102 protein-coding genes and 3 tRNA genes (1 of these 105 only partly in view) are annotated in these 113,061 nt (G+C 67.8%); 82 read left to right on the plus strand and 23 right to left on the minus strand.

The genetic code is table 11. The annotated features are described in order from the left end of the window. The 5 genes from KHC24_RS11120 to KHC24_RS11140 all read left to right on the plus strand — a co-directional run. On the plus strand, positions 1–421 hold a 421-nt coding region (locus tag KHC24_RS11120; RefSeq protein ID WP_213363351.1), incomplete at its 5' end, for an isochorismatase family protein. Positions 422–1,299: 878 nt separating this feature from the next. Beyond that, a complete protein-coding gene (locus tag KHC24_RS11130; RefSeq protein WP_213363352.1) occupies positions 1,300–1,536 on the plus strand; it encodes an integrase core domain-containing protein in 237 nt (78 codons plus the stop codon). Positions 1,537–1,660: 124 nt separating this feature from the next. Further along, positions 1,661–1,789, plus strand: coding sequence for a hypothetical protein (locus KHC24_RS25415; protein WP_276515471.1), 129 nt, complete (start codon positions 1,661–1,663; stop codon positions 1,787–1,789). A gap of 12 nt (positions 1,790–1,801) precedes the next feature. Beyond that, positions 1,802–2,242, plus strand: coding sequence for a hypothetical protein (locus KHC24_RS11135; protein WP_213363353.1), 441 nt, complete (start codon positions 1,802–1,804; stop codon positions 2,240–2,242). After that, the gene (locus KHC24_RS11140) at positions 2,239–2,742 is read left to right on the plus strand and encodes a hypothetical protein (protein WP_213363354.1); all 504 of its coding nucleotides are present in this window, start codon (positions 2,239–2,241) and stop codon (positions 2,740–2,742) included. The genes KHC24_RS11135 and KHC24_RS11140 overlap by 4 nt, the downstream gene beginning before the upstream one ends. Before the next feature lie 223 nt (positions 2,743–2,965). Here the strand turns inward: KHC24_RS11140 and KHC24_RS11145 are convergent. From KHC24_RS11145 to KHC24_RS11155, 3 genes are all read right to left on the minus strand, one after another. After that, a tRNA-Asn gene (locus KHC24_RS11145) sits at positions 2,966–3,041 on the minus strand. 89 nt (positions 3,042–3,130) lie between these two features. After that, positions 3,131–4,936, minus strand: a complete 1,806-nt coding sequence (locus KHC24_RS11150) for an ABC transporter ATP-binding protein (RefSeq protein ID WP_213363355.1) — start codon at positions 4,934–4,936, stop codon at positions 3,131–3,133. 215 nt (positions 4,937–5,151) lie between these two features. Then, positions 5,152–5,225 (minus strand) — tRNA-Cys (locus KHC24_RS11155). 358 nt (positions 5,226–5,583) lie between these two features. Here KHC24_RS11155 and KHC24_RS11160 point away from each other — a divergent pair. The 5 genes from KHC24_RS11160 (at position 5,584) to KHC24_RS11180 (ending at position 13,825) form a co-directional block, all read left to right on the plus strand. Then, positions 5,584–6,246 (plus strand): protein-L-isoaspartate O-methyltransferase family protein, encoded by a 663-nt coding sequence (locus tag KHC24_RS11160; RefSeq protein ID WP_213363356.1) that lies wholly within the window; start codon positions 5,584–5,586, stop codon positions 6,244–6,246. A 178-nt stretch (positions 6,247–6,424) separates the two neighbouring features. After that, complete coding sequence (locus tag KHC24_RS11165; RefSeq protein ID WP_213363357.1) at positions 6,425–7,840, plus strand: TolC family outer membrane protein; 1,416 nt, start codon at positions 6,425–6,427, stop codon at positions 7,838–7,840. Positions 7,841–8,510: 670 nt separating this feature from the next. Further along, the gene (locus tag KHC24_RS11170; RefSeq protein WP_213363358.1) at positions 8,511–9,482 is read left to right on the plus strand and encodes a PopZ family protein; all 972 of its coding nucleotides are present in this window, start codon (positions 8,511–8,513) and stop codon (positions 9,480–9,482) included. A 201-nt stretch (positions 9,483–9,683) separates the two neighbouring features. Next, positions 9,684–12,515, plus strand: a complete 2,832-nt coding sequence (locus tag KHC24_RS11175) for a valine--tRNA ligase (protein WP_213363359.1) — start codon at positions 9,684–9,686, stop codon at positions 12,513–12,515. Between the two features lie 596 nt (positions 12,516–13,111). Beyond that, positions 13,112–13,825 carry an MgtC/SapB family protein gene (locus KHC24_RS11180; protein ID WP_213363360.1) on the plus strand — a complete coding sequence of 238 codons (714 nt, stop codon included), beginning with the start codon at positions 13,112–13,114 and terminating at the stop codon, positions 13,823–13,825. Positions 13,826–13,833: 8 nt separating this feature from the next. Here the strand turns inward: KHC24_RS11180 and KHC24_RS11185 are convergent, their stop codons facing one another. Next, complete coding sequence (locus KHC24_RS11185; RefSeq protein WP_213363361.1) at positions 13,834–14,028, minus strand: hypothetical protein; 195 nt, start codon at positions 14,026–14,028, stop codon at positions 13,834–13,836. Positions 14,029–14,432: 404 nt separating this feature from the next. Here KHC24_RS11185 and ilvD point away from each other — a divergent pair, with 404 nt between their 5' ends. Further along, on the plus strand, positions 14,433–16,160 hold the full coding sequence (ilvD, locus tag KHC24_RS11190) for a dihydroxy-acid dehydratase (protein WP_213363362.1): 1,728 nt from the start codon (positions 14,433–14,435) through the stop codon (positions 16,158–16,160). Beyond that, positions 16,147–16,980 (plus strand): tetratricopeptide repeat protein, encoded by an 834-nt coding sequence (locus KHC24_RS11195; protein WP_213363363.1) that lies wholly within the window; start codon positions 16,147–16,149, stop codon positions 16,978–16,980. Before ilvD ends, KHC24_RS11195 begins: the two co-directional genes overlap by 14 nt. Positions 16,981–17,082: 102 nt before the next feature. On the opposite strand, the gene xth is transcribed toward KHC24_RS11195, so the two are convergent. Next, entirely contained in the window at positions 17,083–17,874 is a 792-nt protein-coding gene (xth, locus tag KHC24_RS11200; protein ID WP_213363364.1) for an exodeoxyribonuclease III, read from the minus strand. A 96-nt stretch (positions 17,875–17,970) separates the two neighbouring features. Beyond that, positions 17,971–18,105, minus strand: a complete 135-nt coding sequence (locus tag KHC24_RS25420) for a hypothetical protein (protein WP_271180552.1) — start codon at positions 18,103–18,105, stop codon at positions 17,971–17,973. A gap of 198 nt (positions 18,106–18,303) precedes the next feature. On the opposite strand from KHC24_RS25420, the gene KHC24_RS11205 reads away from it, so the two are divergent. Continuing rightward, a complete protein-coding gene (locus KHC24_RS11205; protein WP_213363365.1) occupies positions 18,304–18,471 on the plus strand; it encodes a hypothetical protein in 168 nt (55 codons plus the stop codon). A gap of 13 nt (positions 18,472–18,484) precedes the next feature. Here KHC24_RS11205 and KHC24_RS11210 read toward each other — a convergent pair whose 3' ends face one another. Both KHC24_RS11210 and erpA read right to left on the minus strand, forming a co-directional pair. Beyond that, positions 18,485–19,255 carry a 5'-methylthioadenosine/adenosylhomocysteine nucleosidase gene (locus tag KHC24_RS11210; protein ID WP_213363366.1) on the minus strand — a complete coding sequence of 257 codons (771 nt, stop codon included), beginning with the start codon at positions 19,253–19,255 and terminating at the stop codon, positions 18,485–18,487. Continuing rightward, the gene (gene erpA, locus KHC24_RS11215) at positions 19,255–19,623 is read right to left on the minus strand and encodes an iron-sulfur cluster insertion protein ErpA (protein ID WP_213363367.1); all 369 of its coding nucleotides are present in this window, start codon (positions 19,621–19,623) and stop codon (positions 19,255–19,257) included. The genes KHC24_RS11210 and erpA overlap by 1 nt, the downstream gene beginning before the upstream one ends. 108 nt (positions 19,624–19,731) lie before the next feature. Between erpA and KHC24_RS11220 the strand changes: the two genes are divergently transcribed. The 14 genes from KHC24_RS11220 (at position 19,732) to KHC24_RS11285 (ending at position 35,457) form a co-directional block, all read left to right on the plus strand. Next, a complete protein-coding gene (locus tag KHC24_RS11220) occupies positions 19,732–20,910 on the plus strand; it encodes a deoxyguanosinetriphosphate triphosphohydrolase (protein WP_213363368.1) in 1,179 nt (392 codons plus the stop codon). A gap of 475 nt (positions 20,911–21,385) precedes the next feature. Beyond that, positions 21,386–23,152, plus strand: a complete 1,767-nt coding sequence (argS, locus tag KHC24_RS11225; protein ID WP_213363369.1) for an arginine--tRNA ligase — start codon at positions 21,386–21,388, stop codon at positions 23,150–23,152. Positions 23,153–23,351: 199 nt separating this feature from the next. Beyond that, the gene (locus KHC24_RS11230) at positions 23,352–25,052 is read left to right on the plus strand and encodes an SPOR domain-containing protein (protein WP_246546711.1); all 1,701 of its coding nucleotides are present in this window, start codon (positions 23,352–23,354) and stop codon (positions 25,050–25,052) included. A 17-nt stretch (positions 25,053–25,069) separates the two neighbouring features. Beyond that, complete coding sequence (gene nagZ / locus KHC24_RS11235; protein ID WP_213363371.1) at positions 25,070–26,086, plus strand: beta-N-acetylhexosaminidase; 1,017 nt, start codon at positions 25,070–25,072, stop codon at positions 26,084–26,086. A gap of 32 nt (positions 26,087–26,118) precedes the next feature. Continuing rightward, positions 26,119–26,928 carry a segregation and condensation protein A gene (locus KHC24_RS11240; protein ID WP_213363372.1) on the plus strand — a complete coding sequence of 270 codons (810 nt, stop codon included), beginning with the start codon at positions 26,119–26,121 and terminating at the stop codon, positions 26,926–26,928. Beyond that, positions 26,925–27,623, plus strand: coding sequence for an SMC-Scp complex subunit ScpB (scpB, locus tag KHC24_RS11245; protein ID WP_373878565.1), 699 nt, complete (start codon positions 26,925–26,927; stop codon positions 27,621–27,623). The genes KHC24_RS11240 and scpB overlap by 4 nt, the downstream gene beginning before the upstream one ends. A gap of 79 nt (positions 27,624–27,702) precedes the next feature. Next, on the plus strand, positions 27,703–28,782 hold the full coding sequence (locus KHC24_RS11250) for an ABC transporter ATP-binding protein (RefSeq protein ID WP_213363373.1): 1,080 nt from the start codon (positions 27,703–27,705) through the stop codon (positions 28,780–28,782). A 187-nt stretch (positions 28,783–28,969) separates the two neighbouring features. Then, positions 28,970–29,194, plus strand: coding sequence for a twin-arginine translocase TatA/TatE family subunit (locus tag KHC24_RS11255; RefSeq protein ID WP_213363374.1), 225 nt, complete (start codon positions 28,970–28,972; stop codon positions 29,192–29,194). A 176-nt stretch (positions 29,195–29,370) separates the two neighbouring features. After that, positions 29,371–30,060 carry a Sec-independent protein translocase protein TatB gene (gene tatB, locus KHC24_RS11260; protein ID WP_213363375.1) on the plus strand — a complete coding sequence of 230 codons (690 nt, stop codon included), beginning with the start codon at positions 29,371–29,373 and terminating at the stop codon, positions 30,058–30,060. Further along, positions 30,057–30,845 carry a twin-arginine translocase subunit TatC gene (gene tatC, locus KHC24_RS11265; RefSeq protein WP_213363376.1) on the plus strand — a complete coding sequence of 263 codons (789 nt, stop codon included), beginning with the start codon at positions 30,057–30,059 and terminating at the stop codon, positions 30,843–30,845. The genes tatB and tatC overlap by 4 nt, the downstream gene beginning before the upstream one ends. A 26-nt stretch (positions 30,846–30,871) precedes the next feature. Beyond that, positions 30,872–32,389 (plus strand): serine--tRNA ligase, encoded by a 1,518-nt coding sequence (gene serS, locus KHC24_RS11270; RefSeq protein ID WP_213363377.1) that lies wholly within the window; start codon positions 30,872–30,874, stop codon positions 32,387–32,389. 124 nt (positions 32,390–32,513) lie between these two features. Further along, positions 32,514–33,278: a 5'/3'-nucleotidase SurE gene (gene surE / locus KHC24_RS11275; protein WP_213363378.1), complete on the plus strand. Its 765-nt coding sequence runs from the start codon at positions 32,514–32,516 to the stop codon at positions 33,276–33,278. Between the two features lie 30 nt (positions 33,279–33,308). Beyond that, complete coding sequence (locus tag KHC24_RS11280; RefSeq protein WP_271180553.1) at positions 33,309–33,968, plus strand: protein-L-isoaspartate(D-aspartate) O-methyltransferase; 660 nt, start codon at positions 33,309–33,311, stop codon at positions 33,966–33,968. Between the two features lie 184 nt (positions 33,969–34,152). Continuing rightward, positions 34,153–35,457, plus strand: a complete 1,305-nt coding sequence (locus KHC24_RS11285; RefSeq protein WP_271180554.1) for a peptidoglycan DD-metalloendopeptidase family protein — start codon at positions 34,153–34,155, stop codon at positions 35,455–35,457. Between the two features lie 88 nt (positions 35,458–35,545). On the opposite strand, the gene KHC24_RS11290 is transcribed toward KHC24_RS11285, so the two are convergent. Then, complete coding sequence (locus KHC24_RS11290; protein WP_213363380.1) at positions 35,546–36,427, minus strand: ATP-binding protein; 882 nt, start codon at positions 36,425–36,427, stop codon at positions 35,546–35,548. A 197-nt stretch (positions 36,428–36,624) separates the two neighbouring features. Here KHC24_RS11290 and yajC point away from each other — a divergent pair, with 197 nt between their 5' ends. The 5 genes from yajC to KHC24_RS11315 all read left to right on the plus strand — a co-directional run bounded on the left by yajC (position 36,625) and on the right by KHC24_RS11315 (position 41,065). Beyond that, the gene (gene yajC, locus KHC24_RS11295; protein ID WP_213363381.1) at positions 36,625–36,963 is read left to right on the plus strand and encodes a preprotein translocase subunit YajC; all 339 of its coding nucleotides are present in this window, start codon (positions 36,625–36,627) and stop codon (positions 36,961–36,963) included. Positions 36,964–37,117: 154 nt separating this feature from the next. Next, positions 37,118–38,716 carry a protein translocase subunit SecD gene (gene secD / locus KHC24_RS11300; protein ID WP_213363382.1) on the plus strand — a complete coding sequence of 533 codons (1,599 nt, stop codon included), beginning with the start codon at positions 37,118–37,120 and terminating at the stop codon, positions 38,714–38,716. A gap of 17 nt (positions 38,717–38,733) precedes the next feature. Further along, a complete protein-coding gene (secF, locus tag KHC24_RS11305) occupies positions 38,734–39,711 on the plus strand; it encodes a protein translocase subunit SecF (protein WP_213363383.1) in 978 nt (325 codons plus the stop codon). Between the two features lie 55 nt (positions 39,712–39,766). Beyond that, complete coding sequence (locus KHC24_RS11310; protein WP_213363384.1) at positions 39,767–40,144, plus strand: Mth938-like domain-containing protein; 378 nt, start codon at positions 39,767–39,769, stop codon at positions 40,142–40,144. 42 nt (positions 40,145–40,186) lie between these two features. After that, a complete protein-coding gene (locus tag KHC24_RS11315) occupies positions 40,187–41,065 on the plus strand; it encodes a phytoene/squalene synthase family protein (protein WP_213363385.1) in 879 nt (292 codons plus the stop codon). A gap of 15 nt (positions 41,066–41,080) precedes the next feature. On the opposite strand, the gene KHC24_RS11320 is transcribed toward KHC24_RS11315, so the two are convergent. After that, the gene (locus tag KHC24_RS11320; RefSeq protein WP_213363386.1) at positions 41,081–42,505 is read right to left on the minus strand and encodes a mannose-1-phosphate guanylyltransferase/mannose-6-phosphate isomerase; all 1,425 of its coding nucleotides are present in this window, start codon (positions 42,503–42,505) and stop codon (positions 41,081–41,083) included. Positions 42,506–42,793: 288 nt separating this feature from the next. On the opposite strand from KHC24_RS11320, the gene KHC24_RS11325 reads away from it, so the two are divergent. From KHC24_RS11325 to KHC24_RS11335, 3 genes are all read left to right on the plus strand, one after another. Continuing rightward, positions 42,794–43,897: an AI-2E family transporter gene (locus tag KHC24_RS11325; RefSeq protein ID WP_213363387.1), complete on the plus strand. Its 1,104-nt coding sequence runs from the start codon at positions 42,794–42,796 to the stop codon at positions 43,895–43,897. A gap of 118 nt (positions 43,898–44,015) precedes the next feature. Beyond that, positions 44,016–44,092: transfer RNA gene (locus tag KHC24_RS11330), tRNA-Asp, on the plus strand. 59 nt (positions 44,093–44,151) lie between these two features. Beyond that, a complete protein-coding gene (locus KHC24_RS11335; protein ID WP_213363388.1) occupies positions 44,152–44,487 on the plus strand; it encodes a hypothetical protein in 336 nt (111 codons plus the stop codon). 17 nt (positions 44,488–44,504) lie between these two features. Here KHC24_RS11335 and KHC24_RS11340 read toward each other — a convergent pair whose 3' ends face one another. Next, complete coding sequence (locus tag KHC24_RS11340) at positions 44,505–45,464, minus strand: LysR family transcriptional regulator (RefSeq protein WP_213363389.1); 960 nt, start codon at positions 45,462–45,464, stop codon at positions 44,505–44,507. Positions 45,465–45,597: 133 nt separating this feature from the next. Between KHC24_RS11340 and KHC24_RS11345 the strand changes: the two genes are divergently transcribed. The 4 genes from KHC24_RS11345 to rhmD all read left to right on the plus strand — a co-directional run bounded on the left by KHC24_RS11345 (position 45,598) and on the right by rhmD (position 49,899). Continuing rightward, positions 45,598–46,443, plus strand: coding sequence for a fumarylacetoacetate hydrolase family protein (locus tag KHC24_RS11345; RefSeq protein ID WP_213363390.1), 846 nt, complete (start codon positions 45,598–45,600; stop codon positions 46,441–46,443). Positions 46,444–46,456: 13 nt separating this feature from the next. Next, positions 46,457–47,209: an SDR family NAD(P)-dependent oxidoreductase gene (locus KHC24_RS11350; RefSeq protein WP_213363391.1), complete on the plus strand. Its 753-nt coding sequence runs from the start codon at positions 46,457–46,459 to the stop codon at positions 47,207–47,209. A 110-nt stretch (positions 47,210–47,319) separates the two neighbouring features. After that, positions 47,320–48,639, plus strand: a complete 1,320-nt coding sequence (locus KHC24_RS11355; RefSeq protein ID WP_213363392.1) for an MFS transporter — start codon at positions 47,320–47,322, stop codon at positions 48,637–48,639. A gap of 72 nt (positions 48,640–48,711) precedes the next feature. Then, positions 48,712–49,899, plus strand: coding sequence for an L-rhamnonate dehydratase (gene rhmD, locus KHC24_RS11360; RefSeq protein ID WP_213363393.1), 1,188 nt, complete (start codon positions 48,712–48,714; stop codon positions 49,897–49,899). Between the two features lie 63 nt (positions 49,900–49,962). Here the strand turns inward: rhmD and KHC24_RS11365 are convergent, their stop codons facing one another. Then, positions 49,963–51,477 carry an acetyl-CoA hydrolase/transferase family protein gene (locus KHC24_RS11365; protein WP_213363394.1) on the minus strand — a complete coding sequence of 505 codons (1,515 nt, stop codon included), beginning with the start codon at positions 51,475–51,477 and terminating at the stop codon, positions 49,963–49,965. 308 nt (positions 51,478–51,785) lie between these two features. Between KHC24_RS11365 and KHC24_RS11370 the strand changes: the two genes are divergently transcribed. Continuing rightward, the gene (locus KHC24_RS11370) at positions 51,786–52,802 is read left to right on the plus strand and encodes a L,D-transpeptidase (RefSeq protein WP_213363395.1); all 1,017 of its coding nucleotides are present in this window, start codon (positions 51,786–51,788) and stop codon (positions 52,800–52,802) included. Positions 52,803–52,816: 14 nt separating this feature from the next. Next, entirely contained in the window at positions 52,817–53,734 is a 918-nt protein-coding gene (gene mepA / locus KHC24_RS11375) for a penicillin-insensitive murein endopeptidase (protein WP_213363396.1), read from the plus strand. Positions 53,735–53,926: 192 nt separating this feature from the next. Here the strand turns inward: mepA and KHC24_RS11380 are convergent, their stop codons facing one another. Further along, the gene (locus KHC24_RS11380) at positions 53,927–55,552 is read right to left on the minus strand and encodes a GMC family oxidoreductase (protein ID WP_213363397.1); all 1,626 of its coding nucleotides are present in this window, start codon (positions 55,550–55,552) and stop codon (positions 53,927–53,929) included. Between the two features lie 410 nt (positions 55,553–55,962). On the opposite strand from KHC24_RS11380, the gene KHC24_RS11385 reads away from it, so the two are divergent. The 38 genes from KHC24_RS11385 (at position 55,963) to lpxB (ending at position 96,817) form a co-directional block, all read left to right on the plus strand. After that, the gene (locus KHC24_RS11385; RefSeq protein WP_213363398.1) at positions 55,963–56,328 is read left to right on the plus strand and encodes an NADH-quinone oxidoreductase subunit A; all 366 of its coding nucleotides are present in this window, start codon (positions 55,963–55,965) and stop codon (positions 56,326–56,328) included. After that, complete coding sequence (locus KHC24_RS11390) at positions 56,298–56,900, plus strand: NuoB/complex I 20 kDa subunit family protein (RefSeq protein WP_373878566.1); 603 nt, start codon at positions 56,298–56,300, stop codon at positions 56,898–56,900. Before KHC24_RS11385 ends, KHC24_RS11390 begins: the two co-directional genes overlap by 31 nt. 42 nt (positions 56,901–56,942) lie before the next feature. Then, positions 56,943–57,557 carry an NADH-quinone oxidoreductase subunit C gene (locus tag KHC24_RS11395; RefSeq protein ID WP_213363400.1) on the plus strand — a complete coding sequence of 205 codons (615 nt, stop codon included), beginning with the start codon at positions 56,943–56,945 and terminating at the stop codon, positions 57,555–57,557. Positions 57,558–57,574: 17 nt separating this feature from the next. Then, a complete protein-coding gene (locus tag KHC24_RS11400; protein ID WP_213363401.1) occupies positions 57,575–58,792 on the plus strand; it encodes an NADH-quinone oxidoreductase subunit D in 1,218 nt (405 codons plus the stop codon). A gap of 38 nt (positions 58,793–58,830) precedes the next feature. Beyond that, entirely contained in the window at positions 58,831–59,697 is an 867-nt protein-coding gene (nuoE, locus tag KHC24_RS11405; RefSeq protein ID WP_213363402.1) for an NADH-quinone oxidoreductase subunit NuoE, read from the plus strand. A 10-nt stretch (positions 59,698–59,707) separates the two neighbouring features. Next, positions 59,708–61,009 carry an NADH-quinone oxidoreductase subunit NuoF gene (nuoF, locus tag KHC24_RS11410; protein ID WP_213363403.1) on the plus strand — a complete coding sequence of 434 codons (1,302 nt, stop codon included), beginning with the start codon at positions 59,708–59,710 and terminating at the stop codon, positions 61,007–61,009. 9 nt (positions 61,010–61,018) lie between these two features. Continuing rightward, complete coding sequence (gene nuoG, locus KHC24_RS11415; RefSeq protein WP_213363404.1) at positions 61,019–63,097, plus strand: NADH-quinone oxidoreductase subunit NuoG; 2,079 nt, start codon at positions 61,019–61,021, stop codon at positions 63,095–63,097. Positions 63,098–63,109: 12 nt separating this feature from the next. Beyond that, entirely contained in the window at positions 63,110–64,156 is a 1,047-nt protein-coding gene (nuoH, locus tag KHC24_RS11420; protein WP_213363405.1) for an NADH-quinone oxidoreductase subunit NuoH, read from the plus strand. Position 64,157: 1 nt separating this feature from the next. Next, the gene (locus KHC24_RS11425) at positions 64,158–64,421 is read left to right on the plus strand and encodes a hypothetical protein (protein ID WP_213363406.1); all 264 of its coding nucleotides are present in this window, start codon (positions 64,158–64,160) and stop codon (positions 64,419–64,421) included. A gap of 10 nt (positions 64,422–64,431) precedes the next feature. Then, on the plus strand, positions 64,432–64,920 hold the full coding sequence (nuoI, locus tag KHC24_RS11430; protein ID WP_013166662.1) for an NADH-quinone oxidoreductase subunit NuoI: 489 nt from the start codon (positions 64,432–64,434) through the stop codon (positions 64,918–64,920). Positions 64,921–65,025: 105 nt separating this feature from the next. After that, positions 65,026–65,631: an NADH-quinone oxidoreductase subunit J gene (locus tag KHC24_RS11435; RefSeq protein WP_213363407.1), complete on the plus strand. Its 606-nt coding sequence runs from the start codon at positions 65,026–65,028 to the stop codon at positions 65,629–65,631. A gap of 3 nt (positions 65,632–65,634) precedes the next feature. Continuing rightward, positions 65,635–65,943 carry an NADH-quinone oxidoreductase subunit NuoK gene (gene nuoK, locus KHC24_RS11440; protein ID WP_213363408.1) on the plus strand — a complete coding sequence of 103 codons (309 nt, stop codon included), beginning with the start codon at positions 65,635–65,637 and terminating at the stop codon, positions 65,941–65,943. Positions 65,944–65,956: 13 nt separating this feature from the next. Then, on the plus strand, positions 65,957–67,885 hold the full coding sequence (gene nuoL, locus KHC24_RS11445) for an NADH-quinone oxidoreductase subunit L (RefSeq protein ID WP_213363409.1): 1,929 nt from the start codon (positions 65,957–65,959) through the stop codon (positions 67,883–67,885). Continuing rightward, on the plus strand, positions 67,885–69,402 hold the full coding sequence (locus KHC24_RS11450) for an NADH-quinone oxidoreductase subunit M (protein ID WP_213363410.1): 1,518 nt from the start codon (positions 67,885–67,887) through the stop codon (positions 69,400–69,402). Before nuoL ends, KHC24_RS11450 begins: the two co-directional genes overlap by 1 nt. Positions 69,403–69,447: 45 nt before the next feature. Then, a complete protein-coding gene (nuoN, locus tag KHC24_RS11455) occupies positions 69,448–70,878 on the plus strand; it encodes an NADH-quinone oxidoreductase subunit NuoN (RefSeq protein ID WP_213363411.1) in 1,431 nt (476 codons plus the stop codon). 2 nt (positions 70,879–70,880) lie between these two features. Continuing rightward, a complete protein-coding gene (locus KHC24_RS11460) occupies positions 70,881–71,654 on the plus strand; it encodes a biotin--[acetyl-CoA-carboxylase] ligase (protein WP_213363412.1) in 774 nt (257 codons plus the stop codon). A 14-nt stretch (positions 71,655–71,668) separates the two neighbouring features. Then, entirely contained in the window at positions 71,669–73,351 is a 1,683-nt protein-coding gene (locus KHC24_RS11465) for a ribonuclease J (protein WP_213363413.1), read from the plus strand. Between the two features lie 39 nt (positions 73,352–73,390). Further along, positions 73,391–73,795, plus strand: coding sequence for a methylmalonyl-CoA epimerase (gene mce / locus KHC24_RS11470; RefSeq protein WP_213363414.1), 405 nt, complete (start codon positions 73,391–73,393; stop codon positions 73,793–73,795). Between the two features lie 3 nt (positions 73,796–73,798). Next, a complete protein-coding gene (locus tag KHC24_RS11475; protein WP_213363415.1) occupies positions 73,799–74,068 on the plus strand; it encodes a DUF1467 family protein in 270 nt (89 codons plus the stop codon). Positions 74,069–74,624: 556 nt separating this feature from the next. Further along, positions 74,625–75,947 carry a proline--tRNA ligase gene (gene proS / locus KHC24_RS11480; RefSeq protein ID WP_213363416.1) on the plus strand — a complete coding sequence of 441 codons (1,323 nt, stop codon included), beginning with the start codon at positions 74,625–74,627 and terminating at the stop codon, positions 75,945–75,947. Positions 75,948–76,086: 139 nt separating this feature from the next. After that, positions 76,087–77,310, plus strand: coding sequence for a lipoprotein-releasing ABC transporter permease subunit (locus tag KHC24_RS11485; RefSeq protein WP_213363456.1), 1,224 nt, complete (start codon positions 76,087–76,089; stop codon positions 77,308–77,310). A gap of 7 nt (positions 77,311–77,317) precedes the next feature. Further along, positions 77,318–77,998, plus strand: coding sequence for an ABC transporter ATP-binding protein (locus KHC24_RS11490; protein ID WP_246546721.1), 681 nt, complete (start codon positions 77,318–77,320; stop codon positions 77,996–77,998). 84 nt (positions 77,999–78,082) lie between these two features. After that, positions 78,083–78,541, plus strand: a complete 459-nt coding sequence (locus KHC24_RS11495) for a hypothetical protein (RefSeq protein ID WP_213363418.1) — start codon at positions 78,083–78,085, stop codon at positions 78,539–78,541. A gap of 342 nt (positions 78,542–78,883) precedes the next feature. After that, a complete protein-coding gene (dnaE, locus tag KHC24_RS11500) occupies positions 78,884–82,318 on the plus strand; it encodes a DNA polymerase III subunit alpha (protein WP_213363419.1) in 3,435 nt (1,144 codons plus the stop codon). A gap of 3 nt (positions 82,319–82,321) precedes the next feature. Continuing rightward, positions 82,322–82,909 (plus strand): hypothetical protein, encoded by a 588-nt coding sequence (locus KHC24_RS11505; protein ID WP_213363420.1) that lies wholly within the window; start codon positions 82,322–82,324, stop codon positions 82,907–82,909. 187 nt (positions 82,910–83,096) lie between these two features. Further along, a complete protein-coding gene (locus KHC24_RS11510) occupies positions 83,097–84,095 on the plus strand; it encodes a 30S ribosomal protein S2 (RefSeq protein ID WP_213363421.1) in 999 nt (332 codons plus the stop codon). A gap of 162 nt (positions 84,096–84,257) precedes the next feature. Next, positions 84,258–85,181, plus strand: coding sequence for a translation elongation factor Ts (gene tsf, locus KHC24_RS11515; protein WP_213363422.1), 924 nt, complete (start codon positions 84,258–84,260; stop codon positions 85,179–85,181). Positions 85,182–85,293: 112 nt separating this feature from the next. Next, entirely contained in the window at positions 85,294–86,028 is a 735-nt protein-coding gene (gene pyrH / locus KHC24_RS11520) for a UMP kinase (protein WP_213363423.1), read from the plus strand. 176 nt (positions 86,029–86,204) lie between these two features. Continuing rightward, positions 86,205–86,768: a ribosome recycling factor gene (gene frr / locus KHC24_RS11525; protein ID WP_213363424.1), complete on the plus strand. Its 564-nt coding sequence runs from the start codon at positions 86,205–86,207 to the stop codon at positions 86,766–86,768. Between the two features lie 139 nt (positions 86,769–86,907). Continuing rightward, positions 86,908–87,594 (plus strand): isoprenyl transferase, encoded by a 687-nt coding sequence (locus tag KHC24_RS11530; protein ID WP_246546817.1) that lies wholly within the window; start codon positions 86,908–86,910, stop codon positions 87,592–87,594. A 1-nt stretch (position 87,595) separates the two neighbouring features. Next, positions 87,596–88,414 (plus strand): phosphatidate cytidylyltransferase, encoded by an 819-nt coding sequence (locus KHC24_RS11535; protein WP_246546725.1) that lies wholly within the window; start codon positions 87,596–87,598, stop codon positions 88,412–88,414. A 133-nt stretch (positions 88,415–88,547) separates the two neighbouring features. Then, a complete protein-coding gene (rseP, locus tag KHC24_RS11540) occupies positions 88,548–89,693 on the plus strand; it encodes an RIP metalloprotease RseP (RefSeq protein ID WP_213363426.1) in 1,146 nt (381 codons plus the stop codon). Between the two features lie 213 nt (positions 89,694–89,906). Then, complete coding sequence (gene bamA, locus KHC24_RS11545) at positions 89,907–92,300, plus strand: outer membrane protein assembly factor BamA (protein WP_213363427.1); 2,394 nt, start codon at positions 89,907–89,909, stop codon at positions 92,298–92,300. 100 nt (positions 92,301–92,400) lie between these two features. Further along, positions 92,401–93,486: a UDP-3-O-(3-hydroxymyristoyl)glucosamine N-acyltransferase gene (gene lpxD / locus KHC24_RS11550; protein WP_213363428.1), complete on the plus strand. Its 1,086-nt coding sequence runs from the start codon at positions 92,401–92,403 to the stop codon at positions 93,484–93,486. Then, on the plus strand, positions 93,483–93,959 hold the full coding sequence (gene fabZ, locus KHC24_RS11555; RefSeq protein ID WP_213363429.1) for a 3-hydroxyacyl-ACP dehydratase FabZ: 477 nt from the start codon (positions 93,483–93,485) through the stop codon (positions 93,957–93,959). The genes lpxD and fabZ overlap by 4 nt, the downstream gene beginning before the upstream one ends. Next, entirely contained in the window at positions 93,959–94,783 is an 825-nt protein-coding gene (gene lpxA, locus KHC24_RS11560) for an acyl-ACP--UDP-N-acetylglucosamine O-acyltransferase (RefSeq protein ID WP_213363430.1), read from the plus strand. The genes fabZ and lpxA overlap by 1 nt, the downstream gene beginning before the upstream one ends. Then, positions 94,761–95,648, plus strand: coding sequence for an LpxI family protein (locus KHC24_RS11565; RefSeq protein ID WP_213363431.1), 888 nt, complete (start codon positions 94,761–94,763; stop codon positions 95,646–95,648). The genes lpxA and KHC24_RS11565 overlap by 23 nt, the downstream gene beginning before the upstream one ends. Next, complete coding sequence (lpxB, locus tag KHC24_RS11570; protein ID WP_213363432.1) at positions 95,645–96,817, plus strand: lipid-A-disaccharide synthase; 1,173 nt, start codon at positions 95,645–95,647, stop codon at positions 96,815–96,817. The genes KHC24_RS11565 and lpxB overlap by 4 nt, the downstream gene beginning before the upstream one ends. Before the next feature lie 457 nt (positions 96,818–97,274). Here the strand turns inward: lpxB and gltA are convergent, their stop codons facing one another. Next, complete coding sequence (gene gltA / locus KHC24_RS11575; RefSeq protein WP_213363433.1) at positions 97,275–98,585, minus strand: citrate synthase; 1,311 nt, start codon at positions 98,583–98,585, stop codon at positions 97,275–97,277. A 249-nt stretch (positions 98,586–98,834) separates the two neighbouring features. After that, complete coding sequence (gene gltX, locus KHC24_RS11580; protein WP_213363434.1) at positions 98,835–100,271, minus strand: glutamate--tRNA ligase; 1,437 nt, start codon at positions 100,269–100,271, stop codon at positions 98,835–98,837. A 133-nt stretch (positions 100,272–100,404) separates the two neighbouring features. Here gltX and KHC24_RS11585 point away from each other — a divergent pair, with 133 nt between their 5' ends. Next, complete coding sequence (locus KHC24_RS11585) at positions 100,405–102,759, plus strand: ComEC/Rec2 family competence protein (protein WP_246546726.1); 2,355 nt, start codon at positions 100,405–100,407, stop codon at positions 102,757–102,759. A 136-nt stretch (positions 102,760–102,895) separates the two neighbouring features. On the opposite strand, the gene lexA is transcribed toward KHC24_RS11585, so the two are convergent. Then, complete coding sequence (lexA, locus tag KHC24_RS11590; protein ID WP_213363435.1) at positions 102,896–103,618, minus strand: transcriptional repressor LexA; 723 nt, start codon at positions 103,616–103,618, stop codon at positions 102,896–102,898. A 200-nt stretch (positions 103,619–103,818) separates the two neighbouring features. Between lexA and atzF the strand changes: the two genes are divergently transcribed. Continuing rightward, positions 103,819–105,648, plus strand: coding sequence for an allophanate hydrolase (gene atzF / locus KHC24_RS11595; RefSeq protein WP_213363436.1), 1,830 nt, complete (start codon positions 103,819–103,821; stop codon positions 105,646–105,648). A gap of 15 nt (positions 105,649–105,663) precedes the next feature. Here atzF and KHC24_RS11600 read toward each other — a convergent pair whose 3' ends face one another. The 7 genes from KHC24_RS11600 to KHC24_RS11630 form a co-directional block, all read right to left on the minus strand. Further along, entirely contained in the window at positions 105,664–106,362 is a 699-nt protein-coding gene (locus KHC24_RS11600; RefSeq protein ID WP_213363437.1) for a GntR family transcriptional regulator, read from the minus strand. Between the two features lie 158 nt (positions 106,363–106,520). Beyond that, positions 106,521–106,907 (minus strand): oxalurate catabolism protein HpxZ, encoded by a 387-nt coding sequence (gene hpxZ / locus KHC24_RS11605; RefSeq protein WP_213363438.1) that lies wholly within the window; start codon positions 106,905–106,907, stop codon positions 106,521–106,523. A 58-nt stretch (positions 106,908–106,965) separates the two neighbouring features. Continuing rightward, positions 106,966–108,201 carry a molybdopterin molybdotransferase MoeA gene (locus KHC24_RS11610; RefSeq protein WP_246546728.1) on the minus strand — a complete coding sequence of 412 codons (1,236 nt, stop codon included), beginning with the start codon at positions 108,199–108,201 and terminating at the stop codon, positions 106,966–106,968. 2 nt (positions 108,202–108,203) lie between these two features. Next, entirely contained in the window at positions 108,204–108,698 is a 495-nt protein-coding gene (moaC, locus tag KHC24_RS11615) for a cyclic pyranopterin monophosphate synthase MoaC (RefSeq protein ID WP_213363439.1), read from the minus strand. Positions 108,699–108,702: 4 nt separating this feature from the next. Continuing rightward, positions 108,703–109,518, minus strand: a complete 816-nt coding sequence (trpC, locus tag KHC24_RS11620) for an indole-3-glycerol phosphate synthase TrpC (RefSeq protein WP_213363440.1) — start codon at positions 109,516–109,518, stop codon at positions 108,703–108,705. Positions 109,519–109,523: 5 nt separating this feature from the next. After that, positions 109,524–110,546, minus strand: a complete 1,023-nt coding sequence (gene trpD / locus KHC24_RS11625; RefSeq protein WP_213363441.1) for an anthranilate phosphoribosyltransferase — start codon at positions 110,544–110,546, stop codon at positions 109,524–109,526. Positions 110,547–110,586: 40 nt separating this feature from the next. Next, positions 110,587–111,195: an anthranilate synthase component II gene (locus KHC24_RS11630; protein WP_213363442.1), complete on the minus strand. Its 609-nt coding sequence runs from the start codon at positions 111,193–111,195 to the stop codon at positions 110,587–110,589. Positions 111,196–111,907: 712 nt separating this feature from the next. On the opposite strand from KHC24_RS11630, the gene KHC24_RS11635 reads away from it, so the two are divergent. Next, positions 111,908–113,061: the 5' portion of a helix-turn-helix transcriptional regulator gene (locus tag KHC24_RS11635; RefSeq protein ID WP_213363443.1), read on the plus strand. 28 nt of this gene lie beyond the right edge of the window; 1,154 of the gene's 1,182 nt are visible here — the first part of the coding sequence; its start codon is at positions 111,908–111,910; the stop codon falls past the right edge of the window.

Below are 113,061 nucleotides of genomic sequence, written 5' to 3' on the forward strand. Positions count from 1 at the left end.
GTTTCCGGGCCAGGAGGTGATCGATCGCACGCTCATCAACACCTGGCAGGACCCGAAGGTGGTGGACGTGGTCAAGGCGACCGGCCGCAAGCAATTGATCATCGCCGGCCTGTGGACCGAGGTGTGCGTGGCGATGCCGGTGATCCAGGCTCTCGGCGAGGGCTGGGATGTAACAGTGGTCACCGATGCGTCCGGCGGCGTTTCGGTCGAGGCGCACGAGGTCGCCATAGAGCGCATGATCGCCGCCGGCGCGAATGTGATGACCTGGATGGCTGTGGCCGGCGAATGGCAGCGCGACTGGGCCCGGCTCGATACGGCCGCCAAGCTGACCGAGGTGCTCGTGCAGCACGGCGGAGGCAGCGGCATCGCCTATCTCTGGGAGCAGCAGTTGCTCCACACGCCAGTGCCGAGCAAGGGCTGATCTGGCAGGGATGGCGAGGATCCTGCGCGGTGCACTCCGTTGGAACTGAATGCTTGTCGGGATTCGTCATCCCATCTCGACGCTCAGCCGAAAGTGGGCTCGCCCAGCATCGATTGTGTCGCTCCAGCGGGCGCGGCTGGCAACTGCCGGTGATAATCGGGGGCTTCACCGCAGGCGCTCGTGCACAGCGATGGGCGCTTCATCGGAACACGGGCCGAATAGCCGTCGACTGGCAGGCCAAGCCGGAGCTCAACCCGGCGGCCTCGGTCGGCGTCTTCGATCCGGGAAGTCAATCGGCACGGAAACCTGCCCCCCTATCTGGAGTGCGGCCCTTGTGGCGGACAGCGTTACGAGAGGGAATTGACCGGGGAGCCGGGCTTTCGAAAGATGACAGCCCATGGCCCGACACCGCACCGACAGCATCGAGTTCAAGCGCCAGGTGGCGCAGGATTAACTGGCTGGCGAGACGCTCCATAGCCTTGCCCGCCGACATGACCTGTCGCGCAACCTGATCCGCATCTGGATTCAGAAATTCGCGGGCGGCGCCTTTGACGACGAAGCCAATCGCCGTCGATACGATCGAAGCCTACGAGGCGCGCATAGCCGCGCTGGAGCGGCTCGTCGGCAGGCAGGCCCTGGAGATCGAGTTTCTAAAGGGGCTCTGAAGCGCGGACCGCGGCCGAGAAGCGCGACGACATCCGTCGTCACCGGCCCCTGCGGCATCTCGGTCGCAGAAGGATGCCGGCTGATGGGGATCGCGCGTTCAACTTACTACGACAAGCCGGCCACCCGGCTGCATCCACCACACGGACCGCGGCTCGCAATACGCGGCTGGACGCTACCGGCAAGCCCTCGCCGAACATGGCCAGGTCGGATCGATGGGGCACCGCGGCAATCCCTATGATAACGCCAAGGCCGAGAGCTTCATGAAAACGCTCAAGGTCGAGGCCGTCTATCCGATGGCCTATGAGACGTTCGACGATGTCGCTGCCGACCTTCCGCGCTTTATCGATCAGGTCTACAACGCCAGCCGACTGCACTCCGCGCTCGGCTATCTCAGCCCTCAGCAGTTCGAGGATCAACACGCCCGGCTCTCGGTCAAAACCGCAGCCTGATCCTGTCTACCAGCAGCGGCGAACTCCAATCGTTAACGAGCCCCTAACCCCCGACAACGACGACCGCGAAGCCCGCTGGCGGCTAAACGACAAACTCGTGAGCACTGCGAGCCAACTCCATACGATGATCCGCTTTACCCAGGTGGCATGGCAGCAGGGATTTGAGTGCGACCGGGCGATGATGGACCAAGCCTTGGACGTATTGCTGTCCCTGGCGATCGACCTCGAAACAACCGCCTACGAGATCGTCTGAGGAGGCCGCCCAATGAACGCCCAGATCAACATCGACCGCATCGTCGACGAAGCCGTCACGCTCGCTGACCTCACCGGGCCACAGACCGGCACCGCACCCACGCCAAGGGTGCCGCGCTTCGACGCGCCCGCCGATCAGCCGCCCGTGGACTATGAGGTCGGCGAGGATGACGATAGAGGCGAGGTGACGCCGGCTCGGGCTCGCATCCTCCTCGGGGAGTTTTTCGACGAGTTTCCAAAGGATCTGCTTGCCGCAATGGCGATTGAACAGGTCGTAGGGATGCGCTCCGCGACAGTCAACGTGATGCTCGGAGAATGGGGCGAGGCCTATGCCAAGGGACTCGTTTCCCAGCCGATGAGCCCCGCGGCCTTCGCTCGTTTCGCGTCAGACCAATATGATTGCGGTTTCGATGACGGCGCCACTGATCGTGCGCTGACCGGGAGGGCGTCATGAACGTTCACGTCGAGAAGCCAGCCAAAGACGACCGGCCAACGGTGGCGCGCTCGCTGGAGCAGTTGAAGCAACTGAAACGCACGTGGACGGGCGTCTCCGCCGAGACCGCGGCGCGTCTCAACGACGCCGAGGAGCAGATTCTCGAGGAGCTATTCAGCAAGCCCTGCTCCGACGCCGCCGACCTGCTGGCGAAGGCCACGGCCTGGGGCATGGTGATCGACGAGGGTGGCGATCCGGCGCAGGCATGGGGCGAGAACTGGCCGATTTTCGTGGCCGATATCGAGCGACTCGCGGGTCGGCACATGAGCGAGTCCGCATCGCGGCTCCCCGACTGGCGCCTACTGGCCGCTGACGGCGGCTCGGTGTCTGAGGCAGACGAGCTGGGGCGCGCCATCCTCGCCGCTCCGGCGCGCTCCTTGGTCGATCTGGCGGCCAAGCATGAGGTGCTGGTCCACGCCATCGGCGAGGAGCTTCCGCCTGCGTACCGGGTGCTGCTGTGAGCTACGACAGATGGTGTGACCACCAGCCCCGCCGCGCGTCTGTGCGGCGGGGCGCTCTCTAGGCGGGTTCGACTCCACGATGGAGCCAAGAGGGCAGGGGAAACACCCGAGTCGCGCAATTTGCGGCTTCAAGGGCGGTCATTGAATTAGGAGCGGTGTTTTGGGGGCAGCTAAATCGCCAATGCTGATTTGCTTTTGCAATCAACGCCTTGGCTGGAAGAGATGGCTCCCTGAGCAGGACTCGAACCTGCGACCATTCGATTAACAGTCGAACGCTCTACCAACTGAGCTATCAGGGAATGGAGGCGACCTCGTCGCCGTCACGGGGGCCCCTATAGCAACGCCGGATGCGTTTGTGAAGTCGCATCCGGCCGGCATGTGGATATCTTCAGGCGCTGAGGAGCTCCTGCTGCCCGGTGAATTGCAGCTGGTGGAAGCCGAAATAGCGGCCGCGACGGGCGATCAATTCATCGTGCCGCCCGCTCTCCACCACGCGCCCGTCCTCGATCACACAGATGCGATCGGCATTGACGACGGTCTGCAGGCGGTGGGCGATCACCAGCGTGGTGCGGTGCATCTGCAGCGTGCGCAGCGCCTTCTGCACCTCGGCTTCGGATTCCGAATCAAGGGCGGCGGTGGCCTCGTCGAGCAGCAGGATCGGCGCATTCTTGAGAAAGGCGCGGGCGATGGCGATGCGCTGGCGCTGGCCGCCGGACAGCTGGGCGCCGTGCTCGCCGACCGCGGTATCGTAGCCGTTGACGAAGCCCGAGATGAAGTCATGTGCATGGGCGGCGCGCGCCGCCTCCACGACCTCCTCATAGGTGGCGCCAAGCCGGCCGGCGAGGATGTTCTCGTAGACGGTGCCGGCGAAAAGGAACACGTCCTGGCTGACGAATGCCACCGCTTCGCGCACCGACTGGCGGGTCACCTGGTCGAGCTTCTGCCCGTCCACCGCGATGGTGCCGGACGAGATGTCGTAGAAGCGCTCGATGAGGTTCATCACCGTGCTCTTGCCGCCGCCCGACAGGCCGACCAGCGCCGTGGTCTTGCCGGCCTCGGCGACGAAGCTGAGGCCCTTGAGCACGGGTTCCTCGGGGCGGTAGCCGAAATAGACGTCGTTGAACTCGATGCGGCCGCCCTTCGGCGCCAGCTCGAGCACCGGCGTGCCGGGGGGATCCTGCTCCGTCGGCTTCAGGTCGAGGATCTGGAACAGCATGCGGGCGGCGAGCAGGTGGCCGGTGAGGTCGATGTTCAGCCGGGCCAGCCGCTTGGCGGGCTCGTAGCTGAGCAACAGCGCGGTGATCACCGAGAAGAACTCGCCCGGCGTGCGTCCGCCATGCAGCACGCTGTAGCCGGCATACATGATCACAAGGCCGACAGCGACGCCGCCCAGCGCCTCCATCAGCGGGCCTGATTGCGACTGGGCGCGTACCATGCGGTTCGACGCCTTCTCCAGCGCGTCGATGCGGTCGTCGAGCCGGAAGCGGACGCTGGGCTCCAGATTGAAGGACTTGATGGTGCGGATGCCCTGGAAGGCTTCCAGCGACTGCCCCATGATCTGGATCGCGGAATGGAATTCGCGGGTGAAGATCTTCTGTACCTTGCGGATCAGGCTGCGCACGCCGCCGACCGCGATCGGCATCACGATCAGGCCGATCACAGCCATGAACGGGTCCTGGATGATCATCACCGCGGTGAGGCCGATCACCGAGAGCAGGTCGCGGCCGAGGCTGGTGATGATCAGGTTCAGCACGTTGCGCGCGCCCTCGGCGCCGGCGTTGAACCGCATCATCAGTTCGGCGGTCTGGGTCCGCGCGAAGTAGCTCAGGTCCTGAAGCATCAGGCGTTCGAGCACGCGCTTCTGGTTGTCGGCGACGATGCGGTTGCCGACGCGCGCCAGCGTCACCGCCTGCCCGTAGGTGGCGAAACCCTTGATGACGCTCAGCGCCAGCACGATGCCGGACATGATCCAGACGGCAGCGGAATTCTGCTGGACGAAGATCTTGTTGATCACGTCGCCCATGATGTAGGCGAGGCCGGAGGTCGTGCCGGCCATGATGCCCATGAACACGAAGGACAGCGCATAGCCCTTCCAGTGCCGGCGGCCATCGGTCATGAACAGTCGCCCGACGGTATCCCGTGTCTCCGGGCTGATCATGTTGCGAAACGCATTGGCCAGTTTCGATGGCACCATCAAGCAGTTCCTTGTACAGCGGCGACGGCGTACCAACCGTTGCACCGCAAGGGCTGTCCGCCGGCGGCGGCTTCAGCGGGGCGGCTTCATCAACGACGATCGACCGGCATTGTCAAACGATGGAGCGTTGCGGGCGCGCATCCCGCCGCTCCCTGTTGCGGTCGCAACACGCGCCGCCGGAGCCGGTTTCGGCATCTCGGCGGCGCGTGCGCTGTTGGAGGCCACGGAGGGAATCGAACCCCCGTACGCGGATTTGCAGTCCGCTGCGTAACCACTCCGCCACGTGGCCGCAGGAGAGGGAGAGCACTCCGGGGAGGTCTCCATCTTGCAGCCGAGGCGCCTCATAACAGAGCCGCTCGCGGACGGCAACGGAGGAGGGCCGCTCGTCCCCGGTGCTGTGCCGGTGCGGTGCAGTGAGGTGTATGATCGGTGCAACTGCCGGCGCGGACGTCCGATCCGGCGCCGGATCGGGCCGGAAGGTCGCGCATGGATCCCCGACAGGGCGTCCGACCTTCGGGAAGGCTGCAAGAACTCTTGCCAAGCCGGCGTGCGTCGCACTACTCATGACGGGCCGCGAGAGGCAAGGGAGCCTTGTCCGCACAGCCTCTGGCGGCGTTATCGGGAAAATAGTTCGGGGTTGCGCCAGAATGATCGATTTCGCTGAGATGCGCCGTGCCATGGTCGACGCGCAGGTGCGGGCGAACGACGTGACCGATCTCAAGATCGTCGCCGCCATGATGGAGACGCCGCGCGAGCGCTTCGTCCCCGCCGGGCTGCGCAACTTCGCCTATATAGACGACGACCTCCTGGTGAAGGAGGGCGCTCCGGCACGTTACCTGATGGAGCCGATGGTGCTCGCCAAGCTGCTGCAGGCGGCGGAGATCGGCGACGGCGACCTGGTGCTCGATGTCGGTGCCTCCAGCGGCTATTCCACCGCCGTGCTCGCCAAGCTGGCCGGCCAGGTGGTGGCGCTTGAAGAGGATGCCGAGCTCGCCGACCGCGGCGCCGGCGTGCTGACCGATCTCGGCCTGCTCAACGCCGCCTATGTCAAGGGGGCGCTCACCGCCGGCTGGCCGGGCGAGGCGCCCTATGACGCGATTCTGCTGAACGGCTCGGTCGACGAGGCGCCGCAGACGCTGCTCTCCCAGCTCAAGCCCGGCGGGCGACTCGTCGCGGTCGTCGGCCGCGGCCGCGCCGGCCGCGCCACCGTGTTCACCAACACGGCCGGCGGTATCGGTTCGCGCGTCGTCTTCGACGCCGCGGTGCCGACCCTGCCGGGGTTCGAGGCGGCGCCGAGCTTTGTATTCTAAGGCTTTGCGCGGGGGCTGTGGCTGATCTGCCGCTGCCTCCCGCAAAATGGTTTCCGGCTGCTTACTCCCGGTTCACAGCTCCCCTTCCTCCTCCTATTCTGACAGTCCGTCATACATAGATGAGAAGCGGCCAATGGTAGCCGCTTCCGTTTAGTCGCGCGTTTGTAGGGGTTTGAGCATGTGGCTTGATGCTACCGGGGGCAGGCTGGTCGCGTCCGCGATCGCCGTTTTCGTCATTGGAACGTCGCTTCCAGCCGCAGCGCAGACGCTCGATCAGGCTCTGGTCTCGGCCTACAGCACCAATCCCACGCTGAATTCCCAGCGTGCGGCGACCCGCGCCACCGACGAATATGTGCCGATCGCGCTGTCCGGCTACCGGCCGCAGGTGTTCGGCAGCGCCAGCATCGGCGCCGAGTGGGCGGAGACGCGCGTCTCCTCCGGCAGCGCCGCCGCGCTGCTGAACGGTGGCAACACGATCAGCAACAACCGGCTGTTTCCCTCGGGATTCGGCGTCACCATCAGCCAGACCATCTATGACGGCCTGCGTACCGCCAATTCGGTGCGCGGCGCCGAATCGCAGGTGAGGGGGCAGCGCGAGCTGCTGCGCAACACCGAGCAACTGGTGCTGCTCGACGGTGTGACCGCCTATATGAACGTGCTGCAGAATTCGGCGCTGGTGGAGCTGCAGAAGCAGAACCTGGCGGCGTTGCAGGAAGAACTGCGTGCTGCCCGCGATCGCTTCGCCGTCGGCGAAATCACCCGCACCGACGTCGCCCAGGCCGAGGCCAGCGTCGCCAATGCCCAGAGCCTGCTGTCGCAGGCGCAGTCGAACCTGACCACCTCGCAGGCGGTGTTCCTGCAGGTGACCGGGCTGAAGGCGACCAAGCTGTCCCCCGGCCGGCCGATCGACCCGATGCTGCCGAAGAGTGTCGACGCGGCGATCCAGATGGGCCTCGGCCGCCACCCGGCGGTAAAGGCGGCCGAGTTCGCGGTCGATGCCTCGATGTCGAACGTGAAGGTGGCGGAATCGGCCCTGTCGCCGCAGCTCACCCTCAACGGCGCCGCAGCCTCCAACTACAACAGCTCCGCCACCACCGAGCGGGCTACCAGCGCCGCCGCGACGCTGAACCTCTCGGTGCCGATCTACCAGGGCGGCGGCGAATTCGCGACCATCCGCCAGAGCAAGGAATTCCTCAGCCAGTCGCGCATCGAGGTCGATGTGAACCGCGACCAGGTGCGGGCCAATGTCGTGCAGTACTGGGGCGCGCTGCAGGCGGCGCGGGACGCCATCGAATCGGCGCAGGCCTCGGTGGCCGCCAACGAGATCGCGCTGCGCGGCGTGCGCGAGGAATGGCGCGTCGGCCAGCGCACCACCCTCGACGTGCTGAACGCCCAGACCGCGCTGTTCAACGCCCGCGCCAGCCTGGTCATCGCCCAGCGCGACCGGGTAGTGGCCTCCTATGCGGTACTGTCGGCGGTCGGCGAACTCAACGCCGCCAAGCTGTCGCTGCGGGTCGCGACCTACAACCCGAAGATCCACTACGAGCAGGTGCGCGACGCCTGGATCGGCGTGCGCACCCCCGGCGGGCAGTGACGCCGGCGCCTCCGGCGCCCCGACATCGAAGAGACGACATGCCCGGCCTCGCGCCGGGCATTTTCGTTTCGGGCGCGCGGCGGGCGCGGGATCGGTCGGGCGTCCGATCCATAGGGCTTCGGATCGACGGCGAGACCGCGGCGCTGAGGAGGCGCCGTCTCGCGGATCGCGGGCAGGTGGGCTCGCGGACGGGCGAGCCGATCGGGTACGCAGATCATCGGCTCGGATCATCTGTGAGGGGAGAGGCATTGGCTTGGCGAGGTGCGGACCGACAGGCCGGTCCCGCCGCGAGGCGTGTTGCTGCCATCGCTATGGCCTGCGGCTGCCGGCGCGCCCGATCAAGCCGGAGCGCCTGCTGCCGGAGCGCCGGCTGCCGGAGAGCGACGCGTTCGCAGGCATCGGTTGCGGGGGAGCTGGGGTCCCGGGTGGCGCGCCCGCTTAGGCTCCCTCCGCCGGTCCGTGCGATAGCGTAACGGAAGGAGTGGCGGCGCCGGAACGTCGATGGCGGGCTGCATCGGCGCTGCCGGAAGGCCGTCATCCACAAGGCTGTGGCGCCTTGATGGTGTCATATCGGCGCTAGTGGCATGTTTACAAAGTGTTAAGGTATGATTCGTCGGACCAGTTGTCCGTCGGTCATTTGAGTAAGCGTTTCAGGGATCGGATGCAGCGCATGTCGGTGAGTGCGAGGGCGAACGAGCCGTCGATGGAAGAGATCCTCGCCTCGATCAGGCGGATCATTTCGGACGATGTGGCCGGCGAGGCCGAGGCGGCGCGTACCGCCAGCCTCGTCGAGCTGGTGGAGGCCGCTCCGGCGGAGGAAGAGCCCGCGCCGGAGCTCGAAGACGCGCCGGCGTCCGCCGCCGCGGAAGACCCGCTCGACCTCGAAGCCGAGCTGCCGGCCACTTCCGCGCCCGCCGTGGTGGAAACGGCTGTTGCCGCGCCCGAGGCGCCGGCGGCCGAAGCCGCCGCGGCGCGCCCGCGTCCGCTGCCGACCTCGCTGCGGCCGGTGCCGCGCGACGAGCCGCAGGCCGAGGCAGTTGCCCTCCAGATCACGCCTTCGCCGGCCGCCTCCGCGGCCCCCGTCGCCTCGCCGGCCGCCTCCGCGTCCCCTGTGGTCCCATCTGCCGCGCCGCGGGCCGACCTCACCCATGTCGAACGCACCGTGCATGCGGAACTGGACGGCTTGGCCGGTAGTTTGCACGCACAGGTCATGGCCGCCGTGACCCGTTCCGTTGAAAACCTCGCCCCCAAAGCCTTCCCGGAGACTGTCGATATGCAGGTGCAAGCCAAGCCCGCCGTGGTTTCGTCGCGTGTCGCCCCCGCGCTCGCCGAGCGCCGCACCACCGAGGACGCCCCGGCCGTCGTCGAGGCTTCGCGCAGCGCCGAGCCGCGCTCGCTGCTGGCCCGCGCCGAGGCCGAGAGCCGGCCGAACCGGCTGCTGTCCGGCGCCACCGGCGAATCGGTCGCCTCCTCCTTCGGAGCGCTGAGCCGTACCGTCGCCTCCAATACCCGCTCGATGGAGGATGTGGTCACCGACGCGCTGCGGCCGATGCTGAAGAGCTGGCTCGATGAGAACCTGCCGGAACTGGTGGAGCGGCTGGTGCGCGCCGAGATCGAGCGCGTGGCGCGCCACGGCCAGTGAGAGGCGCGGGCGGGCACCAGCCCCGCCCGCCGCGTCATTGCCCGCCGCGTCATCGCCGATGACGCATCGATGCGGCCAACCGGCTGCCGGTCGGGTTTCCGGGAGCTTCCGGCCGCTCGCCGAATAACCGGCGCCATGTTGACTCCCGCTCCCGGCTCCGCTTTCTGTCGCATCGATTCACGTGGTGCCCCCGGAGCCGACATGCTCGACAACAGGTTCGATCCCGCCGCCGTCGAAGGCCGCATCTATCAGGCATGGGTCGAGGCCGATGCCTTCAAGGCCGGCCGTCCCGAGCGGGTACATGCCGAGCCGTACTGCATCGTCATCCCGCCGCCCAACGTCACCGGCTCGCTCCATATGGGGCATGCGCTGAACAACACGCTGCAGGACGTGCTCGCCCGCTTCGAGCGCATGCGCGGCAAGGACGTGCTGTGGCAGGTCGGTACCGACCATGCCGGCATCGCCACCCAGATGGTGGTCGAGCGCCAGCTCGCCGAACGCCAGCAGCCCGGCCGCCGCGAGATGGGCCGGGCCGCCTTCGTCGAGCGCATCTGGGCGTGGAAGGAAGAATCCGGCGGCACCATCATCAACCAGCTGAAGCGGCTGGGCGCCTCCTGCGACTGGTCGCGCGAGCGCTTCACCATGGATGAGGGGCTGTCGCGCGCGGTCCTCAAGGTGTTCGTGCGGCTCTACAAGCAGGGGCTGATCTACAAGGACAAGCGGCTGGTCAACTGGGACCCGAAGTTCCAGTCGGCCATCTCCGACCTCGAAGTGGTACAGGTCGAGGTGAAGGGCCATCTCTGGCACTTCCGCTACCCGCTCGACGGCGGCGTCACCTACCAGCATCCCGTCGCCTTCGACGAGGCGGGCCGCCCGACCGAGTATGAGACGCGCGACTACATCGTCGTCGCCACCACCCGGCCGGAGACCATGCTTGGCGACACCGCGGTGGCGGTGCATCCCGACGACGAGCGCTACAGGGGCCTGGTCGGCACATTCGTGCGTCTGCCGCTGGTCGGCCGGCTGGTGCCGATCGTCGCCGATGCCTATTCCGACCCGACCAAGGGCACCGGCGCGGTGAAGATCACCCCGGCGCACGACTTCAACGACTTCGAGGTCGGCAAGCGTGCCGGCGTGCCGATGATCAACGTGCTCGACGCCGAGGCGCGGCTGACGCTGTCCGGCAATGCCGAGTTCCTGGAGGGCGCGGTCGAGGGGCCGGATCTCGACGCGGTGCTGGCGCTCAGCGGCCACAGCCGCGAGGCGGCGCGCAAGGCGATCGTGGCGCTGATGGACGAGCGCGGGCTGCTCGACAAGATCGAGCCGCACGCCCACACGGTGCCGCATGGCGACCGCTCCAATGTCGTCATCGAGCCCTGGCTGACCGACCAGTGGTATGTCGACGCCCACACGCTGGCGCAGCCGGCGCTGAAGGCGGTGCGCGACGGCCGCACCAGCTTCGTCCCGAAGAACTGGGAGAAGACCTATTTCGAGTGGCTGGAGAACATCCAGCCCTGGTGCATCTCGCGCCAGCTGTGGTGGGGCCACCAGATCCCGGCCTGGTACGGGCCGGACGGCTCGGTGTTCGTCGAGGAGACCGAGGAGGCGGCTCTCGCGAGCGCGCTTGCCCATTGCGTGCAGGCCGGCATCATCACCGACGAGCAGGCGCGGGACTACGCCAAGCATCCCGAGAAGGCCGGCGGCCTCATCACCCGCGACGAGGACGTGCTCGACACCTGGTTCTCCTCGGCGCTGTGGCCGTTCTCGACGCTCGGCTGGCCGGACCAGACCCGCGAGCTGGAGCGCTTCTACCCGACCTCGGTGCTGATCACCGGCTTCGACATCATCTTCTTCTGGGTCGCCCGGATGATGATGATGGGCCTGCACTTCATGGACGGCGAGATTCCGTTCAAGCACGTCTACATCCACGCCCTCGTCCGCGACGAGAAGGGCGCCAAGATGTCGAAGTCCAAGGGCAACGTCATCGACCCGCTGTCGCTGATCGAGGAATACGGCGCCGACGCGCTGCGCTTCACGCTGGCGGCGATGGCGGCGCAGGGCCGCGACATCAAGCTCGCCACCTCGCGCGTCGAGGGCTACCGCAACTTCGCGACCAAGCTGTGGAACGCCGCCCGCTTCGCCGAGATGAACGGCTGCACGCGGGTGCCGACCTACGAGCCGAAGAAGGTGGAGCTGGCGGTGAACCGCTGGATCCTCAGCGAACTCCAGCAGGCGCAGGAAGACATCACCGCCGGCATCGAGGCCTACCGCTTCAACGAGGCGGCGGGCGCGGCCTATCGCTTCGTGTGGAACATCTTCTGCGACTGGTATCTCGAACTCGCCAAGCCGGTGTTCATGAACGCCGACAATCCCTGGCAGGCCGAGACGCGGGCGACCACCGCCTTCGTGCTCGACGAGATACTGAAGCTGCTGCACCCCTTCATGCCGTTCCTCACCGAGGAACTGTGGAAGCTCACCGCCGGCGAGGGGCTGCGGCGGCCGGCCATGCTGGCGCTGACGCAATGGCCGAAGCTGTCGGGCCTGAAGGCGCCGGCGGCGGCGCAGGAGATCGGCTGGCTGATCGACCTCGTCACCGAGATCCGCTCGGTGCGTGCCGAGATGAACGTGCCGGCCGGGGCGCAGATCCCGCTGGTGCTGGTGGACGCCTCCAGCCTGACCCAGACCCGCACCGAGGTGTGGATGGACGCGCTTACCCGCCTCGCGCGGCTCTCCGGCGTGACCTTTGCCGACGCCGCGCCGGCCGGCGCGGTGCAGGTGGTGGTGCAGGGCGAGACGGCGGCGCTGCCGCTTGCCGGCATCATCGACATGGATGCCGAGGTGGTGCGGCTGACCAAGGAGCTCGGCAAGACGCATGACGAGCTCGACAAGATCGAGAAGAAGCTCGGCAATCCCGACTTCATCGCCCGCGCCAAGGAAGAGGTGATCGACGAGCAGCGCGAGCGCCGCGATGCCGCCCAGGCCCGCGCCGCCAAGATCGTCGATGCGCTCGGCCGGCTCGGCAAGGTGGGGTGAGGGACGGCCGTCGCGTCGGCTTCATCCGCGCGGGGCGGGGCGGGCAGGGGCCGCGTGCTTCGAGGCTCGCGGATCCAGTCCTTGGGCTTGCACTTCGGCATGAGGAAGCTTGTCCCGCATGATGCATTTCCAAGGCTCCTCATCCTGAGAGTCTGACTCGCCGTTGCCGAAGGAGTGGGGAACTCCCTCTCCCCGACGTAGAGATGGCTGGGGCGAGGGGGCTTCGCGGTATTCCAAAGGGGGAGCTCCCCCTCACCGACCCGCTTCGCGGGCCACCTCTCCCCATCGGGGAGAGGAATACCTGTCAGACTCTGAGGTGCGAGCGCCGGCGAGCCTCGAAGGATGCAGGCCCTGCCCATGGACAGGCGCCGCGAAACGCAGGACCGGGATCGCTCTCCGGCTTCCGGGGCGATCCCGGCTCGGCCTTTGGCCATCCGGGATGCCGATGGGGGAGCGTCACCGGCGCGTGCGCCCCGACCGGGCGTCATCGAACCGTCATCTCCGCCGGTCTAGAGGCCTGAGCACGCCGGGCGTAGGATCCGCCGGGCGGAACCGGCAGGGGCGGGTCCTCCGCCCGCCGAGCGGGAAGGACCGACATGCCGTTCATCGCCTCGTTCCAGCTCGGCGACTTCGCCAGCACGCTGATCAGCCTCGTGGTCGCCTTCGTCCTCGGCACGTTGATCGGCGCCGAGCGGCAATACCGCCAGCGCATCGCCGGTCTGCGTACCAATGTGCTGGTGGCCATCGGCGCCTGCCAGTTCGTCGACATGGCGATGCATCTCGACGGCGCCGGCGGCGCGGTGCGCGTCATCGCCTATGTGGTCTCGGGAATCGGCTTTCTCGGCGCCGGCGTCATCATGAAGGACGGCGCCAATGTCAGCGGTCTCAACACCGCCGCGACGCTGTGGTGTTCGGCGGCGGTCGGTGCCTGCGCCGGGGCCGACCTGATTGCCCAGTCGGTGGCGCTGACGGTGTTCGTGCTCGCCGGCAACACCCTGCTGCGCCCGCTGGTGCGTCGGCTGGAGCGGCTGCCGCAGGGCGAGGAGACCGAGGCCAGCTATGAGGTGATCCTGCTCGGCGCCGCCGCCGAGGCGACGGCATTGCAGGCCCGGCTCGCCGAACAGCTGGAGGAGGCCGCCTATCCGGCCGCCGACATCGAGGCGGTGGAGCGGCCGAACGACATGGTGGAGATCACCGCGCGGCTGGTCTCCACCACCGCCCGCCGGGCCGAGCTCGATGCGCTCACGGCGCGGCTGCGCGGCCTTGCCGGCGTCTCCTCGGCGCACTGGTTCCGCAGCGCCGGGGAATAAGGCCGGACTCAGCCGCCATTGGCCGGCGAGGACTGCGACGGAGCCGGCGCCTCGACCGGCGGCAGATATTTGTCGAGCTCGGCGCGCAGCCGCTCGATCACATCGGCGGCCTCGGACAGCTCGTCCTCGATTTTGTCGCGCGGAAACTGGTCGAGATTCGCCGCCATGGCCCGCAACCGCTCCACGATATTGCCGCTCGACATCCTCATCCTCCTTGGCCGCGGTCTTCGCCGCGCCGTTGCAGCCTATACTGACGCAACCCCTTCGGCACGGCGCGTGACATGCTGATGACGCCGCCCCGCCCGGTGCCGGACGGCCGGCATCAGGCGGGCGGCGGCCGGGCATCTCGGCGGCGGCGGCGGCGCCACGCGGCAGGAAAAACTTAAGCCTAAGCGCAAGCGGGGAGCGGTGGGGGGCGTTCGGCGCTACCGCCGGTCGTGACACATGTGCAACAGTGTCACGCATTCGCCACCCTAAGTGGAGCCGGGACCGGCGACGCCGTGAAGCCGCCACAAACCGGCACGAAATCCGACCCGAAGAGAGTGGATAGTCGTGCGTAAGGATGCGGTGTTGCAGAATTCCGCATCCGCCGGGAAAGTACTGAAGAATGGACGCCAAGACGCTCATCGATAAACGCAACCTGCCCAGCCGTCACGTTACGGAAGGGCCGGCGCGTGCCCCGCACCGCTCCTATCTCTACGCCATGGGCCTGACCCGCGAGCAGATTCACCAGCCGCTGGTGGGCGTGGCGTCGTGCTGGAACGAGGCGGCGCCGTGCAACATCTCGCTGATGCGGCAGGCGCAGGCGGTGAAGAAGGGCGTTGCGGCCGCCGCCGGTACCCCGCGCGAATTCTGCACCATTACCGTCACCGATGGCATCGCCATGGGCCATGACGGCATGAAGGCCTCGCTGGCCTCGCGCGAGGTGATCGCCGACAGTGTCGAGCTGACCATTCGCGGCCATGCCTATGACGCGCTGGTCGGCTTGGCGGGCTGCGACAAGTCGCTGCCGGGCATGATGATGGCGATGGTGCGGCTCAACGTGCCGTCGATCTTCATCTATGGCGGCTCGATCCTGCCCGGCTCGTTCCGCGGCCAGCCCGTTACCGTGCAGGACCTGTTCGAGGCGGTCGGCAAATATTCGGTCGGCGGCATGTCGCTCGACGATCTCGACGAGCTCGAGCAGGTGGCGTGCCCCTCCGCCGGAGCGTGTGGCGCGCAGTTCACCGCCAACACCATGGCCACCGTCTCCGAGGCGATCGGCCTGGCTTTGCCCTATTCGGCCGGCGCGCCGGCGCCCTACGAGATCCGCGACAAGTTCTGCATGGCCGCCGGCGAGCAGGTGATGGACCTCATCGCCCGCAATATCCGCCCGCGCGACATCGTCACCCTCAAGGCGCTGGAAAACGCCGCCACCGTGGTGGCGGCTTCCGGCGGCTCGACCAATGCCGGCCTGCATCTGCCGGCCATCGCCCATGAGGCCGGCATCAAGTTCGACCTGTTCGACGTCGCCGAGATCTTCAAGCGCACCCCCTATATCGCCGATCTGAAGCCGGGCGGGCGCTATGTCGCCAAGGACATGTTCGAGGCCGGCGGCATCCCGCTGTTGATGAAGACGCTGCTCGACCACGGCTATCTGCACGGCGACTGCCTGACCGTGACCGGCCGCACCATCGCCGAGAACCTCGCTTCGGTGAAGTGGAACCCGCACCAGGACGTGGTGCGCTCCGCCGACAACCCGATCACCCCGACCGGCGGCGTGGTCGGCCTTGCCGGCAACCTCGCCGAGGACGGCGCCATCGTGAAGGTGGCGGGGATGAAGAACCTGAAATTCACCGGCCCGGCGCGCTGCTTCGACGGCGAGGAAGCCTGTTTCGAAGCCGTCACCAACCGCGCCTACAAGGAAGGCGAAGTGCTGGTGATCCGCTACGAGGGCCCGAAAGGCGGTCCGGGCATGCGCGAGATGCTGTCGACCACCGCGGCGCTGTATGGCCAGGGCATGGGCGACAAGGTGGCGCTGATCACCGATGGCCGCTTCTCCGGCGCCACCCGCGGCTTCTGTGTCGGCCATGTCGGGCCGGAGGCGGCGGTCGGCGGGCCGATCGGGCTGATCCGCGACGGCGACATCATCACCATCGACGCCGTCGAGGGGCGGCTCGAGGTTGCTCTTTCGGACGAGGAGATCACCGCGCGCCGCGCGCAGTGGCAGCCGCGTCCTTCGACTGTTGGCTCGGGGGCCATCTGGAAGTTCGCGCAGGCCGTGGGACCCGCCCGTCTGGGCGCCGTGACCCATCCCGGCGGCGCGGCCGAGACATCGTGCTATGCGGATATTTGACCGTCTGGCTCTCATAGCCGTCCTCGCGACGGCGCTGATGCCGCTGTCGGCGGTGATGTCGGGGGCCTATGCCTTCGACGGCACCACCGATACCGGGAACGGGGCCATCGCGGCCCCGCGCCCGCTCGACGAGGCGGTGCGCTTCGGCACCCAGGCGCTGCGCTCGGGCGAGACCGACAAGGGCATCGAATCCCTGCGCTACGCCGCCGACCAGGGCCATGCCGGCGCCCAATGGAAGCTCGGGCGCATGTATGCCGAGGGCGAGGGCGTCGAGCGCAACGACATCAAGGCGTTCGAGTACTTCACCCAGATCGCCAACATGCATGCGGACGACAACCCGTCGACGCCGCAGGCGCGTTTCGTCGCCGATGCCTTCGTGGCGCTGGGCGGCTATTATCTGGCCGGCATTCCCAACAGCAAGGTGCGGCGCGACCCCAACCGGGCGCGCGACATGTTCGCCTATGCGGCGTCGTATTTCGGCGACCCGGAGGCGCAGTATCATCTGGCGCGGCTCTATATTGACGGCGTCGGCGTCAATCGCGACCCGCGCTTCGCTGCCCGCTGGCTGGGCCTTGCCGCGCATAAGGGCCAGTACCAGGCGCAGGCGGCGCTGGGTGGGCTGCTGATCAAGGGCGAGGAGGGGGTTCCCCGCCAGGCGGCGCGCGGCCTGATGTGGCTGACGCTCGCCCGCGACGCCGCGGCCGGCCCGAACGACAAATGGGTGGTCGACCTCTATGACGACGCCTTCGCCGGCGCCACGCCGGACGAGCGCGCCATGGCGCTGGTCTATCTCGAGCAATATATGAAGGTCGAGAAGTAAGCCCTTTTCCGATCAGGTGATATCACCCGGTCGGACGGGGAGGGTATGCACCCCGCCCAGCTGGCCTCCCGTCGCCATCCTCCCCGGCCGGAGAGCCGGCTCTCACGCCGCGATGTCGAAATCCGCCCACACCGGCACATGGTCGGAGGGCTTCTCCCAGCTGCGCACATGCTTGTCGATGCCGGCCCCGGTGAGGAGGTCGGCAGCCTGCGGGGACAGCAGCAGGTGGTCGATGCGGATGCCGTTGTTCTTCTGCCACGCCCCGGCCTGGTAGTCCCAGAAGGTATAGAGCCCGGCTTCGTCGCTGGCCGCCCGCACCGCATCGGTGAGGCCGAGCGTCTCGATGGCGCGGAAGGCGGCGCGGGTTCGCGGCAGGAACAGCGCGTCGCGCACCCACATTTCCGGATGGGCGGCATCCTCCGGCTCGGGAATGACATTATAGTCGCCGGCGACGATCAGCGGCTCCTCCAGTTCGAGCCGCGCTGCGATGTGCGCCTTCAGCCGCGCCATCCAGGCGAGCTTGTAGGGGTATTTCTCGGTGTCGGGCGGGTTGCCGTTGGGCAGGTAGATGCCGCAGATCCGTACCACGCCGCCGCCGGGACGCGACACCACCACCTCGATGAAGCGCGACTGCACATCCTCGTCGTCGCCGGGCAGGCCGTTGGTCACCTCGTCGAACGGCAGGCGCGAGAGCACGGCAACGCCGTTGAAGCCCTTCTGCCCGTGCACGGCGACGTTATAGCCGGCGGCCTCGAAGGCTTCGCGGGGGAACTGGTCGTCCTGGCACTTGATCTCCTGCAGGCAGACGACATCCGGCTTGCGCTCGGCGAGCCAGGCCAGGGTGTTGTCGAGCCGCAGCCGGACGGAATTGACGTTCCAGGTAGCGATGCGCATGCGCGAGATATCCGCTTTTCCGTCGGGGTCTTGAATCGGGCGCAGCATGACGGCTCGGCGGGCGCGGCGCAATCGGCGCGGCCGGAAGGGGGCGGCCTAGGCGTGGGAGCGGCGCCGGATCTTGCCGTCACTGACGCAATAACGGCCGTGCTGGTAGGCGCCGTCGGTGAGCCGGCGGTTGAGCCGTTGGAACAGCTGCGCCAGAACGGAACGCAGGGTCGCGAGGAACATCTTGGACTCCATCGACCGGGATCGGCCGTGTCTTCAATGTGGGCGACGCTGGGTCAGCTTTCGATGGCGAAGACGGAGCAGCCGCATAAGCAGAGTGTAAAGACCGGATGCGTCTGCCACCCGGTTGCCCCGGACATGGCTCGCACCTAGCCTGAGACGCCGAGTGGGCTGGAGGCGGCTAATGGCGGGAGGGTGCAGGTGCGAGGCTATGGGCCGTACATCGCGGGAGCAGCGCTCGGGCTGGTCGTGGCCCTGGCGCTGTCTGCCGGACTAGGGCTGAGCGGGACGCCGCAGTTGCTGCTGTTCGCGGTGCTGCCGGCGCTGGGCGGCGCCGTGGCCGAGCGGCTGGTCGCCGCCCGCCGGTGAGTGCGCGAGGCCGCTAGAGCACCGGCAGCAGCCGCCGCACGATGAGGGCGCCGGAGCGGGCCACCTCGTCGAGGAAGCGGTGCACGTCGAAATGCGACGAGTGGCCGGCGAGATCGGATAAAGCGCGGATCACCACCCAGGGCACGCCGAAGGCGGCGCAAACCTGCGCCATGGCGGCGCCTTCCATCTCCACCGCGCGGGCGTCGAAATCGCGGAACAGCGCCGCCCGCACGTCCTCGTTGTTGATGAACTGGTCGCCGGTGAGCACCCGGCCGAAATGGATGCGCGGCGCGCGGGCGCCGGCCTCGGCGGTGACGGAGAGAGGGGAGAGCTCGTAATCCGCCAGCGCCGCGGCGATGCGGCCGGCGAGGGCGGCGTCGAGGGCGAGGCCGAGACCGTCAAACGGATTGAAGAACGGCTGGTGGCCGTGCTGGTACACCACGAAGCCGCCCGGCCCCTCATAGCCGTGGTCGTGCTGCACCACATGATCGGCAATGACGACGTCGCCGACCGACAGCGCCGGGTCGAGCCCGCCGGCGACACCGGAGAACACCACCGCGCTGGCCCCGAAGCGCTCGATCAGCAGCGTGGCGGCGATGGCGGCATTGACCTTTCCCATGCCGGCCTTGGCCAGCACCACCGCCTCGCCATCGAGCCGGCCGGCATGAAAGGCCATGCCGGCGGCGTCGAAGGTCTCGGCGTGCTCGAGATTGTCGAGCAGATAGGCGACTTCCTGTTCCAGCGCGCAGAGCACGCCGATACGCCTCGCACCGGCGTGGGGCATCAGAGCGCGAAGCTGGTGCCGCAGCCGCAGGAGGCGGTGGCGTGCGGATTGCTGATCTTGAACGAGGCGCCGATCAGATCGTCGACGAAATCGATATGCGAGCCGGACATATATTCCAGCGACACCGGATCGACGACGACGGTGGCACCGTCCCGCGCGATGACGATGTCGTCGGCGGCCTTCTCGCGGGTGATGTCGAACTTGTACTGGAAGCCCGAGCAGCCGCCGCCCTCGACGCTGACCCGGAGCATGCTCTCGGGCGGTTCGGCGGCGAGGATCTCGGCGATGCGGCGGACGGCGCTGGCGGTGACCGCCACATTGGTGGCCACAACGTCTTCGGCAGAGGGAACGAGTGAGGCGTCAGCCATCGGGGCGGCCTTCGTATGTTGGATCGGCGGAGTTGAACATGACTGCCTGAATAGTTAAGTGCGGACGCCGCCGAGTCAAAGGGGTGATCGCGCAGAGGAGACCCGCGCATGGCGCTCGCCGCCGCCGAGCCACGGGCCGACTGGGCCGCCCGCGCCGAGGAAAGCCGCGGCCGCCTGGTCGCGGAGCCGCCGGGCGGCTCGCGCAGCGCCTTCCGCCGCGACGCCGACCGCATCATCCATTCCAGCGCCTTCCGCCGGCTCGCCTACAAGACGCAGGTGTTCACCTATCACGAGGGCGACCACTACCGCACCCGGCTGACCCACACGCTGGAGGTGGTGCAGGTGGCGCGCTCGATCGCCCGCGCGCTGGGGCTCGACGAGGACCTCGCCGAGGCGCTGGCGCTGGCGCACGACCTCGGCCACCCGCCCTTCGCCCATGCCGGCGAGCGGGTGCTCCACGCCTGCATGGCGAGCTATGGCGGCTTCGACCACAACGCCCAGTCGCTGCGGGTGGTGACGCGGCTGGAGAACCGCTACCCCGGCTTCGACGGGCTGAACCTCTCTTGGGAGACGCTGGAGGGCATCGTCAAGCATAACGGGCCGCTGACCGGGCCGGGCTGCAAACCGTTGCCGCATGCCATCGCCGAGCATGTCGAGACGCAGGATCTGTGGCTGGGGAGCTGGCCTTCGGCCGAGGCGCAGGTCGCCGCCATCGCCGACGACATCGCCTATGACGTGCACGACCTCGACGACGGTCTGCGCGCGGGGATGTTCACGGTGGAGGAACTCGCCGCGTTGCCGCTGGTCGGGGAGGTGATCGCCGGCATCGCCGCCGACTGGCCGGGGCTCGTCGGCTCGCGGCTGGTGCATGAGGTCGGCCGCCGGATGATCACGCTGCTGATCGACGATGCGGTGGCCGAGACGCGGCGGCGGGCCGCCGAACTCGCCCCCGCCAGCGCCGACGACGTGCGCCGGCTGGGCCGGGCGCTGGTCGGCTTTTCGCCGGAGCGGGCGGTGGGCGAGCGGGCGATCAAGGATTTCCTGTTTCCGCGCATGTACCGGCACCCGCGGGTGATGTCGGAGATGGATGCGGCCGGGCGGGTGGTGCGCGACCTGTTCGGCGGCTACATGGCCGACAGCTTCACCCTGCCGGTGGAATGGCGGGCCGGGATGGACGGACGCACCGAGGAGGAACGGGCGCGGCGCATCGCCGACTTCATCGCCGGCCAGACCGACCGCTACGCGCTGGCCGAGCACGCCCGGCTGTTCGACAGCGCGAATTTGTGAGCGTTACGTTACGGTACGTCGCCTCGCGGCACTTTTCTCCCTCTCCTCGCACCGAACGCGGCGGTTGCCACGTTCGGCAGGGCGGGGGGCTCTTCGATTCCCAATGTTGTCTCCCCTCACCGACCCGCTTCGCGGGCCACCTCTCCCCGACGGGGAGAGGGAAAGAAGGGCGGGCTCCGAGGAAGGCGGCAGCTGGGGCGCGCGGCGCTTGCACCTCGGCATGAGGGAGGGGGGCGATGGGGCGGTCAGGTTCGCTTGACCCGCGCACGACGTCATGGCTTGGCCCGGCCATCCACCTCTTCGGTGCGTCCGGCCAAAGGCGTGGATCCCCGGGCCGAGCCCGGGAATGACGTCGCGTGGGGCGGGAGGCCTGCACGACAATGGCGTTGTCCGTGAGTGAGTCTTTTGACTTGCCCCCCGAAACGCGCTAGCCGGCTCGCGCCCCTTCGGGCCGGCCGTTTCGGAGCTTTCCGCCATGAACCTCTATGCCCTCTTCGCCGATCATGTCCGCGCCGCGCTCGACGCGCTGGCTGCCGATGGTGTGCTGCCGGGAGGCATCGACGCGCGACGCGTGGTGGTCGAGCCGCCGCGCGACGCCAGCCATGGCGACCTCGCCACCAATGCGGCGATGGTGCTGGCGAAGGAGGCGGGCCTCAAGCCGCGCGAGCTCGCCGACAAGCTCGCCGACAAGCTGCGGGCGGTAAAGGATGTCGAGCGGGTCGACGTGGCCGGGCCGGGCTTCATCAACATCGCGCTCGCGCCGGCCTTCTGGCCGCGGGTGATCGAGGCCGTGCTGATCCAGGGCGACGATTTCGGCCGCTCCGGCATGGGCGGGGCGCAGGCGATGAATGTCGAATACGTCTCGGCCAACCCGACCGGGCCGATGCATGTCGGCCATTGCCGCGGCGCGGTGTTCGGCGACGCGCTCGCCAATTTGCTCGCCTTCGCCGGCTGGGCGGTGACGCGGGAATATTACATCAACGACGCCGGCGTGCAGGTGGACGTGCTCGCCCGCTCGGCGTTCCTGCGCTACCGCGAGGCGCTGGGCGAGGCGATCACCATCCCCGAAGGGCTGTATCCCGGCGACTATCTGGTGCCGGTGGGGCGCGACCTGGTGGTGAAGTACGGCAGGACGCTCCTCGACAAGAGCGAGGAGGACTGGCTGCCGCTGGTCCGCAAGATCGCCATCGACGAGATGATGGAGATGATCCGCAGCGACCTCGCGGCGCTGAACATCCGCCACGGCGTGTTCTTTTCCGAGCGGACGCTGCATGCGCGGGAAGGCGGCAATTCCAGCACCATCGACCGGCTGCTGGAAGATTTGCGCGCCCGCGACCTGGTCTATGACGGCCGCCTGCCGCCGCCCAAGGGCGCGCCGGTGGAGGACTGGGAGGACCGCGAGCAGACGCTGTTCCGCGCCACCGAATATGGCGACGACGTCGACCGGCCGCTGGTGAAATCCGACGGCACCTATACCTACTTCGCCGCCGACATCGCCTACCACAAGGACAAGTTCGATCGCGGCTTCAAGCAGATGATCGACGTGTGGGGCGCCGACCATGGCGGCTACATCAAGCGGATGCAGGCGGCGGTGAAGGCGGCGACCGGCGGGGAGGGCAGCCTCGACGTCGAGATCTGCCAGCTGGTGCGCCTGCTGCGCAATGGCGAGCCGGTGAAGATGTCGAAGCGGGCCGGTACCTTCGTGACGTTGCGTGAAGTCGTGGATGAAGTCGGGCGCGACGCGGTGCGCTTCATGATGATCCACCGCAAGAACGACGCGGTGCTCGATTTCGACCTCGCCAAGGTGATGGAGCAGAGCCGCGAGAACCCGGTGTTCTATGTGCAGTACGCCCATGCACGGGCGCGCTCGATCCTGCGCAACGCCCGCGAAGCCTTCGCCGATCTGCCGTCCGATCCGGCGGCGTTCGCCTCGGCGGAGCTGTCGCGGCTCGACGACGAAGGAGAAGTGGCGCTCGCCAAGCTGATCGCCGCCTGGCCGCGGCTGATCGAGCAGGCAGCCTCGGCACGCGAGCCGCACCGGGTGGCCTTCTATCTGTACGACCTCGCCAGCGCCCTGCACGCACAGTGGAATCGGGGCAAAGACGCGCCACATTTACGCTTCATTATCGAAGATGATCGAAAGTCAACATATGCGCGGCTGGCACTCGTTCACGCGGTCGCGCTGATCATCGCTTCGGGTCTTGCGATCCTCGGAGTCGATGCTCCCGAAGAAATGCGGTGAGCGCGTTGCGTAAGGTCTCGCTCCGCTCGTCCTAAGTGCGCCTCCGGTCCTGCCGGCGGGTGTTCGCACGCAGCCAACAGGTCCGGTTAACATGGTCAACGACGGCACTTCACGTTATCGGCAGAGCGAGCCGGGGCCCGCCCCGCGCCCGGCCGAGGGAAGGTCCAACGCCGCTGATCCGCTTGCCGAACTCGCGCGCATGATGGCGCAGGAGGACGAGTTCGCGGCACTGATGCGCGAGGTTCCCCGGCAGCCGCAGCGCCCTGCCGCCAGCGCCGCGCCGCGCCCGCAGCCAGCCGCGCCGCCGCGTCCGCAAGCCCCGGCTGCGCCGCCGCGTCCGCAGGCCTCGCCGGCGCCCCAGCCGCCGCGCGCGCCGGCGCCGACGGTGTCTTCCCCGGCTGCGGCCGCCCCGTCTCCGCGCCCGTCGCCGGGCTCCTTCGCGGCGCTGGCCGCCGAGGTCTATACCGAATCAGCGCAGCGCGCCGCCGCCCCGGCCCCGCGCGCCGAGCGTCCCTCCGTCGATCCGGCCCCGCGCGATCCGGCCCCGCGCCAGCCTTATCCGAGCGATCCCTATGCGCGGGAAACGCGGCCGGCCGCCGCGCCGCGCCCGGCGGCACCCCTTGCTGCGCCTCCCGCCGCGCCGCGTGCGCCGATGCCGCCCCCGCCGGCCCCGGTCTCCACCCGGGCGCCGATGCCCGATCCGCGCCGCCCCGTCGAGCCGCCCCCGGCGCCGCGGGCACCCGTGCGCGCCGAACCTGCCTTCGAGCAGCCGGCCGCCGCGCCGCCGCCGAGCTGGATGAGCCGCGCCAACCCGGCGCCGGTGGATCGCGACACCACCTTCGATCTCGGCCTCGACCGCGATGACGACGTCTATGATTATGGCCGCTCCTCCACCGACGACGATGGTTACGGCACCGCCGGCGACGAGGAGTACGGGCACGAAGCCGCCGCGGTGCCGCACCGCAGCCGTCGCCGCCTGCTGATGGCGGGCGCCGCGCTGGTGGTGCTGGTGATCGGTGGCGCCGGCGCCTATGCGCTGCTGCGCAGCGGCGGTGAAGGCACCACCGCCGGCGGCCAGCCGCCGGTGATCCGCGCCGAACAATCGCCCAACAAGGTGGTGCCTGAGCCGACCAAGACGGCAGAGGCGACCACCGACGGCCAGAAGCTGATCTATGACCGCGTCGGCGGCACCGGCTCGACCGGCAGCGAGAAGGTGGTCTCCAGCGAGGAGCAGCCGGTCGACATGTCGCAGGCGGCGCAGCCGCAGCCGCGCGTCATCGCCCCGGCGCCGAGCCCCGGCACGCCGATCGCCACCGCCGCTTCCGGCACCGAGCCGAAGCGGGTGCGCACCCTGACCGTGCGCGCCGATGGCAGCATCGTCGAGGGTGATCCCGCCCCGACGCCGGCGCCGGCCATCGCGGCGACGCCGCAATCGCCGCAGCCGACCGCCTCGGCGCCGGCGGTGCTGAGCGCCGGCACCCCCGGCCCGGTCTCGACCAATCCGCAGCCGCTCGCCGCCACGCCGTCCATCGTGCCGAACGTGCCGCTGCCGCCGACCCGCGTCGCCGCCGCCCCGGCGCAGGCCGCGCCGGCCGCGAACGTGGCGCAGACGCTGAATGCGGCGGCGAATGTCGCGCCGACCGCCAGCGGCGCCTATGTGGTGCAGATCGGCTCGCTGCCGAGCGAGGCGGATGCGCAGGCCATGTTGCGCAACGCCCAGTCGCGCTTCCCCTCCCTGCTGGCCGGCAAGCCGGCGGCGGTGCGGCGCGGCGACGTCTCCACCACCGGCGGCACCACCTATCGCGCTCAGGTCGGCTCGTTCGCCAACCGCACCGAGGCGGTGAATCTGTGCGAGCAGTTGAAGGCGCAGGGCGGCAACTGCTTCGTCTCGCGCATCTGACGGCCGGGTAGCCCGACATGACCGTCTCCCGCGCCTTCATCGCCGGCTGCGCCGGCCTCGTGCTCACCGCCGACGAGCGCCGCTTCTTCGCGGAAGCGGCGCCGTGGGGGCTGATCCTGTTCCGCCGCAATGTCGAGACGCCGGCGCAGGTGGCGGCGCTGGTCGCCGCCTTCCGCGCCGTGGTCGGCCGGCCCGATGCGCCGGTGCTGATCGACCAGGAGGGCGGGCGGGTGCAGCGGCTCGGCCCGCCGCACTGGCCGGCCTATCTGCCGGCCGGGCGCTTCGCCGCGCTGGCCGAGGCGGGCGACGCTGCTGCCGAGGACGCGGCGCGGGCCAATGCGCGAGTGATGGCGGACGACCTCGCGGCGCTCGGCATCAATGTGGACTGCGTGCCCTGCGCCGATCTGCGCCTGCCGGAAGGCCACGGCATCATCGGCGACCGCGCCTATGGCGCCGAGCCGGCGCAGGTGGCGCGGCTGGCCCGCGCCGTGGCCGAGGGCATGGGCGCGCGCGGCGTGCTGCCGGTGCTCAAGCACATTCCAGGCCATGGTCGCGCCCGCGCCGACAGCCATGAGAGCCTGCCGGTGGTCGATACCTCCCGCGCGGAGCTGGAGGCCACCGATTTCGAGGCGTTCCGCCGGCTCAAAGACCTGCCGCTCGGCATGACCGCGCATGTGGTCTACACCGCCATCGACGCCGCGGCGCCGGCGACCACCTCGCGAAAGGTGATCGACGAGGTGATCCGCGGCTTCATCGGCTTCGACGGCGCGCTGATGAGCGACGACCTTTCCATGGGCGCGCTGTCGGGCTCGCTGGCCGAGCGGGCGGCCGCCTCCTTCGCCGCCGGCTGCGATCTCGCGCTCCACTGCAACGGCAGCATGGCGGAGATGGCCGAGGTGGCGGCGCATACCCCGCTGCTGGCCGGCGCGGCGGCAAGGCGCTGCGCGGCGGCGCTGTCCTGGCGCCCCGATGCCGCCGCGATGGCGGCGGTTGCGGATTCCGCGGCGTTTTCGGGTATGATCGCGGCATCCTGAACGCCGCCCCGAACCGCAAGCCGACGACCGCCATGGAACCCAGCCCTCTCGCCTTCGAGGCGGACGACGCCCGCACGCCGGGCGAGGGCACGCTCGTGGTCGATGTCGACGGCTTCGAGGGGCCGCTCGACCTGCTGCTGGCGCTGGCCCGGACGCAGAAGGTCGACCTCGCGCGCATCTCCATCCTCGAACTCGCCGAGCAATATCTGCGCTTCGTCGAGGCGGCGCGGCGGGTGCGGCTGGAGCTGGCGGCAGACTATCTCGTCATGGCGGCGTGGCTCGCCTTCCTGAAGTCGCGGCTGCTGCTGCCGGAACCGCCGAAGCAGGAAGGGCCCAGCGCCGCCGACCTGGCGCAGGACCTCACCGCGCGGCTGGAGCGGCTGGAGCGCATCCGCGCCGCCGCCGCGCATCTCGCCACCCGCGACCGCATCGGCCACGAGGTGTTCGCCCGCGGCGCGCCGGAGCCGCTGACCGGCGGGGCACGGCCGGTCTATGAGGCGACGCTGTACGACCTGCTCGCCGCCTATGGCGCCCAGCGGCAGAAGATGGCGCTGTCGCAGGTGCGCTTCGCGCCGCGCAACGTGATCCCGCTCGCCGAGGCGCGCGAGCGGCTGGAGCGGCTGATCGGCCGACTGCATCCCGCCGGCGAATGGTCGCGGCTCGACGGCCTGCTGATCGACTGGTTCGTCGATCCGAAGATGCGGGCGACCATGCTCGCCTCCAGCTTCTCCGCCAGCCTGGAAATGGTGCGCGAGGGGCTGATCGACGTGCAGCAGAGCGAGGCTTTCGCGCCGATCTATCTCCGCCGCCGCGGGGACGCAGAGCCGGGGCCGGCGCAGTGAGCGGAGCCGCCGGCGTACCGGAGCGCGACGTGCATCTGCGCCTCATCGAAGCGATGCTGTTCGCCGCCGGCGAGCCGCTCGACGAGGCGGTGCTGGCCGCGCGGCTGCCGGAGGGAACTGACCTGCAGCGGCTGCTGGCGCAACTGGCCGCTGATTATGCCGGGCGCGGCGTCAATCTGGTGCGGGTGGCGGGCAAATGGATGCTGCGCACCGCGCCGGACCTCGGCTTCCTGCTCGCCCGCGACAAGCCGGAGCCGCGCAAGCTGTCGCGCGCAGCGCTGGAGACGCTGGCGATCATCGCCTACCACCAGCCGGTGACGCGGGCGGAGATCGAGGAGGTGCGCGGCGTCTCCACCAGCAAGGGCACGCTCGACGTGCTGCTCGAAGCCGGCTGGGCGCGCATGCGCGGACGCCGACGCAGCCCCGGACGGCCGGTGACCTACGGCACCACCGACGCCTTCCTGGTGCATTTCGGGCTGGAGGCGATCCAGGACCTGCCGGGGCTGGAGGAATTGAAGGGCGCCGGATTTGTTGACGCGCGCGTCACCGCCGGACTAACCGTGCCGCTGCCGAGTGACGATATCTCGCTGGCGGATGACGAGGATCCGCTGGAGCCGGAGCTCGATTTCGGCCTCGCGCCGGAGCCGGAGGCGATGGACGAGGTGCCGGAGGACGAACGCGAGGACGAGGGATAGGGCTCAAGGCTGAAGCCGAGGCTCAAATCTGAGGCTCAGGGCTGGGCTCGAGGGCCCGCGACAGGGACCAAGGACGCGAATGGACGACGTGCCGACCCGCACCCCGGTCTCGCTGGCGAGCCGGCTGATCCTCGAGGGGGTGCATCACAGCTATGGCGCCACCAATGCCGCCGATGGCATCGACCTCACCATCGAGCCCGGCGAGATCGTCTGCCTGCTCGGCCCCTCCGGCTGCGGCAAGACCACGCTGCTGCGCCTGATCGCCGGCATCGAGCGGCCGAGCGCCGGGCGCATCCTGCTCGACCGGCAGGTGGTGGCCGGGCCGGAGGCGTTCGTGCCGCCGGAGAAGCGGCAGATCGGCCTGGTCTTCCAGGATTATGCGCTGTTTCCGCATCTGAGCAATCTCGACAATGTCGCCTTCGGCCTGAAGGCGCTGACCAGGGCCGAGGCGCTGGCCGAGGCCGGCCGGGCGCTGGAGCGGATGCGACTCGGCCGCTATGCCGCCGACTACCCGCACGCGCTTTCCGGCGGCGAACAGCAGCGCGTGGCGCTCGCACGCGCACTTGTGACCCGGCCGGGAATCCTGCTGATGGACGAGCCGTTCTCCGGTCTCGACAGCCGTCTGCGCGGCAGCGTGCGCGCCGAGACCCTCGACGTGGTGCGCGACGCCGGGGCGACCTGCGTCATCGTTACCCATGACCCGGAGGAGGCGATGCGCATGGGCGACCGCATCGCGCTGATGCGGGCCGGACGGCTGGTGCAACTCGGCACGCCGGAGATGCTGTACCGTAGCCCCTGCGACCTGTCGGCGGCGCGTTTCTTCTGCGAAATCAACGAGGTGAGCGGCAAGGTCGCCGGCGGGCGAATCCATACGCCGCTCGGCAGCTTCCCGGCGCCGGCGCTGCGCGAGGGCGAGCGGGCAGTGGCGGCGATCCGTCCGCAGGGTATCGAGATGCGGGCGCCGGGCTCGGGCATTGCCGGCCGGGTGATGGAGCATCGCTTCCTCGGCGAGCTCGACATGTACGAGGTGGCGGTGCAGGGAATCGACCGGCCGCTGGTGGTGCGGCGGCGCGCGACGGCCGGGCTGGCCGCCGGCCAGAACGTCGGCGTGCACATCGACATCGCCGAAGTTCTTGTTTTCGCCGCGACCGGACCTTAGATGACCTTAGGTAGGGCAGGCGCGGCTGATCGCGAAACGACCGATGCCCATCACGTGAGCAGGGACTGCGCGAAAAAGCTGTTCCCACTTTTCCGCGCGATGCTCTAGTGTCCGGCCTCAGTTGCGACGCGCGCGCCGTGAGTTCCAGCCGCTTGGGGCAGGCGTTTCGGTTCAGGGAGTTTCTGATATGGGTTCGTTGAGCATCTGGCATTGGATTATCGTGCTGGTTGTCGTGCTCCTCCTCTTCGGTCGCGGCAAGCTGTCGGAGCTGATGGGCGATGCCGCCAAGGGCATCAAGGCGTTCAAGAAGGGCATGGCCGACGACGACGAGACGCCGTCCAAGCCGGCCGAGCCAGTGCGCACGCTCGACCACCAGAACAGCGTCGAGGCCGAGCGCAGCAAGGTCAGCTGACGGGCATGGCGGCTTCCCGGCCCGTCGGGCCGGGGGAGGGCCTGCACGCCGCAGCCAGGTGCGTCCACCGACGCGCCGGGCCGTGCGGTGCCGGCACACCGGACGACGCGGACAGGCTATGAATCGCACACCATCGGATCGGGGAGGGCAGCCGTCGCGCTGCCCCATCATCGTTCATGTTTGATATCGGCTGGTCCGAAATGCTGGTGATCGGCGTCGTGGCGCTGATCGTGATCGGTCCCAAGGAACTGCCCGGCGTGATCCGCAATGTCGGACGCATGGTGGGCAAGCTGCGCCGCATGGCCGGCGAGTTCCAGGGCACCTTCCAGGAAGCGCTGCGCGAGGCTGATCTCGCGGATGTGAAGAAGACGCTGTCCGGCTTCGCCGACGACACGCAGAACAGCATATCCAGCGTGCGCGACAGCGTGGCGGCCTCGATCCCGACCAATCCGCTGCACGACATCGAGCAGCAGTTGAAGGACGCGGCGACGCCGGTGGAGCGCAAGGATCTGCCGGCGCCCGCCGACCCGACGGCCCCGCCGTCGGCGCCGGAGGCGACCGAGCTGGAGCCGAACGCCTTCGAGAGCATCGAGGCCGAGGTGCGCGACGCCGCCGACGCCATTGCCGAGGCGCCGCCGCAGCCGGTGGCCGTCGCCACGGCGACGGAGGTGGCGACATCGGCCGAGCCGGCCGCCAAGCCTCAGGCTGCCGAGCCGGAGATTGCCGAGGCGGTGGCCGATCTCGACCATCCGCCTGTCGCAGCCGCTCCGACAGCCAGCACCAAGACCGCCGAGGCCGATGTGGGTGCCGTCCCCGCCGCGCCGGCCGGCGATGACGCGACGAAGGCGAAGGGCGGCGCAGCATGAGCCAGGACGATATCGACGCTTCCAAGGCTCCGCTGATCGAGCATCTGGTCGAGCTGCGCTCGCGGCTGATCAAATCGCTGATCGCGTTCTTCATCGCCTTCTTCGCCTGCTTCATGCTGGGCAAGGCGATCTACAACATCCTGCTCTGGCCCTATGAGTTCGCCGCCGGCGGCTCGCAGAACGTCAAGCTGATCTATACGGCGCCGCAGGAATTCCTGTTCACCCAGATCAAGCTCGGCATGTTCGGGGCGGCGTTCATCTCCTTCCCGGTGGTGGCGTCGCAGGTCTACATGTTCGTGGCGCCGGGACTCTACAAGCATGAGCGCGGCGCCTTCCGGCCCTATCTGATCGCCACCCCGGTCTGCTTCCTCATCGGCGCCGCCTTCGTCTATTTCGTCGCGATGCCGCTGGCGATGAGCTACTTCATCTCCATGCAGCAGGCCGCCGGGCCGGACTCGCCGGAAATCTCGCTGCTGCCGCAGGTCAGCGAATATCTGTCGCTGATCATGACGCTGATCTTCGCCTTCGGCATCTGCTTCCAGCTGCCGGTGATTCTCACGCTGCTGGCGCAGATCGGGGTGGTCACCTCCGACCAGCTGAAGAAGTTCCGCCGCTACGCCATCGTCGGCGTGTTCGTCGCCGCCGCGGTGCTGACGCCGCCGGACGTGGTGAGCCAGTTCTCGCTCGCCATCCCGACCTTGCTTCTCTACGAGGTCTCGGTCTACCTCGTGCGCATCGTCGAGAAGCGGCGCGCGGCGGCAGCGGCGAAGGAAAACGCCGCTTAAGACACGGGTTTCGAGGGGCAACCTCCATGCACGACATCAAATGGATCCGCGAAGACGCGCGGGGACTGGTGACCGCTCTCGTCCGGCGCGGCACCGACGAGGCCGAGGCGCAGGCGCTGGTCGACGGGCTGATCGCGCTCGATGCGCGCCGTCGCGACGGCATCGTCAAGCTGGAGGAGCTTCAGGCCCGCCGCAACGCCGCCTCCAAGGAGATCGGCGCCGCCAAGAAGTCCGGCGACAACGCCCGCGCTGAGGCGCTGATGGCGGAGGTGAACGGCTTCAAGACCGAGATCCCGGCGATCGAAGCGGACGTGAAGGCGGCCGAGGCCGAGCTGCACGACGCGCTCGCCGCCATTCCCAACGCGCCGCTCGCGCAGGTGCCGGACGGCCGCGACGAGCACGACAACGTGCCGTATGACGCCGCGCCGCATGCGGAGATCGAGGGCTCGGCGCTCGCCATGCCGGCGATCCGCACCTACGCCTTCGCGCCGAAGCAGCATTTCGAGATCGGCGAAGCGCTCGGCCAGATGGATTTCGAGGCGGCGGCCAAGCTGTCCGGCGCCCGCTTCGTGGTGCTGAAGAGCCAGCTGGCGCGGCTGGAACGCGCGATCGGGCAGTTCTTCATCAACACCCACACGGAAGAGCACGGCTATACCGAGGTGGCGCCGCCGGTCCTTGTCAAGGACGAGGCGATGTTCGGCACCGCGCAACTGCCGAAGTTCCGCGAGGATCAGTTTGCCGCCGGTACTTTGCGTAAGGTTTTTGATTTTAAGTACTATATCGAAAAATATCCCGAGTTTTCCGATACGTGGAATGGCGTCCTAGTAACCTTTATGGAAGGGCGCTTGGACGAGTTGGAGATCCTCATTGAAGGTCTGAGCATTCATCTTGAGCAGGCTGATTTTGCAAATCTTCGGGATGAGGTCCTACCGAAAAATCTCTGGCTCATCCCCACCGCCGAAGTCCCGCTGACCAATCTGGTGGCGCAGTCGATCCTCGCCGAGGACGAGCTGCCGCTGCGCTTCACCGCGCTCACCCCCTGCTTCCGCGCCGAGGCCGGGGCGGCGGGGCGCGATACGCGCGGCATGATCCGCCAGCACCAGTTCAACAAGGTGGAGATGGTCTCGATCACCGCGCCGGAAAAGTCGCTGGAGGAGCAGGAGCGCATGCTCGCCTGCGCGCAGGCGGTGCTGAAGAAGCTCGGCCTGCACCACCGGGTGGTGACGCTGTGCACCGGCGACATGGGCTTCGCCTCCGCCCGCACCTTCGACATCGAGGTGTGGCTGCCGGGGCAGAATGCCTATCGCGAGATTTCCTCGGTCTCGACCTGCTCCGACTTCCAGGCGCGGCGGATGAATGCCCGCTACCGGCCGAAGGACAGCAAGGGCCCGCGCTTCGTCCACACGCTCAACGGCTCGGGCGTGGCGGTGGGGCGTGCCATGGTGGCGATCCTCGAGACCTACCAGAACGAGGACGGCTCGGTGAGCGTGCCCGATGCGCTGGTGCCCTATATGGGCGGGCGCACCCGGATCGCGGCGAACTGATCGCCGCCGATTCTGTGCTTCGCGTCATCGCGGAGGCTGCCGTCAGGTGATATCGGGGGAGGTGGCCGGGCGGAGCGATTCCGCCGGCCGCCCGCTTTCCGCCGCGACGACGAATGGACAGGCTATGCGCATCCTCGTGACCAATGACGACGGCATCCACGCGCCCGGGCTCGAGGCCTGCGCACGGATCGCCCGGGCGCTCTCCGACGACGTGTGGGTGGTGGCGCCGGAATTCGACCAATCCGGCGTGTCGCATTCGCTGTCGCTCTCCGATCCGCTGCGGCTGCGGCAGGTGGAGGAGAAGCGCTTCGCGGTGAAGGGCACGCCGACCGACTGCGTGATCATGGCGGTGCGGCACATCCTCAAGGACAGCAAGCCCGACCTCGTGCTCTCCGGCGTCAATCGCGGCCAGAACGTCGCCGAGGATGTCGGCTATTCCGGCACGGTGGCCGGCGCCATGGAGGGCACGGTGCTCGGCATCCCCTCCATCGCGCTGTCCCAGGCCTATGGGCTCGCCACCCGCCACGCGCCCTCCTATGACGCGGCCGAGCATCACGGGCCGACGGTGATCCGCAAGCTGCTGGAGGAGGGGATCCCGCCGGGCCTGCTGATCAACGTCAACTTCCCCAACCGGCCGCCGGAAGAGGTGGTCGGGGTGCGGGTGACGGCGCAGGGCAAGCGCAACCAGGAACTGCTGCGCATCGACGAGCGCGCCGACGGCCGCGGCAATCCGTATTTCTGGATCGCCTTCGAGCGGCGGGTGTTCGAGACGGTGAACGGCTCCGACCTGCACGCGCTCGACCAGGGCTGTATCTCGGTGACGCCGCTGCGGCTCGACATGACCGACGAGCCGATGATGACCAAGCTGGCGCAGCTGTTCCACGGCTGATTGCGGCGGGCGAGGCGAGAGGCGGCGGCTGTGGCGGGCGACATCGACGAGACCGAGGCGACGGCGCGGGCGGCACTGCTGCTCTCGCTGCGCCAGCGTGGCCTGCGCGACCGCAACATCCTGCGCGCCATGGAGCAGGTGCCGCGCCACCTGTTCATCGCATCGGCGTTCCGGCACCTCGCCTGGAGCGACCAGGCGCTGCCGATCGAATGCGGGCAGAGCATCAGCCAGCCCTCGCTGGTGGCGCGGATGACCGGGGCGCTGGAGCCGGGCCCGCAGCACCGCGTGCTCGAAATCGGCACCGGCAGCGGCTACCAGACGGCGGTGCTCGCCCATCTCGCCGGCCGGGTGATCTCGCTGGAGCGATTCCACACGCTGGCCGCCGAGGCGCGGGCACGGCTGAAGGCGCTGGAACTGGCCAATGTCGACGTGGTGGTGGCGGATGGCCGCTACGGCTACCTCGCCACCTCGCCCTATGACCGCATCCTCGTCACCGCCGCGGTGCGCGAGGTGCCGCCGGCGCTGCTGGCCCAGCTTAACCATGGCGGCATACTGGTGGCGCCGATCGGCGAGCCCGACGGTACACAGGTGTTGATGCGGATCGTCTCCACCCCCGACGGGCTGGAGCGGCATGAACTGGGGCGGGTGCGTTTCGTGCCGCTGCTGCCGGGCGTAGCCGAGATTCTGTAGCGATTCCGCCACGCTTTCGCCGTTTCATGCGCCGCAGCGTGAGCGGACTTAAGCCGATGTTTACCTATACGAGCCTTTAATCCCACCTGTGTTTGGCGTGCGGGTGATGGGTGCGATGCTCGGGTCTTGGATGCGTGAATCTTGGTCGGCTTCGGGCTCCCGGTCCTTTCTGCGGCTGACGGTCGTGGCGCTGCTGGGCGGTACGGCGGCGGCATGCAGTTCGGATGTTGGCCGCTTCCAGAATCCCAATCAGAGCCCGTTCGCGGCGCAGTCGGCGCCGGCCTATACCGGCTCGATCGCCGCCGCGCCCACCGGGCAGGTGCAGGCCGCGCCGATGGCGGCTCCGTCCTATGCCGCGCCGCGGCCGGTGGCGGCAGCGCCGCAGGGCTATGGCGCCGCGCCGGCCTACGGCGCCGCGCAGCCTTCCTATGGCGCCCAGCCAGGCTATGGCGCTCCCCAGACTTATGGCGCTCCCCAGACCTACGGCGCCGCGCAGCCTTCCTACGGCGCGCCGCAGCAGCCGCAGCAGTTGGCGAGCGTCACTCCGGCCCAGCAGCCGCTCTACGGCAGCTATGCCACGCCGGCCGCCGCCCCGGTGCGCCAGCCGGCGCCGGTTGCCGCGGCTCCCGTCCAGCCCGCGCCGGTGCTGCACGCGCCGGCGGTGGCGAAGCCTTCCATGGCGGCCGCCGGCGCCGCGCATGTCGTCGCCCCCGGCGAGACGCTGAATTCGCTGTCGCGCCGCTACAATGTGCCGGTCTCGCAGATTGCCGCCGCCAACGGCTTCGACACCAGCGCCCAGATGCGCATCGGCCAGAGCGTGGTGATCCCCGGCGCCAGCGCCGCCACACTGGCGGCCAAGCCTGCCGCCGCGCCCGCGCCCCTCGCTGCCGCCAAGCCGGCGACCACGACCCCGGTGACCGCCGCCGCCCCGGCGCTGGCGGCGCCGGCCGCCGTCGCCGCGGCTCCCGCCGCCAAGCCGGTCGTCGCGACCAAGCCGGCCCCCGCCGTCGTCGCGGCGGCGCCGGCCGCGGTTCCCGCCGAGCCCAAGCCGCAGGTGATCGCCGCGGTGAAGCCGACCGAACCGGTGGAAGAAAGCCGCACCGCGAGCGGCGTGCAGTTCCGCTGGCCGGTGCGCGGGCGTATCATTTCCGGCTACGGCCCCAAGCCGGGCGGCCAGACCAATGAAGGCATCAACGTCTCGGTGCCGGAAGGCACCTCGGTGAAGGCCGCCGAGGACGGCGTCGTCGCCTATGCCGGCAGCGAGCTGAAGGGCTACGGCAATCTGGTGCTGATCAAGCATTCGGACGGCTGGGTTACCGCCTATGCCCACAACAGCGCGCTCGACGTGAAGAAGGGCGACACCGTCAAGCGCGGCCAGGTGATCGCTAAGGCCGGCCAGACCGGCAATGTGAACTCGCCGCAGGTGCATTTCGAGATCCGCAAGGGCTCGCAGGCGATGGATCCCTCGCAGTATCTCGCCGGTCTCTGACCGCCGGTCTCCGCTTCGCCGGGCCTCCGAACCCGGCCACTTGCACCGCGCCCGCCGCAAGGCCGGGCGCGGTTTTGTTTGACCTCGATCAGCGCTCGGTCAGCGCCACGCCGAGCCGTCCGGCGACATCCTGCACATATTGCCAGGCGGTGCGGCCGGAGCGGGCGCCGCGCGTGGTCGACCATTCCAGCGATTCGCGGCGCAGCGTCTCGTCGTCGATCGGCAGCCCGAAGCGGGCGGCATAGCCGCGCACCATCTCCAGATAGTCGTCCTGCGAGCATTTGTGGAAGCCGAGCCACAGGCCGAAGCGATCGGATAGCGACACCTTCTCCTCCACCGCCTCGCCGGGATTGATGGCGGTGGAGCGCTCATTCTCCATCATGTCGCGCGGCAGCAAGTGCCGGCGGTTGGAGGTGGCGTAGAAGATGACATTGTCTGGCCGGCCCTCGATGCCGCCTTCCAGCACCGCCTTCAGCGACTTGTAGGAGGTGTCGTCGGCATCGAAGGACAGGTCGTCGCAGAAGACGATGAAATGGAATGGCGCCGGGCGCATCAGGCTCATCAGCGCCGGCAAGGTCTCGATGTCCTCGCGATGGATCTCGATCAGCTTCAGCGGCGGCAGGCCGTCGGCGACGAGACCGGCATTGACCTCGGCATGCGCGGCCTTGACCAGGGAGCTCTTGCCCATGCCGCGCGCGCCCCAGAGCAGGGCGTTGTTGGCCGGCAGGCCGCGGGCGAAGCGGGAGGTGTTGTCCACCAGCATGTCGCGGGTGCGGTCGATACCCTTCAGCAGCTCCATCGCCACGCGGCTGACGCGCGGCACCGGCTCGAGGCGGCGCCCTTCCGCGTGCCAGACATAGGCGTCGGCGGCGGTGAAATCGATGGCGGCGGCGGTCGGCGGGGCGAGACGGTCGAGCGCATCGGCGATGCGCGCGAGAACGGCTCCGAGATCGTCCGAAATGTGGGTCATGATGGGACTCCTTGGCGGAGCCGGAATAGCCATCCCCGGCCGGCGATACAAGCACAACCGTAACGCGGGTTACTCCATTTCGCAGACGTGACGTCGCCGGGTGCCGACGGCGTTTGCAATCGGCAGGCGCGTCAGTATATTCCGCGCGCTTCGCCGGGCCTGTTGCCCGCCACGTTTTCGACGGACAAGGAACCCCTATGCTGATCACGCCCGCCTACGCGCAGGCCGCCGGCCCGGGCGGTACCGACATGCTGATGTCGCTGCTGCCCTTCGTTCTGATCTTCGTGATCATGTATTTCCTCATCCTGCGTCCGCAGCAGCGGAAGGTGAAGGCTCACCAGGAACTGGTGAAGGGGGTTCGCCGCGGCGATACGGTGGTCACCTCCGGCGGCCTGATCGGCAAGGTCGCGCGGGTGGTGGACGACAACGAGATCGAATTGCAGATCGGCGAGGGCGTGAAGATTCGCCAGCTGCGCGGCATGATCTCGGAAGTGCGCGCCAAGGGCGAGCCCGCCAAGGAAGACGGCGCCTCCTGAGGCACCAGCTGTTCCGCGAAAGTTGAAAGATTTTTGCGTTGAGAACATGCTCCGGATGATGGGATCGGGAGCGCCTTGCGGCGATCGGGCGCCTCCGCCCGGTCGGAAAGGGCTTCAGCGGCCCGCTTGAACGCGAGCGGCCGGAAAGAACGACATGCTCTATTTCTCCAAATGGAAAGCGCTGGCGATCGTGGTTTGCTCCGCGATCATCTGCCTCATGGTAGTGCCCAGCCTGTTGTCGCCGACCGCTTTCGAAAAGCTGCCGAGCTTCATGCAGCGCAAGATCGTGCTCGGCCTCGATCTGCAGGGCGGCTCCTACATCGTGCTCGAAGTGCAGCAGAACGATGTGCGCCAGGCACGGCTCACCCAGCTGCGCGACGATTCCCGCCGACTGCTGCGCGACGCCAAGATCGGCTTCAGCAATGTCGCGATCCAGGGCGATGCCGTCATCGTGCGCCTGCGCGACGGCAATGACGGCAACGCGGCGCTCGCCAAGCTGCGCGAACTGGCCCAGCCGATCGGCGGAGTGATGGCGGGTGGTGGCCAGCTCGACACCGACGTGTCGCTGAGCGGCGACACCATCCGCGTCGCCCCGTCTTCCGCCGGCCTCCAGGCGCGCACCATCCAGGCGGTGTCGCAGTCCATCGAAATCATCCGCAAGCGCATCGACCAGCTGGGCACCACCGAGCCGTCGATTCAGCGCCAGGGCTCCGACCGCATCCAGGTGCAGGTGCCCGGCCTGCAGGATCCCTCGCGCCTCAAGGCGCTGCTCGGCCAGACCGCGCAGCTGACCTTCCGCCTCGTCGATACCTCGGTGAACCCGCAGCAGGCGCTGCAGGGCCGCCCGCCGGCGGGCACGCAGGTGCTCACCTCGCAGGATAACCCGCCGCAGCCCTACGTGATCGAGGACCGCGTGCTGGTCGCCGGCGAGGACCTCACCGACGCGCAGCCGAGCTTCGACCCGCAGACCCGCGAACCGGTGGTGACCTTCCGCTTCAACACCAACGGCGCGCGGCGCTTTGCCGAAGCGACGCAGCAGAATGTCGGCAAGCCCTTCGCCATCATCCTCGACAACCATGTGATCTCGGCGCCGGTGATTCGCGAGCCGATCCTCGGCGGTTCCGGCCAGATCAGCGGCAATTTCACCGTGCAGCAGGCGAACGACCTCGCCATCCTGCTCCGCGCCGGCGCGCTGCCGGTGCCGTTGCAGGTGGTGGAGGAGCGCACGGTCGGGCCCGGACTCGGCGCCGATTCGATCCGCTCGGGTATCGTGGCGTCCATCGTCGGCGCCCTGGCGGTGGCACTGTTCATGATCGCCACCTACGGCCTGTTCGGCGTCATCGCCGTACTGGCGGTGGCGGTGAACGTCGGCATGATCTTCGGCATCCTCGCCATGCTCGGGGCGACGCTCACCCTGCCGGGCATTGCCGGCGTGGTGCTCACGGTCGGCATTGCGGTGGATTCCAATGTGCTGATCTATGAGCGCATCCGCGAGGAGGCGCGCGCCGGCCGCTCGGCGATCTCCGCCATCGATGCCGGCTTCTCGCGCGCGCTGGCGACCATCCTCGATTCGAACATCACCACCTTCATCGCGGCGGCGGTGCTGTTCTATATCGGTTCCGGCCCGGTGCGCGGCTTCGCCATCACCTTCGGCATCGGCATCCTCACCACCGTGTTCACCGCCTTCACGCTGACCCGCCTGATGGCGGCTGTCTGGGTGCGCTGGAAGCGTCCCCAGCGCGTGCCGATCTGAGAAAGGCGACAGCTCCCATGCGTCTGCTCCGCATAGTTCCGGACGACACAAAATTCGACTTCATGCGCTTCCGGCGCATCAGCTTCCCGATCTCGGCGCTGCTGTCGATCGTCGCCCTCGTCGCCTTCCTGACCGTCGGGCTGAATTTCGGCATCGACTTCAAGGGCGGCACGCTGCTCGAGGTGCGCTACCCGAACAACACGCTGGACATCGGCGACGTGCGCTCCAAGCTGGAGACGCTCGGTCTTGGCGAAGTGCAGATCCAGGAGGTCGGCTCCGATGGCGAGGTGCTGATCCGCGTCGCCCAGCAGCCGGGCGGCGAAAGCGCCCAGCAGGTGGTGGCGGGCAAGGTGCGCGCCGCGCTCGGCGATGCGGTCGAATACCGCCGCGTCGAGGTGGTCGGCCCGCGCGTGTCGCAGGAACTGCTCAGCTACGGCATTGTCGGCCTTATCGCCGCGGTGTTCTGCATCCTGGTCTATCTGTGGTTCCGCTTCGAGTGGCAGTTCGCGCTCGGCGCCTCGATCGCCAACTTCCACGACATCGTGCTGACCATCGGGTTCATGGCGATCTTCCAGATCGACTTCGACCTGACCAGCGTGGCGGCGCTGCTGACCATTCTCGGCTACTCGCTGAACGACACCATCGTCATCTATGACCGCATCCGCGAAATGCTGCGGCGCTACAAGAAGATGCCGATCGACGAACTGCTCAACCAATCGATCAACTCGACGCTGTCGCGCTCGGTGATCACCCATGTGACGGTCACGCTGGCGCTGTTGTCGCTGGTGCTGTTCGGCGGGCGGGCGATCCACTCCTTCTCGGTGACGATGATGTTCGGCGTGGTGCTGGTCGGCACCTACACCTCGATCTTCATCGCCTCGCCGCTGCTGATCTATCTCGGCGTCAACACCCGCACCATGGCGGAGAAGGATGCCGAGGCGAAGGCCGCGAAGGCAGAAGGCAAGCCGGCGGAAGGCAAGCCGGCGCGGCCGTGAACTGACCCCATGCCGGAGCGCCGCGAACGGCGTTCCGCACCCGGAGCCCTCGACAATGGCCACGCCCGACGCCCATCTGCCCCGTCAGGTGCCCATTGACGGCTATGGCGCCGGCTTCTTCCACTTTGCCGGCATGGCCTCGGACGGCTCGATCCTCGCCTTGCCGAGCGGCATCCATGCCTGGCGGATCGCCACGGTCGGCGAGATCGACGCCGCCGCGCTGGCGCCGGTGCTCGCCGAGAGCGCGGCCATCGAGATGCTGATCATCGGTACCGGCGTGGAGCCGTGGGCGGTGCCGGACGCGCTGCGCTGGCGGCTGCGCGATGCCGGCATCGGCATCGACGCCATGCCGACACGGGCGGCGGCCTCGACCTATAATGTGTTGCTGGCCGAGGGACGCCCGGTGGCGGCCGCCCTGCTGGCGCTGCGCTGAGGGCAGGGGCTTTTGGAGGGCGTGGTCGTGGAGGAGGCGGGCGTGGAAGGACCGGACGCCGATATCGCCTATTGCACGCGGCTGGTGCGAGAATTCGACCGCGACCGCTACATTGCCGGCCTGTTCGCGCCGGAGCCGGTCCGCGGGGCGCTGATGGCCCTGCATGCCTTCAACATCGAGGTCTCGCGGGTGCGCGAGGCGATCACCAATCCGCTCGCCGGCGAAGTGCGGCTGCAATGGTGGAGCGACGCCCTGATCGGCGACGCCCGCGGCGACGTGAAGGCGAACCCGGTGGCGGCGGCGCTGCTCGACGCCATCAACCGGCACAGCCTGCCGCGCCCGGCCTTCTTCGCGCTGATCGATGCGCGCGTCTTCGATCTGTACGACGACCCGATGCCCAGCGTGAACGACCTCGAAGGCTATGCCGGCGAGACGTCCTCGGCGCTGATCCGGCTGGGGACGCTGATCCTGACCGGCGCGGCGCCGGGCCGTGGCGGCGAGCGGGCGCTCGCCGACGCCGCCGGCCATGCCGGGGTCGCGTATGCGGTGACGGGGCTTCTGCGGGCGTTTCCCCACCATGCGCGGCGCGGCCAGTGCTATGTGCCGCTCGACCTGTTGAAGGCGCATGGGGTCGGGCCGGAGGCGGCGCTGTCGGGACAGGCGACGCCGGGGCTCGGCGCGGCGCTGGCCGACCTGCGCAACCTGGCGCGGCGGCACTATGAGCAGGCGATGGCGGCGCTGGCCGGGGTCGATCCGGCCAATTACCCGGCCTTCCTGCCGCTGGCGCTGGTGCCCGGCGACCTTGCCCGCATGGCGCGGGCGCACGACCCGTTTACGCAGGTGCCGGCGGTCTCCGCGCCGGGGCGCATCTGGCTCATATGGCGCGCCTCGCGCCGCTTCGGCGCGGCTGTCGGGGCCTGAGCGGCGCTCGCCGGCTCAGGGACGATTGTAGACGTCCTCGATGCGGACGATATCGTCCTCGCCGAGATAGGAGCCGGTCTGCACCTCGATCAGCTCCAGCGGGATCTTGCCGGGATTGGCGAGCCGATGCACGCCGCCAAGCGGCAGATAGGTCGATTCGTTCTCGCGCACCTCGAACACCCTGCCGTCCAGCGTCACCTCGGCGGTGCCCTTCACCACGATCCAGTGCTCGGCGCGGTGATAATGCTTCTGCAGCGACAGCCGCCCGCCCGGCTCGACGACGATCTTCTTCACATGGAAGCGCTCGCCGCGGCAGACGGTCTGGTAGCTGCCCCAGGGGCGGTGGGCCTTCAGATGCTCGCTGGCGGCGTTGTGGCGCTCGGTCTTCAGCTGCGCGACCAGGCCCTTGACGTCCTGCGCCCGGTCGATCGGCATCACCAGCACCGCATCCTCGGTGGCGATGACCGAGAGGTTGTCGAGGCCGATGCCGGCGACCAGCGGGCCTTCGGAGTGGAAATAGGAATTGCGGGAATCGAGCAGCGTCACCGGCCCGCGGGTGACGTTGCCGGCCTCGTCGCCCTCGGCGAGATCGTGCAGCGCATCCCACGAGCCGACATCCGACCAGCGGAAGCGGCCCTCGACCACGGCGGCGCGCCTAGTGTGCTCCATCACCGCATAGTCGATCGACTTCGCCGGGGCGGTGGCGAAGGCGCCGGCGTCGAGCTTGATGAAGCCGAGATCCTCGATCGCGGTCTCCACCGCCGCGCGGACCGCGGCGACCATGTCCGGCTCGAAGCGGGTGGCCTCCTCCAGCAGCACGCTGGCGGGGAAGAAGAAGTTGCCCGAGTTCCACAGATAGCCCTCCGCCACATAGCGGGTGGCGGTGGCAAGGTCCGGCTTCTCGACGAAGGCCGCGACCGGGCGGGCGCCGCCGGCGCCGGCCGGGCTGCCGGGCCGGATGTAGCCATAGGCGGTGGATGGCTCGGTGGGGGTGATGCCGAAGGTGACGATCTGCCCCTCGGCGGCCGCCTGTGCGCCGGCGCGGCAGGCGTCGAGGAACAAGGGCTCGTCGAGCACCACATGGTCGGCGGCGAGCGCCAGCACCAGGCAGTCCTCGCCATGCAGCTTCTGGGCGATGAGGGCGGCGGCGATCAGCGCCGGGCCGGAATCGCGGCGCATCGGCTCCAGCGCCACCGTGACCTCCATGCCGATCTCGGCGGCCTGGCGGCGGGCGAAGAAGCGGAAATCCTCATGGGTGAGGACGAGGGGGGCGGCGAACAGCGAAGGGTCCGCCACCCGCTGCAGCGTCTGCTGATAGAGGGTGTGCGATCCGGTGAGTACCTGGAACTGCTTGGGTAGGCTGTCGCGCGAGACCGGCCATAGCCGGGTGCCGCTGCCGCCGGCCAGGATTACAGGGACAATCGGAGCGGGGCTCGGCATGGAAGGGGATCTCCGACAGGTCATAGCCGGCGCAAACTGGGCGCCCGCTGGGCGGGCGCAACGCGAGTGACAGCCGGAGCGTCGCGCGGGCGGCGACGCCGCGCACCATGCCGGATTTCCGACCGGCGGCCAAGCCGCTGTCCCCAAACGATGTCTCGACCGCAAGGCGGCCGGGAACCGGCCTTGCGGCCGCGCGTTGTGGACGACGGGCGGGGCGGACGGAGAGGCGGGTCAGCAGTGAACATCCAGCGGGTTACGGCCGGCGAGGGGGGGCCGGCGGCAAGCCAGATGGCGGGCCATCTGACCCCGGCCGGTCTACGTGTGCCGGCGGCGTCGGCGCGGGCAAGGAGCAGCGATCTCATCTGGCTGCGCCTGTCGCAACTGGCGATCATGACGCTGGCAGCTCTGGCCCTGGCCGCGCTGCTGGTGGTGGCGCGGCCGGTGCTGATCCCGATCGTCGCCGCGGTGATCATCGGCAGCGTCATCGGCCCCTTCATCGAGGCGCTGGCACGGCGGGGCATCCCGTCCCCGGTGACGGCGGTGCTGATCGTGATCGCGATCACGGCGGCGTTCTACGGCGCCGCCACGGTGCTGGCCGGACCGCTTGCCGAATGGATCGAGCGGGCACCGGAGATTGGCGACACGCTGCGCGAACGCTTCGCCACGCTGCGGCCGGCGGTGCAGCGTATATTATCCTTCGTGGAGGCGCTCGAATCGATCGGGCGCGCCGCCGAGCCGCCGATGTCGGTGTCGATCTCCGATTCGCGCATGCTGGAAAGCGCTATCGGGCTGGTGACCCCGGCGATAGGCGGCTTCATCCTGTTCGTCGGCTCGCTGCTGTTCTTCCTGGCCGGGCGGATCCAGATCAAGCGCAAGGTGGTGCAGGCGATCGGCCCGCGTGCCGGACGGCTGACGGCGCTCCGGGTGTTCCGCGAGATCGAGACGCGGCTCGGTACCTATCTGGTCACCGCCACCTTCATCAATGCCGGCCTCGGGGTGGCCACCGGCCTGCTCACCTGGGCGCTGGGGCTGCCGACGCCGGTGATGTGGGGGGTGCTTGCCGGGGTGCTGAACTATATTCCCTATGTCGGGCCGGCAGCGATGACGCTGGTCCTCGCCCTGGTCGGCATCGTCAGCTTTCCCGGCCTGTTCGAGGGACTGCTGCCGGCGGCACTGTTCGTGGTGGTCACCTCGATCGAGGGGCATTTCCTGACCCCGATGATCGTCGGGCGGCGGGTGTCGCTCAATCCGTTCTCGGTCTTCCTATCGATGGCGCTATGGACGTGGCTGTGGGGCCCGATCGGTACCTTCCTGGCGGTGCCGCTGCTGATCGCCGCGATGGCACTCGCCGATGCGCTGCTGGCGACCCGCCGGCCGCAGCTTCCCGGCTGAGTGCGTGTACTGTCCACAGGCCGCGGGGAAGGGGCTGACAAGGATGCTTGACACCCCGCCGTGGCTGCCTTAACACCCGCCGCACTCGACGGGCGGTCCACACAGTGACCCGGTCGTTGGGGGTGTAGCTCAGTTGGTTAGAGCGCCGGCCTGTCACGCCGGAGGTCGCGGGTTCGAGCCCCGTCACTCCCGCCACTCCAATCGATAATCCCGCTGCAATCGATCCAGACGTCCTCTCCGACCTTTTCGGTCGGATGATTGTTCGTGACGTCGAGGATCGCCGCCTTGTGTACACTTTCGCGGACATGTCCTGCGCAAGGCGTGGTAACCTTTTCTTCATGAACACAAACATCGAAGTCAGGGCACGGGCGTTGTGCGCGGCGGATTTGGCAGCGCGCGTGGCGCCCGTCGATCTCGACCGCGTGGTCGACAGGCTGTGGCCGGTCGTCGCTCGCGAGATCCAGGGCAATGTCATGGATTCGGGTGCGGACAGGGAGCCGCCCGACCTCGCCGAGCGCATCGCCGAGTATGAGCGCCTGCGCTGGGCAGGAGAGGCGGACGAGCCGATCTTCGCCAGAGCGGCGCGCTGACGTCCTCGCGAGGGAGCTCAGAAGCCAGCGAGGAGCGTCTGCCGCTCGCGGGCGGCTATCTCGTGCAGCACATCGATGAAATCGGCGACATTGGCCGAGGGGGTCTCGCCACGACGGGTGATGATGCCGAGCGGCCCCAGCTGGTTCGGCAGCTCGATCGGCAGTCGCTTGAAGGTATCGCGGCCGACGCCCTCCATCAGGATCGATTTCGGCAGACAGGCGATCATGCCGGCCTCGCGCACCAGATGCAGGGTGGCGAAGATCGAGGTGGTCTCGACCAGATTGTTGAGCGTGCCGACCCCGGCCTCGACGAAGGCCCGGTCGATGAGCTGCCGCATCGGGCTGGTCTTCTGCTGCAGCACCCAAGGCATATGCGCCGTCTCTCCGAGGGTGAGCGACGTCACATGGGCCAGTGGGTGCTGCGCGGCAACGAAGATCCACAATTCCTCATGGGCGAGCGGTTCGAGATCGAAGGCCAGCGCGTTGCTCGGATCGGTGAAGCGGCCGAGCGCCATGGAGATCTCGTTGCGTTCCAGCGCGTCGAGCAGGATGTCGCTGGTGGCGGCGAGCAGCTGGATGGTCATCAGCGGCCGCCGGCGCTTCAGCTCGGCGATGGCCTTGGGCAGCAGGCCGGGCGTGGTCGCCATGATGGCGCCGATGGCCAGGGCGCCGAAGCCGCCGGCCTTCAGATTATCCAATCCGTCGGCGAAGCTGTCGGCCTCGCGCAGGGTGCGGGCGGCATAGTCGGCGACGAAGGCGCCGATCTCGGTGGGCAGCATGGCGCGCGGCGTGCGCTCGAACAGCCGCACCCCGAGCAGGATCTCGGCGTCCTGCAGGATCTTGGAAGCCGCCGGCTGCGTCATGTTCATCTCGGCGGCGACGCGGTGCAGGTTGCCGCCGCGCGCCAGCAGATCGATGAGCCGCAGATGCCGGAAGCGCAGCCGGGTCACCAGGGCGGCAAAGGAGGAGGAGACCATTAGTCGATAACCAGATGGAATTGATCAATTCGAACATTTCATTATCAAGTTATCGAGGCAGCCGCTACGGAATCCGACCCAAGAAAGTCCTCCAGCCTCAAGGCTGGCGAAACTCAGGGAAGGAGCGATCGGGATGAAGCTTGTCCGTTACGGCGAACCGGGGGCAGAGCGCCCCGCCATCCTCGATGCGCAGGGCGTGCTGCGCGATCTCTCCGGCATCGTGCCCGATATCGGCGGCGCGACGCTGCTGCCGGAAGGCCTGGCCAAGATCGCCGCGCTCGACCTCGCCGCGCTGCCGGCGGTTGAAGGCACGCCGCGTATCGGCGCCTGCGTCGGCCAGGTCGGCAAGTTCATCTGCGTCGGCCTGAACTACACCGACCACGCCGCCGAATCCGGCATGGCGATCCCCGACGAGCCGGTGCTGTTCATGAAGACCACCAGCTGCATCGTCGGTCCCAATGACGACGTCGAGATCCCCCGCGGGTCGGAAAAGACCGACTGGGAAGTCGAGCTCGGCATCGTCATCGGCAAGACCGCGAAATATGTGTCTAAGGAAGACGCCTACGACCACGTCGCCGGCTATTGCGTGATCAACGACGTCTCCGAGCGCCACTTCCAGCTCGAGCGCGGCGGCCAGTGGGACAAGGGCAAGGGCTGCGACACCTTCGGCCCGATCGGACCCTGGCTGGTCACCACCGACGAAATCACCGACCCGCATGTGCTCGACATGTGGCTGGAGGTCGACGGCAAGCGCTACCAGAACGGCTCGACCCGCACGATGATCTTCGACGTGCCGACCATCGTCTCCTATGTCAGCCAGTTCATGAGCCTGCAGCCCGGCGACATCATCTCCACCGGCACCCCGCCCGGCGTCGGCCTCGGCCAGAAGCCGCCGGTCTATCTCAAGGCCGGCCAGACCATGCGCCTCGCCATTTCCGGCCTCGGCGAGCAGCAGCAGACCACCGTCGCGGCGGCGTGAAGGAACTAGCCAGATGAACAAGCTCGATCTCACCGGCCGCGTCGCCATCATCACCGGCGGTGCCCGCGGCATCGGCTACGCCACCGCCGAGCGCATGCTCGCCTCCGGCGCCTCGGTGGCGCTGTGGGACATCGACGCCGTCCGCCTCGACGAGGCCGCCGCGGTGCTGGGCTCGCTCGGCAAGGTGTCCACCCATGTCGTCGAACTCACCGACGAGGCCTCGGTCACCGCCGCCGCCGAGGCGACGGCGGGCGCGCATGGCAAGATCGACATCCTGGTCAACAATGCCGGCATCACCGGCGGCAACGGCAAGCTGTGGGAGCTCGACACCGAGACCTGGCGCCGGGTTGTCGACGTCAACCTGGTCGGGCCGTTCCTGACCTGCAAGGCGGTGGTGCCGTACCTGCTGAAGAACGGCTGGGGGCGCATCGTCAACGTCGCCTCCATCGCCGGCAAGGAAGGCAACCCGAACGCCTCGCACTACTCGGCCTCGAAGGCCGGGCTGATCGGGCTGACCAAGTCGCTCGGCAAGGAGCTGGCGACCTCGAACATCCTGGTCAACGCCATCACCCCGGCGGCGGCGAAGACCGAGATCTTCAACCAGATGAAGCAGGAGCACATCGACTTCATGCTGTCGAAGATCCCGATGAACCGCTTCCTGGCGGTCGACGAGGCGGCGGCGCTGATCTCCTGGCTGTCCTCCGAGGACTGCGCCTTCTCCACCGGCGCGGTGTTCGACATCTCCGGCGGTCGCGCCGTCTACTGAGGCGTCGCCGGGCGACCGGCGGCTCCTTCAACAACAACCAAGATCGCAGCGCCGGGCCGGTCCCGGACGCAATGGCGGCGTATGTCCATCTAACAAGGGAGGGCGCCCGCATGGTCGCGCAGACACCGACTCTACTCTCGACGATCAGCAAGGTCACGAAGCGGCTGCTGCCGTTCCTGCTGCTGATGTACATCCTTGCCTTCCTCGACCGCGCCAATGTGGGCTTCGCCAAGGCGGCCTTCCAGGCCGACACCGGCATCTCCAATGCCGCCTTCGCCTTCGGCGCCAGCATCTTCTTCCTGGGCTACGCCCTGTTCGAAGTGCCCTCCAACCTGATCATGCACCGCGTCGGCGCCAAGATCTGGATGGCGCGCATCATGGTGACCTGGGGGCTGATCTCGGCGGCGATGATGTTCGCCCATAACGAGACCACCTTCTACATCCTGCGCGTGCTGCTCGGCATCGCCGAGGCCGGCTTCTTCCCCGGCGTGATCCTGTATCTCACCTACTGGTTCCCCTCTTTCGCGCGCGGCCGGGCCATGGGCCTGTTCTATTTCGGCGCCCCGCTCGCCTTCATCTTCGGCTCGCCGCTCTCCGGCCTGCTGCTGGAGTTCCAGGGCGTCGGCGGCCTGCATGGCTGGCAGTGGATGTTCCTGGTCGAAGGCCTGCTGGCCTCGGTGGTCGGCGTGTGGGCGTATTTCTACCTCGACAACAAGCCGGCCGACGCCAAGTGGCTGACGGCGCAGGAGAAGACCGTTCTTCAGGACGCCCTGAACGCCGAAGACACGGTGAAGCAGTCGCACGGCCCGCGCGGCACCCTCGCAGCGCTGAAAAGCGGGCGCGTGCTCTACTTCTCGCTGATCTACTTCATCATCCAGATGAGCGTGTATGGCGTGGTGTTCTACCTGCCGACCCAGGTCGCCGGCCTGCTCGGCACCAAGGTGGGCCTGACGGTGGGTATCGTGACCGCCATTCCGTGGGTCTGCGCGATGGTGGCGACCTACTACCTGCCGCGCCTCTCCGACCAGACCGGCGAGCGTCGCCTGTTCGCCGGCGGCATCCTCGTGGTCTGCGCCGCCGGCATCGCCGCCTCGGTGGCCTCCGGCTCGCCGCTGCTGTCGATGATCGCGCTGTGCTTCGCCGCGGCCGGCTTCATCTCGGTGCAGCCGATCTTCTGGACCCTGCCGACCGGCTATCTCGGCGGCGTCGCGGCGGCCGGCGGCATCGCATTGATCAACTCGCTCGGCTCGCTCGGCGGCTTCGTGGCGCCGAACGTGAAGAACTGGGCCGAGGCGACCTTCGCCTCGACGTCCGCCGGTCTCTACCTGCTGGCCTGCACGACGCTGATCGGCGCCATCCTCGTCTTCGCGCTGGCCGCCATCGGCGTCGGCCGCGAGGCCCGCTCGGGCGCGGCGGCCACCAGCCGCTGAGTGCTTCTCATCGACAACCGCGGCCGTCGCTGAGGCGGCCGCGGCTTCCTTCTACCGGGAGCTCGACACATCATGTCCATGCCGACCATCAAGGCCGTCCGGGCCTTCACCGTACGCGGCGGCGGCGCCGATTATCACGATCAGGCCGGCGGCCACTGGATCGACGATCACATCGGCACGCCGATGGGCAAGTACCCTGAGTATCGCCAGAGCCGCCAGAGCTTCGGCATCAACGTGCTGGGCACGCTGGTGGTGGAGATCGAGGCCTCCGACGGCACCGTGGGCTTCGCGGTGACCACCGCCGGCGAAATCGGCGCCTTCATCGTCGAGAAGCACCTCTCGCGCTTCCTGATCGGCCGCCAGGTCACCGAGATCGAGAAGATCTGGGACCAGATGTATTTCGCCACCCAGTATTACGGCCGCAAGGGCGTGGTGCTGAACACCATTTCCGGTGTCGACCTGGCACTGTGGGACCTGCTCGCCAAGGTGCGCAAGGAACCCGTGCACGCGCTGCTCGGCGGCCCGGTGCGCGACGAATTGCAGTTCTACGCCACCGGCGCGCGGCCGGACCTCGCCAAGGAGATGGGCTTCATCGGCGGCAAGCTGCCGCTGCACCATGTCCCGGCCGAGGGCGAGGAAGGCTTCAGGAAGAACATCGAGCTGCTCGCCGAGATGCGCTCGCGCTGCGGCGACGACTTCTGGCTGATGTATGACTGCTGGATGAGCCTCGACCTCAATTACGCGACCAAGCTCGCCCACAAGGCCCATGAATACGGGCTGAAGTGGATCGAGGAGGCGCTGTCGCCGGACGACTACTGGGGCTATGCCGAGCTGCGCAAGAACGTGCCCAAGGGCATGCTGGTCACCACCGGCGAGCACGAGGCGACGCGCTGGGGCTTCAAGCTGCTGCTGGAGATGGGCTGCTGCGACATCATCCAGCCGGATGTCGGCTGGTGCGGCGGCGTCACCGAGCTGATCAAGATCTCGGCGCTGGCCGACGCCCATTCGGCGCTGGTCGTGCCGCACGGCTCCTCGGTCTACAGCTACCACTTCGTCATCACCCGGCAGAACTCGCCCTTCGCCGAGTTCCTGATGATGCACCCGGTTCCCGATCAGGTGGTGCCGATGTTCACGCCGCTGCTGCTGGACGAGCCGGTGCCGGTGAATGGCCGCATGAAGGCCAGCGTGCTCGACAAGCCGGGCTTCGGCGTGCGGCTCAATCCCGAGGTGAAGTTGCACCGCCCCTACGCTAACGGCTGAGGAACCCGATCCGTCAGCCGTACTCGCGGCCCGCCTCTCCCTGGGAGGCGGGCCGTTTTTCGTTCAGCCGGTCGCCTCAGTGGAGACGGCGGTGGGCATGCGGCCGGTGGCGCGCAGCGCGGCATGCCAGGACAGCGCCTCCTCGATGATGTGCGGCGTGTGGCCGCCGCGGGCCAGTGCCCGGCGATGATAGTCGGCCAGCGGCTCGCGATAGGCGGGGTGGACGCAATTGGCGAGGATCGCCCGCGCCCGTTCGCGCGGGGCGAGGCCGCGCAGGTCGGCGAGGCCGATCTCGGTGACCAGCACGTCGACATCGTGCTCGTTGTGGTCGACATGACTGACCATCGGCACCACCGAGGAGATGGCGCCGCCCTTGGCGATCGACTTGGTGACGAACACCGACATATAGCCGTTGCGGGCGAAGTCGCCCGAGCCGCCGATGCCGTTCATCATGTGGGTACCGCCGACATGGGTGGAGTTGACGTTGCCGTAGATGTCGAACTCCAGCGCAGTGTTGATGCCGATGATGCCGAGCCGGCGCACCACTTCCGGGTGGTTGCTGATCTCCTGCGGGCGCAGGATCAGCCGCGGCTTGTAGTGCGGCAGCCTCGGCAGCACCTCGCGGTACTTGTCCGCCGAGAGGGTGATCGAGGAGCCGGAGGCGAAGTCGAGCTTGCCGGCGTCGAACAGGTCGAAGGTCGAATCCTGCAGCACCTCGGAATACATGGTGAGGTTGTGGAACGGCGTCTCGATGAAGCCGTGCAGCACCGCGTTGGCGATGGTGCCGATGCCGGCCTGCAAGGGCTGCAGGCGGTTGGTCAGCCGCCCTTTCTTCACCTCGTTGAGGAAGAACTCGGTGAGGTGGCCGGCAATGGCGGCGGTCTCGGCGTCCGGCGGTAGCACCGTCGACGAGCTGTCGAGCTTCTGCGTGAAGACGATGGCGGCGATCTTGTCGGGGTCGACCGGGATGAAGGGCAGGCCGATACGGCTCTGCGGCGCCACCACCGGGATCGGCTCGCGATGCGGCCGGTGGGTCGGGATATAGATGTCGTGCAGGCCCTCCAGCGCTACCGGCTGCGAGAGGTTGATCTCGACGATGACCTTCTCGGCCAGGATGGCGAAGCTGGCGGAATTGCCGACCGAGGTGGTCGGCACGATGCCGCCCTGCTCGGTGATCGCCACCGCCTCGATCACCGCGACGTCGATCGGCCCGAGCTGGCGGGTGCGCAGCATCTCCACCGTCTCGGACAGATGCTGGTCGACGAACATCACCTCGCCGGCATTGATCGCCCGGCGCAGCGCCGGGTCGGACTGGAAGGGGATGCGGCGGGAGAGCAGGTGCGCCTCGGCCATGGTCTTGTCGAGATCGTTGCCGAGCGAGGCGCCGGTGATGAGGGTGATCTTGATCGGCTCGGAGCGGGCGCGCTCGGCGAGCGCCATCGGCACCGCCTTGGCCTCGCCGGCGCGGGTGAAACCGCTCATGCCGATGGTCATGCCGTCCCTGATCAGCCGCGCGGCGTTTTCCGCGCTGGTCACCTTCTCCGCCAATGGCGCGTAGCGCAGGCGATCCTCGTGCATGGCGTCGTTCCTCCGTTCGATCCTTTCGCCGGGGCCAGTGGATCCGGCGGCGGATTTCGGGAAATCGATCACGCGGACAAGGCGAGGGCGGGCGCCCCTGTTTGATCCGGCCTTGCCGGAACGGCCAGTTCGACCTTTGGCCGGGTATGAGGCGGACGCATGGCGTCGCGCGGCAACCACCCCGGCAAACGGCGGGACAAGCCTGTGAACCGGCTCGACAATTCCGGCCATTCGCCTCCGAAGGCGCGAGCCGCTATCCTCGCCGCCGCGCGAGGGGAGATTCGCAGATGCGGAATGGCTGGCGGCACATGCTTCTTCACAGGCGGCATTTCATGGCTCTCGCCGGCTCGGCGGCACTGCTGTCGCTGCACGCGCGCCCGCTTCATGCCCAGGGCGCCGATCCGGGCGATGCGGCGGTGAGCGAGTTGGCAGCGGTCGCCGCGCTGAAGCCGGGTCAGTATGTGTGGTATCCCGACCGCTCCCCCGAGGGGTTCGTCGCCATCATCGTCTCGCTGCCGGACCAGCGCTGCTATGTCTATCGCAACGGCGTGCGCATCGGCGTCTCCACCTGCTCGACCGGACGCGCCGGCCATGAGACGCCGGTAGGCGTGTTCACCATCCTGCAGAAGGATGTCGACCACCATTCCTCGCTCTATGACGACGCGCCGATGCCCTATGCCGAGCGGCTGACCTGGTCGGGCGTGGCGCTGCATGCCGGCGGGCTGCCGGGCTATCCGTCCTCGCATGGCTGCGTGCACCTGCCGATGGCGTTCTCCAAGCTGCTGTTCGGCATCACCCATTTCGGCACGCCGGTGATCATCGCCGACGCGCATTCCCAGCCGGCGGACGTGCTGCATCCCGGCCTGGTGCTGCCGGCCGACGCCTCCACCGCCATCAAGACCGAGGCGCCGAAGGACGACACCCCGGCCGCGGTGCAGGCCGCCGCGCAGATGGCGGCGGAAAATGCCGTCTCCATGGTGGTGAGCGGCGCCGACAAGCAGCTGACCGTGCTGAAGAACGGCGCGGTGGCGCTGACCGCCGCGGTAACGATCCGCGATTCCGGCACGCCGCTCGGCAATGTCGTCTATGTGCTGAAGAAGGTTGCCGGCGAGGTCGCCTGGACGGCGATCGGCTTCGAGGGCAACGGCGCCGGTCAGGGCAAGGCGGCCGGGGCCATCGACCGCATCACCGTGGCGCCGCAGGCCAACCAGCAGCTGGCGCAATTGCTGGTTCCGGGCTCGACGCTGTTCGTCACCGACCTGCCGGCGGATCCCGCGACGCGGACCGACAAGGACTTCGTGGTGCTGTCGCAGGCGATGAGCTGATCGGGGAGGCGGGCATGCGTCGTCTTCTCGCCGCGCTCATCCTGGCCGGCCTGGCGCTGATCGGTGGGGCCGGGGCGCTGCGGGCACAGGACGATACCCCACCCATGAGCCCGGCCAAGCCCGCCGCCGGCAGCGCCACGCCGGCAAAGCTGCTGTTCGGGGCGGTGAAGGAACCGGCATCCGACCTAGCGCCGCGCGCCATCGGCTTCTATTCGCGCGGCTGCCTCGCGGGCGGCGAGGCGCTGCCGATCAACGGGCCGACCTGGCAGGCGATGCGGCTGTCGCGCAACCGCAACTGGGGGCATCCCGACCTCGTGGTGTTCCTCGAGCAATTGGCGGCGCGGGCGCCGAAGGTCGGTTGGCCGGGCCTGCTGGTCGGCGACATGGCGCAGCCGCGTGGTGGGCCGATGGCGAGCGGCCATGCCTCGCACCAGATCGGCCTCGACGCCGACATCTGGCTGACGCCGATGCCGAAGCGCGAATACACCGCCAAGGAGCGCGAGGACGTGTCGGCGACGATGATCGTGCGGCCGGACCGGCTTGATGTCGACGCCAAGGTGTGGACGCCGGCGCATGTCGCCATCATCCGCGCCGCCGCGCAGGACGAGCGGGTGGAACGGGTGCTGGTGAACGCGGCGATCAAGAAGGCGCTGTGCCGCGATGCCAAGGGCGACCGTGCCTGGCTGCAGAAGGTGCGGCCCTATTGGGGGCACGACTATCACATGCATGTGCGCATCTCCTGCCCGGCCTCCAGCCCCGACTGCCGGCCGCAGGACGCCGTGGTGCCGGGCGATGGCTGCGACAAGCTCGACTGGTGGTTCTCCGAGGGCGTGCTGCATCCCAAGCCGCCGAAGGTTCCGCCGAAGCCGGCGCCGCCGGTGACGCTGGCCCAACTGCCGCCGGCCTGCGCGGCGGTGCTGAAGGCGCCGTGAGGAGGCGCGGCTTCTGTCTCTCGGCGGGCATCAGCGGCCACACTGTCATGCCCGGGTTTGGCCCGAACATCTACGCCTCGGGCCGGGCACGCCAGCCGGAACCGCGCGGATGGCCGGATCAGGTTCAGCCATGACGGCGTGAAGGGTGACTGCGTGCGATGAGGGACACGCTACGTTTGGCCGCCACGCGTCTCACCGCCGGTCGGCGTGGATCATCGCCGCCGCCTTTTCGGCGATCATCATGGTGGGGGAGGCGGTGTTGCCGGACACGATGCTCGGCATCACCGAGGCGTCCGCCACCCTGAGCCCCTCGATGCCGAACACCCGCAGCCGCTCGTCGACCACCGCCAACGGGTCGCTCGGCAGGCCCATTTTGGCGGTGCCGACCGGGTGGAAGATGGTGGTGCCGATCTCGCCGGCGGCGCGCAGAAGGCTGTCGTCGTCATCGCCGACCAAGGGTCCGGGCAGGAACTCCTCCGGCCGCAACGGCGCCAATGCCGGACGGGTGACGATGCGGCGGGCGACGCGCAGGCTGTCGATCGCTACCTGCCGATCCTCCTCGGTCGCCAGATAATTGGGTCGAATCACCGGCGCCGCTGCCGGGTCGGCGCTGGCGAGCCGCACATCGCCGCGGCTCGATGGGCGTAGATTGCACACGCTCATGGTGAATGCCGGAAAGCGGTGCAGCGGCTCGCCGAACTTGCCGAGCGACAACGGCTGCACGTGGAATTCCAGATCGGCGCGCTCCTTCTCCGGCCGCGAGCGGGTGAACAGGCCGAGCTGCGAGGGCGCCATGGTCAGCGGCCCGCGCCGGAACAGCGCGTAGTCGAGCGCCATCGACGCCTTGCCCCACAGCGAGTGGTAGCGCTCGTTGAGCGTGTTCGCGCCATGCACCTTGTAGATCAGCCGCAACTGCAGATGATCCTGCAGGTTGGCGCCGATGCCCGGCCGGTCGAGGGCGACGTCGATGCCGTGCCGGGCGAGCTCGGCGCCGGGGCCGATGCCGGACAGCATGAGGATCTGCGGCGAGCCGATGGCGCCGGCCGAGAGGATGACCTCGCCGCGGACGCGGGCGGTGCGGGCGACGCCGTGCTGCCGATAGGCGATGCCGACGGCGCGATAGCCGTCGAGAATCACCCGCTCTGTCAGGCAACCGGTGCGCAGGATGAGATTCGGCCGGTCGAGAACAGGTTTCAGGAAGCCGCGGGCCGCGCTCCAGCGCCGGCCGCGCTTCTGGTTCACCTGGAAATAGGCCGAGCCTTCATTGTCTCCGGTGTTGTAGTCGTCGATCGGGGTGATGCCGTCCTGGGCGGCCGCCTCGCGCACCCTGTCGAGCAACGGCCAGGTGAGGCGGGGATATTCGACGCGCCACTCGCCGCCGCTGCCGTGGAACGCGTCTCCGCCGCGATAATGGTCCTCATGGCCTTTGAAGAGCGGCAGCACGTCGTCCCAGCCCCAGCCCGACAGCCCCAGCTGGCGCCAGCCGTCATAATCGCCGGCCTGGCCGCGCATGTAGATCATGGCATTGATGGCCGAGCAGCCGCCGATCACCTTGCCGCGCGGATAGGCGAGGGCGCGGCCGTTCAGCCCCGGCTCGGCCTCGGTGCGGAACATCCAGTCGGCACGCGGATTGCCGATGGCGAACAGATAGCCGACCGGGATGTGGAACCAGATCCAGTCGTCGCGCCCGCCGGCTTCCAGCAGCAGCACCCGGATGCCCGGATCGGCGGAGAGCCGGTTGGCGAGCACGCAGCCGGCCGAGCCCGCGCCGACGATGATGTAGTCGTATTGCTCTTCGCCGGACGTGTCGTCGACCATGCTTCCACCTGCGCAAGCTCGTCGCGGGGAACCGGCGACGACCGCTGATTTCTGACCCATTCCGCAGCGGATCGCCACCGTCCAGGTAGTGACTCGCGGGAGGTGCGGAGGTGCCGTAGAGGGAGCCGACGGTGTGCGGCGGTGGGTCGCTGCGATCATCTCCACGTGACACGAGACTAAAGTCTAATGTCGCGATATTGTCCCAATAGGCCAAGAGGATGCCGCAATGCGGCGTAACCTGTTGGGAACGTTGGGTCGCTTGTGAATTTTGTATGCCAGGAGCGGTGCAAGGCTCATTGATGCCCTTGCCCTCTCTGGGGCGGTGCGATAAGCCTGCCCTGTGCTTTGAATATTTCGCAACTGAGGTTGCGCGCCGGACGGCGCCCACGCACCGGGGGAGGATGCGGCCCATGAGCAGCCTGCTGCAGGATTATCTGCCGGTCGTCATTTTCATCGGGGTATCGGCCGTCATCGGGCTGGCCCTGCTGGTGGCCCCCTTCCTGGTCGCGTTCTCCCGGCCCGATCCAGAGAAGATGTCGGCTTATGAATGTGGCTTCAATGCGTTCGACGACGCGCGCATGAAGTTCGACGTCCGTTTCTATCTGGTGTCGATCCTCTTCATCATCTTCGATCTTGAGGTCGCCTTCCTGTTTCCCTGGGCTATCACCTTCGGCGAACTCGGCAATTTCGGCTTCTGGTCGATGATGATTTTCCTGGCCGTGCTGACGATCGGCTTTGTCTACGAATGGAAGAAGGGAGCGCTCGAATGGGATTGAGCGCCGCGAATACCCCTCTCGTCGCTCCGGCGGCCAAGGGAATCATCGACCCGAACACCGGCCGGCCGGTGGGGGCTACCGATCCGTTCTTCGTCGAGGTCAACAACGAGTTGGCCGACAAGGGCTTTCTCGTCACCGCCACCGACGATCTCATCAACTGGGCGCGCACCGGCTCGCTGATGTGGATGACCTTCGGTCTCGCCTGCTGCGCGGTCGAGATGATGCAGACTTCGATGCCGCGCTACGATGTGGAGCGGTTCGGCTTCGCGCCGCGCGCCTCGCCGCGCCAGTCGGACGTGATGATCGTCGCCGGCACGCTGACCAACAAGATGGCTCCGGCCCTGCGCAAGGTCTACGACCAGATGCCGGAGCCGCGCTACGTCATCTCCATGGGCAGCTGCGCCAATGGCGGCGGCTACTATCACTATTCCTATTCGGTGGTGCGCGGCTGCGACCGTATCGTGCCGGTCGACATCTACGTTCCGGGCTGCCCGCCGACGGCGGAGGCGCTGCTGTACGGCGTGCTGCTGCTGCAGAAGAAGATTCGCCGTACCGGCACCATCGAACGCTGACGACCGAACGCCAGGCGCAGAAGCGGGCAAGACGGGTAAGACATGGACGAGACGCTGAGAGAGCTTGGGGCGCACATCGCCGAGGCGATGCCGGATGCGATCGACGAGATCGTCGTCGCCTATGGCGAGCTTACCGTGGTGGTGCCAGCCGCCGAGGTGGTGAAGGTGCTGACCTTCCTGCGTGACGATCCGTCCTGCCGGTTCGTCAGCTTCGTCGATGTGTGCGGTGTGGATTGGCCGAAGCGCGAGAAGCGCTTCGACGTCGTCTACCATCTGCTGTCGCCGACGCTGAATGCCCGCATCCGGGTCAAGGCCGAGACCGACGAGACGACGCCGGTGCCTTCGGCCACCGGAGTGTTCGCCGGCGCGCTGTGGTTCGAGCGTGAAGCCTACGACATGTACGGCATCCTGTTCTCCGGCCATCCGGAGCTGCGGCGCCTGCTCACCGATTATGGCTTCGACGGCTATCCGCTGCGTAAGGACTTCCCGACCACCGGCTTCGTCGAGGTGCGCTATGACGACGAGCGCAAGCGCGTCGTCTACGAGCCGGTGAAGCTCGCGCAGGAGTTCCGCAATTTCGACTTCCTGTCGCCGTGGGAGGGGCCGGACTACGTGCTCCCGGGCGATGAGAAGGCTTCTGCCCCCAAGGCCGGTTGAGGCGGAGTGAGACGACCATGAACGCCGCTGTCAGCACTGCGTCTGCCACCACCACCGATCCCAACGTCCGCAATTTCCAGATCAATTTCGGTCCGCAGCATCCGGCGGCGCACGGCGTGTTGCGCCTGGTGCTGGAGCTCGACGGCGAGATCGTCGAGCGTGTCGATCCGCATATCGGCCTGCTGCACCGCGGCACCGAGAAGCTGATCGAGACCAAGACCTTCACCCAGGCGATGCCCTATTTCGACCGGCTCGACTATGTCGCGCCGATGAACCAGGAGCATGCCTACTGCCTTGCCATCGAGCGGCTGCTCGGGGTGGAAGTGCCCAAGCGCGGACAGTTGATCCGCGTGCTCTATTCCGAGATCGGCCGCATCCTGTCGCATATGCTCAATGTGACGACGCAGGCGATGGACGTCGGCGCGCTCACCCCGCCGCTGTGGGGCTTCGAGGAGCGCGAGAAACTGATGGTGTTCTATGAGCGCGCCTCCGGCTCGCGCATGCACGCCGCCTATTTCCGTCCCGGCGGCGTCCACCAGGACCTGCCGCGCCAGCTGGTACAGGACATCCTCGACTGGATCGAGCCGTTCCTGAAGGTCTGCGACGACCTCGAGGGGCTGCTCACCGACAACCGCATCTTCAAGCAGCGCAATGTCGATATCGGCATCGTGTCGCTGGAGGACGCCTTCGCCTGGGGCTTCTCCGGGGTGATGGTGCGCGGCTCCGGCGCGGCCTGGGACCTGCGCAAGGCGCAGCCCTATGAGTGCTATGACGAGCTGGAATTCGACATTCCGATCGGCAAGAACTGCGACAATTACGATCGCTACTGTATTCGCATGGAGGAGATGCGGCAGTCGGCCTACATCATGCGCCAGTGCTGCGAGCGTCTTCTCAAGGAGGCCGGCCCGGTCTCGGCGGTGGATAACAAGATCGTCGCGCCCAAGCGCGGCGAGATGAAGCGCTCGATGGAAGCGCTCATCCATCACTTCAAGCTCTACACCGAAGGCTTCCATGTTCCGGCCGGCGAAGTTTACGCGGCGGTGGAAGCGCCCAAGGGCGAATTCGGCGTCTATCTGGTGTCTGACGGCACCAACAAGCCCTACCGCTGCAAGATACGCGCGCCGGGTTTCGCCCATCTTCAATCGATGGATTTCATGTGCCGCGGCTACATGCTGGCGGACGTCTCGGCGATCCTCGGGTCGCTGGACATCGTTTTCGGGGAAGTGGACCGCTGAGCCAATGAGGCAAGACGGTTCGATCGGAAGGGTACGGCATGTCGGTCCGTAGGCTTGCGCCCAAGGAGTTGCAGCCCGAGAGCTTCGCCTTCACGGCGGAGAATCTGGCTTGGGCGGAAAACACCATCGCCAAGTATCCGGCTGGCCGGCAGGCCAGCGCGGTGATTCCGCTGCTCATGCGCGCGCAGGAACAGGCCGGCGGCTGGGTGTCGGAACCGGCGATGCGTTATGTCGGCGACATGCTCGGCATGGCGCCGATCCGCGTCTACGAGGTCGCCACCTTCTACACGCAGTTCCAGCTGCTCCCGGTCGGCCGCAAGGCGCATATCCAGGTCTGCGGCACCACGCCCTGCATGCTGAAGGGCGCCGGCGACCTGATGAAGGTCTGCAAGAACAAGATCCACGCCGAGCCCTTCCATCTCAACGAGAGCGGCACACTCTCCTGGGAAGAGGTGGAATGTGCCGGTGCCTGCGTGAACGCCCCGATGGTGCAGGTGGTGAACGAGGTGTTCGAGGACCTCACCCCCGAGATCCTCGAAGGCATCATCGACGCCTTCGAGCGTGGGGAAAAGCCGACCACCGGCCCGCAGAATGGCCGCAAGAGCTCCGAGCCGGTCACAGGCCTGCGCGTGCTGACCTCGCCGGAGCTGTATGACGGCTCGATGGTCGGCACCGGTGTCGGCCTTGCCGCCGCCCGCGAGGCGATCGCCGCCCGCGCGGCTGCAGCCGCGGCGCCCAAGCCGGCGGAGCCCGCCGCCGCTGCGGCGCCGGCCGCCCCGCCGAAGAGCGATCCCGCCCCGGCCAAGCCGCCGGTTGCCGAGGCGGTGAAGGCCGCCGGCAGCGCCGACAGCGATAAGCCGTCCAAGCCCGTAGCGCCGCCTCCGGCCGGCGAGAAGGGTAACTGAGGAGCGAACCATGCTGGCCGACAAGGATCGCATCTTCACCAATATCTACGGCTACCAGGATTGGGGCCTTCAGGGCGCGCTGAAGCGTGGCTCCTGGGACGGCACCAAGACCATCATCGAGGCCGGCCGCGACTGGATCATCGACCAGATGAAGGCCTCCGGCCTGCGCGGCCGCGGCGGGGCGGGCTTCCCCACCGGCCTGAAATGGTCGTTCATGCCCAAGCAGTCGGACGGGCGGCCGCATTATCTCGTCGTCAATGCCGACGAATCCGAGCCCGGCACCTGCAAGGACCGCGAGATCCTGCGCCACGACCCGCATCATCTGGTCGAGGGCTGCCTGATCGCCGGCTTCGCCATGGGCGCGCATGCCGCCTACATCTATGTGCGCGGCGAGTTCATCCTCGAGCGCGAGCGCCTGCAGGCGGCGGTCGATCAGGCCTATGAGGCCAAGCTGATCGGCAAGGACAACGTGCATGGCTGGGACTTCGACATCGTCGTCCACCATGGCGCCGGCGCCTATATCTGCGGCGAGGAAACCGCGCTCATCGAGAGCCTGGAAGGCAAGAAGGGCCAGCCGCGGCTGAAGCCGCCTTTCCCGGCGAATGTCGGCCTCTATGGCTGCCCGACCACGGTGAATAACGTCGAATCCATCGCGGTGGCGCCGACCATCCTGCGGCGCGGGCCGGCCTGGTTCTCCGGCATCGGCCGCGCCAACAATGTCGGCACCAAGCTGTTCGGCATTTCCGGCCATGTGAACACGCCCTGCATCGTCGAAGAGGCGATGAGCATCCCGTTCAAGGAATTGATCGAGAAGCATGGCGGCGGCGTGCGCGGCGGCTGGGACAACCTGCTCGCCATCATTCCCGGCGGCGCCTCCTGCCCGGTGATCCCGGCGGCGGACTGCGCCGAGCTGATCATGGATTTCGACGGCTGCCGCGCCGCGAAGTCGTCGTTCGGCACCGCCGGCGTGCTGGTGATGGACAAGCAGACCGATATCATCCGCGCCATCGCCCGCATCTCCTATTTCTTCCGGCACGAGAGCTGCGGCCAGTGTACGCCCTGCCGCGAAGGCACCGGCTGGATGTGGCGGGTGATGGACCGCATGGCGGAGGGCCGCGCCCAGAAGCGCGAGATCGACCTCCTGTTGCAGGTTACCACCCAGATCGAGGGTCACACCATCTGCGCGCTCGGCGACGCCGCCGCGTGGCCGGTGCAGGGCCTGATCCGGCATTTCCGTCCCGAGATCGAGAAGCGGATCGACCAGTATTCGGCGAATCCCCATTCCGACCCGGTGCCGGTGGCGGCGGAGTAAGAGAGCACCATGGCCAAGCTCATCGTCGACGACATCGAGGTCGAAGTTCCCGCCGAGTACACGCTGCTTCAGGCGTGCGAGGCGGCGGGGGCTGAAATTCCGCGCTTCTGCTTCCATGAGCGCCTGTCGATTGCCGGCAACTGCCGGATGTGCCTCGTCGAGGTGAAGGGTGGCCCGCCCAAGCCGCAGGCCAGCTGCGCGATGAGCGTGCGCGACCTGCGCCCCGGCCCGAACGGCGAGCCCCCGGTCATCCTCACCAAGTCGCCGATGGTGAAGAAGGCCCGCGAAGGGGTGATGGAGTTCCTGCTCATCAACCACCCGCTGGATTGCCCGATCTGCGACCAGGGCGGCGAGTGCGACCTGCAGGACCAGGCCATGGCCTATGGCGTGGATACCTCCCGCTACGCCGAGAACAAGCGCGCGGTCGAGGACAAGTATATCGGCCCGCTGGTGAAGACCTCGATGACGCGCTGCATCCAGTGCACGCGCTGCGTCCGCTTCACTACCGAAGTCGCCGGCGTCGCCGAGCTCGGCGCTATCGGCCGCGGCGAGGACATGGAGATCACCACCTATCTCGAGGCGGCGCTCTCCTCCGAATTGCAGGGCAATGTCGTCGACCTCTGCCCGGTCGGTGCGTTGACCCAGCGTCCCTACGCCTACCACGCCCGCCCGTGGGAGCTGGTGAAGACCGAATCCATCGACGTGATGGACGCGGTTGGCTCGAATATCCGCGTCGACACCCGCGGCCGCGAGGTGATGCGCATCCTGCCGCGTCTCCACGAGGACGTGAACGAGGAGTGGATATCCGACAAGACCCGCTACATCTGGGACGGCCTCAAGACCCAGCGCCTCGACCGCCCCTATGTGCGCGTCGGTGGCAAGCTGCGTCCCGCCGGCTGGCCGGAGGCCTTCGCCGCCATTGCCGCCAAGGTGAAGGGCGTGCCGGGCAGCCGCATAGGCGGGCTGATCGGCGATCTGTCCTCGGTCGAGGAAGTGTTCGCGCTCAAGCAGCTGCTCGCCGCGCTCGGCTCGACCAGCATCGATGCCCGCCAGGATGGCGCCAAGCTCGACCCGGCGCTGGGCCGCGCGTCCTACCTGTTCAATGCCACCATTGCCGGCATCGAGCAGGCGGATGCGCTGCTGATCGTCGGCGCCAATCCGCGCCTTGAGGCGTCGGTGCTCAATGCCCGTATCCGCAAGCGCTGGCTGCACGGCAATTTCCCGATCGGGCTGATCGGCGAGGCCGTCGACCTCACCTATGGCTATGACTATCTCGGCGCGGGCACCGATACGCTGTCCGACCTGGTCGGCAGCGGCACCTTTGCCGAGACGCTGAAGAACGCCAAGCATCCGCTGATCCTGGTTGGCCAGGGCGCGCTGTCGCGGCCGGACGGCGCGGCGGTGCTGGCGCTGGCGGCGCGGCTGGCGGTGTCGGTCGGTGCGGTGAAGGAGGGCTGGAACGGCTTCTCGGTGCTGCACACCGCCGCTTCGCGCGTCGGCGCGCTCGATGTCGGCGCGGTGCCGGGCGAGGGCGGTCTCGACGCCGTCGCCATGACCAACCCGGGCGGAGTTGACGTGTTGTTCGCGCTCGGCGCAGACGAGATTGACATCGCTCCGGGGGCCTTCGTAGTTTATATCGGCACCCATGGCGACCGCGGCGCCCATCGCGCCGACGTCATCCTGCCGGGGGCGGCCTATACCGAGAAGTCCGGCACCTATGTGAACACCGAGGGGCGGGCACAGATCGCCAACCGCGCGGCGTTCCCGCCCGGCGAGGCGCGCGAGGAATGGGCGATCCTGCGGGCGCTCTCCGACGTGCTCGGCAAGAAGCTGCCCTTCGACAGCCTCGGCCAGCTGCGCGCCGCGCTCTATGCGGCGCATCCGCACCTGGCCCGCATCGACCATGTCGAGGCGGCCGATGCGCAGGTGGTGATCGACCTCGCGGCTCGGGGCGGCGATACGGCGAGCGCGCCGTTCCATGCCGCCGTGACCGCGTTCTATCTCACCAATCCGATCGCCCGCGCCTCCGCCGTGATGGCGGAATGCTCCGCGCTCGCGCAAGACCGCCTCGCGGCGGCGGCCGAGTAAGGGGAGGGGAGCATGACCGAGACCGTGACCACCACCTGGTTCGATACCCTCATCCACGTCCTGATCATCGTCGCCCAGAGCCTCGGGCTGCTGGTCGGCCTGCTGATCATCGTCGCCTATGTGCTGCTGGCCGACCGCAAGATCTGGGCAGCAGTGCAGCTGCGCCGCGGCCCCAACGTGGTCGGCCCCTTCGGCCTGTTCCAGTCCTTCGCCGACCTGCTCAAATTCGTGCTGAAGGAGCCGGTGATCCCCGACGGCTCGAACAAGGGCGTGTTCCTGCTCGCTCCGTTCGTCACCTGCCTGCTGGCGCTGGCCGCCTGGGCGGTGGTGCCGATCGACGCCGGCTGGGTGGTCGCCGACATCAATGTCGGCGTGCTGTACATCTTCGCCATCTCGTCGCTCGGTGTGTACGGCGTGATCATGGGCGGCTGGGCGTCGAACTCGAAGTATCCCTTCCTGTCGGCCCTTCGCGCAGCCGCGCAGATGGTGTCCTACGAGGTCTCGATCGGCTTCGTCATCGTCACCGTGCTGATGTGCGCCGGCTCGCTGAACCTGTCGGCGATCGTCGAGGCGCAGAATGGCGCGCTCGGCATGTTCGGCTGGTACTGGCTGCCGCTGTTCCCGATGTTCGTGATCTTCTTCATCTCGGCGCTGGCCGAGACCAATCGCCCGCCCTTCGATCTTGGCGAAGCGGAATCCGAACTCGTCGCCGGCTTCATGGTGGAATACGGTTCGACACCCTACATGATGTTCATGCTGGGTGAGTACGTGGCGATCATGACCATGTGCGCGCTGACCACGATCCTGTTCATGGGCGGATGGTTGCCGCCCTTCCCGATCGCGCCCTTCACCTGGGTGCCGGGGATCGTGTGGTTCCTGCTTAAGGTCCTGCTGGTCTTCTTCATGTTCGCCATGGTGAAGGCCATGGTTCCTCGCTACCGCTACGATCAGCTGATGCGCCTGGGCTGGAAGGTCTTCCTGCCGATTTCGCTGGCGATGGTGGTGCTGGTGGCGTCGGTGCTGCATTTCACCGGCCTGGCGCCGGGAGCTGGAGGCTGACATGAGCGAGGGGACGCTGGCCGGGCTTTTCGAAGCCTCAGCCGTCGCCTGGATGGGAGCGCTGGTCGGACTGGCGATCGGCACCATCGAATGGTTCATACTGCCGCGGCTGATGGAAACATCGATCCGCGGTTCGCGAGAGGCCCGCAAGCTGAACCAGGATCAGCTCGAGGGCGTGATTTCCTGGTGGAAGACGGTGATCCGGGTATTCGCCGTCTCGATGCCGCTGCTGGGCTTTGGGCTCGCCGCGGCGATGGCTGAGTGAGGAGAGCGACATGAGGTTGGATCTGGCGGCGCGCCAGCTGCTGCTCACCGAGTTCGTCTCGGCGTTCTTCCTGGCGATGCGTTACTTCTTCAAGCCGAAGGCGACGCTGAACTACCCCTTCGAGAAAGGGCCGGTCAGCCCGCGCTTCCGCGGCGAGCACGCGCTGCGCCGCTATCCGAACGGCGAGGAGCGCTGCATTGCCTGCAAGCTGTGCGAGGCGATCTGCCCGGCGCAGGCCATCACCATCGAGGCGGGCCCGCGCCGCAACGACGGCACGCGCCGCACCACGCGTTACGACATCGACATGGTGAAGTGCATCTATTGCGGCTTCTGCCAGGAAGCCTGCCCGGTGGATGCGATCGTCGAGGGGCCGAACTTCGAGTTCGCCACCGAGACGCGTGAGGAACTCTATTACGACAAGGCCAAGCTGCTCGCGAACGGCGACCGCTGGGAACGCGAGATCGCGCGCAACATGGCGCTCGATGCGCCCTATCGTTGAGCGGCGGGGGAAGAGACGGGTGATCGACGTGACGGGAATGGGCGCTGACGCGCGGGCCGGCGAAATCGCCGGCATGGCCGCCGGGTTCTTTGGGGAGTGCCGGGCATGAGCCTTGCCGCGCTGTTCTTCTATCTTTTCGCCGGTGTGGCGGTGGCCTCGGCCTTCATGGTCATCGCCTCGCGCAATCCTGTGCACTCGGTGCTGTTCCTGATCCTCACCTTCGTCAATGCGGCGGGGCTGTTCATACTGATCGGCGCCGAATATCTGGCGATGCTGCTGGTGGTCGTCTATGTCGGCGCGGTGGCGGTGCTGTTCCTGTTCGTGGTGATGATGCTCGACGTGGACTTCGTCGAGCTGCGCCAGGGCTTCCTGCAATATATGCCGGTCGGCGTGTTGATCGGCCTGGTCTTCCTGGCCGAGCTGGTGCTGGTGTTCGGCTCCTGGACCTTCGGCCAGGGCGTGACCGGGGCGGTGGCGGCGGCGCCGTCGGACGTGACCAACGCGGTGCAGATCGGCCGGGTGCTCTATACCGACTATGTCTATTTCTTCCAGGCGGCGGCGATGATCCTGCTGGTGGCGATGATCGGCGCCATCGTGCTGACGCTGCGCCACAAGCCGAACGTCAAGCGCCAGAGCATTCCGGTGCAGAACGCACGCACCAAGAAAATGGCGATGGATGTCGTCAAGGTGCCGTCGGGCAAGGGGCTCTGAGCGATGGTCATCGGTCTTTCACATTACCTGACCGTGGCAGCGATCCTGTTTACGCTGGGGACGCTCGGTATCTTCCTCAACCGGAAGAACGTCATCGTCATCCTGATGTCTATTGAGCTCATCCTGCTCGCGGTAAACATCAACTTCGTCGCGTTCTCGGTTTTCCTCGGAAACATTACCGGACAGATCTTTGCGCTGTTCGTGCTGACGGTGGCAGCCGCCGAGGCGGCCATCGGCCTCGCCATTCTCGTGGTGTTCTTCCGCAATCGCGGTTCGATCGCCGTCGAAGACATCAACACGATGAAGGGTTGAGGGAGACCCGGTCATGTATCAGGCGATCGTCTTCCTCCCGCTCGCGGGCTTCCTGATCGCGGGGCTGTTCGGCCGCGCCATCGGTGCACGCGCTTCCGAGCTCATCACCACCGGACTGCTGTTCATCTCGGCGCTGTTCGCGTGGATCGTGTTCTTCCAGACCGCGTTCGGCGACGGCGGCGGCACTGTCGAGATCTTTACCTGGATCGCTTCGGGCGCGCTGGACGTGAAGTGGGCGCTGCGCGTCGACACGCTGACGGCGGTGATGCTGGTTCTGGTGACGACGGTGTCGTCGCTCGTGCACCTGTACTCCATGGGGTACATGCACGAGGATCCGAGCCGGCCGCGCTTCTTCGCCTATCTCTCGCTGTTTACCTTCGCCATGCTGATGCTGGTGACCAGCGACAACCTGGTGCAGCTGTTCTTCGGCTGGGAGGGCGTCGGTCTCGCCTCCTACCTGCTGATCGGCTTCTGGTACGACAAGCCGTCCGCCTGCGCCGCGGCGATGAAAGCCTTCATCGTCAACCGCGTCGGCGATTTCGGCTTCGCGCTCGGCATCTTCGCTGTCTTCATGATGACCGGCTCGGTCGGTTTCGAGCAGGTCTTTGCGGCCGCGCCGTCGCTGATGGACAAGACGATCCATTTCATCGGCATCGACTGGCACGCCCCGACCATCATCTGCCTGCTGCTGTTCATCGGCGCCATGGGCAAGTCGGCACAGCTCGGCCTGCACACCTGGCTGCCGGACGCGATGGAAGGCCCGACCCCGGTGTCGGCGCTCATTCACGCGGCGACGATGGTGACCGCCGGCGTGTTCATGGTGGCCCGGCTTTCGCCGCTGTTCGAGCTGTCGCCGGTGGCGCTCAACGTGGTGATGTTCGTCGGCGCCTCCACCGCGATGTTCGCGGCGACCGTCGGCTGCGTGCAGAACGACATCAAGCGGGTCATCGCCTACTCGACCTGCTCGCAGCTGGGCTACATGTTCACCGCGCTCGGCGCCGGCGCCTACTCGGTCGGCGTGTTCCACCTGTTCACCCATGGCTTCTTCAAGGCGCTGCTGTTCCTTGCGGCCGGCTCGGTTATCCATGCGATGCACCACGAGCAGGACATGCGGCACATGGGCGGCCTGTGGCGGAAGATCCCCTTCACCTACGCCACCATGCTGATCGGCGGCCTGGCGCTCACCGGCTTCCCGTTCACCGCGGGCTATTTCTCGAAGGACGCGATCATCGAGACCGCGTTCATGAGCCATAGCCCCTTCTCGACCTATGCGTTCGTGATGACGGTGGCGGCGGCGGCATTGACCTCGTTCTACACCTGGCGGCAGATGTTCATGACCTTCCACGGGCATCCGCACGATCATCACCACTATGAGCACGCGCATGAATCGCCGCTCACCATGCTGATCCCGCTCGGCGTGCTGTCTCTCGGCGCCCTGTTCGCCGGCATGATCCTCTACCCGTACTTCGTCGGGCACGACGTGGAGCACTTCTTCCGCGAGGCCATCTTCATGGGCCCCGACAACAAGATCCTGGAAGAGATCCATCACATCCCGGCCTGGGCCAAGTGGTCGCCGACGGTGATGATGGTGCTCGGCTTCGTGGTCGCCTACTGGATGTACGTCGCCAATCCGGCGGTGCCGAAGGCGCTCGCCCGGCGCAACGACGTGCTGTACCGCTTCCTGCTCAACAAGTGGTACTTCGACGAACTGTACGACTTCCTGTTCGTGCGCCCGACCATGTGGCTCGGCCGCTTCCTGTGGAAGCAGGGTGATGGCCGCGTCATTGACGGCTGGGGTCCCAACGGCATCTCCGCCCGGGTGATCGACGTGACCAACCGCGTCGTGCGGCTGCAGACCGGCTATCTCTATCACTATGCGTTCGTGATGCTGGTCGGTGTCGCCGCCCTGATCACCTGGTTCATGTTCGGGGGGGCGCACTGATGTACGACTGGCCCATTCTTTCGGTCGTCACTTTCCTCCCGGTCGTCGGCGCGCTGCTGATCGTCCTGATGATCCGCGGCGACGACGAGGTGGCGCAGCGCAATGCCCGCTGGGTCGCTCTGTGGGCGACCCTCGTCACCTTCCTGATCTCGCTGCTGCTGCTGATCGGCTTCGATGCGTCGAACACCGACTTCCAGTTCCAGGAGAACCGGGCCTGGCTGGGCGACATCGCCGCCTATCGCATGGGCCTCGACGGCATCTCGATGCCGTTCGTGCTGCTGACCACGCTGCTGATGCCGATGTGCATCCTGGCGAGCTGGGAGTCGATCCACGTCCGCGTCAAGGAGTACATGATCTGCTTCCTGGTGCTCGAGACGCTGATGATCGGCACCTTCTCGTCGCTGGACCTGCTGCAGTTCTACATCTTCTTCGAAGGCGGCCTGATACCGATGTTCCTCATCATCGGCATCTGGGGCGGCAAGCGGCGCATCTACGCCACCTTCAAGTTCTTCCTCTACACGCTCGCCGGTTCGGTGCTGATGATGCTCGCCATCATGGCGATGTACTGGCAGGCCGGCACCACCGACATCCGGGTGCTGCTGACCCACGGCTTCCCGCCCGCCATGCAGACATGGCTATGGCTGGCCTTCTTCGCCTCCTTCGCGGTGAAGATGCCGATGTGGCCGGTGCACACCTGGCTGCCGGACGCCCATGTCGAGGCGCCGACCGCCGGGTCGGTGATCCTGGCCGGCATCCTCCTGAAGATGGGCGGCTACGGCTTCCTGCGCTTCAGCCTGCCGATGTTCCCGGATGCGTCGCTGTATTTCGCGCCGCTGGTCTACACGCTCTCCGTGGTGGCGATCATCTATACCTCGCTGGTCGCGCTGATGCAGGAAGACATCAAGAAGCTCATCGCCTACTCCTCGGTGGCGCATATGGGCTTCGTCACCATGGGCATCTTCACCATGACCCAGGAGGGTATCCAGGGCGCGGTGTTCCAGATGGTGAGCCACGGCTTCGTCTCGGGCGCGCTGTTCCTGTGCGTCGGCGTGGTCTATGACCGCATGCATACCCGCGAGATCGCCGCCTATGGCGGGCTGGTGCACCGGATGCCGGTCTATGCGACCTTCTTCATGGTGTTCACCATGGCCAATGTCGGCCTGCCCGGCACTTCCGGCTTCATCGGCGAGTTCCTGACTATGCTGGCGGCGTTCGGCCGCAACAGCTGGGTGGCGTTCTTCGCCGCTACCGGCGTCATCCTCTCGGCGGCCTATGCGCTCTGGCTCTACCGGCGGGTGATCTTCGGGCCGCTGGAGAAGGAGAGCCTGAAGGACATTCTCGACGTGAACCGCCGGGAACTGGCCTCGCTGGTGCCGCTGCTGTTCTTCACTATCCTGTTCGGCGTCTGGCCGGGGCCGATCCTCGATGCGTGCAACGTCGCCGTGGCGGCGATCGTTTCCCGCGCCGATGTCGCCGCCGGCGCCGTCAAGGCCGCCGCCGCTCTGGCGCTGTACTGAGGGGGCTGCCTTGAACCGACCCATAATGCTCGCGGAGCCTGCCCGATGACCTTCTCCCTTGCCGCGCTCGGCCCCGCGCTGCCCGAGATCCTGCTGGCGCTCGCCGCGCTGTTCCTGGTGCTGTTCGGCGCCATCGCCGGACCGAAGTCGGTCGACACGGTGAACGGGCTGGCGCTCGCCGCGCTGTTCGCCGCGCTGGTTCTGGTGCTGCTCGGCCCGTCCGAGCCGGCGGTGCTGTTCGGCGGCTCGTTCCAGGTCGATGCCTATGGCCGGTTCCTCAAGGTATTGACCCTTCTCGGCTCCGGCGGGGCGCTCGCCATGTCGGTGGACTGGCTCAAGATCGAGAAGCAGAGCCGCTTCGAATTTGCGGTGCTCATCCTGCTCTCCACTCTCGGCATGATGATGCTGATCTCGGCCGGGGACCTCATCGCCCTCTATATGGGCCTCGAGCTGATGAGCCTTTCGCTCTACGTCATCGCCGCCAACAACCGGGATTCGGTGCGCTCCACCGAAGCTGGCCTGAAGTATTTCGTGCTCGGCGCACTGTCCTCGGGCATGCTGCTTTACGGCGCCTCGCTGATCTACGGCTTCACCGGCACGGTGAATTTCGCGAAGATCGCCGAGGCCGTCCACGAGCCGTCGCTCGGCCTCATCTTCGGCATCGTGTTCATCTTTGCGGGCCTTGCCTTCAAGGTGTCGGCGGTGCCGTTCCACATGTGGACGCCGGATGTCTATGAGGGCGCGCCGACCCCGGTCACCGCGTTTTTCGGTGCGGCGCCGAAAGTGGCGGCCATCGCGGTGTTCGTGCGCTTCTCCATGGAGGCGCTGCCGAACGTCGTGCATCAGTGGCAGCAGATCGTCGTCTTCATCTCGCTGGCCTCGATGGTGCTCGGTGCCTTCGCCGCCATCGGCCAGAAGAACCTCAAGCGCCTGATGGCCTATTCCTCGATCGGCCATATGGGCTACGCGCTGGTCGGCCTCGCCGCCGGCACGGAGGAGGGCGTGCGCGGCGTGCTGGTCTATATGACCGTCTATATGGCGATGACGCTCGGCACCTTCGCCTGCATTCTCTCCATGCGTCGCAAGGACGGCATGGTTGAGAATTACGAGGACCTCGCCGGCCTCGCCCGCACCAGCCCGGTCAAGGCCTTCATGCTGGCGGCGCTCATGTTCTCGCTGGCCGGCATCCCGCCGCTCGCCGGCTTCCTCGCCAAGTACTACGTGTTTCTCGCCGCGATCCAGGCCGGGCTCTACACCCTGGCGGTGGTCGGCGTGCTGGCCAGCGTGGTGGGCGCCTTCTACTATCTGCGCATCGTCAAGGTGATGTATTTCGACGAACCGGCGACGCCCTTCGAGCCGATGCCGGCCGAGCTGAAGGCGGTGCTGGCGGTGTCCGGCCTGTTCACGCTGCTGCTCTTCGTCTATCCGGCGCCGCTGCTGGCGGCCGCTGGGGTGGCGGCGAGGGCGCTCTTCTGAGCATGGCCGCCGACCGATCCGGCACGCCGGTCGTCCGTTTCGACGAGATCGGTTCCACCAATGCGGAGGCGCTGGCCCGGGTAACCGGGGCCGGCGCCGGTTCCGTTCTGGCCCCCTGCTGGTTCGTGGCCGCGCGCCAGACCGCCGGTCGCGGCCGACGCGGCCGGCCGTGGGATTCGCGTCCGGGCAATCTCTATGCCTCGCTGCTGCTGGTCGATCCCGCCCCGCCGGTGCGCCAGCCGGAGCTGTGCTTTGTCGCTGCCCTGGCACTTTATGACGCGGTACGCACCGTCACCGGCATCGACCCCTTGCGCATCGGCGTGAAATGGCCGAACGACGTATTGATTGACGGCGGCAAGCTTGCCGGCATCCTCCTGGAAGGCACGAGGCTGGCGGACGGGCGCGGCGCGACGGTGATCGGCTTCGGCGTGAACTGCGCCCGCAGCCCCGAGGACACGCCCTATCCGACGGCAAACCTGGCGAGCGCCGGTTTCCCGACCGAGCCGGAATCGCTGCGCGTGGCGCTCGATGTGGCGATGCGGGACCGGCTGGCGCAGTGGGATCGCGGCGAGGGTTTTTCGCGTACGCGCGAATCCTGGCTGCGCTGTGCGTTCGGCCTGGGGCGGCCGGTGACGGTGCGGCTGCAGGGGCGCGAGACGGAAGGCATATTCGAGGCGCTGGATTTTTCCGGCGCCCTGGTTCTGCGTCGCCCGGACGGCGTACGCGAGACGATACGCGCCGGGGACATCTTCCCGTCATCGGCGGGACTTGGGTGATGAAAGGCAAGTGAGTGATAAAGTCTTCGGACGAGCTGGTCTTCGCCGCGCTGGGGGGCGTCGGCGAGATCGGCATGAATCTCGGGATCTACGGGTTCGGTCCGCGCCACAAGCGGCAGTGGCTGGTGGTGGATCTGGGCATCTCCTTCGCCGGACCCGATGTCCCGGGCATCGACATCATCATGCCGGACATCGCCTTCCTTGACGCCGAGCGCGAGCGCATCGTCGGCCTGGTGCTGACCCACGGCCATGAGGACCATGTCGGGGCGCTGGTCGATCTGTGGCCGCGCCTCGGCTGCCCGGTCTACACAACGCCGTTCACCGCGGCATTGGCCGAGGCCCGCCGCCTGGGCGAGCCCGGCGCGCCGAAGATCCCGTTCCGCGTGGTGCCCACCGGCGGACGGGCGCAGATCGGGCCGTTCGATGTCGAGTTCGTTCCCGTCGCACATTCGATTCCCGACAGCCACGCGCTTGCCATCCGCACCTCGCTCGGTCTCGTCGTCCATACCGGCGACTGGAAGATCGATCCGACGCCGGTGGTCGGCAACGTCACCGACCCGGCCCGCTTCACCGCGCTCGGCGACGAGGGCGTGCGGGCGGTGATCTGCGATTCCACCAACGCCATCCGCGACGGCGTCTCGCCCTCGGAGGCCGAGGTCGGCGTGGTGCTGGCCGACATCATGCGCGCCTCGCCCAATCGCGTGGCGGTGACCACCTTTGCCTCGAATGTGGCGCGCATCCGCTCGGTCGCGGAAGCCGCGCATTCGGTCGGGCGCGAGGTGGTGCTGGTCGGCCGCGCCATGGAGCGGGTGATCACCGTGGCGCGCGAGCAGCGGCTGCTCGACGGGCTGCCGCCGTTCCGCTCGGTCGATGCCTATGGCTTCCTGCCGCGCGACAAGGTGGTGGCGATCCTCACCGGCAGCCAGGGCGAACCGCGCGCGGCGCTGGCGCGCATCGCCGATGACGACCATCCGGAGATCGCGCTCTCCCCCGGCGACCACGTGATCTTCTCGTCGCGCACCATTCCCGGCAATGAGCGGGCGGTGAACCGCATCATCAACGCCCTGGTGCTGGAGGGCGTGAAGGTGACCACCGATCGCGACGCCCTCGTCCATGTTTCCGGCCATCCCCGTCGCGGCGAGCTGGAGCAGATGTACAAGTGGCTGCGGCCGCGCATCTCGGTGCCGGTGCATGGCGAGCCACTGCATCTCTCCGAGCATGCCGATCTCGCCCGCCGCATGGGCGCGCAGCAGGTGGTGCGCATCGTCGACGGCGACGTGGTGCGCCTTATCGGCGAGGATCCCAGCCATGATGCCGAGGTGATCGAGGAAATTCCGGTCGGCCGGCTGCACAAGGACGGCCTGGTGCTGGTCGGCGATGCCGATCCGGCGATCGCCGAGCGCCGACGGCTGTCCTTTGCCGGCGTGATCTCGGTGGCGGTCGCGATGACCGCCAAGGGCGACGTCGTCGGCGATCCGATGATCGACCTGACCGGCATTCCCCAGACCGGCATCGGCGGCAAGCCGCTCGACGAGGTGGTGGAGGACGCGGTGCTGGACTGTCTCGACAATCTGCCCAAGCCGCGGCGGCGCGATCCGGATGCGGTGGCGGATACGCTCACCCGCGCCGTGCGTTCGCAGGTGAACGCCGCCTGGGGCAAGAAGCCGCTCTGCCATGTGCTGGTGATCACGGTATGAAGGACGCCGCCTGAGCGTGCGCGGGCGGGGAGAACTGTCATGATCGGTCGTCTCAATCATGTCGCCATCGCCGTGCCGGACCTAGGAGCGGCGACCTCGCTTTACCGCGACACCTTGGGCGCCAAGGTGTCGGCGCCGGTCGACCAGCCGGAGCACGGCGTGACCACGGTGTTCATCGAACTGCCGAACACCAAGATCGAGCTGTTGGGCCAGCTTGGCGACGGCTCGCCGATCGCCCGGTTCCTGGAGCGCAACCCGGACGGCGGCATTCACCACATCTGCTACGAGGTGGACGACATCCTCGCCGCCCGCGACCGGCTGACCGTCGCCGGCGCGCGGGTGCTGGGACCCGGCGAGCCGCGCATCGGTGCGCACGGCAAGCCGGTGCTGTTCCTGCATCCCAAGGATTTCAACGGCACGCTCGTCGAACTGGAACAGGCCTGAACCGTGTTCGGCATCGGCACCTATATCGCCATCTATTTCCTCGTCTGGTGGACGGTCATCTTCATGACGCTGCCGTTCGGGGTGCGCTCGCAGCACGAGGACGGCACGCCGCAGGACGGCACCGAGCCCGGCGCGCCGCAGCGCCCGCTGCTCATCCGCAAGGCCATCGCCACCACGCTGATCGCGGCGGTCATCGTCGGGCTGTTTGCCTTCCTGGTGGAGACCCACCGGCTGCGGCTCGACATGTTCCCGATGCCGTTCGAAATCCATTGACGGCTGGGTGCTGAAAGACGTCGGTTGGGTGGCGGCTGCCTGAACGGCGCCGGAGGCTGGGGAACGCGTTCCGGCGCCGAATCTCCTACGCGGAGCAAAACCGACCGGCTTGCCGCGCACGACAATCGCGCAGATCACGCCAATCGCGCAAAAAAAGAGGCGGAATCCATCGGATCCCGCCTTCTCTTTCTCATGGCCGCCCGCACCTGGTTCCGTCCCGTTTTACGGTGATCTGCCAGGGGGCTTTCTTGCCGATCATTCCTCCCGAGACCCGGGCCGGACGCCGCGCGAGAGCGTGGACAGGCGGACCCCTTTCTTGAGGAGGCCAACATAGGCCGGAATCGATCGGCTTGTCATCCTTGCGCCGCAATAGATCGTTTGTGCAGCGCAATAGTCAAAAGTGCAGCCGGGGTGTGACAGCCGTTCAAATTGCCGTCGTCACAGGGCGCGGGCGAGGCGAGAGGCGGGGCAAGGGCTTGTCTTTTCGACGCCGATCCGGTTTCACTCGGCACCGTCTTTCCGGCCGCCCGCGCCGGTCGAATCGAAAGTCTCGCTGATGCGCCTGTCCCGCTACCTCCTTCCCATCCTGCGCGAAGTTCCCAAGGAAGCCGAAATCGTCTCGCACCGGCTCATGCTGCGCGCCGGCATGGTCCGCCAGGAGAGCGCCGGCATCTATGCCTGGCTGCCGCTCGGCAAGAAGGTGCTGGACAAGATCTGCAACGTCATCCGCGAGGAGCAGAACCGCTCGGGCGCCATCGAGATCATGATGCCGACCATCCAGTCGGCCGATCTCTGGCGCGAGAGCGGGCGCTACGACGACTACGGCAAGGAGATGCTCCGCATCAAGGATCGCCATGAGCGCGACATGCTCTATGGGCCGACCAATGAGGAGATGCTCACCGAGATCGTCCGCGCCTATGTGAAGTCCTACAAGGACCTGCCGCTGAACCTCTACCATATCCAGTGGAAGTTCCGCGACGAGGTGCGCCCGCGCTTCGGCGTCATGCGCTCGCGCGAGTTCCTGATGAAGGACGCCTATTCGGTCGATCTCGATTTCGAGAACGCGGTCATCGCCTATAACCGCATGTTCGTCGCCTATCTGCGCACCTTCGCGCGGCTGGGGCTGAAGGCGATCCCGATGGTGGCCGATACCGGGCCGATCGGCGGCAATCACAGCCACGAATTCATCATTCTCGCCTCCACCGGCGAGAGCGAGGTGTTCTGCCACGCCGACTATCTCGACATGGCGCCGCCTCCCGCCGGGATCGATTTCCGCGATCCTGCGGCGCTGCAGGCGACGGTCGACCAGTGGACCAGCCTCTACGCCGCCACCGAGGAGAAGCACGACGAGGCGGCCTTCAACGCCGTCGAGGAAGGCAAGCGCCTCTCCGCCCGCGGCATCGAGGTCGGCCACATCTTCTATTTCGGCACCAAATATTCCGAGCCGATGGGCGCCAAGGTGACCGGCCCCGACGGCGTCGAGCGCCCGGTACATATGGGCTCCTACGGTATCGGCCCTTCGCGGCTGGTGGCGGCGATCATCGAGGCGTCGCATGACGAGAACGGCATCATCTGGCCGGACGATATCGCGCCCTTCAAGGTCGGCATCCTCAATCTCAAGGTGGGCGACGCGGCGACAGACGCCACCTGCGAGCAGCTCTATGCGACGCTGACCGCCAAGGGCGTCGACGTGCTCTATGACGACACCGAGGAGCGTCCCGGTTCGAAATTCGCCACCGCCGACCTTATCGGCCTGCCGTGGCAGATCATTGTCGGGCCGAAGGGACTTGCCGCCGGCACGGTGGAACTGAAGCGCCGAGCGGACGGTGCGCGCGAGAACCTGTCGGTCGAGTCTGCACTCGCCCGCGTTCTCGGCTGAGCCGGAAGGCGGCGGAGGCGAGATGGCGTTCAAGAGCGCAGCGAAGAATCCGGCGGGCAAGGCCTCCGGCAAGGAAGCCGTCCGGCCGAAGGCGACGAGCGAGCCTTCCGGCACGCGCCCGTTCAGCGCCTTCGAATGGATGCTGTCGCTGCGCTATCTGCGCGCCCGCCGCAAGGAAGGTTTCATCTCGGTCATCGCCGGCTTCTCCTTCCTCGGCATCATGCTCGGCGTAGCGACGCTGATCATCGTCATGGCGGTGATGAACGGCTTCCGCACCGAGCTGTTGTCGAAGATCCTCGGCCTCAACGGCCATTTGCTGGTCCAGCCCATCGACAGCCCGCTGACCGACTATGAGGCGGTCGCCATGCGTATCGCCGGCGTGCCGGGCATCAAGCTCGCCGTGCCGCTGATCGAGGGGCAGGCGCTGGCCTCCTCGGCCTTCAACGCTTCGGGCGTGCTGGTGCGCGGCATCTCGGAGACCAATCTGCGGGCGCTGCCCTCGATCGGCTCGAATATCCGCGAGGGCACGCTGCAGGGCTTCGATCAGGGCGAGGGCATTGCCATCGGCAAGCGGCTCGCCGACCAGCTCTCGCTGCACGCCGGCGACAACATGACCCTGGTGTCGCCGCGCGGGGCGGTGACGCCGATGGGCACCAGCCCGCGCATCAAGGCATACCGGATCGCCGCGATCTTCGAGATCGGCATGTCGGAATATGACGGTGCCTTCGTGTTCATGCCGCTGCCGGAGGCGCAGGCCTATTTCAACAAGGATGGCGATGTCACCGCCATCGAGGTCTACACCGACAATGCCGACGCCATGGATAAATACCGCGCGGCGGTGCAGCAGGCGGCGCAGCGGCCGGTCTACATCGTCGACTGGCGACAGCGTAACGCCACCTTCTTCAACGCGCTGCAGGTGGAGCGGAACGTGATGTTCCTCATCCTCACGCTGATCGTGGTGGTGGCGGCGTTCAACATCGTCTCCGGCCTCAACATGCTGGTGAAGGACAAGGGACGCGACATCGGCATTCTGCGCACCATGGGCGCCTCGCGCGGGGCGATCATGCGCATCTTTCTGGTTACCGGCGCGGCGATCGGGGTGGTCGGCACGCTCGCCGGCTTCCTGCTCGGCCTGGTGGTGTGCCTGAACGTTGAGGAGATCCGTCAGTTCATCTCCTGGCTGACCGCCACCGAGCTGTTCTCACCGGAGCTCTATTATCTCTCGCGCCTGCCGGCCGAGATGAATGCCGGCGAGACTACCTCGGTGGTGATCATGGCGCTGGTGCTTTCGTTCCTCGCTCCGCTCTACCCATCCTGGCGCGCCGCGCGCCTCGATCCGGTGGAAGCGCTGCGTTATGAGTGAGGCGAGAATGGCCGCCGCATTGCGCCTTCAGGGCATTGATCGCCGTTATGTCCAGGGCGAGGGCACCCTCGATATTCTACGCGGCGCCGATTTCGAGGTGATGGAAGGGCAGTCGGTGGCCCTCGTCGCGCCGTCCGGCACCGGAAAGTCGACGCTGCTGCACATTGCCGGCCTGCTGGAGCATCAGGACGCCGGCGAGGTGTATATCGGCGATCAGCCGACCGCCGGCCTTGCCGATGCGGAGCGCACCCGCATCCGCCGCACCGATATCGGCTTCGTCTACCAGTTCCACCATCTCCTGCCCGAGTTCTCGGCGCTGGAGAATGTGATGATGCCGCAAATGATCCGCGGCCTGGCGAAGCGCGAAGCGGCGGCGCGCGCCAAGGAGTTGCTGAGCTATCTCGGCCTTGGCAAGCGGCTGGAGCACCGGCCCGGCGAACTTTCCGGCGGCGAGCAGCAGCGCGTGGCCATTGCCCGCGCGGTGGCCAATGCGCCGCGGGTGCTGCTGGCGGACGAGCCGACCGGCAATCTCGATCCCCATACTGCCGACCACGTTTTCCGCGCGCTTCAGCAACTCGTCGAGGCGACCGGGCTGGCGGCGGTGATCGCCACCCACAATCTCGATCTCGCCGCGCGCATGCACCGTCGCGTGACCCTCCAGGACGGCGGCGTCGTCGAACTCGACTGACATCCGGAGATTTCCGGTTGCCGGCGCAGCTATTGGTCTTACTATTCCGGGAGATGTACGGACGCCCCTGAGGAGCGCCCCCGGATGGACTTGCCGTGGCTTGATCATCTGTCGATGCTATCGCTCGCCGTGCTGGCCGCGGTGATGCTGATCGCCACGCTGCGCCTGTTCGGCACCCGGCATGTGCCGGTGACCGCCGAGCAGCAACTGGCGGGGGACGGGGATTACGATTACGCGGTCGACCATGTGGAGGCGCATCAGGCGACGCTCGATCGCTTCTCGGCGCTTGCAACGACGCCGTCCGGCTATGATTGCGTCGCCGAGCTGGTGCCGGAGACCTCCAGGGTCCGCGATGCCGTGCAGATCCGAGTGGTGGTCGAAGGGGCCACGGTCGGCGAGATCGGCTGCAAGGAAGTGCGCACTTTCCTGGCGGCGATGAACGGCAAGCCGGCGCGCTGCGACGCCTTGATCGTCGCCCCGCGCGATGCCGCGCGCAGCCTGTCGGTGCGGCTCGACCTCGCTTGGCCACCGCGTATTTCCTGACGGATTGCCGACGATTCGAGGGACGGCGTTAGCGGTTCCGCAACCAACGACAAGAACGCAAAGAGAACAAAGCTTGACCTGACGCCGCTTATCCCCGATGTTCTCCATATGTTCCATGTCGCCATGTCGCAAGGGAGATCGTCATGATCCGCATCCTGTTTCAGGAAGTTGCCGCGCTGTCCTCCATCGGCCTGTTCGTGGCGATGATCGGCATCTGGGCCGGCGTGTTCGCCGGCGTCGGAGGATGACGGGGACAGATCCGTCGCTCACGCAGACGCGGGTGGACGCGGGTGGCCACCATCCTCACGATGAGAGCTTGTGAGTCGCGATCGGAGGAAGACCATGGCCGAGGCGGATGTCGGGTTCGTCCATCTCCACGTCCACTCCTCCTTCTCGCTGCTGGAGGGGGCGCTGCCGGTCGGCAAGCTTGCCGAACTGGTCAAGAAGGACCGCCAGCCCGCCATCGCCCTGACCGATACCGGCAATCTGTTCGGCGCGCTGGAATTCTCCGAGAAGATGGCCGGCGCCGGCATTCAGCCCATCGTCGGCTGTTCGCTCGCCATCGATTTCGCCGACCAGGCCGGCCGCGGGCCGGCGCATGCCCTGCGCCCGCGCATCGTGCTGCTCGCTGCCGACGAGACCGGCTGGGGTCATCTGATGGAGCTGGTGTCGCGCTCCTATCTCGACACCGCCGATGACGGCGCCCCGCACATCAAGATGGAGTGGCTGGAGGCCCACCATGCGGGGCTCATCGCGCTCACCGGCGGGCCGTCCGGCCCGATCGACCGGGCTTTGGCGCTTGGGACGCCGGACGTTGCGACCCAGCGGCTGGAGGCGCTGAAGGCGCTGTTCGGCGATCGGCTGTATGTCGAGATCCAGCGCCACGGCATCGGCGAGGAGCGGCGGATCGAGCGCGCGCTCATCGAGCTGGCCTACCGCATGCAGCTGCCGCTGGTCGCCGCCAACGAACCGTTCTTCGCTGCTCAGGACGATTACGAGGCGCATGATGCGCTGATCTGCATCGCCGAGGGACGCCTTGTCGCCGAGGACGGGCGCCGCCAGCTCACCCCCCAGCATCGCTTCCGCACCCGCGCGGAGATGATGGAGCTGTTCGCCGACCTTCCCGAGGCGCTCGCCAACACCATCGAGGTTGCGCGGCGCTGCGCCTATCGCCCGCGCACCGTGAAGCCGATCCTGCCACGCTTCACCATGGAGCGCGACGAGGCGGAAGAACTGCGGGTGCAGGCGGAGGAGGGGCTCACCGCCCGGCTTGCCGTGCACGGCCCGGCACCGGGGCTGACCGAGAAGGACTATCACGACCGGCTCGCCTTCGAGCTCAGCATCATCGAGAAGATGAAGTTCCCCGGCTACTTCCTGATCGTGTCGGACTTCATCAAATGGGCAAAGGCGCACGGCATTCCGGTGGGGCCGGGGCGTGGCTCGGGCGCCGGCTCGCTGGTCGCCTATTCGCTCACCATCACCGATCTCGACCCGCTGCGCTTCGGCCTGCTGTTCGAGCGCTTCCTGAACCCCGAGCGCGTGTCGATGCCCGACTTCGACATCGACTTCTGCCAGGAACGGCGCGACGAGGTGATCCGCTATGTGCAGCAGCGCTACGGCCGCGGCCAGGTGGCGCAGATCATCACCTTCGGTACGCTGCAGGCGCGCGGCGTGCTGCGCGACGTCGGCCGTGTGCTGGAAATGCCCTATGGCCAGGTCGACAAGCTCTGCAAGCTGGTGCCGCAGAACCCGGCCAACCCGGTCACGCTGAAGCAGGCGATCAATGACGAGCCGCGCCTGCAGGCCGAGGCCGAAGCCAATCCGGTGGTGAAACGCGCCTTCGACATCGCCACCCGCCTCGAAGGGCTCAACCGCCACGCCTCGACCCACGCCGCCGGCATCGTGATCGGCGACCGGCCGCTGGCGCAGCTGGTGCCGCTATACCGCGATCCACGCTCCGACATGCCGGTGACGCAGTACAACATGAAGTGGGTCGAGCAGGCCGGGCTGGTGAAGTTCGACTTCCTCGGCCTGAAGACACTCACCGTATTGCAGACGGCGGTGCGCCTCGTCGCCCAGAGCGGCATCGAGCTCAACCTCGGCACCATCCCGCTCGACGACAAGAAGAGCTACGCCATGCTCACCCGTGGCGAGACGGTGGGGGTGTTCCAGGTGGAAAGCGCCGGCATGCGGCGCGCCCTCGTCGACATGAAGCCGGACCGGCTGGAGGACATCATCGCGCTGGTGGCGCTGTATCGTCCGGGCCCGATGGCCAATATCCCGGTCTATTGCGCGGTGAAGAACGGGCAGGAGCAGGCGGTCTACGCCCATCCCGCGCTGGAGGGCAGCCTCAAGGAGACCTACGGCGTCATCATCTACCAGGAACAGGTGATGCAGATCGCCCAGACCTTGTCGGGCTATTCGCTCGGCGAGGCGGACCTGCTGCGCCGCGCCATGGGCAAGAAGATCCGCGCCGAGATGGACAAGCAGCGCGAGCGCTTCGTCGACGGCGCGGTGGCGAACAGCGTGCCGAAGGCCAAGGCCTCGGAGATCTTCGACCTGCTCGCCAAGTTCGCCGACTACGGCTTCAACAAGAGCCACGCGGCGGCCTATGCGTTGGTATCGTACCAGACCGCCTATCTGAAGGCGAACTATCCCACCGAGTTCCTCGCCGCCTCGATGACGCTCGACATGGGCAATACCGACAAGCTGGCGGAATTCCGCCAGGATGCGCAGCGGCTCGGCATCACCGTGGTGCCGCCCTCGGTGAACCATTCGGGCCGCGAATTCGCGGTGGAGAAGGGATGCATCCTCTACGCGCTCGCCGCCATCAAGGGCGTCGGGCTGCAGGCGGTCGATGCCATCGTCGAGGCGCGCGGCGACCGGCCGTTCAAGGATCTCGCCGATTTCGCCGCCCGCATCAACGCCAAGGCGCTGAACAAGCGCACCATGGAGAGCCTGGTGAACGCCGGCGCCTTCGACACGCTGGAGCCGAACCGCGCCCGCGCGGCGGCGGCGGTCGAGGCGGTGCTCGGCCACGCGGCGGCGGCCGGCGCCGAGGCGGCGCTCGGGCAGGGCAACATGTTCGGCGGTCCGTCGATGGCGGCGGATCTGCGCATCCCCAATGTCGAGGCGTGGCTGCCGGCCGAGCGGCTGCAGAAGGAATATGACGCCATCGGCTTCTTCCTCACCGGCCATCCGCTCGATGACTACGGCAAGACGCTGGAACGTTTCCGCGTGCAGCGCTGGAGCGACTTCTCCCGCTCGGTGCGCGCCGGTGCCACCGCCGGGCGGCTGGCCGCCACCGTGGTGAGCAAACAGGAGCGCCGCACCAAGACCGGCAACAAGATGGGTATTGTCGGCCTGTCGGATCCCTCCGGCCAGTTCGAGGCGGTGTTGTTCTCCGAATCACTGAACCAGTTCCGCGACCTACTGGAGCCGGGGAGGGCGCTGCTCCTCCACGTCGCCGCCGAGTTGCAGGGCGAGGATGTCCGCGCCCGCATCCAGACGTGCGAGCCGCTCGACGAGGCCGCCTCCAAGATGCAGAAGGCGTTGCGCATCTTCCTGCGCTCGCCGGATCCGCTGGAAAGCGTGGCGTCGCGGCTCGGTTCGCTCGGCGGCGGGCGCGGTGATGGCGAGGTGGCCATCGTGCTGCTGCTCGGCGAGCGCGGCGAGACCGAGGTCGAGGTGAAGCTTCCCGGCCGCTTCGGCCTCTCCCCGCAGATCGCCGGCGCCATCAAGGCGGTGCCCGGCGTGGTGGCGGTGGAGATGCACTGAGGCGTGGGAACGATGCGGGGACGGTCGACGGCGAGCGCCTTCGCGGAGTGGGTATTTGAACAACAGCGGCCGGATTATCAGTCGCCGAGTTCGTCATTGAAGAGCAATAGACTTGAACTGGGCAGATTCGATCATGCCGAAATCGATGTAGTCAAGAAAAAATCTTGGTTTTTGGATCATAGCGTCGGCGGGGGCGGCGGATATCGGACACACTTCGTTGATGATGGTGTGTCAGTATTTTTTGCATCGAACCTGATAGTTGATGACTCCCCCGTCCGGTGTCGACCTGATCTTATTTTGACCAATGATCTAGCCGGGCACGTCATTATTATTGAAAGAAAGACCACATATCAGTTTCGTTTGCTCAATGATAAGGAGAATTGGGACAATGCGGAGTGTCAATTGTGGTGTTATTCATACATTGATAATCTTGCCTTTTATGATCGGGTAACTTTGATTTGTGAGCGTTGGGTGAGGCGGGGCACGCAGTTGGTTGCCCTGCCAAGTCCAATGGTTTGGTTCAAGGGCACAGCAGAGCACGAAAGGCACTGTCGGCGCTATTTCGAGCGCTATGGCGGACTGCTCTTCTAATCGTGCTGGTCCTCAGTTCGCTGCGACTTGCGCACGGGCGATGCCTCGCCTATAAGCCGCGCCATCCCGCACGCGGACCACGCGGCCGGGCTCTCTTCCTATGGTCGAGGCCCATAGTCGCTCCGGTGTCGATGCCGAATTCCCGGCTCGGCTATGTCCGCGGAGGCTAACCGGAAGAGAGACGACCATGGCACTTCCCGATTTCACCATGCGTCAGCTGCTTGAAGCTGGCGTGCATTTCGGCCATCAGTCCCACCGCTGGAACCCGAAGATGGCCCCGTTCATCTTCGGCACCCGCAACAACATCCACATCATCGACCTCGCCCAGACGGTGCCCTCGCTGGCCCGTGCGCTGCAGGTGGTGTCCGACACCGTGGCCCGCGGCGGCCGCGTGCTGTTCGTCGGCACCAAGCGCCAGGCGGCCGATGCGGTGGCCGATGCGGCCAAGCGTTCGGCGCAGTATTACGTCAACTCCCGCTGGCTCGGCGGCATGCTGACCAACTGGAAGACCATCTCGCACTCCATCGCCCGCCTGAAGAAGCTCGAAGAGCTGCTCAATGCCGGCGAAGGCGTCGGCTACACCAAGAAGGAGCGCCTGACGCTCCAGCGCGAGAAGGAAAAGCTCGATCGCGCCCTTGGCGGCATCCGCGACATGGGCGGCCTGCCGGACCTGCTGTTCGTGATCGACACCAACAAGGAAGACCTCGCCGTCGCCGAAGCGCGTCGCCTGGGCATCCCGGTTGCGGCGATCCTCGACACCAACTGCGATCCGGACGGCATCTCCTATCCGGTGCCGGGCAATGACGACGCCGGCCGCGCCATCAACCTCTATTGCGACCTGATCGCCCGTGCCGCCATTGACGGCATCGGCCGCGCCCAGGGCGATTTCGGTGTCGATATCGGCGCCGCCGAAGTGCCGCTGATCGAGGACCTTCCCGCCGAGACCATCTGGTCGAGCTTCGAGCCGCTGTCCGGTCCGCGTGGCCCGGCCGACGACCTGAAGAAGCTGACCGGCGTTTCCCCGGCCATCGAGAAGAAGCTGACCGATCTCGGCATCTTCCACTTCTCGCAGATCGCCGGCCTCGACGCCGCCGATGCGCACCGGATCGGTGAAGAAGTCGGTCTGCCGGGTCGCGTCGACGGCTGGGTCGCCCAGGCCAAGGAGCTGACCGCCGAGGTCGAGTGACCGGCGCGGACGTCTCGCGGCGGCGGTAAGCTGCCGCTCGGATCATGAGTACGCGGCCGGCCCGGAACCCTCCGGCCGGCCGTGTCGTCAAATGACACATGCGCGAATGATACGTCGCACGTGACACCTGCGATTCGTGTCGATTGGAATGAGGAACGGAACATGGCCAACATCACCGCGGGCATGGTGAAGGAGCTGCGCGAGAAGACCGGCGCGGGCATGATGGACTGCAAGAACGCGCTCGGCGAAGTCGAGGGCGACATCGAGGCCGCCATCGACTGGCTGCGCAAGAAGGGCCTGGCCAAGGCCGCCAAGAAGGCCGGCCGCGTCGCCGCCGAAGGCCTGATCGGCCTCGCGCTGGCCGGCACCAAGGGCGTGGTGGTCGAGGTGAACTCCGAGACCGACTTCGTCGCCCGCAACGAGCAGTTCCAGGCGCTGGTGCGCAACATTGCCCAGGTGGCGCTTAGCGCCGGCGACGACGTCGCGGCGATCGGCGCGGCGGCCTATCCGGCCGGCGGCACCGTCAGCGAGGCGGTCTCCAGCGCCGTCGCCACCATCGGCGAGCACATGAACCTGCGTCGCGCCAAGGAGCTGTCGGTCACCTCGGGTGTCGTCGCCAGCTACATCCACGGCTCGGTGGGCGAAGGCCTCGGCAAGATCGGCGTGCTGGTCGCGCTCGAATCGACCGGCAAGGCCGATGAGCTCGCCGCGCTCGGCCGCCAGATCGCCATGCATGTCGCCGCCGCCAACCCGCAGGCGCTCGACGCCGCCGGCATCGACGCCGACGTCGTCGCCCGCGAGCGCGGCGTGCTGGCCGAGAAGGCCAAGGCCTCCGGCAAGCCGGACAACGTGGTCGAGAAGATCGTCGAGAGCGGCCTGAAGACCTTCTACAAGGAAGTCACGCTCGTCGAGCAGCCCTTCATCCACGAGCCCTCCAAGACCGTCGCCCAGGCGGTGAAGGAGAGCGAGGGCAAGGTCGGCGCGCCGGTGAAGGTCACCGGCTTCGTGCGCTTCGCCCTCGGCGAGGGCGTCGAGAAGCAGGAGAGCGACTTCGCCGCCGAAGTCGCCGCCGCCGCCGGCGCCTGAGACGCAGAACGCGTTTGTTGATAAGACCACGCCGGGGGCGCCAGCAGCGCGTCCGGCGTGTTTTATTGTGGCGGCGCGGTTCGGCGTCGCGCGAAGTATGAAAAGGTGCCTCATGTCGCAGTCGGCGGAACCGCAGGAAATCCATTACCGGCGGGTGCTGGTGAAGGTGTCCGGTGAGGCGCTGATGGGCAGCGAGGCGTTCGGCCTGCACTGGCCGACCATCGAGGGCATCGCCCGCGACCTCGCCGATGCCCGCGGCACCGGCGCCGAGGTGGCGGTGGTGGTCGGCGGCGGCAACATCCTGCGCGGCGCCAGCGTCGCCGGTCGCGGCCTCGACCGCGCCACCGCCGATCACATGGGCATGCTGGCGACGGTGATGAACGCCCTCGCTCTGGAGAAGGCGATCGAGGAGGCCGGCTCGCCGGCCCGTACGCTCTCCGCCATTCCGATGCCGACCATCTGCGAGCCCTATGCCCGCCAGACCGCCTCGCGGCACCTTTCGCGCGGGCGCATCGTGGTGCTGGCCGGCGGCACCGGCAATCCGTACTTCACCACCGATACCGGTGCCGTGCTGCGCGCCGCCGAGCTCGAATGCGACGCGGTGATGAAGGCGACCAATGTCGACGGCGTCTATACCGCCGATCCCAAGCTCGATCCGACCGCCACCCGCTATGAGCGGCTCACCCATGACGAGGCCTTGACCAAGGATCTCAAGATCATGGACGCCGCCGCCTTTGCGCTGGCGCGGGAGGCGAAGCTGCCGATCATCGTGTTCTCCATCCGCCAGCCCGGCGCCATCGAGGACGCGGTGCGGGGCAGGGGCCGTTCCACCACCGTCGCGCCGTAGCCGGCGGCTGCCGGCGTCCTCGCTCCATGCCGCGCTGCGGCATGCAATAAGGCGCCTGCGTGCTTGCCTCGCGCGGCAAACCATCTGATATAGCCGGGTCCGGCCGCTTGCGGCGCTGGCGCCGCCTCGAGCGGGCAGCGCGGTGTGAGCCCGGCGCAGCAAGAAGAGGGTTCGCTATGAGCACTGGTTCGACCGATATTGCCGATCTTAAGCGCCGCATGCAGGGCGCCATCGGCGTCCTTAAGCAGGAACTGAGTGGCCTGCGTACCGGACGCGCCTCCGCGAGCCTCCTGGAGCCGATCCAGGTGGACGCCTACGGCTCACACATGCCGCTCAACCAGTGCGCTTCGGTGAACGTGCCGGAGCCGCGCCTGCTCTCGGTTCAGGTCTGGGATCGCGGCATGGTGTCGGCGGTGGAGAAGGCGATCCGCGATTCCAATCTCGGCCTCAACCCGCAGACCGAGGGCCAGGTGATCCGGGTGCGCATTCCCGAGCTCACCCAGGACCGCCGCCAGGAACTGGTGAAGGTCGCCCACAAATATGCGGAAGCGGCCAAGGTCTCGGTGCGCCATGTGCGCCGCGACGGCATGGACAGCCTGAAGAAGGCGGAGAAGGACGGCGACATCAGCGCCGACGAGCAGACCCGGCTGTCGGATCAGGTGCAGAAGGCCACCGACCAGTCGATCGCCGAGGTCGACCAGGTGCTGGCGACCAAGGAAAAGGAAATCCTGGCGGTTTGAGCGCAGGCCGGGCGACGGCGCGGAGTTGGCCTCCTTGAAGATCGCGAAGTTCGACGTGTCAGACGATGCACCGATCGAGGACGGGCGGCCGGCGACGGCTGCGCCCGCCGGCCCGGTGCCGCGGCATGTCGCCATCATCATGGACGGCAACGGCCGCTGGGCGACGTCGCACGGCCTGCCGCGCTTCGAGGGGCATCGCCGCGGCGTCGAGGCGGTGCGCCGCACCATCGCCGCCGCCATCGAGCTCGGCATCGAGGCGCTGACCGTGTTCAGTTTCTCCAGCGAGAACTGGACGCGCCCCGAGGGCGAGGTCGACGAGCTGATGGGGCTGCTGAAGCTGTTCATCCGCAGGGATCTTCACGATCTCCACACCCGCAATGTGCGGGTGCGCATCCTCGGCGAGGGGCATCCGCGCGACGGCGAGATCCAGGCGATGCTGCGCGAGGCGGAGAGCCTGACCGGCGGCAATACCGGCCTCACCCTGGCCGTCGCCTTCAATTACGGCTCGCAGAACGAGATCGCCCGTGCCGCCCGCACCCTGGCGCGGGAAGTGGCGGCCGGGCGGCTGTCGCCGGAGGACATCACCCCGGCGCGGCTTGCCGGCGCGCTCGACACCGTGGGCCTGCCGCCGCTCGATCTGGTCATCCGCACCAGCGGCGAGCAAAGACTGTCCAACTTCCTGCTCTGGCAGGCGGCCTATGCCGAGCTGGTCTTCCTGCCGGTGCTGTGGCCGGATTTCGATCGCGGCTGGTTCGAGCAGGCGCTGGCCGAATTCGCCTCCCGCGAGCGGCGATTCGGCGGCCTCGATGCGGCAGGGCGTACGTGACTTGATCATCGGTGCCGATTTTCTGCCGCGCCTCGGCTCGGCGCTGGTGCTGGGCCCGCTGGTTATCGGCGCGGCGGCCTGGGGCGGGCGGCCGTTCGTGCTGCTGTGCTTCCTCGCCAGCCTGATGCTGCTGCAGGAATGGGCCAGGATGGTGTGCCTGCCGCGCCTGCCCGGCATTCTCGCGCTTGGCGGCGGCGGCATCGCCTGCGCCCTGTTCGCCCTGGTGGCGGGACCGCCGATGCTGACCCTGGCGCTGCCGGCCGGGGCGCTCGCGGCGGCGCTCATCCTGCGCGGCGGGCTGACGCCGCGGCTCTGGGCGCTGCTCGGCGTGCTCTATGCCGGCGCGCTGGCCTTCTCGCTTACCCTGCTGCGGCTCGATCTCGGCTTCGGGCTGGTGGCGATAATCTGGCTGCTGGCGGTGGTGTGGACCACCGACATCGCCGCCTATTTCTGCGGACGCCTCATCGGCGGGCCGAAACTGTGGCCGCGGGTCAGCCCCAACAAGACCTGGTCGGGCGCCCTTGGCGGCGTGATGTTCGCGGTGGGGGCGGGCATGCTGACGGTGTGGCTCGCCGGTATCGAATCGTCGCTGCTCGCCGCCCCGGCGGCGTTTGCGGCCAGCGCCTGCAGCCAGGCCGGCGATTTGTTCGAATCGTCGATGAAGCGCCGGTTCGGGGTGAAGGATTCCGGCCATCTCATTCCCGGCCATGGCGGGCTGATGGACCGGCTGGACGGGCTGGTCGCGGCGGCGGTGCTCGCCTGCCTCATCGGCCTCGCGCGCGATCCCGCCTCGCCGGCCGCCGGCCTGCTGGTTTGGTGAGCCGGGCGGGGAAACGCGCCGCAAATGTGGCAGGCTGCCGTTTCTCTGCCAAACTTGGCAGCGACATCATGGCGGCAACATCTCAGGCGAGCCTATCGCGGCCCGCGGTCGATGCGCAGATGAGGAAAACGAAATGAGTGTACTTTCGTCGATGGGTGGTGGCGCCGAATGGCTGCTCGGCTATCTCATCCCGTTCCTCTTCGTGCTGACGATCGTGGTGTTCTTCCACGAGCTCGGGCATTTCTGGGTGGCGCGGCGCGCCGGGGTGAGGGTGGTCGCCTTCTCGATCGGCTTCGGCCCGGAGATCGTCGGCTTCAACGACCGCCACGGCACGCGCTGGAAGCTTTCGGCGATACCGCTCGGCGGCTATGTGAAGTTTCTCGGCGACGACAACGCCGCCTCGACGCCGGACCGCAACGGCCTCTCGCAGATGACCGAGGCGGAGAAGAAGGTGAGCTTCTTCCACAAGTCCGTCGGCGCCCGCGCGGCCATCGTCGCGGCCGGTCCGATCGCCAATTTCATTCTCGCCATCGTCATCTTCGCCGGCCTGTTCATGACGGTCGGCCGGCAAGTGGCGACGCCGCGCGTCGATGCCATCCAGGCCGGCAGCGCCGCCGAGAAGGCCGGCTTCCAGCCGCATGACCTGATCCTGTCGATCGACGGCGCGCCGATCGAATCCTTCAGCGACATGCAGCGCATCGTCAGCGCCAGCGCCGATGTGCCGCTCAGCGTGGAAATCGACCGCGGCGGCGAGAAGCGCACGCTCGCCGCGACGCCGGACCGCCGCGAGATCACCGATTCTTTCGGCAATGTGCACCGCATCGGCGTGCTCGGCATCTCGCGCTCGACCGGGGCAGGGGAGGTGACGACCCAGCGATTCGGCCCGGTCGAGGCGGTCGGCCTGGCCGGCAAGGAGGTGTGGTTCATCGTCGAGCGTACCTTCTCCTATCTCGGTGGGGTGGTGACAGGCCGCGAATCCGCCGACCAGCTGGGCGGGCCGATTCGCATCGCCCAGGTGTCGGGGCAGGTGGCGACCTTCGGTATAGGCGCGCTTTTGCAGCTGGCGGCGGTTCTGTCGGTTTCGATCGGTCTTCTTAACCTCTTCCCCGTACCCTTGCTGGATGGCGGACATCTGATGTTCTACGCCATCGAGGCGCTGCGCGGCCGTCCGCTCAGCGATCGGGCGCAGGAGGTCGGTTTCCGCATCGGTCTTGCTTTGGTACTGATGCTCATGCTGTTCGCTACGTGGAACGATATTCTCAATATTTCAAAATCTTGACGCCCCTCCTGCCCAAGCGTTGCCGGTGTGCCACGGCGGCGGGAAAAGGCGATGGGGCGACGGGAGCTTCGTTTGCAGGCCTGTCAAAAGCTTGTACAAGCGAAGCGCTGGGTGAAAGATCGCGCCTGCCCTCGCTTGCGTGGGCGGTGCCGGCGTCAGAACAACGGTAAGGTTGCGCACCAAATGGCTGTAAGTGTCCGGTTCGTGAGTAAGATGGCTTCGGTCCTGGGCGTCGTCGCCCTGGTGGCCGTGGCAGGGGTTGCCGGATCCATTGTCGCGCCTGTTAGCGCCGTTGCGCAGACGGCGAATTCCATCATCGTCGAGGGCAATCGTCGCGTCGATGCAGAGACGGTCCGCTCGTATTTCGGTGCGCCGCCGCTGACGCCCGCCAAGATCGACGAGGGCCTGAAGGCACTCTATGCCACCGGCCTGTTTTCCGATGTGCGCGTCTCCAATCGCGGCGGTCGCCTGGTGGTGAGCGTCGAAGAGAACGAGGTGATCAACCGCGTCGCCTTCGAGGGCAACAAGAAGGTCAAGGACGAGCAGCTCGCCGGAGAGGTGCAGTCCAAGGCCCGCGCGCCGTTCTCCCGCACCACGGTGCAGGCCGATACCCAGCGCATCATCGAGGTGTATCACCGCGCCGGCCGCTATGACGTGCGCGTCGAGCCGAAGACCATCGATCGCGGCCAGGGGCGCGTCGATCTGGTGTTCGAGATCACCGAGGGCGAGAAGCTCGGCGTCGCCGAGATCAAATTCGTCGGCAACAAGTCGTTCTCCGACTGGAAGCTCAAGGACGAGCTGACCACCACCGAGTCCAACTGGCTGTCGTGGCTGAAGAATACCGACGTCTATGACGTCGATCGCATCAATTCCGACCAGGAGCTGCTGCGCCGCTTCTATCTGAAGAACGGCTATGCCGACTTCCGCATCGTGTCGGTGACTGCCGACCTCGATCGCAAGAAGGAAGGCTTCATCATCACCTATGTGCTGGACGAGGGGCAGCAGTACCGCGTCGGCACCGTCGATGTCGTCTCCAACATCAAGGACGTCGATCCGGCCCGCATCCGCTCGGCGCTGCGCGTCGCCAAGGGGCAGGTCTACAACGCCGAGCTGGTCGAGAAGTCGGTCGAGAACGCCACCATCGAGGTGTCGAAGAGCGGCTATGCCTTCGCCCAGGTGAAGCCGCGCGGCGACCGCAACCCCGAGGCCCGCACCATCTCGCTGGTGTTCGCGGTGGAAGAGGGGCCGCGCGTCTATATCGAGCGCATCGAGATTCGCGGCAACACCCGCACCCGCGACTGGGTCATCCGCCGCGAGTTCGATCTCGCCGAGGGTGACGCCTATAATCGCGTGCTGGTCGACCGCGCCGAGCGCCGGCTGCGCAATCTCGGCTTCTTCAAGGACGTGAAGATTTCCAACGAGCCAGGCTCGGCACCGGACCGGGTGATCCTGGTCGTGCAGGTCGAGGACCAGCCCACCGGCGAGTTCTCCATCTCCGGCGGCTATTCCAGCTCGGACGGCTTCATCGGCGAAGTGGCGGTCTCGGAGAAGAACTTCCTCGGCCGTGGCCAGTTCGTCCGCCTCGCCGGCACGCTCGGCGAGAATGTCCAGGGCATCGACTTCAACTTCACCGAGCCCTACTTCCTCGACTACCGCGTCGCCGCCGGCTTCGATCTCTCCTATCGCGAGACCGATTCGACCAGCTACAGCCCGTACAGCACCACCACCGGTGGCGGTACGCTGCGCGTCGGCCTGCCGCTCACCGACGAGCTGACCCTCGGCCTGCGCTACACGCTGTCGCAGAAGGAGATCTCGATCGACGAGGACGACATCGCCACCTACGGTCAGATCTCCTGGGCGCTGCTCGAGGTGAACAACGACCCGGCGATCACCTCGGCGGTCGGTTACACGCTCAGCTACAACATGCTCGACAACAATATCGACCCGACGAACGGTTACCTGCTGGAGTTCAAGCAGGATCTGGCCGGGCTCGGTGGCGATGTGAACTACATCCGCTCCACCTTCGATGCGCGCTGGTACATGCCGGTGTTCGGCGATGTGGTGCTGATGCTGCGCGGCCAGGCGGGCAACGTCTCGTCCTGGGGCGGCGAGGACCTGCGTATCCTCGACAACTTCTTCAAGGGCCCGGATCTGGTCCGCGGCTTCGAGTCGAACGGCATCGGCCCGCGTGACTTGGCGTCCGGCCTGGACGGCTCGGATCCGGATGCGCTCGGCGGCACGCTCTACTGGGGCACCACGGCGGAACTGCAGTTCCCGCTCTCCTTCCTGCCGAAGGAAGTGGGTCTGAAGGCAGCGGTGTTCGCCGATGCCGGTTCGCTGTGGGACTATCAGGGCAACACCACCTTCGAGAACATCGCCGGCTGGGACAGCAACCTGGTGGACTGCAGCGCGCTTGAAGGCTCCTCGACCAAGGGCATGAACAATGTCTGCGTCGCCGACAGCGACTCGATCCGCTCCTCGGTCGGCGTCAGCCTGATCTGGAAGTCGCCCTTCGGCCCGCTGCGCTTCGATTATGCCTGGGTGCTGTCGAAGGAAGACTACGACCAGGAACAGGCGTTCCGCTTCAGCGGCGGCACCCGTTTCTGAGGTCCACGCCCGATCATTGGCGGCCATATCATTGGCGGATTACGACGGCCCGGCTCGCCCCGGGCCGTCGGTTCATTGGACGACAGGCATATCCGGCACGATGCAGTCAGCGGCTGATCCGATCTTCCACCGTCCGGTGCGTAGCTTTTCCCTCGAGGAACTCTGCGCGCTGGTGGGTGGGCAACTGACCGACCCCTTGCAGGGCGCGCGGCAAATCATGGACGTCGCCTCGCTGGAGGACGCCGGCCCCGGCGACATCAGCTATATGGACGGCGCCCGCTTCGTACCGGCGCTCAGCCAGACCCGTGCCGGCTTCTGCCTGATCGGCGAGCGCTTCCTCGGCTCGGTGCCGGCCGGCGTGGTGCCGGTGGTAGTGAAGCGGCCGCATGCGGCCTTCGTCACCATTTCCCGCGCGCTCTATCCCGCGTCGCTGCGTCCCGCTTCGGTGTTTGGCCAGTCCGGCGTCGCCGCCGGTGCGGTGGTGCATCCGCAGGCGCGGCTGGAGGACGGCGTCACCGTCGACCCCGGCGCGGTGATCGGGCCGGGTGCCGAGGTCGGCGCCGGCAGCATCGTCGCCGCCGGCGCGGTGATCGGGCCGGGGGTTCGCATCGGTCGTGACTGCACCATCGGCGTCGGCGCGAGCGTGCTGCACGCGCTGCTCGGCGACCGGGTGGTGCTGCATCCGGGGGTGCGCATCGGCCAGGATGGCTTCGGCTATGTCGGCGGCGCCGGGGGGCACGCCAAGGTGCCGCAGATCGGCCGGGTGATCGTGCAGAACGACGTCGAGATCGGGGCCTCGACCACGGTCGATCGCGGCGGCCTGCGCGACACGGTGATCGGCGAGGGCACCAAGATCGACAATCTGGTGCAGATCGCCCACAACGTGGTGATCGGCCGGCATTGCGTCATCGTTTCGCAAACCGGTATTGCCGGCAGCGCCACTCTCGGCGATTTCGTCGTGCTGGGCGGGCAGGTCGGGGTGATCGGCCACGTCCGCATCGGCGACGGGGCGAAGATCGCGGCAACCAGCAATGTGAAGGACGACGTCCCGCCGGGCGTCGAATGGGGTGGTTCGCCGGCACAGCCGATGCGGGACTGGTTCCGGGAAGTGATGGCGATCCAGCGCCTTGCCCGAGCCGACCGCGGCGCCGGGCGAAGCGCGGACGAAGGACGGAAGAACCCATGAACGAACAGGGCGGCACCACACTCGGCGCGGCGGACATATTGAAGGTCCTTGCCGTATTGCCGCACCGCTATCCGTTCCTGATGGTCGACAAGATCGTCGGCATCGAGAGCGACAAGCGGGCGATCGGCATCAAGAACGTCTCCGCCAACGAGCCGCATTTCCAGGGGCATTTTCCGGAGAATCCGGTGATGCCGGGCGTGCTCATCCTCGAAGGCATGGCACAGACGGCGGGTGCCATCTGTCTGTTGCAGCGGGCCGGGGGCGGCAAGCCGTCGCTGGTTTACTTCATGACCATCGACAAGGCGAAATTCCGTCGGCCGGTGGTGCCGGGCGACGTGCTTGAGTACCACATGACGCAACTCACCAAGCGTCGAAACATGTGGTGGTTCCGGGGCGAGGCAAAGGTGGACGGTCATTTGGTGGCCGAAGCCGAGGTCGGCGCGATGATCGCCCACGACGACGGGCGCAAGTGATGGGTTCCTCTGTGCGTATTCACCCGACTTCCATCGTCGAAGACGGCGCCGTGCTCGGCGACGGCGTCGAGATCGGCCCTTTCTGCACCGTCGGCCCCAATGTCGAGCTGGGCGCCGGGGTGCGCCTCATCTCGCACGTCACGCTGGCGGGCCATACCCGCATCGGCAGCGGCACCGTGATCTATCCCTTCGCCTCGCTCGGCTTCCCGCCACAGTCCTACCACTACAAGGGCGAAGCCAGCCGGCTGGTCATCGGCAGCAACTGCATCATTCGCGAGCATGCCACCATGAATGGCGGCACCGCCGGCGGCAGCATGGAGACGCGCATCGGCGATGACTGCATGTTCATGGTCGGCACCCATGTCGCGCATGATTGCGTGATCGGCAACAAGGTGATCTTCGCCAATGGTGCGACGATGGCCGGCCATGTGACCATCGGCGACAATGTGTTCATGGGCGGCATGACGGCGGCGCACCAGTTCGTGCGCATCGGCGAGCAGTCCATCGTCGGCGGCATGTGCGGCCTGCGCCACGATCTCATCCCCTTCGGCGCGATGATCGAGGGCCGTCCCGGCCTCGGCGGGCTCAACATCATCGGCATGAAGCGGCGCGGCCTGACGCGGGCGCAGATCCATGCGCTGCGCGCCGCCTATCGCGAACTGTTCTATGGCGGCGGCATGCTGTCCGACCGCGCCGAGCAGGTCGCCAAGGATCATGCCGGCGACGCGAACGTCATGCTGATCGTCGATTTCATCCGCAGTGCCGGCAAGCGGCGTGTCACCGTTCCGATCGATGCGGGTCATGGCGAGCCCGACGCGGACTGATCCCGCCCCGGCCGAGGCCGGCGGCGAGCCGCTGGCCATCCTCTGCGGCGGCGGGGCGTTTCCGCTGGCGGTGGCGCATGCTGCGCGCCGGGCCGGGCGCTCCGTGCATCTTTTTGCGTTGCGCGGCCACGCCGATCCCGGTGTCGCAGCCTTCCCGCATGTATGGGTCGGTCTCGGCCAGTACGGAAAGCTGAAGGCGGAGCTGCGGCGGCGCGGCTGCCGCGACGTGGTGTTCATCGGCAACGTGCTGCGCCCGAGGCTGCGCGACATCAAGCTCGACTGGCAGACGGTGCAATTGCTGCCGCGGATCGTGCGCATGCTGCGCGGCGGCGACAATCATCTGCTTTCAAATGTCGGCAAGCTGTTCGAGCAGGACGGCTTCCGCCTGCTCGGCGCGCATGAGGTCGCTCCCGACATTCTGGTGCCGCCCGGCCGGCTTGGCCGCAAGGCGCCCGACCGGGCGATGCTCGATGACATCGCGATCGGCCGCCAGGCGCTGACGACGATGGGGCCGCTCGATATCGGCCAGGGTGTGGTGGTGATCAACCGCCATGTGGTGGCGGTCGAGGCTGCCGAGGGCACCGACCTGATGCTACGCCGCTGTGCCGAGCTGCGCGAGAACGGCCGCATCCGCACGCCGACGCCGTCTGGCGTGCTGGTGAAGGTGCCGAAGATCGACCAGGACCGCCGCTTCGACCTGCCCTCGTTCGGCGTGCTGACGGTCGAGGGCGTGGCGCGGGCGGGGCTGGCCGGCATCGCGGTCGAGGCGGGCGGCGTCATCGCTGCCGACCTCGCCGCCATCATCGCCGCCGCCGATGCCGCCGGCCTGTTCGTCCACGGCTTCGAGCCGGCAAGCCCGACATGACCGGGAGCCCGCCGCGCCGCATCTTTCTCATTGCCGGTGAGGAATCCGGGGATGTTCTCGGCGCCGGGATGATGCGCGAGCTGCGGGCGCTGGCCGGCGAGGAGATCGCGTTCCTTGGCGTCGGCGGCCCGGGCATGGAAGCGGAGGGCCTGAGCTCCATCTTCCCGATCGACGATATCACCGCGATGGGTTTCGGCCAGGTGATTGCCGGGCTGCCGCGGATCCTGCGCCGTATGCGCGATGCCGCCGATGCGGTGGTGGCGGCGCGCCCGGATGTGCTGGTGCTGATCGACGCGCCGGATTTCACCCATCGTGTCGCCCGCAAGGTGCGGGCGCGGCTGCCGGACCTGCCGATCGTCAAATATGTCGCGCCCACGGTGTGGGTGTGGCGGCCGGGCCGGGCGCGGGCGATGAAGCCGGATGTCGACCGGGTGCTTGCGGTGCTGCCCTTCGAGCCGGCAGTGATGGCGAAGTTCAGAGGGCCGCCGACCAGCTATGTCGGCCATCCGCTGCTGGATGAGATCGATCTGCTGCGCCCCAATCCGCAGGAGGCCGCCCGCCGCGCGGCGTCTCCGCCGCTGGTGCTGGTGCTGCCCGGAAGCCGGCGCGCCGAACTCGCGCGCCTCGGCGTTGCCTTCGGCGAGGTGCTCGGCCTGCTGCGCCGGCAGATCCCGGATGTCGAGCTGGTGCTGCCGACCCTGCCGCGCCGCCTGGCGCAGGTTCGGGAGATGGTAGCGGGCTGGCCGGTGCAGCCACGCATCGTCGTCGGCGAGGACGAGAAGCTGGCGGCGTTCCGTAGCGCCCGCGCGGCGCTCGCCGCCTCGGGCACGGTGACGCTGGAGCTGGCGCTTGCCGGCATTCCCACCGTTGCCGCCTATCGCATCGGCTGGCTGGAGGGGCGGATTGCGCCTTATCTTCTGCAGATCACCACGGCGATCCTGCCGAACCTGATCCTGTCGGAGAAGGCGATGCCGGAATATCTGCAATGGCATATCGATCCGCCGGCCATGGCGGCGCAGCTGGTGCGCCTCATCGCCGGCGGCGAGGAGCGTCAGGCGCAGCTCGAGGCCTTCGCCCGCCTCGACGCGATCATGGGAGTGGAGGGCGACAAGCCCAGCCGCCGCGCTGCCGCCGCGGTGCTGGAGACCATGCGGGCCGGGCGCGGCTGAAAAGGCGGCCGGCGCATCCGGCAGGCGAGGGGCATCGCCGGACGGATGGTTCGTAGCCGGCTGTGAAACGCATTGCCTTGATTCTACTTGATGCCGTCGTTCAGCATCGCCGGAAATTTGATAGTCGGCTACGTTCTGACCGCCACTGGATGGCTGCTTGTCCGCGCCCGATCAGGCCTGAACCGAATCCCGGGCCCCACGCGCCGCGCTATCTCCGCCTTCGCCTTATGTGCCAGCGGCAGCGTGAAGACGCCCATGACAGAGTGTAGCCTCCGCCCGGAGAGGACATCCGCCCGGCGCCGTAAGGGGCGGCGGAGCGGCCGGAAAGCCGTAGGTCGGCATCTCGTCGATGCCGCTAGGCGGACGCCAGCACAAACGAAAATCCCCGCCCTCCGGGGGAGGGCGGGGATTTCGATTCTTCAGATCCCGATGCCGTGCCGGCCCGGATGGCCCGCTCTCACTTGCGGCGGGCGATCGGCACGTAGTCGCGGGCCGGGGCGCCGGTATAGAGCTGGCGCGGGCGGCCGATGCGCTGGCCGGGATCCTCGATCATTTCCTTCCACTGGCCGATCCAGCCCACGGTGCGGGCGAGGGCGAACAGCACGGTGAACATCGAGGTGGGGAAGCCGAGTGCCCGCAGGGTGATGCCCGAGTAGAAGTCGATGTTCGGGTAGAGCTTGCGCTCGACGAAATACTCGTCCTGCAGCGCGATGCGCTCCAGCTCCACCGCGATGTCGAGCAGCGGGTCGTCCTTGATGCCGAGCTCGCCGAGCACCTCATGGCAGGTCTTCTGCATGATCTTGGCGCGCGGGTCGTAGTTCTTGTAGACGCGGTGGCCGAAGCCCATCAGGCGGAACGGGTCGTTCTTGTCCTTGGCGCGCTTGATGAATTCCGGGATGCGCTCCACCGAGCCGATCTCGCCGAGCATCTTCAGCGCCGCCTCGTTGGCGCCGCCATGCGCCGGCCCCCACAGACAGGCGATGCCGGCGGCGATACAGGCGAAGGGGTTGGCGCCCGAGGAGCCGGCGAGGCGCACGGTGGAGGTGGAGGCGTTCTGCTCGTGGTCGGCGTGCAGGGTGAAGATGCGGTCGATGGCGCGCGAGAGCACCGGGTTGACCTTGTATTCCTCGCACGGCACCGAGAAGCACATGCGCAGGAAGTTGGAGGCGTAGTCGAGCTCGTTCTGCGGGTAAACGAAGGGCTGGCCGATGGTGTATTTGTAGGCCATCGCCGCCAGCGTCGGCATCTTGGCGATCATCCGTACCGAGGCGATCATCCGCTGCTGCGGGTCGGAGATATCGGTGCTGTCGTGATAGAACGCCGAGAGCGCGCCGACCGAGGCCACCATCACCGCCATCGGGTGGGCGTCGCGGCGGAAGCCGTGGAAGAACCGGCTCATCTGCTCATGCACCATGGTGTGGCGCGTGACGCGGTAGTCGAAATCCGCCTTCTGGGCGGCGGTCGGCAGCTCGCCATAGAGCAGCAGGTAGCAGGTCTCAAGGAAGTCGCCGTCCTCGGCAAGCTGCTCGATCGGGTAGCCGCGATAGAGCAGCACGCCCTCGTCGCCATCGATGTAGGTGATCTGGCTTTCACAGCTCGCGGTGGAGGTGAAGCCGGGATCGTAGGTGAACATCCCGGTCTGGCCATAGAGCTTGCCGATATCGACGACCTGCGGCCCGATCGTGCCGTCCAGAATCGGGAGTTCCCAGCTCTTGTCGCCGATATTCAGTGTGGCCGTTTTCGCGGAAGTGCCGTTGATGGCGTCCATGCGGGGTCTCCCTGAGAGTCAATGGACCGAACGAAGCGGAGCGCGTCGGCGGAGGTTCTCGCCTTGTTGTGCGGCAGCCGTTTCCGAGGGGCCTTCTATGCTCCCCAGAGGCTGGATGCGTAAAGTCGTAACGGTTTCGATCCGTGCTCGCAAGCGCAGCGGACACGGTAGTGCGATAACATCGAAATCCAGTAACGGCAGGGCGTTTGATCGATTTCGCACCTGCATCAACACTTCGTCGTACGTCCTTCAGGCCGCCCGCGCGGCGTTCGCCTGATCGGCGATGCGCGCCAGCGACTCGTCGCGCCCCAATACCGCCAGCACGTCGAAGATGCCGGGGGAGGTGGTTCGTCCGGTCATGGCGGCGCGCAGCGGCTGGGCGATGGCGCCGAGCTTCACCCCCTTGGCCTCGGCGACGGTGCGCACCGCCGCCTCGGTGCCGGCGGCGGTCCAGTCCGGTGTCGCCGCCAGCGCGTCATGAGCGCTCGCCAGCAGGGCGCGGGCGTCGTCGGTGAGCAGCGCCTTGGCCTTGTCCTCCATATCGAGCGGGCGCTGCTTGACGATGTAGCCGGCGCTGTCGATCAGCTCGACCAGCGTCTTGGCGCGCTCCTTCAATCCCGGCATGGCGGCGAGCAGCTGGCGGCGGCGCTCCGGGGTGAGCGCGTCGGCGATCGCGGCGCCGTTGGGCAGATGCGGCAGCAACTGGTCGATGGCCGCCAGCAGCTCGGCGTCCGGCGTCGCCCGCATATAGTGGCCGTTGATGTTTTCCAGCTTGGCGAAGTCGAAGCGGGCCGGCGAGCGGCCGACGCGGTCGAGGTCGAAATGGGTGATCATCTCCTCGGTGGAGAAGATCTCCTGGTCGCCATGGCTCCAGCCGAGGCGCACCAGATAATTGCGCAGCGCGGCGGGCAGGTAGCCCATGGCGCGGTAGGCATCGACGCCGAGCGCGCCATGGCGCTTGGAAAGCTTGGCGCCATCCGACCCGTGGATCAGCGGGATATGCGCCATGGTCGGCACCTCCCAGCCCAGCGCGCGATAGATCTGCGTCTGGCGGGCGGCGTTGGTGAGATGGTCGTCGCCGCGGATGATGTTGGTGACGCCCATGTCATGGTCGTCGACCACCACCGAGAGCATATAGGTCGGCGTGCCGTCCGAGCGCAGCAGCACCAGATCGTCGAGTTCCTTATTCTGGAACACCACGCGGCCCTGCACCAGGTCGTCGATCACGGTCTCGCCCTCGGTCGGCGCCTTCAGGCGGATCGCCGGCTTGGCGCCGGCGGGCGCCTCGGCGGGATCGCGGTCGCGCCAGCGCCCGTCATAGCGGGGCGCGCGGCCTTCCTTGCGGGCGGTCTCGCGCATCTCCTCCAGCTCCGCCGCGGTGGCGTAGCAGGGATAGGCGTGGCCGGCCGCGAGCATCTGCTCCACCGCCTCGCGGTGCCGCCCGGCGCGGGCGAACTGGTAGATGGTGTCGCCCGTCCAGTCGATGCCGAGCCAGGTGAGCCCGTCGATGATCGCCTCGATGGCTTCCGGGGTGGAGCGCTGGCGGTCGGTGTCCTCGATGCGCAGCAGCATCTTGCCGCCCTTGGCATGCGCATACAGCCAGTTGAACAGCGCGGTGCGGGCGCCGCCAATGTGCAGGAAGCCGGTCGGGGAGGGGGCGAAGCGGGTAATGACGGTGTCGGACATCGGCTTTCCGTGTCGTCGCCGGGCGTTTTGCGCGGGGCGGTAGCGGTCGGGATGCGTGCGTGTACCATAGGAGCGCGAGCGGGGAAAAGCCGCCGTGCGGCCGGCGGCCGCCGGCGCGGGGGAAACGCGGGGCATGGCGGGCGGGCGCGAAGCGGGCGCAAAGGCGCGAGGGCGGGTCGGGGCGCGGGCGATCGCCTCGCCGGCGACGGCCGCGGCCGCGCCACGCGACGCCGCAGCCGACCGCGAGTTCTCCGACCGCGAGTTCTTCGGCCGCGAGTTCTCCGACCGCGCCGGTCGCAATCCCTATCCGCTGCTGGCCCGGCTCGCGGCCGCATTGGGGGCGATGCTGGCGCAGGAGGTCGAGGACCGGCGCGCCACGCTGTTCCTTCCCGTCGGCTTCGCCATCGGCATCGCGCTTTATCTCGGTGCCGCCACCGAACCCTCGCCCTATGCCGGGCCGGTGGCGTTCGTCGTCTTTCTCGGCCTCGCTTTGGCGGCGCGGGCGCGGCCATTCGCCTTCCACGCGCTGGCGCTGGCGGCGACGCTCGCCGCCGGCTTCGGCGTCGCCAGCCTGCAGGTGCAGCGCATCGCCCATCCGGTGCTGGCGGCGCCGCTCGCCGGCGTCACGGTGAGCGGCACTGTCGAGCAGGCCGAGCTGCGGCCGCGCGGCAGCCGCATCGTGCTGAAGGTGACCGGCTTCGACCGCCCGCCCAAGCTGGCGCCGCAGCGGGTGCGCATCGCGCTCGCCTCCTCCAGCCCGCCGCCGGTCGGGGCGCATGTGAGCGTGCGTGCCGATCTCGCCGCCCCGCCCGGTCCCGCCTATCCCGGCGGGTTCGATTTCGGCCGCGCCGCCTGGTTCGAGGGGATCGGCGCCACCGGCTATGCGGTCGGCAAATGGCGGGAGACGCCGGCGCCGGCACCGCCGGATCTGCGGCTTGCCTTCGCCACCTGGCTGGAGGCAAGCCGGCAGGCGATCGCGGCGCGCATCCGCGCGGTGCTGCCGGGAGAGGCGGGCGGGGTGGCGGTGGCGCTGGTCACCGGCATTCGCGGCCAGGTGCCCGAGCCGCTGGAAGAGGCGATGCGCATTTCCGGCCTGTCGCACATCCTCTCGATTTCCGGCCTGCACATGGCGCTGGTGGCGACGACGGTGTTTTTCCTCGCCCGTGCGCTGCTGGCCCTGTGGCCGGGGCTGGCGCTGCGCCGACCGATCAAGGCCTGGGCGGCGGTGCCGGCGCTGGCCGCCGCCAGCTACTATCTGCTGCTCTCCGGCGCCGAGGTGGCGACGCAGCGTTCTTATGTGATGACGCTGCTGGTGCTGTGCGGCGTGATGCTCGGCCGGCCGGCGCTCACCCTGCACACGCTGGCGCTGGCGGCGCTGATCGTGCTGACGCTCGCTCCCTGGGCGATCCTCGATCCCGGCGCGCAAATGTCCTTCGCCGCTACGCTGGCGCTCGTCGTCGCCTATGAGCGCGGCGGCCGCCGCCTCATCGCCGCCGGCGCCGGCCGGGTGCCGTGGTATGCGTCCGGCCCGGCGCGCTGGCTGGCGGCGCTGGCGCTCACCTCGCTGGCGGCGGGGCTCGCCACCGCGCCCTATGCCGCCTATCACTTCCAGCGCCTGGCGCCGCTGAGCCTCCTCGCCAACCTCGCGGCGACGCCGCTGGTGAGCTTCGTCATCATGCCGGCCGGCCTCTTGGGCACGCTCGCCATGCCCTTCGGCTGGGAGGCGCCGGCGTTCCGGCTGATGGGCTGGGGCATCGATGCCATGAACGCCGTCGCCCGCGAGGTGGCGGCGCTGCCCGGTGCCGATGGCGGCGTGCGCGCCATGCCGCTCGCCAGCCTGGCCCTGATCACTTTCGCCTTCCTCGCCGCCTGCCTGCTGCGTACCCGCCTGGCGCTGGCGGCGGCGGTCTTCGCGGCGGCCGCCCTCTGGCCGATCGCCGCCGCACGCCCTCTCGACGTGCTGATCGACGCGCAGGCGCGGACGGTGGCGGTGCGTGGGCCGGACGGGCAACTCGCGCTGATGGGCGATCGCCGCAAAGGCCTGGCCGAGCGCTTTTCCGCCGAACAGTGGCTGTCGGCCGAAGGGTTGCGCGGCAAGGGGGGCTTCGAGGCGCCCGCGTCATCATCGAAGAGCGCCGCCCCACCGAGAGATGCGGCGGAACTGCCGGCAGGATCGGCCGCGCCGGGGGCGGTAACGGCCCGTTGTGATGCGCTTGGCTGCGTCCTACCCGCCCGCGATGGGCGGCTTGTCGCCTATCCGCTCGACCGTGCGGCCCTGGCGGACGACTGCCGTCGTGCCGCGATGGTGTTGACGCGCTTCAAGGCGCCGGCGGATTGCGCTGCCGAGATGGTGCAGCTCGACCGGGCGGGCGAGGGAGCGGGCACCGCTTTCCTGTTTGAGCCGGACGGCAGTTGGCGTCGCATCGACGCCCGCCCGCCGGACGGCACGCGGCCCTGGCTGCCGGGGTTCTCGCGTGGGATGCACTGACGCCGCACCACGGCAGCCGGATCACGGTCGGCGCCGGCTTCAGGACCGTCGTCGTTGCAGGGTCATCACTACGGCGGCGCCACCGGCACGCCGGACTTCTGGTCTGCCGGACGCTGGCCTGTCGGGCGGAGAAGGCTCAGTAGCGGCGGAACAAGCCGACCAGCCGCCCCTGGATGCGCACCCGGTCCGGCCCGAAGATGCGGGTCTCATAGGCGGGGTTGGCGGCTTCCAGCGCGATGGAGGCTCCCTTGCGGCGCAGCCGCTTCAGCGTCGCCTCCTCGTCGTCGATCAGCGCCACCACGATCGAACCGGTTTCGGCGGTGTCGCCGCGGCGGATCAGCGCCAGGTCGCCATCGAGGATCCCGGCCTCGATCATCGAATCGCCGCGCACTTCCAGCGCGAAATGCTCGCCGCCGCCCAGCATCTCCGCCGGCATGGAAATGGTCTGGCTCGGCGACTGGATGGCGGAGATCGGCGAGCCGGCGGCGATGCGGCCCATTACCGGCACCGCAATCGGCCGCATCGCCTCGTCGTCGCTCGGCGGTGGTGCGGAGGGGCGGGCACGGCCGAGGCTGCCCTCGATCACGCTCGGTGCAAAGTTGCGGGGCTGGGCGGGAGCCGCCGGTTTCGGCATCGCCTGCACCGTCTCGGGCAGGCGGATCACTTCCAGCGCCCGGGCGCGATTCGGCAGCCGGCGGATGAAGCCGCGCTCCTCCAGCGCGGTGATCAGCCGGTGGATGCCGGATTTGGACCGGAGGTCCAGCGCTTCCTTCATCTCCTCGAAGGAGGGCGGTACGCCGCTCTCCTTCAGGCGCTCATGGATGAAGCGGAGCAGTTCGTGTTGCTTGCGGGTGAGCATCAGCGCAGGTCCATCCCCGACGGGCAGCCAAAATGAAACAAATCACGAACAAACACTATCCGTTCTTTTTGTGTTCCACAATCCGTAAATAAAGCCCTAAGGGTCGACGCGGTGGTGGGCTCCCGCTAATGTATGCAATGTAATGGTCATTGCCTAAGTGATACGCAGTTTTGACATCCTGCTTGATTGGGAGACCCGCATTGCCTGCCACGATCGCTGACATTCTCCATGCGCACCGCTCCGGCCGCTCGACCCCCTCGCGCACCGTCGCCGCCTGCCTGGAGCGGATCGAGCGGCATGCCGATCCCTCGATCTTCACCGCGCTGTTCGGGCGCGAGGCGCTCGCCGAGCAGGTGGCGGCGCTGGAGGGGCGTGATCCGTCGAGCCTGCCGCTCTACGGCGTGCCCTTCGCGGTGAAGGACAATATCGACGTCGCCGGCCTGCCCACCAGCTGCGCCTGCCCGGATTTCGCCTATGCCGCCGCGCGCGACGCCACTGCCGTCGCGCGCCTGCGGCGTGCCGGCGCCATCGTCATCGGCAAGACCAATCTCGATCAGTTCGCCACCGGGCTGAACGGCACCCGTTCGCCCTATGGCACGCCGCGCAACGCCGTGCGCGCCGATCTAGTGCCGGGGGGGTCGAGCTCGGGTTCGGGCGTGGCGGTGGCGGCGGGGCTGGTGGCCTTCGCGCTCGGCACCGATACCGCCGGCTCGGGACGCATTCCCGCCGGGCTGAACAATATTGTCGGCATCAAGCCGAGCCTCGGCCTGGTCTCGACCAGCGGCCTGGTGCCGGCCTGTCGCACGCTCGACTGCATTTCGGTGTTCGGCCTCACCGTCGACGACGCCTTCGCGGCGCTCCGGGTGATGGCCGGGCCGGACGAGGCCGATCCGTTCTCGCGGCCGCTGTCGCTGGGCACGCCGGGCGCCTTTCCCGCGGCGCCGCGCATCGCCGTGCCGCGGCCGGAGGATCGGGTGTTCCTCGGAGATCGCCAGGCCGAGGCGGCCTTTACCCAGGCCATCGCCCGCATGGCCTCGCTCGGCGCCCGCATCGTCGAGATCGCCATGGAGCCATTCTACGAGACCGCCAAGCTGCTCTATGAGGGGCCGTGGGTCGCCGAGCGCTATGCCGCGGTCGGCCCGTTCCTGGAAGCGAAGCCGGAAGCGTTCAACGAGGTGGTCCGCGCCATCATCGAGGAGGGGCGGCGGCGCACCGCGGTCGAGACCTTCCGCGGCCATTACCGCCGCGCCGAGCTGGCGGCGCGCACCCGCGCCAGCCTCGCCGGTTGCGACGCGCTGATGGTGCCGACCATGCCGACCGTCTACACGGTGGAGGAGATGCTGGCCGATCCGGTGCGGCTCAACTCGCATCTCGGCGTCTACACCAATTTCGTCAACCTGCTCGACATGTGCGGCATCGCCGTGCCCTCGGGCCTGCGGCCGGACGGGGCGCCGGTCGGCATCACCCTGCTGGCGGGCGCCGGGCGCGACGCGCATCTCGCCGCACTGGCCTCCGCCTTCCATGCCTCGACCGATCTGCCGATGGGCGCCACCGGCGAGAAGCTGCCGTCGCTGCCGCCCGCCACCCCGCGCGCCGGCGCCGGCTATCACGAGATCGCGCTGTTCGGTGCGCATCTCTCCGGCCTGCCGCTCAATGGCGAATTGCTGGAAGCGGGCGGCGTGTTCATGCGCCGCGCCCGTACCAGCGACGACTACCGGTTCTATGCGCTCCCCGAGGGCCGGGTGCGCCGGCCGGGCCTGCTGCGTGTCGAGGCCGGCAGCGGCGCGTCGATCGAATGCGAGATCTGGGCGCTGCCGGCGGAGGCTTTCGCCCGCTTCGTCGACGCCATCCCGGCGCCGCTCGGCATCGCCACCATCCTGCTGGAGGACGGCAGCCGGGTAAAGGGCTTCGCGCTGGAGGCGGTGGCGGCGCGCGATGCGCGCGACATCACCGGCTTCGGCGGCTGGCGGGGCTTTCTCGCCGACGAGCAGCGGCAGAGGCAGGCGGCCGGCATCCCGGCGGCGGAGTAGAAAAGCCAAGTATTATCAGATCAGTTGCGCGTATTTCTCATACGCGTCGTGAACGATGGAGATGTGGTCGCGCATCGCCGCGGCCGCGCCGTCGCGGTCGCCGCGCAGGATCGCGGTGACGACGCGGTCATGCTCCTGATGCGACAACGCGAGGCGTCCCAGCGCGCGGAACTGCGCGCGGCGGAACGGCGAGAGCCGTTGCCGCGTCGCCAGCGTCAGCTCGACCAGATAGTCGTTGTGCCCGCCGGCATAGATCGAGGTGTGGAACTGCTCGTTGGCCTCGCGATAGGCGGCGAAGTCGCCGAGGCGCATCATCTCGCCCATCTCGGCATGCAGGATCTCCAGCCGCCGCCGCTCGGCGGGGGCGATGTTCTGCGCGCAGAGCCCGGCGCACAGCGCTTCCAGTTCCGCCATCACCTCGAACATGTTCTGCAGCCGCTCGAAGCTCGGCCGGGCGACGATGGCGCCGCGATGCGGGCGGGCATCGATCAAGCCGGAGGCGGCGAGCTCGCGGATGGCTTCGCGCACCGGCGTACGCGACACGCCGAAGCGGGACGCCAGCGCGCTTTCGTCCAGCAGCGTGCCGGGCGGCAGCAGGCCGCGGGTGATTTCGTCGGCGACCTGCTCGCGAATATCCTCGGCGCGGGTCTTGCGGCCGAGCCGGGACGCTCCGGCCGGGGCGGCGACGACGATGGGACTATCGGGAAGCGACATGTCAGCCCCGCCGGCCGGCGCGCGGCAATGTAGCCGCGAGAACGGACACGACCGCATCATGCGCGGCGAGAGGGGCGAGGGAACGGGTCATCGGCTCACGGCAGGCTATAGGGTTCACGGCAGGCTGGTTTCACGCGGGTTCGAGATGGATTCGGTGCTCACGCCGGTTCGGCGATCAGGCTGACATGGGCGGCGACGACTTTCCATCCCCCGGCGGTACGCATCCAGGTCTGCATCTGCCGGCCGACCTTGCCGGGGGCCGAGGCGCGGCGGAACAGCGTCGCCGCGGTGGCCATGTCGCGGCCATAGGTAGTGATCACCGTGCCGTCCAGGCTGCGCTCCAGCCCGTGCGGCGAGCGGCCGGCGCGGAAGGCGCGGATCGCCGCGATGCCGTAGAGGTTCTCGCCGCCGCCATAGCGGATGGTGCGCGGATCGTCCCAGAACAGGTCGTCGAGCGCGGCGACGTCATTGCTGATGAGCGCTTGCTCGTAGCGGGCGAACGCCGCCTCGACCTCGGCCAGCACGTCCGGGATATTGATGTCCATCGCCCTGAAATTCCTCGCATCTTACCGTCGGCCAGCACACAGCCTCAACGGCGCGGGGTCAATCCTCCAGCGGCAGAATCTCGCATGGCTCGCCGGCCTTGGCGGCGGTGGCGTGCGGCCGGCGCACCAGCAGCGCGCCGGCGCGGGCGAGCAGGCTCAGCATCGAGGAATCCTGCACCGGCATCGGCCGGACCAGCGGTATTCCGGCGCGGCGGCCGACGATCTCGGCGCGCATGAAGTCCATGCGGTGGTCGTTGGCCTTCATGTCGACCGCAAGCTCGGCCGCAACCAGCTCCAGCCCGCCGATCCCGGCTTCGCCCTGCATCCGCCGCAGCAGCGGGTGCAGGAACAGCAGGGCGCAGACATAGGCCGAGACCGGATTGCCCGGCAGCCCGAGTATGTGTGTGCCGATCCCCTGCGCGGCGGGAAAGCCGCCGAACATCAGCGGCTTGCCCGGCCGCAGCGCGATCTTGTGCACCGCCAGCGCCGCGCCCTCGGCGGTGAGCGCCGGGGCGACGAGGTCATGGTCGCCGACCGAGGCGCCGCCGGAGGTCACGAGGACATCGAGCCCGGCGTCGCGCGCGGCGCGGATGCCCTCGCGCGTCGCCTCCATCTGGTCCGGCAATATGCCGCGGTCGGTCACTTCGGCGCCGGCCTGCCGGGCGACGCCGCCGACCGCGTAGATATTGGACAGGATCACCTGGTGCGCCTGCGCGCCCATTCCCGGCCGCACCAGCTCGTCGCCGGTGGAGAGCAGGCCGACGCGCGGGCGCCGGGACACCTCAACCTGCGCCAGATCGCAGGCGGCGACGAGCGCGAGGTCGCGCGCGGTGAGCCGGTGCCCGGCCTTCAGCACCGTCTCGCCCTGGCGGAAATCGCCGCCGGCCTTGCGGATGTGCCGGCCCGGCGTCGCCGCTTCGTTGATATGGATGCGGGCGCCGTCGCGCGAGGTGTCCTCCTGGATCACCACCGCGTCGGCGCCGTCCGGCACCACCGCGCCGGTGAACAGCCGCACCGCGCCGCCGGGCGGAACCGTGCCGGGATAGGGCCGGCCGGCGGCGGATTCGCCCGCCACCTCCAGCACCGCGCCAAGCGTGGCGTCGCCAGCGCGCACGGCATAGCCGTCCATCGCCGACACGTCGCGGCCCGGCGTGGTCCGCCCCGCCACCACCGGCGCCGCCAGCACCCGCCCCAGCGCCGCATCGAGCGGCACGGTCTCGGCGGGCAGCGTCTCGGCTTGCGACAGCAGGAGGTCCAGCGCCTCCTCGACCGGCATCAGCGCGGGCTTCGCCATGGCTAAGACACCTGCCAATGGCCGGAGCGGCCGCCGGCCTTCTCCAGCACCCGGATGCCTTCGATCCGCATGCCCCGGTCCACCGCCTTGGCCATGTCGTAAATGGTGAGGCAGGCGACCGACACCGCGGTCAGTGCCTCCATCTCGACGCCGGTCTGCCCGGCGGTGCGCACGCTGGCCCGCACATGCAGCCCCGGCATCGCGGCGTCGGTCTCGATCTCCACCGCCACCTTGGAGAGCAGCAGCGCATGGCAGAGCGGGATCAGCTCATGGGTGCGCTTGGCGGCCATGATGCCGGCGAGCCGCGCGGTGCCGATCACGTCGCCCTTCTTGGCGTTGCCGCTCTCGATCAGCGCCAGCGTTTCCGGCAGCATCACCACCCGGCCCTCGGCGACGGCGATGCGGTCGGTCACCGCCTTGTCGGCGACGTCGACCATGTTGGCGGCGCCGGCGGCGTCGAGATGCGAGAGCTTCGGCGGGTCCGCGGCGTCGCCCATGGCCTCAGCCCGCCGCGCGCTGCGGGGCGGGGCCGGCAAGCAGCGCCTGCGTCGCCGCCGCGACATCGTCCTTCCGCATCAGGCTCTCGCCGACGAGGATGGTGCGGATGTTGAAGCCGGCCAGCCGGGCGATGTCGTCGGGGGTGAAGATGCCGCTCTCGCCGACGATCACCCGGTCGGCCGGGATCCGCGGGGCGAGGCGCTCGGACGTCGCCAGCGTCACCTCGAAATTGCGCAGATTGCGGTTGTTGATGCCGACCAGCCGCGCCGGCAGCGCCAGCGCCCGGTCGAGCTCGGCATCGTCATGCACCTCGACCAGCGCATCCATGCCGAGGCCGTGCGCGGCGTCCACCAGGTCGCGCGCCAGCGCATCGTCGACCGAGGCCATGATGACGAGGATGCAGTCGGCGCCCCAGGCGCGCGCCTCCATCACCTGGTAGGTGTCGTAGAGGAAGTCCTTGCGCAGCGCCGGCAGCGCGCAGGCCGCCCGCGCGGCGGTGAGGAATTCCGGCGCGCCCTGGAAGGAGGGGATGTCGGTCAGCACCGAGAGGCAGGCGGCGCCGCCGGCCTCATAGGCCTTGGCCAGCGCCGGCGGATCGAAATCCGGCCGGATCAGCCCCTTGGACGGGCTGGCCTTCTTGATCTCGGCGATCAGCGCGGTCCTGCCGGCGGCGATCTTGGCCTCGATGGCCGTGAGGAAGCCGCGCGGCGTCGGGGCGCTCGCGGCGCGGGCGGCGATCTCGGCCGGCGGCACCTTCAGCTTTGCCGCGGCGATCTCCTCGCGCTTATAGGCGCCGATCGTCTCGAGAATATCCGCCATCGCCGTCAGTCCTCGATGTCGTTGGAGACGGCGACCAGCCGGGACAGTGCCGCTTCCGCATGGCCGCCGGAGAGGCTCCAGCGGGCGAGTTCCAGCCCTTCGCCGATCGTCTCCGCCTTGCCGGCCACCACCAGCGCGGCGGCGGCGTTCAACAGCGCGATGTCGGCATAGGCGTTCTTGGCGCCGTTGAGCACGGCTCGCAGGGCCAGCGCATTGACCTCGCCATCGCCGCCCTTCAGCGCCTCCGGGGTGGCGCGGGCGATGCCGAAGCGCTCGGGCTCGATCTCGAAGCTGGCCAGCTTGCCGTCCTTGAGCTCGGCGACATAGGTCGGCCCGGTGGTGGTGATCTCGTCGAGCCCGTCCGAGCCGTGCACCACGAAGGCCCGCTCGGAGCCCAGCGTCTTTAGCACCTGCGCGAGCGGCTCGATCCAGCCGCGCGCGAACACGCCGACCATCTGCCGCGTCACCCCGGCGGGGTTGGACAGCGGGCCGAGCAGGTTGAAGATGGTGCGGGTGCCCATCTCCACCCGCGTCGGCCCGACATGCTTCATCGCCGGGTGATGTGCCGGGGCGAACATGAAGCCGATGCCGGCCTCGGTGATGCAGCGGGAGATGCCGGCCGGCGAGAGGTCGATGTTGACCCCCAGCGCGGTGAGCACGTCGGCGGCGCCGGATTTGGAGGACAGTGCCCGGTTGCCGTGCTTGGCCACCGGCACGCCGGTGCCGGCGACGATGAAGGCGGCGCAGGTCGAGATGTTGTAGGAGCCGGACGCGTCGCCGCCGGTGCCGACCACATCGACCGCACCGGGCGGGGCGACGACGCGCAGCATCTTGGCGCGCATGGTGGAGACCGCGCCGGCGATCTCCTCGACATCCTCGCCGCGCACCCGCAGGCCCATCAGCACCGCGCCGATCTGCGAGGGGGTGGCCTCGCCGGACATCATGATGTCGAAGGCGCTCGCCGCCTCCGCCCGCGTCAGCGTGGCCCCGGTGGCGATCTTGCCGATGACGGCCTTCAGATTCTCCATGTTCCCGCTTTCCGCTCCCGCTTTTATCTTTGCTCGCGCCTCAGGCTGCGCGCGAACGGCGGGGGCCGGCGTTCCAGGCGCGTGCGAGGTCGAGGAAGTTCTTGAGGATAGTCCGGCCGTGCTCGGAGGCGATGCTCTCGGGATGGAACTGCACCCCGTGCACCGGCAGCTCCCTGTGGGAGAGCCCCATGATCAACCCGTCCTCGGTCTCGGCGGTGATGGCGAGCGGGGCGGGCAGGGTGTCGCGCTGTACGATCAGCGAATGATAGCGCGTCGCCTTGAACGGGCCGTTGATGCCGCGGAACACGCTTTCGCCGCGATGATGGATGTCGCTCATCTTGCCGTGCAGCGGCAGCGGCGCGCGCACCACCTCGCCGCCGAATACCTGGCCGATCGCCTGGTGGCCGAGGCAGACGCCGAATACCGGCACGCCCTCGCCGGCGGCACGGGCGATGAGCTCGAGGCAGATGCCGGCCTCGTTGGGCGTCGCCGGCCCGGGGGAGATGACGATGGCTTCCGGCTTCAGCGCCAGCGCCTCGTCGGTGGTGAGGGTGTCGTTGCGGCGCACGTCCACCTCCACCCCGAGCCCGCCGAGATAGTGGACGAGGTTCCAGGTGAAGCTGTCGTAATTGTCGACGAGGAGGATCATCGCGGGTCCGTTCGAGCGGCGAGCTTCCGACTTGGGGAAGCTCTAGGATGCGAGGTGGCGCGGGGTCAAGCCGCACCTGGCGAGCATGTCAACGCCCGCCACGCCATCGCTCGCCACACTCGCTATTCATCGCCACTCTGCCGTCCTGCCGCGGACTTGCCACCATGATCGCCGCGATTTCCAGCTTCGCGGCGATTTTCGAATTGTCCGGTGAAATACTTAGGATGCGTTCGGGTATCGGGTCAAGTCGCGGAGATAGCAAGGCCGGCTTGCCACTACCGCGCCGTGTTTCGGCTCGGCAATACGGATTCGCCCGCATATGGTTCGTTTGGAATTGGGATGATTATCTAGGCAAGTTGCGCAAAACTTGTTCAGGTGCCCTACCCCTGCGGTGCGGCGTCGGCAGTGCGCGCGGGCTATCCTGCAACCACTGATAGCATCTTCCGCTAGGGAATATATGCGCCGGTAATCCATGCCGGTGGTCGAGAGCTGCCATGTACCCGCCTTGTTCGCGCGTCGAGCCAAGTAATGCTTTCGCCGATACGGGGGCGGAAGGGGTCGACAGCGACGTAAACATAGCGAGCTGCCGTAACGTTACGGCACATATATGTAAATTGCTCTTGAATTCATTTCATTTTAGTTCTAAATCGGTACGGGATTGGGGCGACCCGACATCTTGTGCCCCGGTAGCTGATGCAGGCGGGGGGCCCTGATGTCCGACGTTGAGGCCGGCTCTTGGCTGAGTTCGATCGTCCCTGCCATTCAGGAAGCGCCCATCTCGCCCGATCTCTGGGACGAGGTTTTGGCCAGTCTGCTGGCGAGAACCGGCGCGCAGGTCGGCTTCTTCATCGGCCTGGGCAACGGTAACGGCAAAAGCAACGGCAACGGCAACGGGAACGGCAACGGCAATGGCCACGGCCCTTGCGACGGCGACAGGGCCGCCGTTATTGCGCGTGGCGCGCCGAAGGCGACGCTGCTGTGTCCGGAGATCGTGTCCTTCTTCGATACGGCCACCCAATCGCTGGGTCAGGGCGGGACATTCGAGGTCGAGCTGCGCGATGTCGTGGTGCGGCCGGAAGCGCGCGCCCTGTGCGATGCGTTCGGCGATCACGGGCTGATATGGGGCGTGCTGATCGCACGGGAAGGGCAGCGCCGCTTCGCGCTGTTCCTCATCCATCCGAACAATGCCAACCGATCCTGGGTGAAGCAGAAGGAGGAGGTGATGTCGATCCTCCCCTATCTGCAGCTCTCGTTCAAAACCCACCGCGAGCTGGTGCGCCAGCGCGAGGTGGCGGAGCGGATGGAGTTCATCTTCACCAATGCGCCGACCCCGCGGGCGCTGGTCCGGTCCGATCTGAAGATCGTTCAGGCCAACCGGGCCTTCATCGCCCTGGTCACCGACAATCCCGATATCGGCATATCCGACGGCGAGCTGGAAATTCACAACCCGGCGCTGGCGGAGGAGATCCACGGGTCGCTCGATGCGATCCTCGTCGGGCGGATCGATCGCCGGGTGGTCTGGATTCATCGCGGCTGCGATCCGCATGGCTGGATCGTCAGCCTCGCCGTCACCACCCGCAACGGCCACAACTCGGTGCCTTTCAAGGTGGCGGTCTCGTTGCCGGAGCGCGTCGCGCTTCTCAGCATCCGTGAACTGGGCCGCAACGACTCCCTCAAGCCCGATGCCGTCCGCATGGTGCTCGGCCTGAGCGCCACTGAGGCCAGCATCGCCTGCGCGCTGGCCAGCGGTGAATCGAGCACCGAGATCGCCCAGGCGCGGCAGGTCTCCAAGAACACCGTTCACAACCAGCTGGCTTCGGCGATGAACCGGCTTGGACTGCACCGGCAGCCTCAGCTGCTGAACCT

This window comes from Ancylobacter defluvii, from assembly GCF_018390605.1.
Lineage (GTDB): Bacteria > Pseudomonadota > Alphaproteobacteria > Rhizobiales > Xanthobacteraceae > Ancylobacter > Ancylobacter defluvii.

What these genes read in the sequence shown, in the direction of transcription:
- KHC24_RS11130 (WP_213363352.1), top strand. Translation starts at nt 1,300, where the DNA reads ATGGGGCACCGCGGCAATCCCTATGATAACGCCAAGGCCGAGAGCTTC.
- KHC24_RS25415 (WP_276515471.1), top strand. Translation starts at nt 1,661, where the DNA reads ATGATCCGCTTTACCCAGGTGGCATGGCAGCAGGGATTTGAGTGCGAC.
- KHC24_RS11135 (WP_213363353.1), top strand. Translation starts at nt 1,802, where the DNA reads ATGAACGCCCAGATCAACATCGACCGCATCGTCGACGAAGCCGTCACG.
- KHC24_RS11140 (WP_213363354.1), top strand. Translation starts at nt 2,239, where the DNA reads ATGAACGTTCACGTCGAGAAGCCAGCCAAAGACGACCGGCCAACGGTG.
- KHC24_RS11150 (WP_213363355.1), bottom strand. Translation starts at nt 4,936, where the DNA reads ATGGTGCCATCGAAACTGGCCAATGCGTTTCGCAACATGATCAGCCCG.
- KHC24_RS11160 (WP_213363356.1), top strand. Translation starts at nt 5,584, where the DNA reads ATGATCGATTTCGCTGAGATGCGCCGTGCCATGGTCGACGCGCAGGTG.
- KHC24_RS11165 (WP_213363357.1), top strand. Translation starts at nt 6,425, where the DNA reads ATGTGGCTTGATGCTACCGGGGGCAGGCTGGTCGCGTCCGCGATCGCC.
- KHC24_RS11170 (WP_213363358.1), top strand. Translation starts at nt 8,511, where the DNA reads ATGTCGGTGAGTGCGAGGGCGAACGAGCCGTCGATGGAAGAGATCCTC.
- KHC24_RS11175 (WP_213363359.1), top strand. Translation starts at nt 9,684, where the DNA reads ATGCTCGACAACAGGTTCGATCCCGCCGCCGTCGAAGGCCGCATCTAT.
- KHC24_RS11180 (WP_213363360.1), top strand. Translation starts at nt 13,112, where the DNA reads ATGCCGTTCATCGCCTCGTTCCAGCTCGGCGACTTCGCCAGCACGCTG.
- KHC24_RS11185 (WP_213363361.1), bottom strand. Translation starts at nt 14,028, where the DNA reads ATGTCGAGCGGCAATATCGTGGAGCGGTTGCGGGCCATGGCGGCGAAT.
- ilvD (WP_213363362.1), top strand. Translation starts at nt 14,433, where the DNA reads ATGGACGCCAAGACGCTCATCGATAAACGCAACCTGCCCAGCCGTCAC.
- KHC24_RS11195 (WP_213363363.1), top strand. Translation starts at nt 16,147, where the DNA reads ATGCGGATATTTGACCGTCTGGCTCTCATAGCCGTCCTCGCGACGGCG.
- xth (WP_213363364.1), bottom strand. Translation starts at nt 17,874, where the DNA reads ATGCGCATCGCTACCTGGAACGTCAATTCCGTCCGGCTGCGGCTCGAC.
- KHC24_RS25420 (WP_271180552.1), bottom strand. Translation starts at nt 18,105, where the DNA reads ATGTTCCTCGCGACCCTGCGTTCCGTTCTGGCGCAGCTGTTCCAACGG.
- KHC24_RS11210 (WP_213363366.1), bottom strand. Translation starts at nt 19,255, where the DNA reads ATGCCCCACGCCGGTGCGAGGCGTATCGGCGTGCTCTGCGCGCTGGAA.
- erpA (WP_213363367.1), bottom strand. Translation starts at nt 19,623, where the DNA reads ATGGCTGACGCCTCACTCGTTCCCTCTGCCGAAGACGTTGTGGCCACC.
- KHC24_RS11220 (WP_213363368.1), top strand. Translation starts at nt 19,732, where the DNA reads ATGGCGCTCGCCGCCGCCGAGCCACGGGCCGACTGGGCCGCCCGCGCC.
- argS (WP_213363369.1), top strand. Translation starts at nt 21,386, where the DNA reads ATGAACCTCTATGCCCTCTTCGCCGATCATGTCCGCGCCGCGCTCGAC.
- KHC24_RS11230 (WP_246546711.1), top strand. Translation starts at nt 23,352, where the DNA reads ATGATGGCGCAGGAGGACGAGTTCGCGGCACTGATGCGCGAGGTTCCC.
- nagZ (WP_213363371.1), top strand. Translation starts at nt 25,070, where the DNA reads ATGACCGTCTCCCGCGCCTTCATCGCCGGCTGCGCCGGCCTCGTGCTC.
- KHC24_RS11240 (WP_213363372.1), top strand. Translation starts at nt 26,119, where the DNA reads ATGGAACCCAGCCCTCTCGCCTTCGAGGCGGACGACGCCCGCACGCCG.
- KHC24_RS11250 (WP_213363373.1), top strand. Translation starts at nt 27,703, where the DNA reads ATGGACGACGTGCCGACCCGCACCCCGGTCTCGCTGGCGAGCCGGCTG.
- KHC24_RS11255 (WP_213363374.1), top strand. Translation starts at nt 28,970, where the DNA reads ATGGGTTCGTTGAGCATCTGGCATTGGATTATCGTGCTGGTTGTCGTG.
- tatB (WP_213363375.1), top strand. Translation starts at nt 29,371, where the DNA reads ATGTTTGATATCGGCTGGTCCGAAATGCTGGTGATCGGCGTCGTGGCG.
- tatC (WP_213363376.1), top strand. Translation starts at nt 30,057, where the DNA reads ATGAGCCAGGACGATATCGACGCTTCCAAGGCTCCGCTGATCGAGCAT.
- serS (WP_213363377.1), top strand. Translation starts at nt 30,872, where the DNA reads ATGCACGACATCAAATGGATCCGCGAAGACGCGCGGGGACTGGTGACC.
- surE (WP_213363378.1), top strand. Translation starts at nt 32,514, where the DNA reads ATGCGCATCCTCGTGACCAATGACGACGGCATCCACGCGCCCGGGCTC.
- KHC24_RS11290 (WP_213363380.1), bottom strand. Translation starts at nt 36,427, where the DNA reads ATGACCCACATTTCGGACGATCTCGGAGCCGTTCTCGCGCGCATCGCC.
- yajC (WP_213363381.1), top strand. Translation starts at nt 36,625, where the DNA reads ATGCTGATCACGCCCGCCTACGCGCAGGCCGCCGGCCCGGGCGGTACC.
- secD (WP_213363382.1), top strand. Translation starts at nt 37,118, where the DNA reads ATGCTCTATTTCTCCAAATGGAAAGCGCTGGCGATCGTGGTTTGCTCC.
- secF (WP_213363383.1), top strand. Translation starts at nt 38,734, where the DNA reads ATGCGTCTGCTCCGCATAGTTCCGGACGACACAAAATTCGACTTCATG.
- KHC24_RS11310 (WP_213363384.1), top strand. Translation starts at nt 39,767, where the DNA reads ATGGCCACGCCCGACGCCCATCTGCCCCGTCAGGTGCCCATTGACGGC.
- KHC24_RS11320 (WP_213363386.1), bottom strand. Translation starts at nt 42,505, where the DNA reads ATGCCGAGCCCCGCTCCGATTGTCCCTGTAATCCTGGCCGGCGGCAGC.
- KHC24_RS11325 (WP_213363387.1), top strand. Translation starts at nt 42,794, where the DNA reads ATGGCGGGCCATCTGACCCCGGCCGGTCTACGTGTGCCGGCGGCGTCG.
- KHC24_RS11335 (WP_213363388.1), top strand. Translation starts at nt 44,152, where the DNA reads ATGATTGTTCGTGACGTCGAGGATCGCCGCCTTGTGTACACTTTCGCG.
- KHC24_RS11340 (WP_213363389.1), bottom strand. Translation starts at nt 45,464, where the DNA reads ATGGTCTCCTCCTCCTTTGCCGCCCTGGTGACCCGGCTGCGCTTCCGG.
- KHC24_RS11345 (WP_213363390.1), top strand. Translation starts at nt 45,598, where the DNA reads ATGAAGCTTGTCCGTTACGGCGAACCGGGGGCAGAGCGCCCCGCCATC.
- KHC24_RS11350 (WP_213363391.1), top strand. Translation starts at nt 46,457, where the DNA reads ATGAACAAGCTCGATCTCACCGGCCGCGTCGCCATCATCACCGGCGGT.
- KHC24_RS11355 (WP_213363392.1), top strand. Translation starts at nt 47,320, where the DNA reads ATGGTCGCGCAGACACCGACTCTACTCTCGACGATCAGCAAGGTCACG.
- rhmD (WP_213363393.1), top strand. Translation starts at nt 48,712, where the DNA reads ATGTCCATGCCGACCATCAAGGCCGTCCGGGCCTTCACCGTACGCGGC.
- KHC24_RS11365 (WP_213363394.1), bottom strand. Translation starts at nt 51,477, where the DNA reads ATGCACGAGGATCGCCTGCGCTACGCGCCATTGGCGGAGAAGGTGACC.
- KHC24_RS11370 (WP_213363395.1), top strand. Translation starts at nt 51,786, where the DNA reads ATGCTTCTTCACAGGCGGCATTTCATGGCTCTCGCCGGCTCGGCGGCA.
- mepA (WP_213363396.1), top strand. Translation starts at nt 52,817, where the DNA reads ATGCGTCGTCTTCTCGCCGCGCTCATCCTGGCCGGCCTGGCGCTGATC.
- KHC24_RS11380 (WP_213363397.1), bottom strand. Translation starts at nt 55,552, where the DNA reads ATGGTCGACGACACGTCCGGCGAAGAGCAATACGACTACATCATCGTC.
- KHC24_RS11385 (WP_213363398.1), top strand. Translation starts at nt 55,963, where the DNA reads ATGAGCAGCCTGCTGCAGGATTATCTGCCGGTCGTCATTTTCATCGGG.
- KHC24_RS11390 (WP_373878566.1), top strand. Translation starts at nt 56,298, where the DNA reads ATGGAAGAAGGGAGCGCTCGAATGGGATTGAGCGCCGCGAATACCCCT.
- KHC24_RS11395 (WP_213363400.1), top strand. Translation starts at nt 56,943, where the DNA reads ATGGACGAGACGCTGAGAGAGCTTGGGGCGCACATCGCCGAGGCGATG.
- KHC24_RS11400 (WP_213363401.1), top strand. Translation starts at nt 57,575, where the DNA reads ATGAACGCCGCTGTCAGCACTGCGTCTGCCACCACCACCGATCCCAAC.
- nuoE (WP_213363402.1), top strand. Translation starts at nt 58,831, where the DNA reads ATGTCGGTCCGTAGGCTTGCGCCCAAGGAGTTGCAGCCCGAGAGCTTC.
- nuoF (WP_213363403.1), top strand. Translation starts at nt 59,708, where the DNA reads ATGCTGGCCGACAAGGATCGCATCTTCACCAATATCTACGGCTACCAG.
- nuoG (WP_213363404.1), top strand. Translation starts at nt 61,019, where the DNA reads ATGGCCAAGCTCATCGTCGACGACATCGAGGTCGAAGTTCCCGCCGAG.
- nuoH (WP_213363405.1), top strand. Translation starts at nt 63,110, where the DNA reads ATGACCGAGACCGTGACCACCACCTGGTTCGATACCCTCATCCACGTC.
- KHC24_RS11425 (WP_213363406.1), top strand. Translation starts at nt 64,158, where the DNA reads ATGAGCGAGGGGACGCTGGCCGGGCTTTTCGAAGCCTCAGCCGTCGCC.
- nuoI (WP_013166662.1), top strand. Translation starts at nt 64,432, where the DNA reads ATGAGGTTGGATCTGGCGGCGCGCCAGCTGCTGCTCACCGAGTTCGTC.
- KHC24_RS11435 (WP_213363407.1), top strand. Translation starts at nt 65,026, where the DNA reads ATGAGCCTTGCCGCGCTGTTCTTCTATCTTTTCGCCGGTGTGGCGGTG.
- nuoK (WP_213363408.1), top strand. Translation starts at nt 65,635, where the DNA reads ATGGTCATCGGTCTTTCACATTACCTGACCGTGGCAGCGATCCTGTTT.
- nuoL (WP_213363409.1), top strand. Translation starts at nt 65,957, where the DNA reads ATGTATCAGGCGATCGTCTTCCTCCCGCTCGCGGGCTTCCTGATCGCG.
- KHC24_RS11450 (WP_213363410.1), top strand. Translation starts at nt 67,885, where the DNA reads ATGTACGACTGGCCCATTCTTTCGGTCGTCACTTTCCTCCCGGTCGTC.
- nuoN (WP_213363411.1), top strand. Translation starts at nt 69,448, where the DNA reads ATGACCTTCTCCCTTGCCGCGCTCGGCCCCGCGCTGCCCGAGATCCTG.
- KHC24_RS11460 (WP_213363412.1), top strand. Translation starts at nt 70,881, where the DNA reads ATGGCCGCCGACCGATCCGGCACGCCGGTCGTCCGTTTCGACGAGATC.
- mce (WP_213363414.1), top strand. Translation starts at nt 73,391, where the DNA reads ATGATCGGTCGTCTCAATCATGTCGCCATCGCCGTGCCGGACCTAGGA.
- proS (WP_213363416.1), top strand. Translation starts at nt 74,625, where the DNA reads ATGCGCCTGTCCCGCTACCTCCTTCCCATCCTGCGCGAAGTTCCCAAG.
- KHC24_RS11485 (WP_213363456.1), top strand. Translation starts at nt 76,087, where the DNA reads ATGCTGTCGCTGCGCTATCTGCGCGCCCGCCGCAAGGAAGGTTTCATC.
- KHC24_RS11490 (WP_246546721.1), top strand. Translation starts at nt 77,318, where the DNA reads ATGGCCGCCGCATTGCGCCTTCAGGGCATTGATCGCCGTTATGTCCAG.
- KHC24_RS11495 (WP_213363418.1), top strand. Translation starts at nt 78,083, where the DNA reads ATGGACTTGCCGTGGCTTGATCATCTGTCGATGCTATCGCTCGCCGTG.
- dnaE (WP_213363419.1), top strand. Translation starts at nt 78,884, where the DNA reads ATGGCCGAGGCGGATGTCGGGTTCGTCCATCTCCACGTCCACTCCTCC.
- KHC24_RS11510 (WP_213363421.1), top strand. Translation starts at nt 83,097, where the DNA reads ATGGCACTTCCCGATTTCACCATGCGTCAGCTGCTTGAAGCTGGCGTG.
- tsf (WP_213363422.1), top strand. Translation starts at nt 84,258, where the DNA reads ATGGCCAACATCACCGCGGGCATGGTGAAGGAGCTGCGCGAGAAGACC.
- pyrH (WP_213363423.1), top strand. Translation starts at nt 85,294, where the DNA reads ATGTCGCAGTCGGCGGAACCGCAGGAAATCCATTACCGGCGGGTGCTG.
- frr (WP_213363424.1), top strand. Translation starts at nt 86,205, where the DNA reads ATGAGCACTGGTTCGACCGATATTGCCGATCTTAAGCGCCGCATGCAG.
- KHC24_RS11530 (WP_246546817.1), top strand. Translation starts at nt 86,908, where the DNA reads ATGGACGGCAACGGCCGCTGGGCGACGTCGCACGGCCTGCCGCGCTTC.
- rseP (WP_213363426.1), top strand. Translation starts at nt 88,548, where the DNA reads ATGAGTGTACTTTCGTCGATGGGTGGTGGCGCCGAATGGCTGCTCGGC.
- bamA (WP_213363427.1), top strand. Translation starts at nt 89,907, where the DNA reads ATGGCTTCGGTCCTGGGCGTCGTCGCCCTGGTGGCCGTGGCAGGGGTT.
- lpxD (WP_213363428.1), top strand. Translation starts at nt 92,401, where the DNA reads ATGCAGTCAGCGGCTGATCCGATCTTCCACCGTCCGGTGCGTAGCTTT.
- fabZ (WP_213363429.1), top strand. Translation starts at nt 93,483, where the DNA reads ATGAACGAACAGGGCGGCACCACACTCGGCGCGGCGGACATATTGAAG.
- lpxA (WP_213363430.1), top strand. Translation starts at nt 93,959, where the DNA reads ATGGGTTCCTCTGTGCGTATTCACCCGACTTCCATCGTCGAAGACGGC.
- KHC24_RS11565 (WP_213363431.1), top strand. Translation starts at nt 94,761, where the DNA reads ATGGCGAGCCCGACGCGGACTGATCCCGCCCCGGCCGAGGCCGGCGGC.
- lpxB (WP_213363432.1), top strand. Translation starts at nt 95,645, where the DNA reads ATGACCGGGAGCCCGCCGCGCCGCATCTTTCTCATTGCCGGTGAGGAA.
- gltA (WP_213363433.1), bottom strand. Translation starts at nt 98,585, where the DNA reads ATGGACGCCATCAACGGCACTTCCGCGAAAACGGCCACACTGAATATC.
- gltX (WP_213363434.1), bottom strand. Translation starts at nt 100,271, where the DNA reads ATGTCCGACACCGTCATTACCCGCTTCGCCCCCTCCCCGACCGGCTTC.
- KHC24_RS11585 (WP_246546726.1), top strand. Translation starts at nt 100,405, where the DNA reads ATGGCGGGCGGGCGCGAAGCGGGCGCAAAGGCGCGAGGGCGGGTCGGG.
- lexA (WP_213363435.1), bottom strand. Translation starts at nt 103,618, where the DNA reads ATGCTCACCCGCAAGCAACACGAACTGCTCCGCTTCATCCATGAGCGC.
- KHC24_RS11600 (WP_213363437.1), bottom strand. Translation starts at nt 106,362, where the DNA reads ATGTCGCTTCCCGATAGTCCCATCGTCGTCGCCGCCCCGGCCGGAGCG.
- hpxZ (WP_213363438.1), bottom strand. Translation starts at nt 106,907, where the DNA reads ATGGACATCAATATCCCGGACGTGCTGGCCGAGGTCGAGGCGGCGTTC.
- KHC24_RS11610 (WP_246546728.1), bottom strand. Translation starts at nt 108,201, where the DNA reads ATGGCGAAGCCCGCGCTGATGCCGGTCGAGGAGGCGCTGGACCTCCTG.
- moaC (WP_213363439.1), bottom strand. Translation starts at nt 108,698, where the DNA reads ATGGGCGACGCCGCGGACCCGCCGAAGCTCTCGCATCTCGACGCCGCC.
- trpC (WP_213363440.1), bottom strand. Translation starts at nt 109,518, where the DNA reads ATGGCGGATATTCTCGAGACGATCGGCGCCTATAAGCGCGAGGAGATC.
- trpD (WP_213363441.1), bottom strand. Translation starts at nt 110,546, where the DNA reads ATGGAGAATCTGAAGGCCGTCATCGGCAAGATCGCCACCGGGGCCACG.
- KHC24_RS11630 (WP_213363442.1), bottom strand. Translation starts at nt 111,195, where the DNA reads ATGATCCTCCTCGTCGACAATTACGACAGCTTCACCTGGAACCTCGTC.